General features: G+C 38.3%; 132 protein-coding genes, 3 tRNA genes, 1 other RNA gene and 1 pseudogene (2 of these 137 running past the window's edge). 81 read left to right on the plus strand and 56 right to left on the minus strand.

Annotation, left to right across the window (positions count from 1 at the left end; genetic code table 11):
- Positions 1 to 596, minus strand: partial view of an extracellular solute-binding protein gene (locus tag DM558_RS13365; RefSeq protein ID WP_127164438.1) — the start only. Its footprint begins 1,258 nt before the window's first position; 596 of the gene's 1,854 nt are visible here — the first part of the coding sequence; the start codon lies at positions 594 to 596; its stop codon lies off the left edge, out of view.
- Between the two features lie 288 nt (positions 597 to 884).
- Between DM558_RS13365 and DM558_RS13370 the strand changes: the two genes are divergently transcribed.
- Positions 885 to 1,715: a TIM44-like domain-containing protein gene (locus DM558_RS13370; protein ID WP_127164439.1), complete on the plus strand. Its 831-nt coding sequence runs from the start codon at positions 885 to 887 to the stop codon at positions 1,713 to 1,715.
- A 62-nt stretch (positions 1,716 to 1,777) separates the two neighbouring features.
- Here DM558_RS13370 and DM558_RS13375 read toward each other — a convergent pair whose 3' ends face one another.
- The 3 genes from DM558_RS13375 to DM558_RS13385 are packed head-to-tail and all read right to left on the minus strand — an operon-like array spanning position 1,778 to position 5,013.
- A complete protein-coding gene (locus tag DM558_RS13375; RefSeq protein WP_127164440.1) occupies positions 1,778 to 2,173 on the minus strand; it encodes a SufE family protein in 396 nt (131 codons plus the stop codon).
- Positions 2,170 to 3,387 (minus strand): aminotransferase class V-fold PLP-dependent enzyme, encoded by a 1,218-nt coding sequence (locus tag DM558_RS13380; RefSeq protein ID WP_127164441.1) that lies wholly within the window; start codon positions 3,385 to 3,387, stop codon positions 2,170 to 2,172. The genes DM558_RS13375 and DM558_RS13380 overlap by 4 nt, the downstream gene beginning before the upstream one ends.
- A gap of 30 nt (positions 3,388 to 3,417) precedes the next feature.
- Positions 3,418 to 5,013, minus strand: a complete 1,596-nt coding sequence (locus DM558_RS13385) for an EAL domain-containing protein (RefSeq protein ID WP_127164442.1) — start codon at positions 5,011 to 5,013, stop codon at positions 3,418 to 3,420.
- A 365-nt stretch (positions 5,014 to 5,378) separates the two neighbouring features.
- Between DM558_RS13385 and DM558_RS13390 the strand changes: the two genes are divergently transcribed.
- From DM558_RS13390 to DM558_RS13410, 5 genes are all read left to right on the plus strand, one after another.
- A complete protein-coding gene (locus DM558_RS13390) occupies positions 5,379 to 6,014 on the plus strand; it encodes a hypothetical protein (RefSeq protein ID WP_127164443.1) in 636 nt (211 codons plus the stop codon).
- A 55-nt stretch (positions 6,015 to 6,069) separates the two neighbouring features.
- Positions 6,070 to 6,645: a UbiX family flavin prenyltransferase gene (locus tag DM558_RS13395; protein ID WP_109704055.1), complete on the plus strand. Its 576-nt coding sequence runs from the start codon at positions 6,070 to 6,072 to the stop codon at positions 6,643 to 6,645.
- 92 nt (positions 6,646 to 6,737) lie between these two features.
- Entirely contained in the window at positions 6,738 to 7,340 is a 603-nt protein-coding gene (locus tag DM558_RS13400; RefSeq protein ID WP_127164900.1) for an NUDIX domain-containing protein, read from the plus strand.
- Complete coding sequence (locus tag DM558_RS13405) at positions 7,340 to 7,789, plus strand: DUF1249 domain-containing protein (protein WP_228411759.1); 450 nt, start codon at positions 7,340 to 7,342, stop codon at positions 7,787 to 7,789. The genes DM558_RS13400 and DM558_RS13405 overlap by 1 nt, the downstream gene beginning before the upstream one ends.
- A complete protein-coding gene (locus tag DM558_RS13410) occupies positions 7,786 to 8,493 on the plus strand; it encodes a hypothetical protein (protein ID WP_127164445.1) in 708 nt (235 codons plus the stop codon). Before DM558_RS13405 ends, DM558_RS13410 begins: the two co-directional genes overlap by 4 nt.
- Before the next feature lie 128 nt (positions 8,494 to 8,621).
- Here DM558_RS13410 and DM558_RS13415 read toward each other — a convergent pair whose 3' ends face one another.
- From DM558_RS13415 to rplU, 4 genes are all read right to left on the minus strand, one after another.
- Entirely contained in the window at positions 8,622 to 8,927 is a 306-nt protein-coding gene (locus tag DM558_RS13415; protein WP_127164446.1) for a zinc ribbon domain-containing protein, read from the minus strand.
- Between the two features lie 148 nt (positions 8,928 to 9,075).
- Positions 9,076 to 10,287 carry an Obg family GTPase CgtA gene (gene cgtA, locus DM558_RS13420; protein ID WP_127164447.1) on the minus strand — a complete coding sequence of 404 codons (1,212 nt, stop codon included), beginning with the start codon at positions 10,285 to 10,287 and terminating at the stop codon, positions 9,076 to 9,078.
- A 142-nt stretch (positions 10,288 to 10,429) separates the two neighbouring features.
- Positions 10,430 to 10,687 (minus strand): 50S ribosomal protein L27, encoded by a 258-nt coding sequence (gene rpmA, locus DM558_RS13425; protein ID WP_109704051.1) that lies wholly within the window; start codon positions 10,685 to 10,687, stop codon positions 10,430 to 10,432.
- Between the two features lie 24 nt (positions 10,688 to 10,711).
- Entirely contained in the window at positions 10,712 to 11,023 is a 312-nt protein-coding gene (gene rplU, locus DM558_RS13430; protein ID WP_109704050.1) for a 50S ribosomal protein L21, read from the minus strand.
- A gap of 265 nt (positions 11,024 to 11,288) precedes the next feature.
- Between rplU and DM558_RS13435 the strand changes: the two genes are divergently transcribed.
- The 30 genes from DM558_RS13435 to rplQ all read left to right on the plus strand — a co-directional run bounded on the left by DM558_RS13435 (position 11,289) and on the right by rplQ (position 26,798).
- The gene (locus tag DM558_RS13435; protein WP_127164448.1) at positions 11,289 to 11,510 is read left to right on the plus strand and encodes a hypothetical protein; all 222 of its coding nucleotides are present in this window, start codon (positions 11,289 to 11,291) and stop codon (positions 11,508 to 11,510) included.
- A gap of 189 nt (positions 11,511 to 11,699) precedes the next feature.
- Positions 11,700 to 12,680 carry a polyprenyl synthetase family protein gene (locus DM558_RS13440; protein ID WP_127164449.1) on the plus strand — a complete coding sequence of 327 codons (981 nt, stop codon included), beginning with the start codon at positions 11,700 to 11,702 and terminating at the stop codon, positions 12,678 to 12,680.
- A gap of 336 nt (positions 12,681 to 13,016) precedes the next feature.
- A complete protein-coding gene (gene rpsJ / locus DM558_RS13445) occupies positions 13,017 to 13,328 on the plus strand; it encodes a 30S ribosomal protein S10 (protein ID WP_044501102.1) in 312 nt (103 codons plus the stop codon).
- An 80-nt stretch (positions 13,329 to 13,408) separates the two neighbouring features.
- Positions 13,409 to 14,044, plus strand: coding sequence for a 50S ribosomal protein L3 (rplC, locus tag DM558_RS13450; RefSeq protein WP_109704047.1), 636 nt, complete (start codon positions 13,409 to 13,411; stop codon positions 14,042 to 14,044).
- 11 nt (positions 14,045 to 14,055) lie between these two features.
- Complete coding sequence (gene rplD / locus DM558_RS13455) at positions 14,056 to 14,658, plus strand: 50S ribosomal protein L4 (RefSeq protein WP_109704046.1); 603 nt, start codon at positions 14,056 to 14,058, stop codon at positions 14,656 to 14,658.
- A complete protein-coding gene (gene rplW / locus DM558_RS13460) occupies positions 14,655 to 14,996 on the plus strand; it encodes a 50S ribosomal protein L23 (RefSeq protein ID WP_109704045.1) in 342 nt (113 codons plus the stop codon). The genes rplD and rplW overlap by 4 nt, the downstream gene beginning before the upstream one ends.
- Before the next feature lie 14 nt (positions 14,997 to 15,010).
- A complete protein-coding gene (rplB, locus tag DM558_RS13465; RefSeq protein WP_109704044.1) occupies positions 15,011 to 15,835 on the plus strand; it encodes a 50S ribosomal protein L2 in 825 nt (274 codons plus the stop codon).
- Between the two features lie 18 nt (positions 15,836 to 15,853).
- Entirely contained in the window at positions 15,854 to 16,129 is a 276-nt protein-coding gene (gene rpsS / locus DM558_RS13470) for a 30S ribosomal protein S19 (RefSeq protein WP_109704043.1), read from the plus strand.
- A 12-nt stretch (positions 16,130 to 16,141) separates the two neighbouring features.
- The gene (gene rplV, locus DM558_RS13475; RefSeq protein WP_109704042.1) at positions 16,142 to 16,492 is read left to right on the plus strand and encodes a 50S ribosomal protein L22; all 351 of its coding nucleotides are present in this window, start codon (positions 16,142 to 16,144) and stop codon (positions 16,490 to 16,492) included.
- A 13-nt stretch (positions 16,493 to 16,505) separates the two neighbouring features.
- Positions 16,506 to 17,189 carry a 30S ribosomal protein S3 gene (rpsC, locus tag DM558_RS13480; RefSeq protein ID WP_109704041.1) on the plus strand — a complete coding sequence of 228 codons (684 nt, stop codon included), beginning with the start codon at positions 16,506 to 16,508 and terminating at the stop codon, positions 17,187 to 17,189.
- Positions 17,190 to 17,201: 12 nt separating this feature from the next.
- Positions 17,202 to 17,615: a 50S ribosomal protein L16 gene (gene rplP / locus DM558_RS13485; RefSeq protein WP_127164450.1), complete on the plus strand. Its 414-nt coding sequence runs from the start codon at positions 17,202 to 17,204 to the stop codon at positions 17,613 to 17,615.
- Positions 17,615 to 17,830, plus strand: a complete 216-nt coding sequence (gene rpmC / locus DM558_RS13490) for a 50S ribosomal protein L29 (RefSeq protein ID WP_127164451.1) — start codon at positions 17,615 to 17,617, stop codon at positions 17,828 to 17,830. Before rplP ends, rpmC begins: the two co-directional genes overlap by 1 nt.
- A 2-nt stretch (positions 17,831 to 17,832) precedes the next feature.
- Positions 17,833 to 18,099 (plus strand): 30S ribosomal protein S17, encoded by a 267-nt coding sequence (gene rpsQ / locus DM558_RS13495; protein ID WP_127164452.1) that lies wholly within the window; start codon positions 17,833 to 17,835, stop codon positions 18,097 to 18,099.
- Positions 18,100 to 18,117: 18 nt separating this feature from the next.
- Positions 18,118 to 18,486: a 50S ribosomal protein L14 gene (gene rplN, locus DM558_RS13500; RefSeq protein WP_127164453.1), complete on the plus strand. Its 369-nt coding sequence runs from the start codon at positions 18,118 to 18,120 to the stop codon at positions 18,484 to 18,486.
- A gap of 11 nt (positions 18,487 to 18,497) precedes the next feature.
- Positions 18,498 to 18,812, plus strand: a complete 315-nt coding sequence (gene rplX, locus DM558_RS13505) for a 50S ribosomal protein L24 (RefSeq protein WP_109704036.1) — start codon at positions 18,498 to 18,500, stop codon at positions 18,810 to 18,812.
- A gap of 19 nt (positions 18,813 to 18,831) precedes the next feature.
- A complete protein-coding gene (rplE, locus tag DM558_RS13510) occupies positions 18,832 to 19,371 on the plus strand; it encodes a 50S ribosomal protein L5 (RefSeq protein WP_109704035.1) in 540 nt (179 codons plus the stop codon).
- Positions 19,372 to 19,381: 10 nt separating this feature from the next.
- On the plus strand, positions 19,382 to 19,687 hold the full coding sequence (rpsN, locus tag DM558_RS13515) for a 30S ribosomal protein S14 (protein WP_109704034.1): 306 nt from the start codon (positions 19,382 to 19,384) through the stop codon (positions 19,685 to 19,687).
- A 172-nt stretch (positions 19,688 to 19,859) separates the two neighbouring features.
- The gene (rpsH, locus tag DM558_RS13520; protein ID WP_109704033.1) at positions 19,860 to 20,252 is read left to right on the plus strand and encodes a 30S ribosomal protein S8; all 393 of its coding nucleotides are present in this window, start codon (positions 19,860 to 19,862) and stop codon (positions 20,250 to 20,252) included.
- 12 nt (positions 20,253 to 20,264) lie between these two features.
- On the plus strand, positions 20,265 to 20,801 hold the full coding sequence (gene rplF / locus DM558_RS13525; RefSeq protein ID WP_127164454.1) for a 50S ribosomal protein L6: 537 nt from the start codon (positions 20,265 to 20,267) through the stop codon (positions 20,799 to 20,801).
- 10 nt (positions 20,802 to 20,811) lie between these two features.
- Complete coding sequence (gene rplR / locus DM558_RS13530; RefSeq protein ID WP_109704031.1) at positions 20,812 to 21,162, plus strand: 50S ribosomal protein L18; 351 nt, start codon at positions 20,812 to 20,814, stop codon at positions 21,160 to 21,162.
- 3 nt (positions 21,163 to 21,165) lie between these two features.
- Positions 21,166 to 21,696, plus strand: a complete 531-nt coding sequence (gene rpsE, locus DM558_RS13535) for a 30S ribosomal protein S5 (RefSeq protein WP_109704030.1) — start codon at positions 21,166 to 21,168, stop codon at positions 21,694 to 21,696.
- A gap of 2 nt (positions 21,697 to 21,698) precedes the next feature.
- Positions 21,699 to 21,884 (plus strand): 50S ribosomal protein L30, encoded by a 186-nt coding sequence (rpmD, locus tag DM558_RS13540; RefSeq protein ID WP_127164455.1) that lies wholly within the window; start codon positions 21,699 to 21,701, stop codon positions 21,882 to 21,884.
- 2 nt (positions 21,885 to 21,886) lie between these two features.
- Complete coding sequence (gene rplO / locus DM558_RS13545; protein WP_127164456.1) at positions 21,887 to 22,327, plus strand: 50S ribosomal protein L15; 441 nt, start codon at positions 21,887 to 21,889, stop codon at positions 22,325 to 22,327.
- The gene (secY, locus tag DM558_RS13550; RefSeq protein ID WP_109704027.1) at positions 22,328 to 23,656 is read left to right on the plus strand and encodes a preprotein translocase subunit SecY; all 1,329 of its coding nucleotides are present in this window, start codon (positions 22,328 to 22,330) and stop codon (positions 23,654 to 23,656) included. It abuts the gene before it with no gap.
- A 35-nt stretch (positions 23,657 to 23,691) separates the two neighbouring features.
- Entirely contained in the window at positions 23,692 to 23,808 is a 117-nt protein-coding gene (gene rpmJ / locus DM558_RS13555) for a 50S ribosomal protein L36 (RefSeq protein WP_109704026.1), read from the plus strand.
- A gap of 122 nt (positions 23,809 to 23,930) precedes the next feature.
- Entirely contained in the window at positions 23,931 to 24,287 is a 357-nt protein-coding gene (rpsM, locus tag DM558_RS13560; protein ID WP_109704025.1) for a 30S ribosomal protein S13, read from the plus strand.
- Positions 24,288 to 24,312: 25 nt separating this feature from the next.
- Positions 24,313 to 24,702, plus strand: a complete 390-nt coding sequence (gene rpsK, locus DM558_RS13565; protein WP_109704024.1) for a 30S ribosomal protein S11 — start codon at positions 24,313 to 24,315, stop codon at positions 24,700 to 24,702.
- A gap of 14 nt (positions 24,703 to 24,716) precedes the next feature.
- Positions 24,717 to 25,337: a 30S ribosomal protein S4 gene (gene rpsD / locus DM558_RS13570; protein WP_109704023.1), complete on the plus strand. Its 621-nt coding sequence runs from the start codon at positions 24,717 to 24,719 to the stop codon at positions 25,335 to 25,337.
- Between the two features lie 22 nt (positions 25,338 to 25,359).
- On the plus strand, positions 25,360 to 26,358 hold the full coding sequence (locus tag DM558_RS13575; protein WP_109704022.1) for a DNA-directed RNA polymerase subunit alpha: 999 nt from the start codon (positions 25,360 to 25,362) through the stop codon (positions 26,356 to 26,358).
- A 41-nt stretch (positions 26,359 to 26,399) separates the two neighbouring features.
- Positions 26,400 to 26,798: a 50S ribosomal protein L17 gene (gene rplQ / locus DM558_RS13580; RefSeq protein ID WP_109704021.1), complete on the plus strand. Its 399-nt coding sequence runs from the start codon at positions 26,400 to 26,402 to the stop codon at positions 26,796 to 26,798.
- 44 nt (positions 26,799 to 26,842) lie between these two features.
- Here the strand turns inward: rplQ and rtcR are convergent, their stop codons facing one another.
- Positions 26,843 to 28,459 carry an RNA repair transcriptional activator RtcR gene (gene rtcR / locus DM558_RS13585; RefSeq protein ID WP_127164457.1) on the minus strand — a complete coding sequence of 539 codons (1,617 nt, stop codon included), beginning with the start codon at positions 28,457 to 28,459 and terminating at the stop codon, positions 26,843 to 26,845.
- Positions 28,460 to 28,749: 290 nt separating this feature from the next.
- Here rtcR and DM558_RS13590 point away from each other — a divergent pair.
- From DM558_RS13590 to DM558_RS13600, 3 genes are all read left to right on the plus strand, one after another.
- Positions 28,750 to 28,822 (plus strand) — tRNA-Arg (locus DM558_RS13590).
- A gap of 308 nt (positions 28,823 to 29,130) precedes the next feature.
- On the plus strand, positions 29,131 to 30,708 hold the full coding sequence (locus tag DM558_RS16080; RefSeq protein ID WP_228411760.1) for a slipin family protein: 1,578 nt from the start codon (positions 29,131 to 29,133) through the stop codon (positions 30,706 to 30,708).
- Between the two features lie 52 nt (positions 30,709 to 30,760).
- The gene (locus tag DM558_RS13600; protein ID WP_323368261.1) at positions 30,761 to 31,981 is read left to right on the plus strand and encodes an RtcB family protein; all 1,221 of its coding nucleotides are present in this window, start codon (positions 30,761 to 30,763) and stop codon (positions 31,979 to 31,981) included.
- 66 nt (positions 31,982 to 32,047) lie between these two features.
- Here the strand turns inward: DM558_RS13600 and DM558_RS13605 are convergent, their stop codons facing one another.
- Together DM558_RS13605 and gloB are read right to left on the minus strand one after the other, a co-directional pair.
- Entirely contained in the window at positions 32,048 to 33,430 is a 1,383-nt protein-coding gene (locus DM558_RS13605; RefSeq protein ID WP_127164458.1) for a transglycosylase SLT domain-containing protein, read from the minus strand.
- 95 nt (positions 33,431 to 33,525) lie between these two features.
- The gene (gloB, locus tag DM558_RS13610; protein ID WP_127164903.1) at positions 33,526 to 34,311 is read right to left on the minus strand and encodes a hydroxyacylglutathione hydrolase; all 786 of its coding nucleotides are present in this window, start codon (positions 34,309 to 34,311) and stop codon (positions 33,526 to 33,528) included.
- 311 nt (positions 34,312 to 34,622) lie between these two features.
- Between gloB and DM558_RS13615 the strand changes: the two genes are divergently transcribed.
- The 9 genes from DM558_RS13615 (at position 34,623) to ffs (ending at position 40,850) form a co-directional block, all read left to right on the plus strand.
- Entirely contained in the window at positions 34,623 to 35,222 is a 600-nt protein-coding gene (locus tag DM558_RS13615) for a class I SAM-dependent methyltransferase (protein ID WP_127164459.1), read from the plus strand.
- Positions 35,215 to 35,670 carry a ribonuclease HI gene (rnhA, locus tag DM558_RS13620; protein ID WP_109704015.1) on the plus strand — a complete coding sequence of 152 codons (456 nt, stop codon included), beginning with the start codon at positions 35,215 to 35,217 and terminating at the stop codon, positions 35,668 to 35,670. Before DM558_RS13615 ends, rnhA begins: the two co-directional genes overlap by 8 nt.
- A 17-nt stretch (positions 35,671 to 35,687) precedes the next feature.
- Complete coding sequence (gene dnaQ / locus DM558_RS13625; protein WP_109704014.1) at positions 35,688 to 36,416, plus strand: DNA polymerase III subunit epsilon; 729 nt, start codon at positions 35,688 to 35,690, stop codon at positions 36,414 to 36,416.
- An 81-nt stretch (positions 36,417 to 36,497) separates the two neighbouring features.
- The gene (locus DM558_RS13630) at positions 36,498 to 37,622 is read left to right on the plus strand and encodes a glycosyltransferase (RefSeq protein ID WP_127164460.1); all 1,125 of its coding nucleotides are present in this window, start codon (positions 36,498 to 36,500) and stop codon (positions 37,620 to 37,622) included.
- A 5-nt stretch (positions 37,623 to 37,627) separates the two neighbouring features.
- Positions 37,628 to 38,053: an acyl-CoA thioesterase gene (locus DM558_RS13635; RefSeq protein WP_127164461.1), complete on the plus strand. Its 426-nt coding sequence runs from the start codon at positions 37,628 to 37,630 to the stop codon at positions 38,051 to 38,053.
- A gap of 107 nt (positions 38,054 to 38,160) precedes the next feature.
- On the plus strand, positions 38,161 to 38,550 hold the full coding sequence (locus DM558_RS13640; protein ID WP_127164462.1) for a hypothetical protein: 390 nt from the start codon (positions 38,161 to 38,163) through the stop codon (positions 38,548 to 38,550).
- A 175-nt stretch (positions 38,551 to 38,725) separates the two neighbouring features.
- Positions 38,726 to 39,253: an ATP-dependent protease subunit HslV gene (gene hslV / locus DM558_RS13645; RefSeq protein ID WP_109704010.1), complete on the plus strand. Its 528-nt coding sequence runs from the start codon at positions 38,726 to 38,728 to the stop codon at positions 39,251 to 39,253.
- Between the two features lie 24 nt (positions 39,254 to 39,277).
- Positions 39,278 to 40,615: an ATP-dependent protease ATPase subunit HslU gene (gene hslU, locus DM558_RS13650; RefSeq protein ID WP_127164463.1), complete on the plus strand. Its 1,338-nt coding sequence runs from the start codon at positions 39,278 to 39,280 to the stop codon at positions 40,613 to 40,615.
- Positions 40,616 to 40,753: 138 nt separating this feature from the next.
- Positions 40,754 to 40,850: signal recognition particle sRNA small type (gene ffs, locus DM558_RS13655), an RNA gene on the plus strand.
- A 53-nt stretch (positions 40,851 to 40,903) separates the two neighbouring features.
- Here the strand turns inward: ffs and epsC are convergent.
- From epsC to ftsY, 8 genes and pseudogenes are all read right to left on the minus strand, one after another.
- A complete protein-coding gene (gene epsC / locus DM558_RS13660; protein WP_127164464.1) occupies positions 40,904 to 41,842 on the minus strand; it encodes a serine O-acetyltransferase EpsC in 939 nt (312 codons plus the stop codon).
- 191 nt (positions 41,843 to 42,033) lie between these two features.
- A pseudogene (gene mgtE / locus DM558_RS13665) lies at positions 42,034 to 43,338 on the minus strand (magnesium transporter); the annotation flags it as partial.
- A gap of 309 nt (positions 43,339 to 43,647) precedes the next feature.
- Positions 43,648 to 43,724 (minus strand) — tRNA-Arg (locus tag DM558_RS13670).
- 35 nt (positions 43,725 to 43,759) lie between these two features.
- Positions 43,760 to 43,836: transfer RNA gene (locus DM558_RS13675), tRNA-Arg, on the minus strand.
- Between the two features lie 195 nt (positions 43,837 to 44,031).
- Positions 44,032 to 44,892, minus strand: coding sequence for an RNA polymerase sigma factor RpoH (rpoH, locus tag DM558_RS13680; RefSeq protein WP_127164466.1), 861 nt, complete (start codon positions 44,890 to 44,892; stop codon positions 44,032 to 44,034).
- 151 nt (positions 44,893 to 45,043) lie between these two features.
- On the minus strand, positions 45,044 to 46,021 hold the full coding sequence (gene ftsX / locus DM558_RS13685) for a permease-like cell division protein FtsX (protein WP_127164467.1): 978 nt from the start codon (positions 46,019 to 46,021) through the stop codon (positions 45,044 to 45,046).
- Positions 46,021 to 46,689, minus strand: coding sequence for a cell division ATP-binding protein FtsE (gene ftsE, locus DM558_RS13690; RefSeq protein WP_109704004.1), 669 nt, complete (start codon positions 46,687 to 46,689; stop codon positions 46,021 to 46,023). Before ftsE ends, ftsX begins: the two co-directional genes overlap by 1 nt.
- 2 nt (positions 46,690 to 46,691) lie before the next feature.
- Positions 46,692 to 48,173, minus strand: a complete 1,482-nt coding sequence (ftsY, locus tag DM558_RS13695) for a signal recognition particle-docking protein FtsY (RefSeq protein ID WP_127164468.1) — start codon at positions 48,171 to 48,173, stop codon at positions 46,692 to 46,694.
- 195 nt (positions 48,174 to 48,368) lie between these two features.
- On the opposite strand from ftsY, the gene DM558_RS13700 reads away from it, so the two are divergent.
- Genes DM558_RS13700 through rsmD form a run of 3 tightly spaced genes read left to right on the plus strand, consistent with a single transcriptional unit; the run spans position 48,369 to position 51,700 of the window.
- A complete protein-coding gene (locus DM558_RS13700) occupies positions 48,369 to 49,697 on the plus strand; it encodes a M16 family metallopeptidase (RefSeq protein ID WP_228411869.1) in 1,329 nt (442 codons plus the stop codon).
- On the plus strand, positions 49,690 to 51,135 hold the full coding sequence (locus DM558_RS13705; protein ID WP_127164470.1) for a M16 family metallopeptidase: 1,446 nt from the start codon (positions 49,690 to 49,692) through the stop codon (positions 51,133 to 51,135). Before DM558_RS13700 ends, DM558_RS13705 begins: the two co-directional genes overlap by 8 nt.
- Position 51,136: 1 nt before the next feature.
- Positions 51,137 to 51,700 carry a 16S rRNA (guanine(966)-N(2))-methyltransferase RsmD gene (gene rsmD / locus DM558_RS13710; protein ID WP_228411762.1) on the plus strand — a complete coding sequence of 188 codons (564 nt, stop codon included), beginning with the start codon at positions 51,137 to 51,139 and terminating at the stop codon, positions 51,698 to 51,700.
- A gap of 306 nt (positions 51,701 to 52,006) precedes the next feature.
- On the opposite strand, the gene DM558_RS13715 is transcribed toward rsmD, so the two are convergent.
- The 6 genes from DM558_RS13715 to DM558_RS13740 all read right to left on the minus strand — a co-directional run bounded on the left by DM558_RS13715 (position 52,007) and on the right by DM558_RS13740 (position 57,654).
- Positions 52,007 to 53,320, minus strand: coding sequence for a haloacid dehalogenase-like hydrolase (locus DM558_RS13715; RefSeq protein ID WP_228411763.1), 1,314 nt, complete (start codon positions 53,318 to 53,320; stop codon positions 52,007 to 52,009).
- Positions 53,321 to 53,540: 220 nt separating this feature from the next.
- Entirely contained in the window at positions 53,541 to 54,017 is a 477-nt protein-coding gene (gene bfr / locus DM558_RS13720; protein ID WP_127164472.1) for a bacterioferritin, read from the minus strand.
- Positions 54,018 to 54,122: 105 nt separating this feature from the next.
- Positions 54,123 to 54,347 (minus strand): bacterioferritin-associated ferredoxin, encoded by a 225-nt coding sequence (locus DM558_RS13725; protein WP_127164473.1) that lies wholly within the window; start codon positions 54,345 to 54,347, stop codon positions 54,123 to 54,125.
- A gap of 75 nt (positions 54,348 to 54,422) precedes the next feature.
- Complete coding sequence (gene ispE / locus DM558_RS13730) at positions 54,423 to 55,295, minus strand: 4-(cytidine 5'-diphospho)-2-C-methyl-D-erythritol kinase (protein WP_127164474.1); 873 nt, start codon at positions 55,293 to 55,295, stop codon at positions 54,423 to 54,425.
- Position 55,296: 1 nt separating this feature from the next.
- Entirely contained in the window at positions 55,297 to 55,935 is a 639-nt protein-coding gene (gene lolB / locus DM558_RS13735) for a lipoprotein insertase outer membrane protein LolB (protein ID WP_127164475.1), read from the minus strand.
- On the minus strand, positions 55,936 to 57,654 hold the full coding sequence (locus DM558_RS13740; RefSeq protein WP_127164476.1) for a tetratricopeptide repeat protein: 1,719 nt from the start codon (positions 57,652 to 57,654) through the stop codon (positions 55,936 to 55,938). It abuts the gene before it with no gap.
- A 322-nt stretch (positions 57,655 to 57,976) separates the two neighbouring features.
- On the opposite strand from DM558_RS13740, the gene prfA reads away from it, so the two are divergent.
- The 3 genes from prfA to DM558_RS13755 all read left to right on the plus strand — a co-directional run bounded on the left by prfA (position 57,977) and on the right by DM558_RS13755 (position 61,344).
- The gene (gene prfA / locus DM558_RS13745; protein ID WP_127164477.1) at positions 57,977 to 59,059 is read left to right on the plus strand and encodes a peptide chain release factor 1; all 1,083 of its coding nucleotides are present in this window, start codon (positions 57,977 to 57,979) and stop codon (positions 59,057 to 59,059) included.
- Positions 59,060 to 59,237: 178 nt separating this feature from the next.
- The gene (gene ompR, locus DM558_RS13750; RefSeq protein ID WP_109703994.1) at positions 59,238 to 59,969 is read left to right on the plus strand and encodes an osmolarity response regulator transcription factor OmpR; all 732 of its coding nucleotides are present in this window, start codon (positions 59,238 to 59,240) and stop codon (positions 59,967 to 59,969) included.
- A 46-nt stretch (positions 59,970 to 60,015) separates the two neighbouring features.
- The gene (locus tag DM558_RS13755; RefSeq protein ID WP_127164478.1) at positions 60,016 to 61,344 is read left to right on the plus strand and encodes an ATP-binding protein; all 1,329 of its coding nucleotides are present in this window, start codon (positions 60,016 to 60,018) and stop codon (positions 61,342 to 61,344) included.
- Positions 61,345 to 61,352: 8 nt separating this feature from the next.
- Here the strand turns inward: DM558_RS13755 and cysQ are convergent, their stop codons facing one another.
- The gene (cysQ, locus tag DM558_RS13760) at positions 61,353 to 62,171 is read right to left on the minus strand and encodes a 3'(2'),5'-bisphosphate nucleotidase CysQ (RefSeq protein WP_127164479.1); all 819 of its coding nucleotides are present in this window, start codon (positions 62,169 to 62,171) and stop codon (positions 61,353 to 61,355) included.
- Positions 62,161 to 62,727, minus strand: coding sequence for an ADP compounds hydrolase NudE (nudE, locus tag DM558_RS13765; protein WP_127164480.1), 567 nt, complete (start codon positions 62,725 to 62,727; stop codon positions 62,161 to 62,163). The genes cysQ and nudE overlap by 11 nt, the downstream gene beginning before the upstream one ends.
- A gap of 64 nt (positions 62,728 to 62,791) precedes the next feature.
- Between nudE and yrfG the strand changes: the two genes are divergently transcribed.
- The 5 genes from yrfG to folD all read left to right on the plus strand — a co-directional run bounded on the left by yrfG (position 62,792) and on the right by folD (position 66,225).
- The gene (gene yrfG, locus DM558_RS13770; RefSeq protein ID WP_127164481.1) at positions 62,792 to 63,445 is read left to right on the plus strand and encodes a GMP/IMP nucleotidase; all 654 of its coding nucleotides are present in this window, start codon (positions 62,792 to 62,794) and stop codon (positions 63,443 to 63,445) included.
- Between the two features lie 230 nt (positions 63,446 to 63,675).
- A complete protein-coding gene (locus DM558_RS13775; RefSeq protein ID WP_127164482.1) occupies positions 63,676 to 64,017 on the plus strand; it encodes a DUF4398 domain-containing protein in 342 nt (113 codons plus the stop codon).
- Positions 64,018 to 64,078: 61 nt separating this feature from the next.
- Positions 64,079 to 64,798 carry an OmpA family protein gene (locus DM558_RS13780; RefSeq protein WP_127164483.1) on the plus strand — a complete coding sequence of 240 codons (720 nt, stop codon included), beginning with the start codon at positions 64,079 to 64,081 and terminating at the stop codon, positions 64,796 to 64,798.
- Between the two features lie 88 nt (positions 64,799 to 64,886).
- The gene (locus tag DM558_RS13785) at positions 64,887 to 65,291 is read left to right on the plus strand and encodes an SMI1/KNR4 family protein (RefSeq protein ID WP_127164484.1); all 405 of its coding nucleotides are present in this window, start codon (positions 64,887 to 64,889) and stop codon (positions 65,289 to 65,291) included.
- Between the two features lie 82 nt (positions 65,292 to 65,373).
- Positions 65,374 to 66,225 carry a bifunctional methylenetetrahydrofolate dehydrogenase/methenyltetrahydrofolate cyclohydrolase FolD gene (gene folD, locus DM558_RS13790; RefSeq protein WP_109703987.1) on the plus strand — a complete coding sequence of 284 codons (852 nt, stop codon included), beginning with the start codon at positions 65,374 to 65,376 and terminating at the stop codon, positions 66,223 to 66,225.
- A 57-nt stretch (positions 66,226 to 66,282) separates the two neighbouring features.
- On the opposite strand, the gene hflX is transcribed toward folD, so the two are convergent.
- The 11 genes from hflX to DM558_RS13835 form a co-directional block, all read right to left on the minus strand.
- Entirely contained in the window at positions 66,283 to 67,581 is a 1,299-nt protein-coding gene (gene hflX, locus DM558_RS13795; RefSeq protein WP_127164485.1) for a ribosome rescue GTPase HflX, read from the minus strand.
- 12 nt (positions 67,582 to 67,593) lie between these two features.
- The gene (gene hfq, locus DM558_RS13800) at positions 67,594 to 67,851 is read right to left on the minus strand and encodes an RNA chaperone Hfq (RefSeq protein WP_127164486.1); all 258 of its coding nucleotides are present in this window, start codon (positions 67,849 to 67,851) and stop codon (positions 67,594 to 67,596) included.
- A gap of 49 nt (positions 67,852 to 67,900) precedes the next feature.
- A complete protein-coding gene (miaA, locus tag DM558_RS13805; protein ID WP_127164905.1) occupies positions 67,901 to 68,863 on the minus strand; it encodes a tRNA (adenosine(37)-N6)-dimethylallyltransferase MiaA in 963 nt (320 codons plus the stop codon).
- Positions 68,863 to 70,719 (minus strand): DNA mismatch repair endonuclease MutL, encoded by a 1,857-nt coding sequence (mutL, locus tag DM558_RS13810; protein ID WP_127164487.1) that lies wholly within the window; start codon positions 70,717 to 70,719, stop codon positions 68,863 to 68,865. Before mutL ends, miaA begins: the two co-directional genes overlap by 1 nt.
- A 9-nt stretch (positions 70,720 to 70,728) precedes the next feature.
- Positions 70,729 to 72,096: an N-acetylmuramoyl-L-alanine amidase gene (locus DM558_RS13815; protein ID WP_127164488.1), complete on the minus strand. Its 1,368-nt coding sequence runs from the start codon at positions 72,094 to 72,096 to the stop codon at positions 70,729 to 70,731.
- Positions 72,097 to 72,231: 135 nt separating this feature from the next.
- Entirely contained in the window at positions 72,232 to 72,690 is a 459-nt protein-coding gene (tsaE, locus tag DM558_RS13820; protein ID WP_127164489.1) for a tRNA (adenosine(37)-N6)-threonylcarbamoyltransferase complex ATPase subunit type 1 TsaE, read from the minus strand.
- Positions 72,681 to 73,529 (minus strand): NAD(P)H-hydrate dehydratase, encoded by an 849-nt coding sequence (locus DM558_RS13825; RefSeq protein WP_127164490.1) that lies wholly within the window; start codon positions 73,527 to 73,529, stop codon positions 72,681 to 72,683. The genes tsaE and DM558_RS13825 overlap by 10 nt, the downstream gene beginning before the upstream one ends.
- 3 nt (positions 73,530 to 73,532) lie before the next feature.
- On the minus strand, positions 73,533 to 74,081 hold the full coding sequence (gene orn / locus DM558_RS13830) for an oligoribonuclease (protein WP_127164491.1): 549 nt from the start codon (positions 74,079 to 74,081) through the stop codon (positions 73,533 to 73,535).
- A gap of 192 nt (positions 74,082 to 74,273) precedes the next feature.
- Complete coding sequence (locus DM558_RS15680) at positions 74,274 to 74,438, minus strand: hypothetical protein (RefSeq protein WP_164731466.1); 165 nt, start codon at positions 74,436 to 74,438, stop codon at positions 74,274 to 74,276.
- Positions 74,419 to 74,628, minus strand: coding sequence for a zinc-ribbon domain-containing protein (locus DM558_RS16085; protein ID WP_407644292.1), 210 nt, complete (start codon positions 74,626 to 74,628; stop codon positions 74,419 to 74,421). The genes DM558_RS15680 and DM558_RS16085 overlap by 20 nt, the downstream gene beginning before the upstream one ends.
- Before the next feature lie 16 nt (positions 74,629 to 74,644).
- On the minus strand, positions 74,645 to 74,911 hold the full coding sequence (locus DM558_RS13835) for a hypothetical protein (RefSeq protein ID WP_127164492.1): 267 nt from the start codon (positions 74,909 to 74,911) through the stop codon (positions 74,645 to 74,647).
- A gap of 179 nt (positions 74,912 to 75,090) precedes the next feature.
- Here DM558_RS13835 and rsgA point away from each other — a divergent pair, with 179 nt between their 5' ends.
- The 6 genes from rsgA to DM558_RS13865 all read left to right on the plus strand — a co-directional run bounded on the left by rsgA (position 75,091) and on the right by DM558_RS13865 (position 80,153).
- Positions 75,091 to 76,107, plus strand: a complete 1,017-nt coding sequence (gene rsgA / locus DM558_RS13840; protein WP_127164493.1) for a small ribosomal subunit biogenesis GTPase RsgA — start codon at positions 75,091 to 75,093, stop codon at positions 76,105 to 76,107.
- 33 nt (positions 76,108 to 76,140) lie between these two features.
- The gene (gene trxA, locus DM558_RS13845) at positions 76,141 to 77,013 is read left to right on the plus strand and encodes a thioredoxin (protein ID WP_407644293.1); all 873 of its coding nucleotides are present in this window, start codon (positions 76,141 to 76,143) and stop codon (positions 77,011 to 77,013) included.
- A 203-nt stretch (positions 77,014 to 77,216) separates the two neighbouring features.
- Positions 77,217 to 77,921 carry an OmpW/AlkL family protein gene (locus DM558_RS13850; RefSeq protein ID WP_109703978.1) on the plus strand — a complete coding sequence of 235 codons (705 nt, stop codon included), beginning with the start codon at positions 77,217 to 77,219 and terminating at the stop codon, positions 77,919 to 77,921.
- Positions 77,922 to 78,115: 194 nt separating this feature from the next.
- Positions 78,116 to 78,763, plus strand: coding sequence for an adenylate kinase (adk, locus tag DM558_RS13855; protein ID WP_127164494.1), 648 nt, complete (start codon positions 78,116 to 78,118; stop codon positions 78,761 to 78,763).
- 48 nt (positions 78,764 to 78,811) lie between these two features.
- Entirely contained in the window at positions 78,812 to 79,486 is a 675-nt protein-coding gene (tsaB, locus tag DM558_RS13860) for a tRNA (adenosine(37)-N6)-threonylcarbamoyltransferase complex dimerization subunit type 1 TsaB (protein WP_127164495.1), read from the plus strand.
- A gap of 217 nt (positions 79,487 to 79,703) precedes the next feature.
- On the plus strand, positions 79,704 to 80,153 hold the full coding sequence (locus DM558_RS13865; RefSeq protein WP_127164496.1) for an NDR1/HIN1-like protein: 450 nt from the start codon (positions 79,704 to 79,706) through the stop codon (positions 80,151 to 80,153).
- On the opposite strand, the gene DM558_RS13870 is transcribed toward DM558_RS13865, so the two are convergent.
- From DM558_RS13870 to DM558_RS13885, 4 genes are read right to left on the minus strand one after another with little or no spacing between them, the layout of a single operon-like run.
- Positions 80,137 to 80,829, minus strand: a complete 693-nt coding sequence (locus tag DM558_RS13870) for a hypothetical protein (protein ID WP_127164497.1) — start codon at positions 80,827 to 80,829, stop codon at positions 80,137 to 80,139. The genes DM558_RS13865 and DM558_RS13870 overlap by 17 nt on opposite strands.
- 2 nt (positions 80,830 to 80,831) lie before the next feature.
- Positions 80,832 to 81,578: a type III pantothenate kinase gene (locus DM558_RS13875; protein WP_127164498.1), complete on the minus strand. Its 747-nt coding sequence runs from the start codon at positions 81,576 to 81,578 to the stop codon at positions 80,832 to 80,834.
- Complete coding sequence (gene birA, locus DM558_RS13880; RefSeq protein WP_127164499.1) at positions 81,575 to 82,552, minus strand: bifunctional biotin--[acetyl-CoA-carboxylase] ligase/biotin operon repressor BirA; 978 nt, start codon at positions 82,550 to 82,552, stop codon at positions 81,575 to 81,577. The genes DM558_RS13875 and birA overlap by 4 nt, the downstream gene beginning before the upstream one ends.
- Before the next feature lies 1 nt (position 82,553).
- A complete protein-coding gene (locus DM558_RS13885; RefSeq protein ID WP_127164500.1) occupies positions 82,554 to 82,946 on the minus strand; it encodes an RNA-binding S4 domain-containing protein in 393 nt (130 codons plus the stop codon).
- A gap of 78 nt (positions 82,947 to 83,024) precedes the next feature.
- Here DM558_RS13885 and DM558_RS13890 point away from each other — a divergent pair, with 78 nt between their 5' ends.
- Positions 83,025 to 83,621 (plus strand): LysE/ArgO family amino acid transporter, encoded by a 597-nt coding sequence (locus DM558_RS13890; RefSeq protein ID WP_127164501.1) that lies wholly within the window; start codon positions 83,025 to 83,027, stop codon positions 83,619 to 83,621.
- Positions 83,622 to 83,646: 25 nt separating this feature from the next.
- Here DM558_RS13890 and grxD read toward each other — a convergent pair whose 3' ends face one another.
- On the minus strand, positions 83,647 to 83,964 hold the full coding sequence (grxD, locus tag DM558_RS13895) for a Grx4 family monothiol glutaredoxin (protein ID WP_109703970.1): 318 nt from the start codon (positions 83,962 to 83,964) through the stop codon (positions 83,647 to 83,649).
- An 86-nt stretch (positions 83,965 to 84,050) separates the two neighbouring features.
- Complete coding sequence (locus tag DM558_RS13900) at positions 84,051 to 85,349, minus strand: DEAD/DEAH box helicase (RefSeq protein WP_164731467.1); 1,299 nt, start codon at positions 85,347 to 85,349, stop codon at positions 84,051 to 84,053.
- Between the two features lie 607 nt (positions 85,350 to 85,956).
- Between DM558_RS13900 and rho the strand changes: the two genes are divergently transcribed.
- The 3 genes from rho (at position 85,957) to msbA (ending at position 90,642) form a co-directional block, all read left to right on the plus strand.
- Positions 85,957 to 87,216: a transcription termination factor Rho gene (gene rho, locus DM558_RS13905; protein WP_109703968.1), complete on the plus strand. Its 1,260-nt coding sequence runs from the start codon at positions 85,957 to 85,959 to the stop codon at positions 87,214 to 87,216.
- Between the two features lie 65 nt (positions 87,217 to 87,281).
- Positions 87,282 to 88,748, plus strand: a complete 1,467-nt coding sequence (ubiD, locus tag DM558_RS13910) for a 4-hydroxy-3-polyprenylbenzoate decarboxylase (RefSeq protein WP_127164503.1) — start codon at positions 87,282 to 87,284, stop codon at positions 88,746 to 88,748.
- A gap of 82 nt (positions 88,749 to 88,830) precedes the next feature.
- Complete coding sequence (gene msbA / locus DM558_RS13915) at positions 88,831 to 90,642, plus strand: lipid A export permease/ATP-binding protein MsbA (RefSeq protein WP_127164504.1); 1,812 nt, start codon at positions 88,831 to 88,833, stop codon at positions 90,640 to 90,642.
- Between the two features lie 57 nt (positions 90,643 to 90,699).
- Here the strand turns inward: msbA and sodB are convergent, their stop codons facing one another.
- The 4 genes from sodB to DM558_RS13935 form a co-directional block, all read right to left on the minus strand.
- Entirely contained in the window at positions 90,700 to 91,278 is a 579-nt protein-coding gene (gene sodB / locus DM558_RS13920; protein ID WP_127164505.1) for a superoxide dismutase [Fe], read from the minus strand.
- A 114-nt stretch (positions 91,279 to 91,392) separates the two neighbouring features.
- Positions 91,393 to 92,289 (minus strand): acetylglutamate kinase, encoded by an 897-nt coding sequence (gene argB, locus DM558_RS13925; protein WP_127164506.1) that lies wholly within the window; start codon positions 92,287 to 92,289, stop codon positions 91,393 to 91,395.
- A gap of 20 nt (positions 92,290 to 92,309) precedes the next feature.
- The gene (locus DM558_RS13930) at positions 92,310 to 92,612 is read right to left on the minus strand and encodes a lipopolysaccharide assembly protein LapA domain-containing protein (RefSeq protein WP_109703963.1); all 303 of its coding nucleotides are present in this window, start codon (positions 92,610 to 92,612) and stop codon (positions 92,310 to 92,312) included.
- A 25-nt stretch (positions 92,613 to 92,637) separates the two neighbouring features.
- On the minus strand, positions 92,638 to 92,916 hold the full coding sequence (locus tag DM558_RS13935) for an integration host factor subunit beta (protein ID WP_127164507.1): 279 nt from the start codon (positions 92,914 to 92,916) through the stop codon (positions 92,638 to 92,640).
- A 220-nt stretch (positions 92,917 to 93,136) separates the two neighbouring features.
- Here DM558_RS13935 and DM558_RS13940 point away from each other — a divergent pair, with 220 nt between their 5' ends.
- The 4 genes from DM558_RS13940 (at position 93,137) to hda (ending at position 96,529) form a co-directional block, all read left to right on the plus strand.
- On the plus strand, positions 93,137 to 94,123 hold the full coding sequence (locus DM558_RS13940) for a CYTH domain-containing protein (protein ID WP_127164508.1): 987 nt from the start codon (positions 93,137 to 93,139) through the stop codon (positions 94,121 to 94,123).
- 78 nt (positions 94,124 to 94,201) lie between these two features.
- A complete protein-coding gene (gene purE / locus DM558_RS13945; RefSeq protein ID WP_127164509.1) occupies positions 94,202 to 94,690 on the plus strand; it encodes a 5-(carboxyamino)imidazole ribonucleotide mutase in 489 nt (162 codons plus the stop codon).
- A 17-nt stretch (positions 94,691 to 94,707) separates the two neighbouring features.
- Positions 94,708 to 95,790: a 5-(carboxyamino)imidazole ribonucleotide synthase gene (locus tag DM558_RS13950; protein WP_127164510.1), complete on the plus strand. Its 1,083-nt coding sequence runs from the start codon at positions 94,708 to 94,710 to the stop codon at positions 95,788 to 95,790.
- 28 nt (positions 95,791 to 95,818) lie between these two features.
- A complete protein-coding gene (gene hda, locus DM558_RS13955; RefSeq protein WP_127164511.1) occupies positions 95,819 to 96,529 on the plus strand; it encodes a DnaA regulatory inactivator Hda in 711 nt (236 codons plus the stop codon).
- 4 nt (positions 96,530 to 96,533) lie between these two features.
- Here hda and arsC read toward each other — a convergent pair whose 3' ends face one another.
- Positions 96,534 to 96,884: an arsenate reductase (glutaredoxin) gene (gene arsC / locus DM558_RS13960; RefSeq protein WP_127164512.1), complete on the minus strand. Its 351-nt coding sequence runs from the start codon at positions 96,882 to 96,884 to the stop codon at positions 96,534 to 96,536.
- Between the two features lie 111 nt (positions 96,885 to 96,995).
- On the opposite strand from arsC, the gene DM558_RS13965 reads away from it, so the two are divergent.
- Entirely contained in the window at positions 96,996 to 98,231 is a 1,236-nt protein-coding gene (locus DM558_RS13965) for a YihY family inner membrane protein (RefSeq protein WP_127164513.1), read from the plus strand.
- A 9-nt stretch (positions 98,232 to 98,240) separates the two neighbouring features.
- Here DM558_RS13965 and DM558_RS13970 read toward each other — a convergent pair whose 3' ends face one another.
- Positions 98,241 to 98,474 carry a YheU family protein gene (locus tag DM558_RS13970; protein WP_127164514.1) on the minus strand — a complete coding sequence of 78 codons (234 nt, stop codon included), beginning with the start codon at positions 98,472 to 98,474 and terminating at the stop codon, positions 98,241 to 98,243.
- A gap of 102 nt (positions 98,475 to 98,576) precedes the next feature.
- On the opposite strand from DM558_RS13970, the gene mdtD reads away from it, so the two are divergent.
- The 7 genes from mdtD (at position 98,577) to prfH (ending at position 105,423) form a co-directional block, all read left to right on the plus strand.
- Complete coding sequence (gene mdtD, locus DM558_RS13975) at positions 98,577 to 99,998, plus strand: multidrug transporter subunit MdtD (RefSeq protein WP_127164515.1); 1,422 nt, start codon at positions 98,577 to 98,579, stop codon at positions 99,996 to 99,998.
- 72 nt (positions 99,999 to 100,070) lie between these two features.
- Positions 100,071 to 100,793 carry a ribonuclease PH gene (gene rph / locus DM558_RS13980; RefSeq protein WP_127164907.1) on the plus strand — a complete coding sequence of 241 codons (723 nt, stop codon included), beginning with the start codon at positions 100,071 to 100,073 and terminating at the stop codon, positions 100,791 to 100,793.
- A 256-nt stretch (positions 100,794 to 101,049) separates the two neighbouring features.
- A complete protein-coding gene (gene yiaY, locus DM558_RS13985) occupies positions 101,050 to 102,198 on the plus strand; it encodes an L-threonine dehydrogenase (protein ID WP_127164516.1) in 1,149 nt (382 codons plus the stop codon).
- Positions 102,199 to 102,363: 165 nt separating this feature from the next.
- A complete protein-coding gene (locus DM558_RS13990; protein WP_127164517.1) occupies positions 102,364 to 102,762 on the plus strand; it encodes a glutaredoxin family protein in 399 nt (132 codons plus the stop codon).
- 15 nt (positions 102,763 to 102,777) lie between these two features.
- The gene (locus DM558_RS13995) at positions 102,778 to 103,404 is read left to right on the plus strand and encodes a GDSL-type esterase/lipase family protein (protein WP_228411764.1); all 627 of its coding nucleotides are present in this window, start codon (positions 102,778 to 102,780) and stop codon (positions 103,402 to 103,404) included.
- 271 nt (positions 103,405 to 103,675) lie between these two features.
- Positions 103,676 to 104,815, plus strand: coding sequence for an RNA ligase RtcB family protein (locus tag DM558_RS14000; protein ID WP_127164518.1), 1,140 nt, complete (start codon positions 103,676 to 103,678; stop codon positions 104,813 to 104,815).
- A complete protein-coding gene (prfH, locus tag DM558_RS14005) occupies positions 104,812 to 105,423 on the plus strand; it encodes a peptide chain release factor H (protein ID WP_127164519.1) in 612 nt (203 codons plus the stop codon). The genes DM558_RS14000 and prfH overlap by 4 nt, the downstream gene beginning before the upstream one ends.
- Before the next feature lie 127 nt (positions 105,424 to 105,550).
- Here prfH and DM558_RS14010 read toward each other — a convergent pair whose 3' ends face one another.
- The 6 genes from DM558_RS14010 to uvrC form a co-directional block, all read right to left on the minus strand.
- Positions 105,551 to 106,183 carry a PadR family transcriptional regulator gene (locus DM558_RS14010; RefSeq protein ID WP_127164520.1) on the minus strand — a complete coding sequence of 211 codons (633 nt, stop codon included), beginning with the start codon at positions 106,181 to 106,183 and terminating at the stop codon, positions 105,551 to 105,553.
- A gap of 148 nt (positions 106,184 to 106,331) precedes the next feature.
- Positions 106,332 to 107,675 carry a quorum sensing histidine kinase QseC gene (qseC, locus tag DM558_RS14015; protein ID WP_127164521.1) on the minus strand — a complete coding sequence of 448 codons (1,344 nt, stop codon included), beginning with the start codon at positions 107,673 to 107,675 and terminating at the stop codon, positions 106,332 to 106,334.
- Entirely contained in the window at positions 107,672 to 108,334 is a 663-nt protein-coding gene (locus tag DM558_RS14020) for a response regulator (protein WP_127164522.1), read from the minus strand. Before DM558_RS14020 ends, qseC begins: the two co-directional genes overlap by 4 nt.
- A 127-nt stretch (positions 108,335 to 108,461) precedes the next feature.
- The gene (locus DM558_RS14025; protein WP_127164523.1) at positions 108,462 to 108,845 is read right to left on the minus strand and encodes a YgiW/YdeI family stress tolerance OB fold protein; all 384 of its coding nucleotides are present in this window, start codon (positions 108,843 to 108,845) and stop codon (positions 108,462 to 108,464) included.
- Positions 108,846 to 109,197: 352 nt separating this feature from the next.
- Positions 109,198 to 109,581: a YgiW/YdeI family stress tolerance OB fold protein gene (locus DM558_RS14030; RefSeq protein ID WP_109703945.1), complete on the minus strand. Its 384-nt coding sequence runs from the start codon at positions 109,579 to 109,581 to the stop codon at positions 109,198 to 109,200.
- A 112-nt stretch (positions 109,582 to 109,693) separates the two neighbouring features.
- On the minus strand, positions 109,694 to 111,479 hold the 3' portion of the coding sequence (gene uvrC / locus DM558_RS14035) for an excinuclease ABC subunit UvrC (RefSeq protein ID WP_127164524.1). 38 nt of this gene lie beyond the right edge of the window; only the last 1,786 of its 1,824 coding nucleotides appear in the window; its start codon lies off the right edge, out of view; the stop codon is at positions 109,694 to 109,696.

The following is a 111,479-nucleotide window of genomic DNA, read 5'->3' on the forward strand; positions in this document are numbered from 1 at the left end:
TGTTTGGGGAGTATGGCAATGTCGCCCACTATCATTGGGAGTTCACGATTATTTTTGACTTTAAATGTGAATAATACCTGATGATTATTTTCTATAATGACTTTATCAACATCTGCATAATATTGGCGATAAAAAGGATGACCTTCTTTGCGAATAAGATTGAACGTATAGGCAACGTCTTCAGCAGTAATGGGGTGCCCATCATGAAATCTGGCTTCTTTTCGTAGATAGAAACGTACCCAACTAGAGTCGGGTGCTTTATCCATCTTTTCTGCGATAAGCCCATATTTTGTGTTAGGCTCATCAAGGGATGGAGCCATCAAAGTGTCATAAATGAGATTAAGTTGATCGGCAGAAGTGCCTTTAGCAATGAATGGGTTGAGTGAGTCAAAACCGCCATTGCTTGATAATCTGAGAGTTCCCCCTTTGGGTGCGTTAGGGTTTACGTAGTCAAAAGATTTGAAGTTAGCAGGGTATTTAGGTGTTTCATTATAAAGTGTCATTGCATGCTGGGGTCTTGCTTGGGTAAGCATACAAAAAGTGCTGAGTACAACGCATATAAAGAAGGATAAAAAGTTCTTTGTTTTTAATTCCATGTGTTATCCATTTTTAATCATGTGCTGTATAGACCTTTGCTATAAATAGTGTGTTGACTATTTGCCAAAATGATTCTAGAAATACCATTTAAAATCCTGTTATGATACCTCATTCATTATAGTAGTCATAGTTCCTTTGTTTTCTTTATTGTTACGATGATTGCCAACATTTTTGGTGAGTTAATATCTTGTAAAAAAAAGAAAGGAAAAAATATTATTACTTCTTGATTATCCATACTATAACATTAATTATAATAAGATTAATTATAAAGGGGAGAGGGTTTTTTAATGCAACGTGTTTTAAGTTTTTTTTCGATTGTTTTTCTTGCTGTGTCGATCATGGTAGTGAGTTTTGATGCCGAGGCAAGACGTTTTGGTGGTGGGCGTTCTTTTGGGAAAGCGCCTTCACATCAAACTCGTCAAGCAACGCCTAACCGGCCAGCAAATCAACCTAATAATCCACAAGCAGCACCTGGTAGAAGTTGGATGGGGCCTCTAGCGGGTTTAGTGGCAGGAGGCTTATTGGCTTCTCTGTTTATGGGGGGCGGTTTTAGTGGTATAAACTTCTTTGATATTATTATTGTTGCATTGTTAGCATTTTTTGTTATTCGCTTTATAAGAGGCCGAATGAACCCACAACAACAAGGGGTTAATAGCAACATCAATGCTTATCAAGATCAGTCTACCCAGCAGCCTATTTTTGGCACTCAAAGGGCTACCTCATCGGTTGCTCCTGTTATTAATGCTCCAGCTTGGTTTAATGAAACGGCTTTTCTTTCCGCCGCAAGAGACCATTTTATGGCACTGCAAGAGCATTGGGATGCCAACGAAATGGATAAAATAGCTGAGTATGTTACGCCAGAAATATTAACTTTCTTAAAACAAGAGCGTACTGAGGAAGGAAGTGGTTATCAATCAACTTATATTGATGATTTAAATGTGGTTTTAGATGGTGTTGATGATACACCGGAAAAAACAATAGCAACATTAACCTTTACAGGCGTTGCTAAAACATCGCGTTTTGATCAAGGCGAAGCATTTAATGAAAGCTGGCGGATGGAGCGTGAACAAGGTGAAAATAAACCTTGGTTAGTGGCGGGTATTCGTCAAAATATGTAGTATGATTTTTAACGGTAATTTACTTATTTTAAAATGAAGTAAATTACCGTTTTTTATGTCTGTTAAGTGACTGCTTTTACCTTTTTAAAAATAGCACTTAAGCCATCTCTACGTGAACTTGAGAGTTGTTTAACCAGTCCTAATTGTTGAAACCAATCGTCTAAATCAATTTCGTTAATTTCTTTTGCGGTTAAGCCATTAATGCGTGTTAGCAATACAGCAAGTAGCCCTTGTATTAGCCGTGCCTCACTGGTTGCTTTAAAATACCATTGATCATCTTGCTTTGTACTCACTAACCACACTTGACTTTCACAGCCTTTGACTTGATTTTTGTCCGTTTTTTCAACTTCTGTAAGTGGGGATAGGTTCTTCCCTAATTGCATTAGTAATCGCATTTTTTGTTCCCAACTTTTGTTTAGCTGGAATGTAGAGAAAAGATTTTGAGCATCTAGGTTCATGTTAATAACTCTATGGCTTTATCTAAAGCATCAAAGAAACATTGTAGGTCAGCACTATTATTGTAGAGTGCTAATGAAACACGGATAGCGCCATTTAATCCCAGTGTTTGATATAAAGGCATGCAGCAATGTTGCCCTGCACGAATAGCTATATTTTGTTCTGCTAATAAATGGCTTATATCGCTCGGGTGCATTCCTTCTATATAAAAACTCACCAGTGATGAATGAGGGTTACCTAACACATGAATAGATTTTCTTTGTAAAAGCCCTGTCAATAATTGATGGATTAATGCTTGCTCATGGGCAGTAATATCAGTTCTATTTTGTGCGTTTAGGTAATCAATAGCTGCGCCTAAGCCTAATACTGCCCCAATGGCACTTGTTCCAGCTTCAAATCCCAATGGCGCAGGATAAAACTGTGCTGTCTCGTAGTCTGCTGACTGTACCATTTCCCCTCCAAACTGCCAGTGGTTAAGTTTAGTGAGGCTGCCTGCTTTTCCATAGAGTATGCCAACACCTTCAGGTGCAAAAAGCTTGTGTCCAGAAAATACATAAAAGTCACAGTTAAGTTGGGTGACATTGGTGGGGTGATGCACAATACCTTGAGCACCATCAATAACGGAGAGTGCATTAAATTTCTTAGCTAGTTCAATGATTTGTTTGATAGGTTGCAATGTACCAAACACATTTGACATTTGACTAATAGCGACAAGCCTTGTTTGATTTGTTATGAGTGTTTCTGCAATCTCTAAGTCTATAATACCTTCTTGTGTGAAGGGGAGTACGATGAGTTTAAGACCTTTGCGTTTAGCTAGTTGTTGCCATGGTAATAGATTGGCATGGTGTTCGAGTGCGCTGATTACAATATTTCCAGTATTTGGGAGATAGCTTTCTAGGCCATAGGCGAGTAAGTTAATACTTTCAGTGGTACTGCGTGTGAATATGAGTTGATCGCTTGATTGTGCATGTAAAAAATCAGCTACTTTTTGGCGTACATTTTCAAATCCGCGAGTGATCTTTGTTGCTAGCGGGTATTGAGCACGATGAATATTCGCACAGCCTTGTTGGTAATATTGGGTAATGCAATCAATCACCATATTTGGCTTTTGTGTAGTCGCAGCGCTATCTAGCCATGTTAACTTATCATTGCTAAAGTTACACAAGGCTGGAAAATCAAAGCGCCAAGGGGATTCTAATAGTGTTTTATAGCTCATCTAGTCATTATAAAGAATAAGTTATAATTTCTAAATTATTTTTACTATTTTCTTATCGAAGGATAATTGATGGATGATCATGGGAGGTTTGATCCGCTTCATTGGTTTGGTGAGTAATACAAGCATCTCATTTAATGGTATTGGCTTGCTGAAAAGAAAACCTTGTATAAACTCGACTCCTTGACGTGTTAAATAATGGAGTTGTTCAATAGTTTCTACCCCTTCAGCTATAAGATCCATATTTAACTTCTTGGCAAGTGAGATGATGGTCTCTATTAAATGGGTCTCAGAAGGCGTATTACAGATCCTTGACACAAATAACCTATCAATTTTTAAGTGATCTATTTTATATTTTTGTAAATAGCCAAAATTAGAGTAACCTGTTCCAAAGTCATCTATCGCAACAGTAACACCAATTTTATGGAATTCATTTAGTAGCGTTGGTAGATTATTAGTTGATTCAACAAAGTGGCTTTCTACAATCTCTATCGTGAGAGTGATGGTGTTTGGGGGAAATGTAGCTAAAAAGTTTTTACAGTCATCAATTAGATCATGATGTTGTAAGTGTGATGAATGAATATTAAAGCCAATATAAAAAGGGTTTGGAAGACAGTTAATGTTGGCTAATAAGTTTTCAGCCACTATTTTCATCAGCTGTTTAGTCATTGGAATAATTAGCTTCGAGCGTTCAGCTAAACCAATGAATTGTCCTGGCATTATAAGTCCTTTTTTTGGGTGTTGCCAGCGAGCTAGTACTTCAACCCCGCACCATTTTTGGTCGGCAGCTGAAATAACAGGTTGATAGTAAGGAATGAGTTCATTTCTCAAAAGAGCTTGTTGGAAATTACGTCTGGGGGCCGTTAAAAATATGTATAGCAGTGATATAACAAACGATGCAAATAATATAATTGCAAGTAGAAAATAAGAGACAATAGATTTTTCACTCCATGTCACGGTATTGAGGTCAAAGGCAATTTTAAATGGGTATTTGTCTGAGGCAAACATTAATAAGTTATCATTGATGACTCGATTATTGGATAACATTTGATCTTGGGTATTTATCCAATCGTCATTGATAATAAGATAGCCATGATTAGAGAGATGAGTGGATGATAGTATATTTAGAAACGTAGAGGCATGCATGGTGATGAATGCAGACCAATCCCCCCGTATGATACGATAGCTAATGATAGGCATTTGTGGTGCTAAAAACTTGGAAGACAATAAACTTAGTTTTTGCTTTGTATAATAACCTACTATATCCGAATTGTATTGATTTGGTTCGAAGAATGATGAGCAGATAATTTCGCCATTATTTAAAACAGTCAATGATCTAAACCATTGACTAGATTCGACAACTCTTTTTAGGTTGTATTCTTGTATATCACATGAGCTGCTTTTTAACTCTTCAATGGCTGCATACATGGGAAGATTAAATTCATCGAGTATATGGTCTATTTGATTAATGACAAGTGTTGCATCAGAAGCAACTTGTTTTTTATAGTTACTATCAAGACGGTAGTAATTATAGAATATAGTGGTTAGTGTGATAAGAAAAAATAAGGTTAATACAAAAATAGTAAGTTTAACCGTTGAATAACGAATTTCCGATAATAAATTATGCATACATATAACCTAATATAAAGAAAGTTTATTAGGGCATAATCACTGTCATGATTACTTCCTTTTTTTTCAAAAAAAATCATGTTTCTATTATTACTTCTATAGCATAGTTCGAATTTTTATGTATGAGTATTAGATATTAGTAGCTAAAACAATAATGGTGATTTTTATTTTTATATCTATATGATTTAAAATAATTTATTTGTTTTTATTAGGAATTTTTTTAAGATTATTTTAGACTAGATTCATGAGTATAAGCGAGGGTAAATATAAAAATAACTTTTTTGCATTATTAATAAACTCATTGCCAATAGCAAAAGGTTCATGAATACTGTGAGTTGGTTCAAATTGAAATAAGAGTACGTACTATGACACAAGAAAGTTATCTCCAATTATCGTATCAGTCGATTGCTGAGAGCCTATTGGGCCGACAACTAACTGCACAGGAAGGGATAGAGCCAACAATTTTAGGAAGTGAAGAAAAAAGACTGGGTTTGACAATTCCTTCTGCACTTAAGGAGTTTTATCAAACGGTTGGTAAGTTACCGCAATTTATGAGCGCTTTTCAGCTATTTGCTTTGCCTGAGCAACTTTATATAAAAGATGACTTATTGGTTTTTTTAGAAGAAAATCAGGGTGAATGTTATTGGGCTGTTAATGAGCAAGGAAATGTTTTTCAATGTGATGAAGATACTCCCAGCCATGAATTAGGGTTTAATTTAAAGAACTTTTTAGCATTGATGCTATATTATCAAGTAGCTCAAGGGGCAGAATATAGTTTTTGTTCTAATTTGCTAGATCAAGAGTTAGCACAGCTTTATCAAGAGCAGGGCTGGCAACAGGTAGTAAACTATGATGATCTTGTCATTTACCAGTTAGGTAGCTATCTGATTTGGTACTTTAAGGATGATGAAAATGATGTTCTAGATGATCAAGTTTATTTTGTTAGTTTGGTAGAAGTTCCCGATGAGACTATTAATCAATATGTATTAGAAGCACTCTAGTATTTTTTACAGTTGATAAGCAGTGAGTGAATAAGGGTAATAGGTATTATTAAGAATGGCTAGGCAGCGGATAATTATAGGTATTACGGGAGCAACAGGCTTCGTTTATGGCGTTCATGCGTTAAAACTTTTGAAAGCACTCGATGTTGAAACACACTTGGTGATTACAAAACCAGCTGAGTTAACCCGTGAGTATGAAACGGAGTTTATAAAAGAAGATGTTCGTGCCCTTGCCGATTTTAATTACACCATCAGTGATATCGGCGCGGCAATCTCAAGTGGTTCATTTAAAACATTAGGTATGTTAATTGCTCCCTGTTCAGTGAGGACGATGGGAGAAATAGCCAATTGTGTCTCTTCAAATTTATTAACACGTGCGGCTGATGTCGTGTTAAAGGAGCGACGTCGTTTGGTGCTTATGTTGAGGGAAACGCCGTTACATACTGGTCATATAAAGCAGATGTTGGCGGTGAGTGAAATGGGGGGGATTATTATGCCTCCTGTACCTGCTTTTTACGATAAGCCAAAATCATTGAATGATATTGTTCATCATACTGTGGTGAGATCATTGGATTTATTTGGTTTAGAGGTTGAAGACTTTCCACGCTGGGGGGAGGAGTTAAAACCTTAGATGGTTTATAATGAGCTATATTATGATAAAGAGATATTTGTAAGATGACAAAATCGTTTGATCCCTTCATTGATTTAAAAAATAAAACAGCTATGAGCAGTAAAGCTGTTGAAATTATAGCACGTGAGCATTGTTTTCAAGGGTTTTATCGTTTAGATCGTTTAAAGCTACGGCATAAACTATTCTCAGGAGAACAAAGCGCAGTAATAACGAGAGAGCTTTTCGTCAGGCCTGATGCTGTTTGTATGTTGCCTTATGATCCTATACAAGATAAGGTGGTTTTTGTTGAGCAGGTTCGGGTTGGCGCAATAGAAAAAAGTGCTAATCCTTGGATGCTTGAGCTAGTAGCAGGTTTAATTGATAAAAAAGATGAAGATCCGCAAGATGTGGCTTATCGTGAAGCGCTAGAAGAGGCAAACTTAGAAATTACTGATTTACTACCTATTTCACAATACTACCCTTCTGTGGGAGGGAGTGATGAATATATTTATTTATATCTAGGTCGTTGTGATAGCAGTGAAGCCGGTGGTGTACATGGTTTGGAGTCTGAGGGTGAAGATATTCGTACCCATGTTTGGACATATGAGCAAGCAGTTACTAATTTACAACAGGGTTTAATTCAGAATGCGGCCAGCATTATTGCATTGCAATGGCTTATGCTAAATAGAGATCGAGTCCGTCAACAATGGGGGTGATGAATAAAGAAACATATGCGGTTGATTTATCTGGTTTGCATGCAATCTATGAACGTAATTATGCATGTTTAATACGGTTATTGCCTCGTATGCGAGAGGATGGATATAAACGTTGTTTTGCATTCACTGCAGAGCAGAGGATAAAAACACGTCTAAATTTTTCTATTATTGAGAATAGTCCTTATACTTCTTATTTATTGTTAAAGCAGGATAATTTACTTGTTTGGCTGCCTAGCCCTGAGCTATATATTCGTTGTTACCATGATGCTAAATTAGCTGAAGTTGTATTCGCTAAAAATACCAGAAACTTTAAGGGAGTGTATGCTTATCCTAATAAAGCTATGCATCAGCCAGATGAAAAAAAACAATTAAATCAATTTGTTGAAGAATGGTTAGGTCGTTGCCTATCATCAGGTTATGAGGTTGCTGATACAGCAATAAAAATATGACCAGTACGATATATGGATTTATTTATGATGATCTTACTGAACAAAACGCATTGCAACTCAGTGATGTTGGAAAAAAACTTAATACAACCATAGTTCCTTGGCGTGTTTATGAGGACGTGGCCAATATAATTGTTAATCATTGGCCTGGAAATTTATGGTTTGTGCAAGTTATTCAAGCCTTTTCAATTTCCAATGAGGGGTATCTGCCCGCTATCGCCATTAAACCTATTAAGCAATTACCTTGTTCTTTATTATTTGGACTTCAGGGAGAAGGAATCTGCCAATTATTAGATAAAATTAAGCGGTTAACTTTGTTAAAAGTTGAAGAGTTGGCACGCTTTGCTAATCCAATCAGTGATAGAGCCTATGCAAATGCGTGGAATTGTTGGCTGAAAAAAGCAACAAAGTTAACTATGCATCATGATGCAGATCATAGCTCTACATTGGCAATAGGATTCGCTGAAGAGAGCTCACCCATATATAGTGGTTTTTTAGCGGTTGATTATTTACTGCGACAAAGAGCTTGCGAGTTAGTTGGTAAAGATGGGAGTAAGCATGATATGGACAGCATTTATCAAGCAGCCACTTGGCGCAAAGCATGTAATGCTCTTTTATATATCGCTATGGGAGTTGGTGCAGAGCAATATGTCGTTGCAAAGGATTTGCCACTACTGTTGTTAGGATTAGACATTATAAATAACTAATAGGTATCCATCGCCAAAGATTACTAATAAATAGCAATAATCACTTTATGTATTAGCTCAAAAAGCAATAGTCTATTACTTCTACAGCTGTAGACGTAATTCATCGCTTAAAATGAATCAATTATAAACTAACTTGTTTTAAATAAATTTTGGAATTCTTCATCCGTGAGCATGTCACCTTCTAAACAAGCTGCAGGATTATTTTGCCAGTAAGGAAGGATATACATATTTTTTCGTACTACTTTTTCAGCATAATCTCTTGTAAAATGCTCTTCATTGATAAAATATTGAATACCACCTTCAAAAATATCCTCACATGATTTTATTTCTTTGTTTTCATTAACACAGTAAATACAAAAGACATATCCATCTTTTCTAAGACTAACAAAGCCTTCATTATCTAAGGGCATTGAGCATGCTGAACAAATTTCCATAGTAGTTCCTCACTTAAGTAAATATTAACTGCAAATTGAAACAAATAATCAAAAAAAAGCTAATTAATACCAACACGGCCTAGCTTAAACAAGTAATTAATTTTGAACTTAGTTTTTGATTACACTAGTTATTGAATAAACTCAATAACTAGCGAACATAGATAATTTCAGGACCGTCTTCGTCATCATCATCCCAGTCATCATCGAAATCTTCTTCTGCTGCTTTCAGTCCACTACGGCGTAATGCTCTTGCATCATCCAATGCTTGTAGGCGAGCACGTGCTTCATCATCAATGCGTTGATTCAGATCTTTCATATAGGCTGCATAGTCCGGATCTTCTTCAATTCTTAATGTGCGTTCATCTAAGTAACGCATCACTGCTTGGGCGAGTTCTTCAGTTCCTTGACGTTCACTTGCGGAAATAATAAATACAGGACCTTCCCACTGTAATCTTTCTACAATGGTATTTTTAATTTCTTGCTGTTCTTCCTCTAGTAGTTGATCGGCTTTATTTAAAACTAGCCAACGATCGCGCTCTAATAAAGAAGGACTAAATTTTTCTAGCTCATTAATAATGGTTGTTGCAGCATCTACAGGATCTGTACCATCGATGGGTGCCATATCAATAAGATGCAATAATAACCTTGTACGGGTTAAGTGTTTTAAGAATCGTGTTCCTAAACCACTGCCCTCTGATGCCCCTTCAATTAAGCCTGGAATATCTGCGATCACGAAGTTTTTAAAGCGACTGACGCTAACAACTCCTAGGTTTGGAACAATGGTTGTAAATGGATAGTCTGCTACCTTCGCTTTAGCTGCGGATACACTGCGAATAAGGGTACTTTTACCTGCATTAGGTAAACCAAGTAAGCCAACATCCGCAATAACTTTTAGTTCAAGTTTTAGATCCCGTGCCTCACCAGGTTTACCGGGTGTCGTTTGGCGCGGTGCTCTATTGGTACTCGATTTAAAACGAGTATTCCCCAAACCATGCCAACCGCCTTGAGCAACCATAATGCGTTGGCCTTCTTGAGTTAAATCACCAATGATTTCAAGTGTATTTGCATCAATGATGGTTGTTCCAATGGGGACGGGAAGTATAAGATCTTCTCCTTTTGCACCTGTACAATCAGTGCTACCACCATTTTCGCCGCGTTGTGCTTGGAAGCGACGGGTATAACGATAATCAACCAATGTATTAAGGTTGGCGGCTGCTTCTAAATAAATAGAACCACCATCGCCACCATCACCACCATTGGGACCACCCTTTTCGATAAATTTTTCACGTCTAAAGCTCATGCAGCCATTACCGCCATCACCTGCTTGGACGTGGATAGATACTTCATCAACGAATTTCATAGATTACCTTCGTCTCTCGACGGATTTAAAATTAGATTAGTTATTAGTTTAATGAGTTGTAATGGCTTTGCAAGAGGGAAGAAAGATTTTGTACTAAAAACAAAAAAACCCTGTCTAAGACAGGGTTTTTTAGATAGTAAAATTATGCAGCAACAATGCTTACATAACGACGACCAAATTGGCCTTTTACTTCAAACTTTACAACACCATCAACTTTAGCAAATAAAGTATGGTCTTTACCAATTCCTACACCATATCCTGGGTGGAATTGAGTACCACGTTGACGTACAAGAATGTTACCTGCTTTAACAACTTGTCCACCAAATAGTTTTACACCTAGTCGTTTGGATTCCGAGTCACGACCGTTGCGGGTAGAACCGCCAGCTTTCTTATGTGCCATGAGTATATACTCCTCAAAAAGGTTCTAGGCAGAAATACCAGTAATCTTAATTTCAGTGTACCATTGACGGTGACCCTGACGTTTCATGTGGTGCTTACGACGGCGGAACTTGATGATTCTTACTTTGTCGTGACGACCTTGGCTGATTACTTCAGCTGTCACTTTAGCACCATCAATTACTGGTGCACCAATGTTTACTTTTTCACCGTCTGCAATTAGAAGTACTTTATCAAGAGTGATAGTTTCACCTGTTGGAACTTCTAATTTTTCAACTTTAAGGTATTCACCTTCAGCGACTTTATATTGCTTGCCGCCAGTTACAATAACTGCATACATTTAAATAATCTCCGTTAGTCCTGCTCACCCGACACTTTAGAATAAATATAAATGGTCTGGCATGGCTGCTAATGCTGGAAACACTAGCTATTGCGTAAGACAGGTAGTTTGCCTGACAACTTCAGGGGAATGAATTTTACTCTGCTTGTTCATGCAAGGCAAGTAGATTTATATGATTTACTATTTTTTGATATTAAAAAGCACTTAAAAATGGATAAAATATATTTAGAGAGATATCAATATAGATTATAGATTTATAGTTGAAATGATGACGAAAGCTAATCATTTAAATAAAGGGCAGTCTGAGCGTATTATGAATATAGAGAATAAGCAAGGGCTGATTAGTTGGGCGGATGCGCGTATTGGCTGGGCTAGTAGCTCTAAAACAAATAGAACTGTTTATTACCGAGATAAGGTATTTGTTAATATTTTTCGACACGGCCTTTATGGAAACTACATTCATATAGATGCAGGAGAGGAGTATTAGATTTCTGATGTTAAGAAAAAGAATCTAATGCGCATCCTTATGAAAGAATAGACACTATATCTATAGATGAGGATACATTGGAAGTATATAATCGCCTTTGCGGAAAAGAACTCTAAAAATAATATTATGCTTGACACTTAGTTGCAGCCCCCCTAGCATTACAAGCAATGTTTTTAAGGAATATTTCGTGTGACAGCTCAATCTAAAAACCATAGTTTCTATCAAGTGATTACTGATGATTTCTCCCGTGTTAATGAAATCATACGGCGGCAATTAGTCTCTAATGTTCCTTTAGTGGAGCAAATAGCAGAGTATATTATTTCTGCAGGAGGAAAACGCCTCCGTCCTTTATTGGTTTTATTAGCGGGAAATGCTGTAGGTAAAAAAGGTGATGACCTTTGTTTGCTGGCAGGGTTGATTGAATTTATTCATACATCAACATTATTGCATGATGATGTAGTTGATGCATCAGGATTGCGTAGAGGTCGGTCAACGGCTAATGCAATCTGGGGAAATGCCCCCAGCGTGTTGGTGGGTGACTTTTTATATACACGCGCTTTTGAAATGATGGTCAAGTTAGACTCGATGCCTATTATGCAGGTGATTTCTCATGCCACCCGTATCATTGCAGAAGGAGAGGTATTGCAGTTATCTCGTGTACGTGATGCGAGTACAACAGAAGAAATTTATATGGAAGTTATCCGTGGTAAAACGGCGATGCTGTTTGAGGCGGCCACACACAGCGCTGCTGTTTTAGGGGGTGCACCTGAAGAGCAATGTGAAGCTTTGCGCTGTTTTGGTGATGCTTTAGGCGTTGCATTCCAGCTAGTGGACGACTTGTTAGATTATCAAGGTGATATTAGTGAGTTAGGGAAAAATGTAGGAGATGATCTTGCAGAAGGGAAGCCGACACTCCCCCTTATCTATGCTATGGCTAATGGTACCGAGGAGCAATCTGCTATTATTCGTAAAGCTATTCAGCGTGGCGAGGGTGAAGAGTTTCAGTTGATTAGTGAGATAGTGAAAGAAACAGGCGCTTTAGATTACACAGCAAAATTGGCTAAAGATTATGCAGAGCGTGCAATACGCTTTTTAGATCAAATCCCAGATAGTATCTATAAAGTAGCGATGGTAGATTTAACGAAGTTCGCTGTTGAACGTGTTTATTGATGGTGAGGCTTAACTTATCAATAAGCTATTTGAACTTAAACATTTATATGCATTAATCGAATGTAGTAACTGGTATCGATATCTGTCTTTAATTTACAAATTAAAAATTAAATTGTAACTAAATATTTAATTTTCGAAAGCGGCTAGCTTAGATTACTAGTAATTGAGTCTCAAAGAGGCTTCAAATTTGACGATTTAAATAGAGGGTAGTCCCTGATATTACGTGGAAATAAAATAATAATAATGATTGACAGTCATTAGAACTCCTCGTAGAATTACGCCTCTTTTCAGTGGGTATATTCCGTCTGCTGAAAATTATTAGAGTCTGAGGTCAATATGCAAAACCAACAAATCCGTATTCGGTTAAAGGCATTTGATCACCGCTTGATCGATCAATCAACTCAGGAAATCGTAGATACTGCGAAACGTACTGGGGCTCAAGTTCGTGGTCCAATACCATTACCAACTCGTAAAGAGAGATTCACCGTGTTGATTTCTCCGCACGTTAATAAAGACGCGCGCGATCAATATGAAATTCGTACTCATAAAAGAGTATTAGATATCGTTCAACCAACTGATAAAACAGTTGATGCATTAATGAAGCTTGATCTTGCAGCAGGTGTTGAAGTGCAAATCAGCCTCGGCTAAGGCTTTGCTTTAGTCGTGTAACGCTCTGAAATGGGCGGCCATAGCGGGTGAGAGCCCCGTACACTTACAGAGGTATAAATATGACAATTGGTGTTATCGGTCGTAAATGTGGTATGACCCGCATTTTTACCGAAGAAGGTATCTCGATTCCAGTTACTGTTATTGAAGTAGAGCCGAATCGCGTTACTCAATTCAAATCAGAAGAAACAGATGGTTACCGTGCTGTACAAGTGACAGTGGGTGGGCGTCGTGCTTCACGTGTTACTAAGCCTCAAGCAGGTCATTTTGCAAAAGCAAAAGTAGCTGCTGGTCGTGATGTATTAGAATTCCGTCTTAGCGAAGGTGAGTACCAAGCAGGCGACGAACTTAAAGTAGATATGTTCGAAGCTGGTCAAATGGTTGATGTAACAGGTCAATCAAAAGGTAAAGGATTCGCTGGTACAATCAAGCGCTGGAATTTCCGCGGTCAAGACAATACTCACGGTAACTCAGTTTCTCACCGTGTGCCAGGTTCCATCGGTCAGTGTCAGACTCCTGGTCGTGTATTTAAAGGCAAAAAAATGTCTGGTCACTTAGGTGCTGAACGCGTTACTGTACAGTCCCTAAAAATCGTTCGTGTTGATGCTGAGCGCAACTTACTATTAGTAAAAGGAGCTGTTCCTGGCGCTGTTGGTAGTGATGTGATCGTGCGTCCAGCTGTTAAAGCTCGCGGTTAAGGGGGTAAAGAATGCAATTAAATGTAAACGGTGCTAACGCAATCGAAGTAAACCAAGTTGTCTTTGATGCAAAGTACAATGAAACATTAATCCACCAAGCAGTGGTGGCTTATATGGCGGCAGGCCGTCAAGGCAGTCGTGCACAAAAAACGCGTGCTGAAGTTTCTGGCGGTGGCAAAAAGCCTTGGCGTCAAAAAGGAACTGGCCGTGCTCGTGCAGGTTCAAGCCGTAGTCCAATTTGGCGTAGTGGTGGTACTACTTTTGCTGCTAAGCCACAAGATCACTCACAAAAACTTAACCGTAAAATGTATCGTGCTGCTATTCGCTCAATTTTATCTGAGCTTGTACGTACTGATCGTTTAGTGGTTGTAGAAAACTTTGCGGTTGATGCCCCAAAAACTAAAGAATTAGTAAGTAAACTGCATGCATTAGATTTAAAAGATGTATTAATCGTTACTGATGCATTTGATGGTAACCTATGCTTAGCGGCTCGTAATTTACCTAACGTTGATTACGTAGATGTTACTGGTTCTGATCCAGTCAGTTTAATTGCTTATGAGAAGGTGCTTATTACTGTACCTGCTATTAAGAAAATTGAGGAGGTATTAGCATGAGTTTAGAACAAGCTCGTCTATTTAACGTTCTACTTGCCCCTCTACATACTGAGAAGTCAGAACTAATTTTGGAAGAAGGCGGTCAAGATCGCATTGCTTTCAAAGTAGCTGCTAGCGCTAATAAAGTTGAAATCAAAGAAGCAGTTGAAAAACTATTCAAAGTTGAAGTAGCTAAAGTAATGACCTTAAATGTGAAAGGTAAGGTTAAAAGAGAAATGTCTGGCAAAACTACAAGACGTGTTCGTTTTGCGAAAGGTAAAGAAAGCGATTGGAAAAAAGCCTACGTTGTTCTTAAGCCAGGCAGTGTTATCGAATCATTAGCTGCTCAAGATAAATAAGGTAGGGAGCATTCATGGCTATAGTTAAATGCAAACCGACCTCAGCAGGACGTCGTTTCGTAGTTAAAGTTGTAACTCCAGAGTTACATAAAGGTGCTCCTTATGCACCACTACTTGAGAAAAAGTCCAAGACTGGTGGTCGTAACAATAATGGTCGTATTACTACACGTCATATTGGCGGTGGTCATAAACAACATTATCGTTTGATTGATTTTCGTCGTAATGATAAAGATGGTATTCCTGCTGTTGTTGAACGTATTGAATACGATCCTAACCGTACAGCGCATATTGCATTATTAAAATATGCAGATGGTGAGCGCCGTTATATTATTGCGCCAAAAGGTGTTAAGTCAGGTGACCAATTGATTGCTGGTGCACATGCACCTATCAAATCTGGTAACTCTTTACCTTTACGTAATATTCCTGTGGGTAGCACAATTCACGCAATCGAGTTAAAGCCAGGTAAAGGTGCACAAATTGCACGTTCAGCAGGTGCTTACGTTCAATTAGTTGCTCGTGAAGGTGCTTATGTAACTGTTCGTTTACGTTCTGGTGAAATGCGCAAGATTTTATCTGAGTGCCGTGCAACATTAGGTGAAGTATCTAATGGGGAGCATAGCTTACGCTCATTAGGTAAAGCAGGTGCTAGTCGCTGGCGCGGAATTCGTCCTACTGTACGTGGTGTGGCGATGAACCCTGTTGACCATCCACACGGTGGTGGAGAAGGCCGTACTTCTGGTGGGCGTCATCCTGTAACACCTTGGGGTATTAAGACTAAGGGTAAAAAGACTCGTACTAACAAGCGTACAAATAATATGATTGTACGTCGTCGTAAATAATAGAGTGAGGATACGATAATGCCACGTTCGTTAAAGAAAGGTCCTTTTATCGATCTTCACCTATTGAAGAAGGTCGAAACGGCGGTAGAGAAGAATGATCGTAAACCAATTAAGACTTGGTCACGTCGTTCAATGATATTGCCACAAATGGTAGGTTTAACTATTGCTGTTCATAATGGTCGTCAACACGTACCAGTACTTGTGAACGAAGACATGGTTGGCCATAAATTAGGCGAATTTGCTGCTACCCGTACTTATCGTGGTCATGCTGCAGATAAAAAAGCCAAGCGTTAATAGGTGAGCATAATGAAAGAAGACAAAGATAAAATAGTATCTGCGAAATTATCGGGTGCTAGTATTTCTGCTCAGAAAGCTCGCTTAGTTGCTGATCAAATTCGTGGTAAAGAGATTGGTGACGCACTTAATTTGTTAGCGTTCAGCAGTAAGAAAGCTGCACCGTTATTCAAAAAAGTGCTTGAGTCAGCTGTCGCTAATGCTGAACAAAACAAGGGTTTTGACATAGACGATTTAAAAATTCATGCAGTTTATGTGGACGAAGGTCGTTCATTAAAACGTATGTTGCCACGTGCAAAAGGTCGTGCCGATCGTATTGTTAAGCGGTCTTGTCATATCACTGTTAAAGTTATCGAAAAATAACGGAGTCGATCAGATGGGTCAGAAAGTACATCCTACTGGCATACGCCTAGGAATAGTAAAGGAGCACACTTCTGTTTGGTATGCAGATCGCAAAAATTATGCGGATTATCTGAATACTGACTTAAAAGTTCGTGGTTATCTCCAAGATAAATTAAAAAACGCGTCCGTAAGCCGGATTGACATTGCTCGTCCAGCGCAAAGTGCACGTATCACTATTCACACTGCTCGTCCTGGTATTGTTATCGGGAAAAAAGGTGAAGATGTTGAAAAGTTACGTCAGGACCTGACCAAACAAATGGGTGTTCCAGTCCATATTAATATTGAAGAAATTCGTAAGCCAGAATTAGATGCAATGTTAGTAGCTCAAGGTGTTGCCCAGCAGTTAGAGCGTCGCGTTATGTTCCGTCGTGCAATGAAACGTGCGGTACAAAATGCAATGCGTCTTGGTGCAAAAGGCATTAAGATTCAGGTGAGCGGCCGTTTAGGTGGTGCTGAGATTGCTCGTAGTGAATGGTATCGTGAAGGTCGTGTTCCTTTACATACACTTCGTGCGGATATCGATTATGCTACATATGAAGCGCACACTACCTATGGTGTTATTGGTGTTAAAGTTTGGATTTTCAAAGGCGAAGTTATTGGTGGCCAAATTGAAGAGACAAAACCAGCACCTTCATCTCGCAAAAAAACTGCTAAATAAGGGGTACGCCAAATGTTACAACCAAAGCGTACAAAATTCAGAAAGCAGATGACGGGTCATAACCGTGGTCTAGCTCATCGCGGTAGCAAAGTAAGTTTCGGCGAGTACGCGCTGAAAGCTACTGATCGTGGTCGTTTAACTGCTCGTCAAATCGAAGCAGCACGTCGTGCTCTTACTCGTCATGTTAAACGTGGTGGAAAAATCTGGATTCGTGTTTTTCCTGACAAACCTATTACTAAAAAGCCTCTCGAAGTTCGTATGGGTAAAGGTAAAGGTAGTGTTGAATATTGGGTAGCACAAATTCAGCCTGGTAAAGTGCTTTATGAAATTGAAGGTGTTACAGAAGCCTTAGCGCGTGAAGCATTTGCTTTAGCCGCTGCAAAGCTTCCTATTGCCACCACTTTTGTTAAGCGGACGGTGATGTAATGAGTAAATTAAAACAAAAACGTGAAGAAGTGCGGAATCTTTCCGTAGAACAAATAAACGAGCAAATTATGGGTTTATTGCGTGATCAGTTTAATTTGCGTATGCAAAAAGCAACGGGTCAGCTAGGTCAGATTCATTTGCTTAAACAAGTTAAACGTGATATCGCTCGCCTTAAAACCGAGTTGACCGTGAAACAGAAGCAGGCAGGTAAGTGATTATGACTGAAGCTCAAAAAACTGTTCGCACGCTTATGGGTCGTGTGATTAGCGATAAAATGGACAAAACAATTACTGTATTGATTGAGCGCCGTGTAAAGCACCCAATCTATGGTAAATATGTTAAGCGTTCTACTAAACTACATGCGCATGACGAAACTAATCAATGTCGTATTGGCGACACAGTCAGTATTCGTGAAACTCGCCCACTATCCAAGACTAAAGCTTGGACATTAGTGGAAGTAGTTGAACGTGCAGACGCAGTATAAGAGGGTCGGAGAAAGTATATGATTCAGACTCAATCAATGCTAGAAGTAGCAGATAACAGTGGTGCACGTCGTGTTATGTGTATCAAAGTTTTAGGCGGTTCACATCGTCGTTATGCTGCTGTAGGTGATATTATTAAAGTAGCTGTAAAAGAAGCTATTCCTCGCGGTAAAGTGAAGAAAGGACAAGTGATGACAGCTGTTGTTGTTCGCACTCGTCATGGCGTACGTCGTCAAGATGGTTCCTTAATCCGTTTTGATGATAATGCAGCTGTATTATTAAACAACAAGCAAGAGCCGATTGGTACCCGTATCTTTGGGCCAGTAACTCGTGAACTTCGTACTGAGAAGTTTATGAAAATCGTCTCACTTGCTCCAGAAGTGTTGTAAGGAGAGGCGTTATGAGTAAAATTCGTCGAGATGACGAGATTATCGTCATCGCCGGTAAAGATAAAGGTAAGCGTGGACGTATCTCTAAAGTGCTTGCTGATAGCCGTGTGATTGTAAGTGGCATTAATATGGTTAAACGCCATACTAAGCCTAATCCACAAGCTGGAACTCAAGGTGGTATTGTTGAGAAAGAAGCACCTTTACATATCTCTAATGTTGCTATCTTTAATCCAGAAACAGAAAAAGCGGATCGTGTGGGCTTTAAATTTGAAGATGGTGTAAAGGTTCGTGTCTTCAAGTCCAATCAACAACCGATTGATGCTTGAGGAAGAAAGGTAAATAACCATGGCACGATTAGAAAAAGTTTATAAAGAACAAATTCTTCCTAAATTAAAAGAAGAATTAAAATTAGCAAATGTGATGGAAGTTCCTCGCATTACCAAAATTACCCTTAACATGGGACTTGGTGAAGCTATTGGCGATAAGAAAGTAATTGAAAATGCGTTGTCTGATATTGAAAAAATTACAGGTCAAAAAGCTGTAGTGACTAAGGCGCGTAAGTCAATTGCTGGATTTAAAGTTCGTGAAGGCTGGCCGATTGGTATTAAGGTAACTTTACGTCGTGATCGTATGTATGAGTTTTTGGATCGTTTGATTTCGATTTCTTTACCTCGTGTTCGTGACTTCCGTGGCTTAAATGCTAAGTCTTTTGATGGACGCGGAAATTATAGCATGGGTGTAAAAGAGCAAATCATTTTCCCAGAAATTGATTACGATAAAATTGATACTTTACGCGGTTTGGATATCACTGTTACCACTACAGCGCGTACAGATGATGAAGGACGTGCTTTATTACGTGCCTTCAACTTCCCATTCCGCAACTAGGAGCTAGATAATGGCAAAAACAAGCATGAAAAACCGTGAATTGAAGCGTATTCAAACGGTTGCTAAGTATGCTGAAAAGCGTGCTGCTTTGAAAGCAATTATTGTTAATCCAAAGTCTACTGATGAAGAGCGTTGGGAAGCACAGGTTGCTTTACAGAAACAACCTCGCGATGCGAGTAAATCTCGTATTCGTAACCGTTGTCGTATTACTGGTCGTCCTCACGGTGTTTACCGTAAGTTTGGACTAGGGCGTAATAAGTTACGTGAAGCAGCAATGCGTGGAGATGTTCCAGGATTAGTGAAAGCTAGCTGGTAATCTCTTTAAGTAGTATTGTGTATAAATAAGTCAAGCTATTTAGCTTGACTTATTTTTTTTGTAAATCTAAAATAACCGGCTCGCTGGAAGTCCATATGATTTCTGCGTAATGTGCCTATCAGTATATTATTCTGTATAGGTTCTTTTATATTTTTAGGAGTATAGATAGCCCATGAGTATGCAGGACCCGTTAGCTGATATGCTAACTCGTATCCGTAATGCCCAAATGGCTGAAAAGTCAATTGTAAGCATGCCATCATCTAAGTTAAAGGTGGCTGTAGCCAAAGTTCTTCACGACGAAGGTTACATTGTAGGGTACACAGTTAGTGAAAGCGTAAAACCCGAGTTGGCAATCGAATTAAAATATTTCGAAGGTCGTCCCGTAATCGAAGAACTTAAAAGAGCTAGTCGCCCAGGCTTGCGTAACTATAAGTCAGCTTTAGAGCTGCCAAAAGTACGTGGTGGTCTTGGAATTTCTATCATCTCAACCAATAAAGGTGTGATGACAGATAGAGCTGCTCGCGCTGCCGGTGTTGGTGGCGAAGTACTTTGCACAGTATTCTAAGGGGAGTTAGCCATGTCACGCGTTGCTAAAAATCCCGTTACTATTCCAGCAGGGGTTGAAGTTAAAATCGCTGGAAATCAATTTTCTGTTAAAGGTCCTAAAGGAACTTTAGAAATGAAAATCCATCCTGCCGTGGAAGTTGCGCAAGATGGTTCTGAATTGAAATTTGCTTTACGTGAAAATGCCGAGCTTGATGTTAAAGCAATGGCAGGTACAACACGTGCACTTGTTAATAATATGGTGTTAGGTGTTAGTCAGGGTTTTGAGCGTAAACTTTTATTAAATGGTGTTGGTTACAGAGCACAAGCTAAAGGCCAAGTTTTAAGCTTAGCACTTGGTTTTTCGCATCCGATTGATTACCAATTACCAGCAGGTATTACTGCAGAGACGCCTACTCAAACTGAAATTTTGATTAAAGGCATTGATAAACAAGTGGTTGGACAAGTAGCAGCTGAAGTTCGCAGTTTCCGTCCGCCTGAACCTTATAAAGGTAAAGGTGTGCGTTATGCAGATGAAACTGTCCATCGTAAAGAAGCTAAGAAGAAGTAGGACATAAATCATGAGCGACAAAAAAGAAACTCGTTTGCGCCGTGCACGTAAGTCACGTTTAAGAATGCGCGAGCTGGAAGTTGTACGTCTCTGTGTGTACCGTTCTTCCCAGCATATTTATGCTCAAGTTATTGCAGCTGATGGTGGCAAAGTATTAGCTTGTGCTTCTACGCTGGATAAAGAATTGCGCGATGGTACAACAGGAAATATCGAAGCAGCCAAGAAAGTAGGCCAATTAATTGCTACTCGTGCTAAAGCTGCGGGCGTAACCAAACTAGCCTTTGATCGTGCTGGTTTTAAATATCACGGTCGAGTTAAGGCATTAGCTGATGCTGCTCGTGAAGGCGGGCTGGAGTTCTAAGTTATGGCAAACGAGCAAAAACGTGATCGCGATAATCGCGAAGAGAAAGAAACACGCGACGAAGGCTATATTGAAAAATTAGTTCAAGTAAATCGCGTAGCTAAAACAGTAAAGGGTGGTCGTATCTTTACCTTTACAGCATTAACTGTAGTGGGTGATGGTAAGGGAAGAGTAGGTTTCGGACGTGGTAAATCACGCGAAGTTCCTTTGGCTATCCAAAAAGCTATGGAAGCTGCACGTCGTAATATGATCCAAGTTGATTTAAATGGAACTACATTACAGTATCCAGTTAGATCAGTACATGGTGCATCTAAAGTATATATGCAACCAGCATCTGAAGGTACTGGTATTATTGCTGGTGGTGCGATGCGTGCTGTATTAGAGGTTGCCGGTGTGCAAAACGTGTTGGCAAAATGCTATGGTTCTACAAATCCTGTAAACGTTGTTTATGCAACTTTTAAAGGTTTAAGAGATATGCAATCGCCTGAGTCTGTAGCTACTAAACGTGGCAAATCAGTAGAGGAGATTCTATAACCATGGCTACTGTTAATAAATTAAAAGTAACCCTTATTAAAAGTACAAATGGTCGTTTAGCGAACCACAAAGCTTGTGTTAAGGGATTAGGTCTACGTCGTATTGGTCATACAGTTGAAGTATTAGATACTCCAGAAAATCGTGGTATGATCAATAAGGCATATTACCTTCTTCGTGTGGAGGACTAATAATGGCCCTATTTTTAAATGAAATTACTAGTGCTGCTGGGGCTCGTCGTGCTAAATTGCGCGTAGGTCGTGGTATCGGTAGTGGCTTAGGTAAAACAGCAGGACGTGGTCATAAAGGTGTCACTTCACGTACTGGTGGTGGTGTTGCCCCAGGGTTTGAAGGTGGTCAAATGCCTTTACACCGTCGTTTACCTAAATTTGGCTTTATTTCACAAAAAGCCTTAGATCGTGCAGAAGTTCGCACCTCTGAATTGGCTAAAGTAAAAGCAGATGTTGTTACATTACAAACTTTGAAAGAAGCTAACGTAATCAATGGCAGTGTTAAACGTGTAAAAGTTGTTTTATCAGGCAAAGTAGCTGGTTCATTTACTTTGAAAGGTATTCCAGCAACTAAAGGTGCGCGTGAAGCTATTGAAGCAGCTGGTGGTAAGTTCGAGGACTAAATGGCAAAGCAAAACGCTCTCTCTTCATTCGCAGGTGGTGGTTTAACTGAGTTATATTCTCGGTTAAAGTTCCTATTTTTGGCAATTATTATATATCGGATAGGTGCCCATATACCTGTTCCAGGCATTAATTCTGTAGCATTGCAGAATATGTTTGATCAGCAAAGAGGAACGATTTTTGACTTATTTAATATGTTCTCGGGTGGTTCTCTTGAGCGCATGAGTATTTTTGCATTAGGGATCATGCCCTATATTTCTGCATCAATTATCATGCAGCTCTTGAGTGCCGTGGTACCCTCTTTAGAACAGTTAAGAAAAGAAGGTGAAGCTGGGCGTCGTAAGATTACTCAATATACGCGCTATGGTGCACTTTGTTTAGCGATTATACAATCGATTGGTATGTCGTTAGGTTTAGCTAGTCAAGGTGTTACTTTTGACACTGGCTTCTCATTTTTCTTTGTTGCCGTCACAACATTTGTTGCAGGTTCAATGTTTTTAATGTGGTTGGGTGAACAAATTACTGAGCGCGGTGTTGGTAATGGTATTTCCATGCTAATCTTTGCTGGTATTGTTGCAGGCATTCCTACCGCAATTGTTCATTCTTTAGCTACTTTTAATGACACAGGCGATCATTTAATGTCACTTTTGACATTGGTCGCTGTTGCAGTATTAATTATTGCTATCGTTGCATTCGTTGTATTTATCGAACGAGGTCAAAGACGCATTGAAATTAGTTATGCAAGACGTCAACAACAGGGCTATAAGAATTTTTCTAAGCAATCTAGTCATTTACCTCTAAAAGTAAATATGGCAGGTGTTATTCCAGCAATTTTTGCTAGCAGTATTTTATTATTTCCAGCATCAATTGCTCAGTGGTTTGGTCAAAGCGAAAGTATGGGTTGGTTACAAGAAATTGCCAAGCTATTAGCGCCCAACCAGCCATTGTATGTTTTATTATTTATTGCTGGGATTGTATTTTTCTGTTTCTTCTATACAGCTTTAGTTTTTAATCCTAAGGATGTAGCTGAGAATCTGAAAAAATCAGGAGCTTTTATTCCTGGTATTCGTCCTGGTGAACACACGGCTCGTTACATTGATGGCGTTTTAACGCGCCTGACTTTGTTTGGAGCAATTTACATGGCAGCAGTTTGTTTATTACCACAGTTTTTAATTTCAAAGCTGGGTCTGCCATTTTACTTAGGTGGGACTTCATTATTGATCGTCGTAGTTGTTGTAATGGACTTTATGGCTCAAGTCCAATCGCATCTAGTGTCTCATCAATATGATTCTCTAATGAAAAAATCTAATCTGAAGAGTTATGGTAGATAATATCTGCCTATCTTATAAGGTTTGAGGAGCTACTGATGAAAGTCCGTGCATCGGTAAAGAAGTTATGCCGTAATTGCAAAATTATCCGTCGCAATGGTATTGTACGTGTAATTTGTAACGCAGAACCTCGTCACAAACAACGTCAGGGTTGATTGTGTTATTTTTTACTCTCAGTAGCTAGTGTGCTACTGAGTTATTTTAACTACAGCATTAATATTTTTACTTTATTCCTGACTACCAAGGTTAAAAATAGCTGTCAAATGGAGTTTTATGAATGGCCCGTATAGCAGGCGTTAACATTCCAGATAACAAACATACCGTTATCTCGTTGACTTACATTTATGGTGTAGGTCGCGTAACTGCACATCAAATCTGTGCAGCGACTGGAATTAATCCAGCAGCAAAGATTAAAGATCTTTCAGAAGAGCAGCTCGAACAGCTTCGTGGTGAAGTAGCTAAGTTCACAACTGAGGGTGACCTTCGTCGTGAAATTAACATGAATATTAAGCGTTTAATGGACTTAGGTTGCTACCGTGGTTTACGCCATCGTCGTGGTTTACCTGTTCATGGTCAACGTACAAAAACAAATGCTCGTACCCGTAAGGGACCACGTAAGCCAATTCGCAAGTAATTGTCTACTATAGGATTTAATTATTATGGCAAAACCTGCTGCTCGTACTCGTAAAAAAGTCAAAAAGACGGTGGTTGATGGCATCGCCCATATCCATGCATCTTTTAATAATACCATCGTAACTATTACTGATCGCCAAGGCAATGCTCTTTCATGGGCTACTGCTGGTGGTTCAGGGTTCCGTGGTTCTCGTAAAAGTACTCCATTTGCTGCACAAGTTGCAGCAGAACGCGCTGGCCAAGCTGCGTTAGAGTATGGTTTAAAAAATCTTGAAGTTAATGTTAAAGGTCCTGGCCCAGGTCGTGAGTCTGCTGTTCGTGCACTTAACGCTTGTGGTTATAAGATTGCTAGCATTACAGATGTGACGCCTATTCCACATAATGGATGTCGTCCACCTAAGAAACGTCGCGTTTAAGGAGGCAGTGAAAAATGGCTCGTTATATTGGTCCCAAATGTAAACTGTCTCGTCGTGAAGGTACAGATCTTTTCTTAAAAAGTGGTTCACGTGCATTAGAATCAAAATGCAATATGGAGACTGCACCAGGTCAACATGGACAGCGTCGCGGACGTTTGTCTGACTACGGTTTACAACTTCGTGAAAAGCAAAAAGTACGCCGTATTTATGGTGTATTAGAGCGTCAATTCAGTGGTTATTATAAAGAAGCTGCGCGTCGTAAAGGTGCAACTGGTGAAAACTTATTGCAAATTCTTGAGTGCAGATTAGATAACGTTGTATTCCGTATGGGATTTGGTGCTACTCGTGCAGAAGCACGTCAGCTAGTTTCTCATAAGTCTATTACTGTAAATGGTCAAGTAGTTAATATTCCATCTTATCAAGTAAAGGCCGGTGATGTTGTTGCTGTGCGTGAAAAATCTAAAAATCAACTACGTATTGCTCAATCATTAGAGTTAAATTCTTCTCGTGGTTTTGTAGCATGGGTTGAAGTAGATTCTAATAAGAAAGAAGGTGTGTTTAAAAGCATTCCTGAGCGTAGCGATTTACCAGCTGACATCAATGAAAACCTGATTGTTGAGCTTTACTCCAAGTAATTGCTAGATTAAAGGTGCTAACATGCATAGTATGCTAAATGATTTTCTGACACCTCGACATATTGATGTCGAGGATATCAGTACTACTCGCGCTAAGATCACCTTAGAGCCTCTTGAGCGCGGGTTTGGTCACACACTAGGTAACGCATTACGTCGTATCCTGTTATCCTCTATGCCTGGCTGTGCAGTAATTGAGGTTGAAATTGATGGTGTACTTCATGAGTACAGCACAATTGAAGGTGTGCAAGAGGATGTAATTGAAATATTGTTGAACCTAAAAGGGTTAGCAGTAAAATTACATGGTCGTGATGAAGTAACTTTAACCCTCTCTAAAAAGGGTGAAGGTGTTGTGACAGCGGCAGATATTCAGTTAGAGCATGATGTTGAGATTGTTAATCTGGATCATGTGATTGCGCATTTATCTAATAAAGGCGCATTGAATATGAAGTTGAAGATTGCTCGTGGTCGTGGCTATGTGCCTGCTGATACTCGTGTTTCTAGTGATGAAACAAGAGCTATTGGCCGTTTGCAGTTAGATGCTACATTTAGTCCTGTTCGTCGTGTTTCTTATGTTGTTGAAAATGCTCGTGTAGAACAGCGTACAAACTTGGATAAATTAGTTCTTGATCTTGAAACGAATGGTACCCTTGATCCTGAGGAAGCTATTCGCCGTGCTGCTACAATCCTTCAACATCAGTTAGCTGCCTTTGTTGATTTACAAAGTGAGATTGAAACAGTTATTGATGAGCCAGAGGATGAAATTGATCCTATTCTACTTCGTCCTGTTGATGATTTAGAGTTAACTGTACGTTCTGCTAATTGTTTAAAAGCAGAAAATATCTACTATATCGGTGATTTAATTCAGCGCACCGAAGTAGAATTATTAAAAACGCCGAATTTAGGTAAAAAATCTTTAACAGAAATTAAAGATGTTTTAGCTTCTCGTGGTCTTTCACTAGGTATGCGCCTAGATAATTGGCCTCCGGCAAGTATTAAGAAGGATGATCGGTCGTTTGGCTGATTGTTATTACCACCGAGTAAATTTGGTAAGGAATTAAACCCATGCGTCATCGTAAAAGTGGTCGCCATTTAAACCGTACTAGCTCTCATCGTAAGGCTATGTTTCAAAACATGGCTGTATCGTTGTTTGAGCATGAATTAATTAAAACTACATTACCTAAAGCTAAAGAGTTGCGTCGTGTTGCTGAGCCTCTAATTACTTTAGCTAAAGTAGACAGTGTTGCTAATCGTCGTTTAGCATTTGATCGTACTCGTTCTAAAGAAGCTGTAGGTATTCTTTTTAATGAGTTGGGCAAGCGTTATGCTAAACGTCCTGGTGGTTATATCCGTATTTTAAAATGTGGATTCCGTCAAGGCGATAATGCTCCAATGGCTTATGTAGAGTTGGTTGATCGTCCTTTGAAAAAAGGTACAGTTGAAGCTGGCGATAGTGCTGAGTAAGCATTAATCTAAAGTTAAAAAGCCAAGCATTATGCTTGGCTTTTTTATTTGTCGTTTTTTATTCTTTCCCAGTTAAGATCAAATTTTGCTAAGTATTTTTTTAATCTGTCAGCATCATTGTTGCATTGTTTGTTTAAACGTGAAACAGCAAATAATTTACGCCCCGCTTCTGATAGGCTCGTACTTTGTTGGCATATCTTGATAACTTGTTCTAATTGATAACGATCAAATTCATCAATAGGCTCACTAATAAGGGTGTTGGAGGTATTAGGTGTGCACCAGTTTTTTCTTAATCGATTGATCTCTTGTGTGACTTGCTCAAGGGCTATGTTACATTGGGGAGCTAAAGTAGCCATTCGTGTGATAGAGGCATTTAACTCTCTAAAATTTCCTTTCCAAATTGCTTCATTTGATATAGCAAAATCTAAGTAATTTTTACGAGAATCTGCATTAAATCGAGGGAGTTGACCGTATTCTTTTGCATACTGAATAAGCTCGTACTCAATATTAGGTTCAATATCTTCTTTACGCTCAGCTAAGCTGGGTAGTTCATAGTGCCATATATTAATTCGTTCATATAGATCTTCTCTAAATTTGCCTGCAGAGATAGCTTTATTTAAGTCTTTATTGGTTCCTGCAATAAGCTGGAAATTACTTTTTATAGGCATGTCAGAACCAAAGGGATAAAATATTTTCTCTTCAATCGCTTTTAACAGCATCGCTTGCTCGTCTAGTCCTAGTTCACCGATCTCGTCCAAAAATAAAAGCCCGCCATCGGCGCTTTTTAGGAGGCCTATTCGTTGGCTATTGGCTCCGGTGAAGGCTCCTTTTGCATGTCCAAATAGTGTGGACATAGCAGTATCTCCACGGATTGTGGCACAATTGATTTCTACAAATTGCCCAGATATTTGATGGCTATTATATTTTAATAAATAGATTTGTTTTGCTAAAAAAGATTTTCCTGATCCCGTTGCACCATTCAATAAGATTGGGGCGTGGGAGTCACTTGCGACTTGTTCAATTTCTGCAATAATTTTATTGAATTGTTGGTTGCGAGTGGGGATACCCGACTTCAGTAATTCAGTTGCTTGCTGAGTGTAAAGCTGAAAGCGAGATAATATTTTATCATAGCAGCTCAAATCCAAGTCGATGATGGCTAGTTTGCCAAGAACTAGATCAGTATGAGTAGGCCTTCCAGTACCATGATCTAATTTTGAATTTTTATCTTTTTTATTGGGTGGAGAGGTTTGTAATAGTTTGCTTGGATAAAAGCGTGACTCGGCTAATAGAAACCAGCAAATTTGTGCGACATGCGTTCCTGTTGTGATATGAAGGTAGTAGTTTTCAGAGTCGGTATTGAAAGAATAGTGTTTTGCAATATCCCATAGCGCCGTATAAACTTGCTCAAAATCCCATGGATCTAGTATATCTATTTCAAAAATATTTACCTGTGTGCAGGGTGATAGTATTTTAATATCGTCTGCTATTTGTTCCGCTAGCTCTCTATCCCCCTTATAGATGAGCAGTTCAAAACGTGATATAGGTAATTCTGTATGTGCACAGATATCAATAGAAGGGCGCCAGTGTAGCCAGCGTTTACTTCCTTTTCCTCTAGCATCGAGTATATTGCCTAGAAAGCCAAAAATAATATTCTTTTTCATTTTATATCGAATTATAAATTATATATAAATAATTATAACTTATTGGTAGATAAATGATGACCATATTTGTTGTGTTTAATAAAACTATTTATATAAGTTAATTTTATTCAATTAGTTATAAATATATAGAGGGGTTTTACAAGGTTGGCATGCGTTTCGCAATAATAGATATGCCTGAACGAGATTTCTGTTTTTTAACCGTTGGGTGCAGTTTAAATCATATGCTTATTAGGTAATGTGATTTTTAACACTGTATTCCTAGCTCTGTGTTAGGTACGTTTGTTAAAACGTTTTGAATAGCTCAATTGGTGGAGCAATCGATTTCGACTCGATTTGTCATAGGTTCGACTCCTATTTCAAAAATATGAAGTAAATATAGTAATGATATAAAGTCAGTCAGTGATTGATGCTTGATAATAAGCAATAGGCAGTTTAGATATTGATTATTATCCATGATTATTTACCGATTAACTGAGTGTATTTAGCTTAGAGAAAAACTGGGTGCTAGGCAAAAGATTGAATATAAATAGAGGTATAAATCAGGCTATTGCTTTTTAATAACCAGATGAATAGATTTATTAAGTTCTAACTTTCCCCTAATGCTTCGTTACTTAACCCGTTGATAGTCATGTATAACAAGATTGCTGATTGATTCTTAAAAAGGAATGAAGATGATAAAAATTATTAAAGTAAAAAAAGGTGAATTGGCTGTTTTATATAAAAATGGTGAGATTCAAAAAGCTCTAGAAGCCGGTCATTACCGCTTTATTGATTTATTAAATACCTTAAGCCATCAAGTCATTGATTTGAATGTCACTAAGGTTGCAACAAAAACGGCAGATTTACTAATTAGCTTTTACCCAGAAATTATTGTAAAGCATTGTACAGTCGTTGTACTTGAAAAAAATGAGATTGTGCTTCGTTATGAAGAGCAAAAAATAGTTGAAGTACTTTTACCTCAAACCAAAAATTTGTACTGGAGAGGATATAAAGAACAAGCATTCAAAAGAATAGTGTTAGATAAAGGTTATACGATACCAGAAGAGATTGTATTGGAGTTGATTAAGGCTAAAACTAGTAATAAAAACATAGTAGGTATTGATCAATTGACGCTTGATCATTTGACTCACGAACAAGTAGGTGCTTTATTTGTAGATAACCAATTGGCCAGCATTATTAAACCGGCCTCAACAATTGGTTATTGCCGCTTTGAGCATGAAATATTGGTGGGTAAACATAGCCTAGTAAAGAGTAATATCGAAGAGGTATTAGCTGATGCCATAGAGCAAGTTGTGCCAGAGCAAATGAAAGAGTTTTGTTTACAGATGGAGGTCTCTGCCAATCAAGTAGGGTTGCGCTATGAAGACGATTTATTGATAGAAATTTTACCGCCAGGTACTCGACGCTTGTATTGGAAGAATAATCGTAAGCAGTACATGGTAACGATTAATCTAGATGAAGGTTACACATTGTCAGATGAAATGGTTGAGCAGTTGTTACAACCTGCCTTGAGGAAAAAAGAGGTGGTGGGAGATAGCAGTGTGTTGATTGCTCAAATTCCTGCTTACCATGTTGGAGTACTTAGGGTTAATGGTAAAGTTGAACAGCTATTAGAGGCTGGAATTACCGCTTATTGGCGTTTTAACCGTGAAGTGAGTGTTGAAATTGTTGATACACGATTGCAGATGTTAGAAGTGGCAGGACAAGAAATTTTAACCAAAGACAAAGTCAACTTAAGAGTTAATTTAGTGGCTAACTGGCACTATAGTGATGTACTCGTCGCTTTTGAAAAAGTAGCTAGTCCAAAAGAATTATTGTATCGTGAGTTACAATTTGGATTGCGAGAAGCCATTGGTACACGAACGTTGGATGAGTTATTAGAAAATAAAAATATTATTGATGAGGTTGTGAGTACGCATATTAAACAAAAAATGGTGGGGTATGGGGTGCAAACAGTTTCTTTGGGAGTGAGAGATATTATTTTGCCTGGAGATATGAAAGCTATCCTATCACAAGTCGTTGAGGCTGAAAAAGCGGCACAAGCAAACGTAATACGTCGCCGTGAAGAAACCTCTGCGACACGTTCATTACTTAATACAGCAAAAGTAATGGAGAATAACCCTGTTGCTTTGCGGTTAAAAGAAATGGAAACATTGGAGCGCATAGCCGAGCGAATTGATAAAATTTCTGTAGTGGGTGGTTTAGATCAAGTATTGCATGGCTTGATCAATATTCAACCTAAAGGATAGTAAAAGTCTATGGTTGTAAAATCACTAATCATAGACGAATGAGGAAAAATAAATGATGGATTTTAACGTATTAAAAACTGAAACTAGTAGACCTGTAAAAATGTGGACAAAAGGAGTGCCTGTTGATGATGGAGCAAAGGATCAACTACTTAAAACAGCCACATTACCTTTTATTTTTAAGCATATTGCTGTAATGCCGGATGTGCATGTGGGTAAAGGTTCTACTATTGGAAGTGTGATTCCAACGAAGTCAGCGATTATTCCCGCTGCGGTGGGGGTTGATATTGGTTGTGGTATGATTGCTGTGCAAACTTCTTTAATGGCGAACGATTTGCCTGATAATTTGCATCCTTTACGATTAGCAATTGAGAAGGCTGTTCCTCATGGCTTATCGCCTATGAAAGGAAGACGTGATAAAGGGAGTTGGGAAACACCACCTACGATTATTGATGAATATTGGCGTCAGTTATTGCCAGGCTTCGAAAAGTTAACCCAAAAGTACCCACAATTTTTGAAAACAAATAACTATCGCCATTTAGGAACATTGGGAACAGGTAACCATTTTATAGAAATCTGTTTGGATGAAGCCGATCGTGTTTGGATTATGTTACATAGTGGTTCTCGTGGTGTAGGTAATGCGATTGGTAGTTTTTTCATTGAGTTAGCTAAAAAAGATATGGAAAGACACTTTATTAATTTACCTAATAAAGATTTGGCTTATCTGGTAGAGGGGACAGAGCATTTTGATGATTATATAGAGGCAGTGCATTGGGCTCAAGAGTTTGCGAGGTTAAATCGTGAAGCAATGATGCATAATGTGATTATGGCTATGCATAAAGTGATTACTAAACCATTTTCAACTCATTTATTGGCTGTAAATTGTCACCATAATTATGTGCAAAAAGAGCACCATTTTGGTGAGAATATATTTATTACCCGAAAAGGAGCTGTATCTGCACGTAAAGGTGAATTTGGAATTATTCCAGGATCGATGGGGGCAAGAAGCTATATTGTTCGTGGTTTAGGAAATGAAGAAAGTTTCTGTTCTTGCTCTCATGGTGCAGGACGTGTAATGACAAGAACGGAAGCTAAAAAAAGATTTACTGTTGAAGATCAGATTAAAGCTACTGCGCATGTGGAGTGTCGAAAAGATGCTAATGTGATTGATGAAATTCCAATGGCTTATAAAGATATTGATGCAGTAATGTTAGCTCAGAAAGAGCTGGTTGAAATTGTTCATCAGTTAACACAAATTGTTTGTGTTAAGGGATGAATATTATTTTACAGAGGTTGATTTAATAGGTGATGTTTTATAATCACCTATTAATGATACAACTACTTAATTTCTATCTGAAATGTAGAGTTGTTGCCCTGGTCTGATAGATGCATTTTTACTTAATTTATTAAGTTCTAATAATCTTTCAAGTTTTATATTGTTCTTCTGAGAGATAGCCCAAAGGTTATCGCCTTCTTGAATCGTGTATTTATTGCGATTTTTTAATACAACAGTTTTTAGAGGTCTTGGTGTGCTTGAATTAGCAAGTGTAGGAACTTTTATACTTTGCCCTTTCTTTAGTGCTTGATTATTGGCTAATTTGTTGATGTTTCTTAATTCGTTAACCGTTGTGTTATGGCGAACAGCAATCTTGCTTAATGTATCTCCTGGTTTAATATTGTAAGTGTTCCATGTGGAGATAGTTTCGTTTGGTATACTACCAGAAGCTAATAATGAATTAAATCTCTCTGCCTTATGTGCTGGTATTAATAATTGTTTGGGGCATTCATTATTAATCACGGCTTGTGCTTTTAAACCCGCATTTAAAGAGCTTAATTCATTTTTATTAAGCGAAAGCATGGAGGCAACAGTTTCTAATTTTACTTGATGATTAATTTCGATTTTTTCAAAGTAAGGTTTATTAGGTATATGGGCTATTTTGACCCTATGGACAGAAGGTGCATTAACAATGTTGGATAAAGCTAAAAGTTTTGGAACATAGTTAATGGTTTCAGTCGGTAAAGATAAGTTCCAGTAATCGGTAGGTAAGTTTTGTTTTTGGTTTTGTTCTATGGCGCGTCTAACAGTACCTTCCCCAGAGTTATATGCAGCGAGTGCCAGAGGCCAATCACCAAACATATTATGTAAATATTGTAGATAATCTAACGCGGCATTGGTTGATGCAATAATATCAAGTCGGCCATCGTACCAACGTGTTTGTTGTAGATTAAAGTGTGTTCCTGTTCTGGGCATAAATTGCCATAGTCCAGCCGCTTTCATGTTGGAGTAGGCTGTGGGATTGTATCCACTTTCAATGGCGGGTAATAACGCTAGCTCAGAGGGCATATTCCGAGCTTCCAGTTGCTCAAGAATATAATGTAAATAGGGGCTACCTTTGGCAAGTAGTTGTTCAGTTGATTGGGGATTTCTTGTTAAATAGGTTTGTTGCTGTCGAATGCGATTATTATTGGTATTTAGGTACTCTGCTTGTAGTTGGAAACCATTTCTCATTCGTTCCCAAATATCATCACCATAATATTCTTGTTGAATAACTCGACCAGACTTTAGAATGATATGCTTATCTTTAGCGACATATACTGCGTTATCATCATTAACATTAGTGTTCTGTGAGCTACAGCCTGCAATAAGCATAAAAGCTAGCAATGAGCTTACTAGTAATACAATATTACGCCGTATATTTATCTTATGAAAGTTAAATTGACCCACTTCTACCCTATCATCCCTATACTGAAAGGGTGAATTCTAGAAAAGGTTTGTTGTTAGGTCAAGAACTTATGTCATTTTTTCAGTAAAAAAAGACATTAAAATTTATTTTTCCATTCTCTAAGGTCTGAAAATACCTCCTTAGCATCTGTGGGATGGAGTCTTAATGTATTTTCTATTGTCATGATGATAGACACTTGGTCACATCGCAAAAAAGGATTGACTCGTTGTTCCATTGATAATGTCGATGGAAGTGTTATTTGTTGACTCTCTCTTAAGCCTATGCATTTGTCTAAATACTCTTTGGCTAGATTATTACTAGGTTCCACCGCTATTGCAAATTTTAGATTACTTACTGTGTATTCATGGGCAGGATAGATTAAAGTATCAGGCGGTAATTCGTTAAGTTGCTGTAATGAGTGATACATTTGTTCCATTGTCCCTTCAAAAACACGGCCGCAGCCCCCAGAAAAGAGTGTGTCGCCTGAAAATAATCGTGCAGGCATATTTTTCTGAGTTGGAGCGTAATAAGCGACATGATCGAGAGTGTGTCCGGGCACAGCAATAACACGCAATAGAGAGCCAATGATATGAATTATTTGGCTATTGGTAACAATAATGTCTTTATTGGGAATGCCAGGATTGTTGGGCGCAAATACAGTTGCCGATGTTTTTGCTTTTAACGTGCTTATGCCGCCAATATGATCTTGATGGTGGTGTGTGATTAGGATGTCAGATAGTTGCCAGCCTTTATTTTTTTCTAACCATGCTAAAACAGGGTTGGCATCTCCAGGGTCAACCACCGCTGCTTGCTTGGTTGTTTGATTTTTTATTAGCCAGATATAATTGTCAGTGAAGGCTGGTAAAGCTTCAATTTCTAACATCATATATTTTTAGTCCTAATTTGTTATAGTACTACCTTACGCTGATAATTTTTATTTTTAAAGGTGTTATTAATATTTAGTAAAGGGTTTTATAAAATGGTAGGTTATGTCATCAATATATTACCTCTATAATTCACCTAATTTAACTTATACAAGAGAGTCGCATTATTAGCCCATTATTTAAATCTACTAAAGAACAGAAAGAGTTTCGAATCAGGTCTTGGTTTAGCTCAGGAAAAGGGGCTAATTTACTTTCTTTAGAACAACCCTTAATTGATGAGGCGTTAAGTCATTATTTTGGGCGTTTTATATTGCAAACAGGGCCGCTATTTAGTCTTTCTTCACCCATTAAAAATATAGGAGAAGTCGTTTCTCTAGGTGGAAAGACATCTCATGCAGATATTGTGTGTCAAGAACATGCGTGGCCTATTCTGACAGAAGGGGTTGAGTGTATAATTTTACACCACTCTCTTGATTTTGCCGTTTCTCCGCATGATGTGCTGAGAGAGGCAGCGCGTTGCGTTAGACCTGGTGGGCATTTATTAATTGTTGGGCTTAATCCTCGCAGTGCTTGGGGCATTTATCGGCGGTTTACAACCAGTATTTTGAATGGGTCGCACAGCCTTACTTACGCGAGATTAGTTGATTGGTTAAAATTATTAGGATTTTCAGTTGAGCAACGATGGACTGGCGGTTATAGTTGGCCTCGCAGTAATTCGCTAAGTAGTAAGTCAATGAAATTTGAAACTTTAGGGCAACAAAGAAAGTGGATAGGGAATGGATTTTATATTGTTAGTGCGCGTAAATTAATGATTCGGCCTACTGTATTAGAAGACAAGCGGCTTAATATTTTGAAAGGTATGGCTCCAATACCCGTTGTTAATAGGAGTGATGTAAAAGTAAATGAGTGATTTAGATATAGTAACAATGTATACCGATGGAGCATGTAAGGGAAACCCCGGTCCAGGTGGTTGGGGAGCTTTGCTGTTATACAAAAAAATAGAAAAAGAGCTGTGGGGTGGTGAGCCTGAAACAACGAATAACCGGATGGAGTTGTTAGCAGCAATAGAGGGGTTGTCAGTATTAAAGAGGCCATGTGAAGTTCATTTGTATACAGATTCTCAGTATGTTAAAAAAGGCATTACTGAGTGGATGGATAACTGGAAAAAAAGAAATTGGAAAACGGCAGATAAAAAGCCTGTAAAGAATGTTGATTTATGGAAAAGACTTGATGAGCAAGTTGCTAAGCATACTGTTACTTGGCGTTGGGTTAAGGGGCATGCAGGCGATATTGGTAATGAGCGTGCGGATCAGTTGGCTAATCGTGGTGTAGCTGAAATTATTGAAAGTTTAAGCTAATTAAAAGTAGATAAATGATGAGAAGTGTAATATTAGATACAGAAACAACAGGAATGCCTGTAACAGAAGGGCATCGAATTATTGAAATTGGCTGTGTTGAAGTCATTAATAGGCGTTTAACCAATCGACATTTTCATGTGTATTTACAACCTGATCGTGAAATCGACGAAGAAGCTATTAAGGTTCATGGTATTACTAATGAATTTTTAATTGATAAGCCAAGATTCAAGGAAGTTGCTGATGACTTTTATGAGTTTATAAAAGATGCACAGTTAATTATTCATAATGCCGTGTTTGATATCGGTTTTATTACCAATGAGTTTGAGCTTTTAGGCCAGCATGATAGGGCGGATGTCCCTTCCTATTGTACGATTCTCGATTCATTACAGATGGCTAGGGAAAGGCATCCCGGTCAGCGAAATAGTCTGGATGCGTTATGTAAGCGCTATCATATAGATAACTCTGGGCGTGAGTTGCATGGCGCTTTACTCGATGCTGAGTTACTTGCCGATGTTTATTTAACCATGACAGGTGGGCAGACAAATTTAGGTTTAGATTCCGCCGGTGGTCAAGATTTAAATGGTATCAGTTCAACAGTTATCAAGCGGTTAGCAACGGATCGTGCTCAAACAAGGGTCATAAGGGCAACCGATGAAGAGTTGGCAGCTCATGAACTGCGCCTAAGTGAAATAGAAAAGTCAGCAGGTGGTTTACCTCTTTGGAAGGCCTTAGCGGATAGTAATTAATTGTATTAAATAACTACAAAATAACTGTTTAGGCTGTTAAACTTTATATAATTTAATTATTTATGATGGGGAGTCTATTTTATGGCTCGTTCTGTAGAGTCCAGAGTATTACAGTTTTGTCATGGCTATGATAGCCCCTTTTTAGATTGTGCAAGACAATACGCTAGCCTTTTTGAAAATACACCGTATAAAGTGACGACAGTATTTTTAACAGGTAAGCCTAACGCAGACGTTGTGAAACAATGCGCTTCTGATGAAGTGTTGTTTATGAACTTTACCTCTAATGAAATTAGGGGTTTGAAATTAAAAGCAATTCGTGACCTTAAGTTAATTGTAGCTTCAAGAAACTTTAAGTTTTGTATTGCGCATCGTTTTAAGCCTATTTGGATTGCTGGTCTTGCGACTTCGTTACCAATTATTGGTGTACATCATGCTTTTGGCGACTATGACCGTTGGGGGCGTAAAGTATTTGCAAACTGGCAAAAAAAGAGACTGTGTTTATTAGGTGTTTCAAATGCGGTGAGAGATGATATTCGAAATAGTCTTTCTCGATGGGAGCCTGAGCGCATCGAAACGCTTTATAATCGAATTGATGTTGATACAGTTAAAGGCAAATTGCTGTCAAGTAAAGAAGCAAGAAATGCCCTGCATTTAGACCCACATGCTTGGATTGTAGGAAATGTTGGCCGTCTTCACCCAGATAAAGATCAGGCAACTTTGTTAAGGGCATTTGCTTTAGCTAAACCAGATTTACCCAAAAATAGTCAACTGGCAATTATGGGAAAAGGGCGTTTGGCTGACCAGTTAAGAGGTTTGGCAAAAGAGCTCGGTGTTGCTGAGGATGTTCTATTTTTAGGACAGGTAGAGCAAGCTAGACGTTACTTTAAGGCCTTCGATGTATTTGCTTTAAGTTCAGATAGAGAGCCTTTTGGTATGGTTTTATTAGAGGCTATGGCTGCAAGTGTGCCTATTATTTGCTCTGATTGTGGTGGCGCACGCGAAGTGGTAAAAGATGTAGGTATTCTTTTCCCTTTTGGAGACGAGCATCTTTTAGCTGAAGCGATGGTCCGAATGTCCAAGCTAACGCCAGCACAGCTGCAAAGCTGCCATGATGCTATGCAAGTTAAATTATATAGCCACTTTTCTGATGACTCTGTGATGCAAACTTTCTGGAATTTACCTTTTATGCAGTTGTTCCGTATTTAGTTGACATGTGGATTAGAGAGCCTGTTTTTCTCATTGATATTATCCCAAATATAAATGATATTGATGAGTTGGGACATGTCAATAATGCAGTTTACGTTCGTTGGTTAGAGCAATGTGCAAGGCAACACTCTAATCAATTGGGGCTTACATTGAGTGTTTTTCAGCAGTTAGATCGAGCGATGGCTGTTATTCGTCATGAAATTGACTATTTAGCCAGTAGCTATAGTGGTAATTTGCTTCAGATGGCTACATGGATTACAGACATGGATAAGTTAAGGGTAACCCGCCAATTTCAATTAATAAACCAACAAACTGGGCAAACTATATTGCAGGCACAAACAGTTTTTTGCTGTATCCAAATGACAACGGGTAAACCAAAGCGTATGCCCCAAAAGTTAGTGATGTGCTATGAACCTGCACTTACAAGGTAAATGTATCATTTAATGATTAATGAAATGATTGGTTACATCCTTATGTTGAAAAATAACAAAATTAAATCAATATTGATAGATATACTATCTTACCAAATGGAGACATCATGGCAGAAAAATTAACTATCTTTTTACTCAGTTTTTTTTCTGTGTTGACCTATGCTAACAGTGTGAATATTGTCGAGGGGAGTGCTGTAGGTATAAAAAATGTTATTACTAGTGGTACAAGGGTTCAAGTCAATAAACAATTATTGTCGGCAGATAAGCTACCTGAAGTTTCAAAATACGATAAAGAGAAAGACCCTCTCTTTTTGGGTAAAGAAACTCAAAATAAACAGGATGTTAGTAACGGGGGAGCGAGCGTATTACCTAATTTATTTGACTCACATCTGCCGCCTAGTTTTTCTGTTCAAGGACGTTTTATTGAAAAAGAAAATATGAGTCGAGAAGGTTCTGATATTGAAGGTGCGGCTGTAAAATTTATTTTTGTACAATAATAAATTTTATTGCTTAGACTTGTTTCTAAAAGAACCCACTTCTCATAATCCAGTCATTGATAGCCATATCATTAAAACATTATGTAACTTATTCTCCTTAATGGAGCTTGAGGTTCAAAAAAATATCCCCATATTATAAAAATATAATTTACTAGTGACATTGGAGGATTTTACTTTGACCACAATAGTTTCGGTTCGCCGCAATGGTAAAGTAGTTATGGGGGGCGATGGTCAAGTATCTTTGGGCAATACCATCATGAAAGGTAATGCCAAAAAAGTACGCCGTTTGTATCATGGGCAAGTTATTGCGGGTTTCGCTGGCGCAACAGCAGATGCCTTTACATTGTTTGAGCGCTTCGAGGCACAACTAGAAAAGCATCAAGGTCATTTGATTCGTGCTGCTGTTGAATTAACAAAGGATTGGCGAACAGATCGATCGTTGAGTCGGTTAGAGGCCATGTTAGCAGTAGCAAACGCTGATGCGTCATTGATTTTAACAGGAAATGGTGATGTCTTGGAACCCGAAGATGGATTAATAGCCATGGGATCTGGTGGCCCTTATGCCCAAGCCGCTGCTAAGGCTTTATTAATGCGTACTGATATGTCTGCGAAAGAAATTGCTGAAACAGCACTGAATATTGCAGGTAGTATTTGTATTTATACTAATCAAAACTTGACGATTGAAGAGCTTGATTGTCATTAGAATGAAAAAAGGTGGAGTAAGATAATGTCCATGACACCTCGTGAAATTGTCCATGAGTTAAACCGTTTTATTATTGGTCAAGATGATGCAAAGCGTGCTGTTGCTATTGCTTTACGTAATCGTTGGCGGCGTATGCAGCTACCTGCGGAGCTAAAAGCTGAAGTTACCCCTAAGAATATTTTAATGATAGGGCCGACCGGTGTTGGTAAAACAGAAATTGCCCGTCGTCTTGCGCGCTTGGCCAATGCACCTTTTATAAAAGTAGAGGCTACAAAATTTACAGAAGTAGGTTATGTTGGCCGTGATGTGGAATCTATCATTCGTGATCTTGCTGATGCGGCGATTAAAATGCTAAGAGAGCAAGAAATAAAACATGTTAATCACCGCGCAGAAGATGCCGCTGAAGAGCGAATTTTAGATGCTTTATTAACGCCTGCACGCTCTGGTGAGTTTGAGAAAGAAGCCACATCAACAGATAATAATACTCGCCAGTTATTTCGTAAACGTCTACGCGAAGGTCAATTAGACGATAAAGAAATTGAAGTTGAAGTAGCTGCAACACCAGTGGGTGTTGAAATTATGTCGCCGCCAGGAATGGAAGAGATGACAAGCCAGTTACAAAATTTATTCTCTGGCATGAACAAAGGCAAACGACAAACACAAAAGCTAAAAATTAAAGATGCTCGTAAAATTATTCGTGATGAAGAAGCCGCGAGTATGATTAATGAGGAAGAGTTAAAAGCAAAAGCTTTAGAAGCAGTGGAGCAAAATGGTATTGTCTTTATCGATGAAATAGATAAGGTGGCTAAGCGTGGCAATATGGGCGGGGCTGATGTCTCTCGCGAAGGTGTTCAGCGTGATTTATTACCTTTGATTGAAGGATGTACGGTGAATACAAAATTAGGTATGGTTAAAACAGATCATATTCTTTTTATTGCATCAGGGGCTTTTCATTTATCTAAACCGAGTGATTTAGTGCCAGAGCTGCAAGGCCGTTTACCTATTCGTGTTGAGTTAAAAGCATTGTCACCTAATGACTTTGAGAGAATATTAACGGAACCTCACGCTTCATTAACCAATCAGTACCAAGAACTTTTAAAAACGGAAGGGCTTAATATTGAGTTTAAGGAAGAAGGCATTAAACGCATTGCAGAAATTGCATGGCAAGTGAATGAAAAAACTGAGAATATAGGTGCTCGTCGCTTACATACTTTGCTAGAGAGGCTTCTTGAAGAGGTTTCTTTTAGTGCATCAGATCTTGCAACAAAAAGTGAAGAAGTTATTGTCATTGATGCAGCTTATGTAAATAGCCATCTAGGTGAGTTAGCGCAGGATGAGGATCTGTCGCGTTATATCCTATAGCTTTAAAATATCATTGAGCTTACCTAGAAGGTGAGTTCAATGAAGATCTAGACAAAAAAACTGTAAATTAAGGCTTGTAACTTCTCAATAAATCAGTAGAATACACACACAGTTTTTATTACCGATTAATGGCGACTCTATTGGTCCCTTCGCAATAATTAACTATCAATCTGGTCAGGTCCGGAAGGAAGCAGCCATAGTAGTGACATTATGTGCCGAGGTGCGGCTAATAGAGGAGCCACCTAATGTGAAAAGCGCCCAAATGAGCGCTTTTTTTATGCCTATTTTTTAGCAACAAGATTCATTCTTAATATTAGCTTGAGAAACGCTACTATCGGCAGGAACACTTTTAGTCAGCCATACATTACCACCAATGATAGATCCTTTGCCGATAGTTACTCTGCCTAATATTGTTGCTCCTGCATAGATAACCACATCATCCTCAACAATCGGGTGACGGGGATAACCTTTTTGTAGATGTCCTGACTCATCCGCAGTAAAACGTTTTGCACCTAATGTCACCGCCTGATAAATACGGACATGATTACCAATAATACAGGTTTCACCAATCACTACCCCTGTACCATGATCGATAAAGAAGCTTTCTCCAATCGTAGCACCTGGGTGTATATCAATACCTGTGGTGGAGTGTGCAATTTCAGAGATAATACGTGCTAATAGCGTTAATCCCGATGTATAGAGGTAATGAGCAATACGGTGGTGAATAATAGCCAATACCCCAGGATAACAAAGTAGTACTTCATCAACACTTCGTGCTGCAGGGTCACCATGATAGGCGGCGATAACATCAGTATCCAGTAATTTGCGTATGGTAGGCAAAGCAAAAGCAAACTCTTGGACGATTCGTGTTGCTTCTGCTGAAATATCATCAATATGTTTGCCTTGATATTTAGCATTATAGCAAAGCTCAAGATAGGCTTGATTTTGTAAGGCATTGAGAGCAGCATCTAATGAATGACCCACATAAAAATCTTCACTTTCCTCTCTTAGGTCTGAAGGGCCTAAACGCATGGGGAAAAGCGCACGACTGATTGTATCGATGATTTCATTCATGATTGTGCGAGAGGGAAGCTCCCGTCCGACATTGCGTGTTCTGCCATGATTAGTTCGCCACTCTGATCTTACCTCTTTTAGCTGATCAACTATTGTTTGTAAGCCCCAAGAGTTAGTGGCTTTGCAATAGGTGTTATGTGTTTTTATAACCATTAAGTGCTCCGACCAGTATGAAAATATTTAGATAGTTTTAATAAGAATAGTATTAATTTTATTTGCTGTTTGTGAATGATATTGCCACATTACATGTTATTTGTATATTTCTAGATTAAAAAAGGTTCATTATTGATCTACACAGACGATTAGTGTTGTATATAAAATAACAGTCTGTGTCTATTTTGTGATTAGCTCGTTGCAGGTAAGATACCGAAGCCCATAAATAAAGTGGCAAGTCCTAAGAATATGAAGAATCCACCGCTATCTGTTATTGCTGTAATCATAACGCTTGAACCAATAGCCGGATCTCTACCAAATTTTACCATTGCCATGGGGATGATAACTCCCATTAATGCTGATAGTAATAGATTTAGTGTCATGGCTAAAGTCATAACGATGCCAAGTGACCAACTGCCATAGAGATAATAAGCGACTACACCAATGACGCTACCCCAAACGATACCATTAATAAATGAAACGCTTAATTCTTTTCGCAGTAGCCGAAAAGTATTAGCGGTTGTAATTTGATCTAATGCCATTGCTCTTACAATCATGGTAATCGTTTGATTACCAGAGTTTCCGCCTATTCCTGCGACAATAGGCATTAAAGCCGCGAGCGCAACTAGCTTTTCAATAGTGCCATCAAATAAACCAATAACTCGTGATGCAATGAATGCGGTGATTAGATTAATGGCTAACCATGCCCAACGGTTACGCAATGAACGCCAAACAGAAGCGAAGATGTCTTCATCCTCTCTTAACCCCGCCATGTTTAGCATCTCAGTTTCAGTTTCTTCACGGATTAAGTCAACCATCTCGTCAATGGTTAAACGACCAATGAGTTTATTATTTTTATCGACAACTGGTGCTGAAATTAAGTCATATCGTTCAAATGCTTGGGCCGCCTCGTAGGCATCATTGTCTGGATTAAACACGACAGGATCGTCAGACATGACATCAGAGACAAGAATATCAGGATCATTCAATAAGAGTTGTTTAATAGGTAGTACACCCTTTAAAACAGACGCTGAGTCAACGACAAAGATTTTATCAGTATGATCTGGGAATTCTTTAAAACGGCGTAAATAGCGTAAAACAACCTCTAGCGTGACATCATCGCGGATGCTGAGAATTTCGAAATCCATCAGCGCACCCACTTGATCCTCTTCATAAGATAAAGCGGATTGTAGTTGCTCACGGTCTTGTGTATCTAGAGAGCTGATGAGCTCTTGCAGGACGTCATTCGAAAGTTCTGGCGCTAAATCTGCCAACTCATCGGTATCTAACTCTTTAGCGGCAGCAATGATCTCGTGATCATCCATGTCCGCTAATAACGATTCACGTACCGCGTCAGATACTTCTAAAAGAATATCGCCATCACGATCAGATTTTACACACTGCCATAGTAATAAACGCTCATCTAATGGTAGTGCCTCTAGTAAGTCGGCAATATCGGCAGAGTGGAGTTCTTCTAGTTTCTTCTGAAGCTCGGTATAATCAGGATGAAAAGGTATTTGCTCTTCTTTTGCTTGCGTTTTTTCTTTTGAGTATTGTCGGAGTAATGTTTGTATTTGGTCGAACCGATCTTGTAAAGACTCTTGTTGTTTGGTTTCGATTTCCGTCATGTAAGTCCCCACTCCTAGATACTCAGAAGCGCATCTTAGGAGTTATTTAATCAATATGTAATACATGATATCTATGGATTAAAAAACATACCTATTCGGCGAATATTTCCAAAGGAAAAAGTAGTTTTTATAAAGTGACCTTAAAAAAAAACCTGCAAGTGCAGGTTTTTTAGTATTTGGCGCGCTCGAGAGGATTCGAACCTCTGACCGCTCGGTTCGTAGCCGAGTACTCTATCCAGCTGAGCTACGAGCGCGCAATTGGCAAATAGGATATTACTTTATAATTGAATGGCGCGCTCGAGAGGATTCGAACCTCTGACCGCTCGGTTCGTAGCCGAGTACTCTATCCAGCTGAGCTACGAGCGCACAATAAAACAATAAAGCAAGTCTTAATTTGCAGTCGCGAACTATACGCTATAACGGGGATTTGAGCAAGGGTTTATTGAAAATTATTTACTAAGGTAGTAGAGATTGTTATTGTGTATGGCAGTAGCAATGAACTAATAGCCAGGATAAGAGAAATAAAAAGGCCACTAGAAAGTGGCCTTTTGACTATCTATGTTATGCTTCTATTAACATATTTCGTTTTAATTTATCCATTGCATTCTTTTCTAGCTGGCGAATACGCTCAGCAGAAACATTGTATTTTTCTGCTAAATCATGCAATGTTGCTTTATTATCTGATAACCAACGTTGTTGTAATATATCTTTACTACGTTTATCTAACATTTCAAGTGCATCGTGTAGATTATTTGTAGAACTATCAGACCAGTCAGCATCTTCTAGTTGAGTCGCAGGATTATAGCGATTATCCTCTAAATAGGCTGCAGGTGAATAGATCGCTGTATCATCTTCATCATCTGACGCAGGATCAAACGCCATATCTGCACCCGTTAAACGACTTTCCATTTCGCGAATATCTTTGGCATCAACACCCAGTTCTTGTGCAACATTCGCAACTTCTTCGTTATTTAGCCAATTTAAGCGCTTCTTCTTACTACGTAAATTGAAGAACAGTTTACGTTGTGCCTTTGTTGTCGCAATTTTAACAATACGCCAGTTTTTGAGAATAAACTCATGAATTTCTGCTTTAATCCAATGCACAGCAAAAGAAATAAGGCGTACGCCTACTTCCGGATTAAAACGTTTAACGGCTTTCATTAAACCGACGTTACCTTCTTGAATAAGGTCTGCTTGTGGTAAGCCATAACCAGCATAACTACGAGCAATATGGATGACAAAACGTAGATGAGCCAATACCAACTGACGAGCAGCATCTAAATCTTGTTCATAATAGAGCCGATCTGCCAGTTCATGCTCCTGTTCTGCTGTTAACAACGGTAGGCTATTAACAGAGTGCACATAGGCCTCTAGATTAGCTCCCGGTGTTAATAATTGAGCAGAAATTAGGTTTTTTGACATTCGATTCTCCTAAGAATTGATCTACCTAATAAAACCAAATAAATCTTATTAAGTGCTATTATATTTAGACTATAAAGAATATTAAATAGTTCCGCTACCAATAAGTTTTTTTAAATTATTTCAAGAGTGTAATGTATTGTTTTTATAGGGTTTATCTTGGTGCTAACTCCCTAAGATGTTTCGCTACAGCAAGCCATGCGCCAATCCAACCTAATAAAATGGCTCCAATGATTAATGAGAAAGCATCTTCAAGCGATACACTGGATAATTTAAAGTCACTGGCATATAAACCGGCCAATTTTATAACATAGGCATTAATCCAATTCAAACCAAATGCTAATAATGCCCATGCTAGAAGCCCAGACATAAGCCCATAGAGTGCTCCCATATAAATAAAAGGGCGACGTATATAGCCATCTGTACCACCTACCAGTTTGATCACCTCTATTTCCGCTCGACGGTTTTCAATCGCTAGGCGGATAGTGTTACCAATGACTAAGAGTAAGGCTGCAATTAACAACACAGTAATACCAAAAACAAATTTTTCACCCAGTTTTAGGATAGCCATTAAGCGCTCAACCCATTGCATGTCCAGCTCTGCTCTATCTACAGAGGGTAGTGCTTGTAGCTCTTTTTCAAGTGATACAATTGTGGTTTGATCAAGCTTTTTAGGCGTGACAACAAGAACAGCAGGCAGTGGGTTGTTAGGGAGTGCTTGTAGTGCTTCACCTAAGCCTGTTTGCTCTTGGAACTCTTTAACGGCTTGCTCTTGGGTGATCAGTTTTGTTGATTCAATTGCAGGATTTTGTTTAAGCTCTTCTTGTAATTTTATGGCTTGCTCATCATCTACATCTAAATGTAAAAATAAAGAAATCTGTGCCGCTTGTTGCCATGAGCCCGCCAAAGCATTAACGTTTTTTAAGATGATGGATAGTCCCATTGGTAAGCTAAGTGCAACAGCAATAACTAGACAGGTAAAAAAGCTTCCGATAGGGTGTTTTATAAGTCGAAGAAAACTGTCCATAAAACTTGCTTGGTGGCTTTCTATCCAAGCATGAAAAAGTTGTGAAAAAGAAGGATCGTCAGTGAGCCTTTTTTCGTTATCACGTTTTTGTTTTACTTCATTCATTAAGCGGCTTCTCCATCACCAATTAAGCGGCCACGTTGTAAGGTTAATAACCGATGACGCATACGGGCAATCAGTGCTAAGTCGTGGCTAGCAATAAGAACCGTTGTTCCTAAGCTGTTAATGTCTTGGAAAATTCCCATGATTTCAGAGGCTAGACGAGGGTCTAGATTCCCCGTTGGTTCATCTGCAAGTAATAGCAAAGGTTGGTGAACAATCGCTCTGGCAATGCCAACACGTTGTTGTTGCCCCGTTGATATATCATTGGGGAACTGGTCTGCTTTTTCTTTGAGGCCGACGCGGTCAAGCGCTGTGATTACACGCTTGTAAATATCGTCTTTACTCATCCCAAGAATTTGTAAGGGGAGTGCAACATTAGCAAAAACATTACGATCAAAAAGTAATTGATGGTTCTGAAAAACAACTCCTATCTGGCGCCTTAAGAAAGGTATATGGGCAGTGGAAATACGGGATAAATCTTGTCCTGCTAAAATGATCTTGCCATCAGTTGGGCGCTCCATAGCTAGTAGTAATCGTAAAAGTGTACTTTTACCGGCTCCTGAGTGGCCTGTTACAAAAAGAAACTCACCACGTTTTACATGAAATGAGAGTTCATGTAAGCCAACATGGCCATTAGGATAGCGTTTTGCTACATGATCAAAGCGTATCATGATTAGTCCTTGAAAATAGCTTGTACAAATGATTCAGCCTCAAAGGGGCGTAAATCATCTATTCCCTCACCAACACCAATATAACGAATAGGAAGCTGCATCTGGTTTGCTAAAGCAAAAATAACACCACCTTTTGCTGTTCCATCTAATTTTGTTAAAGCAATACCCGATAAAGGCACTGCTTGATTAAAAAGTTTAGCTTGGCTTAATGCATTTTGGCCAGTTCCTGCATCCAGTACTAATAAAGTTTCATGGGGAGCTGATTCGTCAATTTTGGTTATAACGCGACGAACTTTTTTCAGTTCTTCCATAAGGTTTTCTTTATTATGAAGTCTACCTGCTGTATCTGCAATTAAAACATCAATACCTTTTGATTTAGCTGATTGTACTGCATCAAATATAACGGAAGCAGAATCTGCGCCTGTATGCTGAGCAACCACAGGGATACCATTTCTATCTCCCCAGACTTGCAGTTGTTCTACGGCTGCCGCACGGAAAGTATCGCCCGCCGCTAGCATTACTTTTTTCCCTTCAAGCTGTAGTTTTTTAGTGAGTTTGCCAATGGTCGTTGTTTTTCCTGCACCGTTAACACCAACAACTAATATAACAAAGGGTTTGTGCTCATTATTAATAGCTAATAGTTGTTCAACAGGCTTTAACATATCAACGAGTTCTTGTTTGAGTGCTTGATAAAGCGCCCCACTATCTGCAAGTTGTTTGCGTTGAATTTTTTTAGTTAAGCTTTCAATAATGGCATTGGTGGCATCAAAACCAACATCAGATGTCAGTAATAATGTTTCTATTTCTTCTAAAAGCTCATCATTGATTTCTTTTTTGCCTAAGAAAATGCTGGCGATACCTTCCCCAAAAGAAGCACTAGTCTTTGCTAACCCTTGTTTAAGTCTTGCAAAAAAACCTTTCTTTTCAGATGTTGTTGCCTCATTCTTTTCTGTTTCTGTTTCTGTTTCTGTTTCTGTTTCTGTTTCTGTTTCTGTTTCTGTTTCTGTTTCTGTTTCGTTCGTTAATGGTTTATTTATTTCCAATGTTTCTATGGGGGATGATTTTATTTTTTCTACTTGTTGCTCATCCGCTTTGATTTCAACTGCTACAGCTTTAATATTTTCTGGTTCTGGTTCTGGTTCTGGTTCTGGTTCTGGTTCTGGTTCTGGTTCTGGTTCTGGTTCAGATATCTCTGGTGTTTTTTCTTCTTGTGCAACAATAGGTTCTGTTGGAGAAGTAATGTGTATTTCTGCTTTGGTCAACGATTCAGATATATTGTCTGTTTTAGACTCTTCAACAGGTAGTGACGTGTCATCTTCTGAATCAATGCTTTCTGGTGTTTCTATCGATGTTTCTTCGGGTACCAGATTTTCAGTAGGCTCTTCAGATTTATCTGTTTTAGGTTTACGACGAAACCAGCTAAAGAGACCTTTCTTTTCTTTATCGTCTGAGGGGGGATTCTGATTATCTGTAGAGTTTGACATAAGCCGATTTATCTCAATAACAATTCTATGTATAAATTATGTAACAAAGCATTAGATGCTAAATAAGTGTTAGCTTTGGTACATTATGACCAATAAATGTATTATCCTAACATATTGTAATTGATTGTTAGTATTCAATCATACTATATTTTCTATTTAAAACAGGTAGGTTTGATGATTATTCGCCATTTTGTAATGTCCTTGAGCATTACTGTTCTTTCGCTTAATGCTTTTGCAGCACCCTCTCAATCAACCCATGAATTTACTTTAGATAACGGCCTCAAAGTGGTTGTGCGAGAAGATCATCGTGCCCCTGTTATTGTTTCACAACTATGGTATAAGGTTGGCTCAAGTTTTGAGGCGCCAAGTTCTACTGGGCTCTCACATGCCTTAGAACATATGATGTTTAAAGGCAGTAGTAAAGCTGAAGCAGGTGAGGCTTCTCAAATACTTAGTAACTTAGGTGTTCAAGAAAATGCTTTTACGTCAGATGATGTAACGGTTTACTATCAAGTTCTAGCCAAAGATAGGCTCCCCGTTGCATTAGAGTTGGAAGCTGACAGGATGGCGACATTAAAAATACCTGCCGATGAGTTTGCCAAAGAAATCGAAGTGATTAAAGAAGAGCGTAGATTACGCACGGATGACAATCCTAATGCATTGGCTTATGAACGTTTTAGAAGTTTGGCTTATCCTGCCAGTGGTTATCACAATCCGCCGATTGGTTGGCGTGCTGACCTAGATCGTATGAGTGTTGAAGATTTAAGGGCTTGGTATCACCGCTGGTACGCACCTAACAATGCTGTACTTGTCTTGGTAGGTGATATTACTCTTGATGAGGCTAAAAAACAGGCTAATCAGTGGTTTGGTCATATTCCAAGGCAACCCGATATTATAGGTAAAAAGCCGTTAGAACTTGCTAATCCTGGGGATAGAAAACTGAATATTCATGTGAAAGCTCAGCTTCCTACTCTGTTAATGGGCTTTAATGTGCCTAGCCTTTCAACGGCAGAAAATAAGCGTGATGCTTATACATTAGAGTTGATTGCTGCGTTATTAGATGGCGGTGATAGTGCACGCTTAACCACCGAATTAGAGTTAAAGCAAGAATTAGTGACAGGAGCAGGCGCCGGCTATTCGGCGGTTACGCGCGGTGATACGTTATTTATTTTTAACGCTTTACCTAATACACAAAAAGGTAAAAGTATTGCTGATGTGGAGAAGGGAATATGGCAATTGTTAGATCAGTTAAAAACCACTAAACCAACGAAGGAAGAACTAGATAGAGTGAAAGCACAATTGGTTGCTTCATTAGTTTATTCACGAGATTCTATTTCTAGTCAAGCAATGATGATAGGAACATTAGAGGCTGTTGATCTTCCTTGGCAGTTATATGATAAAGAGCTGGAAGAGATAGAAGCTGTAACGCCTGAGGATATTCAGCGCGTAGCTAAAAAATATTTTACTCGCGATCGCTTAACAACGGCGTATGTTTTACCAGAAAAGGAGAATAATAATGACTAATTGGAAAAAGAAAGCATGGGTACTTCCGTTGGCAATGGCTTGTTCTCTCCCTTTTATCAGTAATAGCTATGCAGAATCAGAGGTTGGCGCTAAAGTCCAATCGTTATCTCACTTAAGTCAGTCGGCTCCAACGGTGCGTCATCTCAATATTGAAGAGTGGCGTACAAGCGCAGGTAGTAAGGTATTATTTGTTGAAGCTCATGACTTGCCTATGTTTGATATTCAGCTGACATTTGCCGCTGGCAGCAGTCGTGATGGTAATAAGCCGGGTGTTGCTTTATTAACCAATGCGATGCTTAATGAGGGTGTTAAAGGTAAGGATGTCACTGAGATAGCTAAAACCTTTGAAGGGGTAGGCGCTGACTTTGGTAATGGCTCTTATCGTGATATGGCTATTGTTTCGTTGCGTAGTTTGACAGAGGCTAAGAAGAGCCAAGTGGCGTTGAATCTATTAACAGACGTTATTAGTGCGCCTACTTTTCCAAAAAGTTCTTTTGATCGGCTTAAAGATCAATTGTTAACAGGGTTTGAAATTGACAAAAAAACACCTAATAAAATAATGACAAAAGCCTTTTATGACAAACTCTATGGTGATCACCCTTATGCTCATAACATTGCAGGTAACCCTGAAAGTGTTAAAGAGATGACGATTAAAGATTTAGAGAGTTTTTATAAAAAGACTTATACAGCAAAAAACCTCGTTATTGCTATTGTAGGTGATTTATCAAAAAAACAAGCTAAAGAAATAGCAGAGAAAATTTCTAATTCCTTACCTAAAGGTGAAGTGTTACCAGTAATTGCCAGCCCAATACCTGCTAAAGCAGGTAAATATCATACAGAGTTTACTTCACAGCAAATGCACATTAGCATGGGTGAGCTAGGGGTTACCCGTAATGACCCTGACTATGTTGCGTTGTCTGTTGGTAACCAAATTTTGGGTGGGGGGAATTTAACCTCTCGCCTTATGAAAGAGGTGAGGGAACGTAGAGGCTTGACTTATGGTATTTATTCAGGTTTTTCTACTATGCAAGTAGCGGGCCCTTTCTCAATCGGTCTACAAACACGTGCTGAAATGACCGAGGGGAGTATTGGACTCATTAAAGAGGTTGTGCGTGATTACTTAGCCAAAGGCCCGACACAACAAGAGCTAGACGATACAAAGCGTGAAATAGCAGGGAATTTTCCACTTGTTAATGCGAGCAATAGCAGTATAGTTGGGCAGTTAGGATCAATAGGATTTTATAATTTGCCCTTAGATTACTTAGAAGATTATATGAGTAAAGTGCAGGCATTGACTGTAGAGCAAGTTAAGACAGCCATGAATAAACACATAAATGTGGATGATTTTATTATTGTAACTGTTGGGCCTACTGTTAAACAGCAAGCATTGCCAACTCCAACAGAAGGTGACAAAAAAGTGATGGGAGCACCAAATTAACGTGGTAACAAAGCAAGGTCAGTTAAGAATTATTGGTGGTGAATGGCGTAGCCGTAAGTTAACAATTCTTGATGCAGAAGGTCTACGCCCCACACCTGATCGTGTAAGAGAGACATTATTTAATTGGCTTGCTCCTTATATTGAGGGAGCAAGCGTTTTAGATTTGTTTGCTGGTAGTGGCGCGCTTTCACTTGAGGCATTATCACGTGGTGCTAGCCATGCTACCTTGTTAGATGTAAACGTTTCGGTTATAAACCACTTAAAAAAACAAATACAGTTATTAAATTGCCAAAAAGCGACGTTATTAAATCAAAGTGCTTTGTTGTTTTTAGATCAACCTGTAGCACGAACATTTGATTTGGTTTTTTTAGATCCTCCGTTTGGTAAAGCAATGCTTGAACCATGTTGTAAGTTATTGGTAAACAATAAATGGTTAACGGATGATGCTTGGGTTTACACAGAGTCTGAATTATCACCTAGTCAACTTGTTATGCCGCGTGATTGGACCGCCTATCGTGAAAAGAAAGCGGGACAAGTTTATTATACGCTGTGGCGTACTCGTTAGTTGGATCAATTTATACATTGCTTGAGTAGAAAGCAGATATTTGTCTTAGTTTAATAGAGGCGTTACAAAGACTATTTTTTCTGATAAAGGAGAGTTTTTTTTGAGCACTTTTATTTGAGTTAACCTCAATTTTTTTACCATTAAAAAAAATAACATAAATAGACTAAATATTTTCAGGAGAATGTTAAGGGTAGAGTGAATGTTTATATCTGCCAATAACTTCTTTTGCTACTTCGCTGATTGTTAGTCTCTGTATACATAAAAAAGCCAGTAGTTTTTAATTGCTGGCTTTTGTTTTGCGTTTACTTAAGGCAATGCTTTTTCTGTTGTTGATCCTAGCTTAATGGATTTTTGTGAGGGTAGATATACCCCTTTGTTGTCATCACGCCCTTGTAGCAAGTATTTCGCCTGTGGCTTTTTGTAGGTTTCAACTGCTTCTTTTGAGAGTTTTCCAATAATATTGTTTGGTCCTTTTAACCGATTGATAATAATAACTACTTTCGTATCGGCAAAGTCTTGGAACATATTTTGGTCGCCCTCACTGTCACCTGCAACAAGGATAGGGCCTTTGTTTTGGTATTTAGGTGCAATTAAACGCTTAATTTCTACTGTTTTACCAGGGCCTTGTGTTTGTGTGTAGCCTTTACGGTATTCTGGTAGAAGTTTGCCGTCTTTATCGCGCTCTAATTCCATTGCAATAACGTGATCTTTGGGATTGTTGTAACCAAATGCGGGGTTAGATGAAACCTCTTTAATCACGTCGATAAATGAGGCAGAGCATACCCATACGTCAATACCAGCACTGCGTAGTTTGGTATAAAGATCTTGCATCTCAGGTGAAAGGCGTAAACCATTATTCCAAGCAGTGGATACTTGTCCTGCTTTGCTAGTAATTTCTGGACTTTCCCATGTTACTTTTGTAATCGGTTGTGTAAGTTGCCATTTAACGGTTTCATCTGTTAGCTTGGCAATGTCTTGTTCTGTGAGACCTGTAAATAAGTAAGTGACCCATGGATAAGCGATAGATACATCAAATGACTCACCTATGGCACCGTATAAATAGCGGAGCTTAGTTGAAAACTCTTTGTATTGTGGGGTATCTTTAATTTTTTCTAAAGAAAGTTTTCCATTCATTTGATCATAATTATCATAGATCCATTGATAGTTATTAACGATATCTTGGGCGATTAAGTCAATATTAACAGGCTTTCCTTCTTTGTTATTCATCGCTTTCGTAAAATTATCTTTAGGGATATTTTTTCGAATGACTTCATTTAAGGTTTTGGGTGTCATTTTGAAGGCTAGATGTTCTATCTGGTAGATCATTAGCGCTTCTTGAATGTCTAGAAAGACGGATGTGTTATCCCAGTCAAAGACAGCATATGGTGGATTTTGTGCATCATAATTAGGACTAGTATTGCCATAAAGCGCAATCATTTTATTGATTTGGTCACGGTTAAAACTATCCCAGTTACCTTGAGCTATTTTCTGTGTGTTTTGCTGGGTTGTTGCTTGGTTGCTAGGTATTTTTTGTTGTACGGACTCTGCTAATACAACATTGGTGGCTAGTAAACTTGTTATAGTAGTTAATGCAATAATTAGTTTATTCATTTTGGGCATAGTAAATCTCTCCTGAGTTTGTATGAACTACTCAGGGTATTACTATAAAGAAATTATTTATAAAGAAGTGGGCTTCTTCTTATCTACTTGATATGTGTCAGGTATTGGTACAAAGTTCCGATTCTTGATAGGGAGAGTCCATTTATTGTAGTAGAAAAAATAAAAGCTAGTCTAAGGTGGGAATACAAAATCTTAGCTAGCTTTCAGTCTTTAGAATTAATTAATCTTCTTTTTTTACACTATTTTGTAGGTAGTTTTTGATAGTCATTTTCTTAATTAAACCAACTTGTGCTTCTAGCCAGTCAATGTGTTCTTCTTCTTCGCATAGAATATGTTTTAGTAAGTCGCGGCTCACATAGTCGTTTGTTTCTTCACAGCAGATGACAGCATCACGTAGGTCACTGGTTGATTTTTGCTTTTGCTTTAGATCGCAATCAATCATTTCTTCTGTATTTTCACCAATCGATAATTTACCTAAGTCTTGTAAGTTAGGTAAACCTTCAAGAAAAAGAATACGCTCAATTACTTTATCAGCTTGTTTCATTTCTTTAATCGAGTGGTGGTAAGCATTATCGCCTAAACTTTCTAGCCCCCAGTCGTTATACATGCGTGAATGTAAAAAAAACTGATTGATAGCCACTAATTGATTAGCTAACACTTTATTGAGGTGTTGAATTACTATTTTATTACCTTTCATTTGTTTATTCCCATCGTTATTTCTTTTTATTGTGCGACGGAAGTTACAAAAAGTCAAATTGCTTGTATACAAAGCATTACAAACAGTAATGCTTATTATTTTTCTTTAATAATTATTTATTTCATTAGGATTAAAATGAACAACTGCAGAGCTACTAAGTTGCGCTTCAACCATAGATTCTTTAGTGATTTGTTTAGCTAAACAACCACATTTACCACATTGGCTCGCGATGTTTAGTGCAGCTCTCACTTCTTTATATGAGCTACATCCGCTGTTGATAGCATCACGAATATCTTTATCAGTAATACCTTGACATAGACAAACATACATACTATTTAATACCTCAAAAATTATAATTGAGATAATCTTAGTTTAAATGATAATCATTGTCAATAAGGTTCGCATTTAGAATCCGCTATTTATTCCTAATGTGCGATGTAGCAAAGAATGATTAGTCGATTGTGCAACAAAACAGCTTAATTGTGTTGCGAGTTGATTTTGAGCTTTTAGGGCTTGCTCTTGAGTTGTAAATGCTGAAAATAAACAAGCGCCTGTCCCTGTCATCCTAGTGGGGTATTGTTCACTCATCAAGGTAAAAGCATGTTTTACGACGGGGTAGTTATTTAGAACCACTGCTTGGCAATCATTATGCCCATCGATTAATAAAACATCTTGTTGGTTTATGGAAGACGTGTTACGTGTAAGATTAGGATCTTTAAAAACGTTGGCTGTATTAACATTAATTTCAGGGATGGCTACTAGATACCATTGTTCAGGAGGCTTTATAAATGTAAGTTGTTCTCCAATACCTTCAGCAAAAGCGGCTTTACCTTGAATAAATACAGGCACATCAGCCCCTAACTGTAGCCCTAATGATGCTAGTTTTGAAAAATCGCAACGAGTATTCCATAAGCGATTGAGTGCTAAAAGTGTAGTGGCCGCATTAGAGCTTCCACCACCAATACCTCCACCCATCGGTAGTTTTTTATTGATCCAAATATCTGCACCTAAAGGCGTTTTGGTTTGTGCTTTTAGTAAGTTAGCTGCTCTAGTAATTAAATTACTATCATGGGGAACATCAATAAAATGGGTGTGAAGCTTTATAATGCCATCATTACGGGTATTAAAAAATAGTTCGTCTGCATAATCTAGAAATTGAAAAATAGTTTGTAGATTATGATAACCATCGGCCCGTCTACCAGTAATATGTAAAAATAAGTTTAATTTTGCAGGTGCAGGTAATACAAGCTCAGCATCCGTTGGCAATTTATTGCTCATTTCATAAACCAGCTATTTCTTTGCCCATTTTTCGAAGAGTCCATTGTTTGAGAACAATCGTGACACGTATATCTTGTCCTTCAGCAATAATGCGCTCTGGTAACCAGTAACCATTATTGTCTTGATATTTTTGATATTGAATTGTCCAATTATCCTGTTTTAATTCTTGTAGTTGGTTTTCTGCGTTGAGTTTGTAAGTATAAGGTGTTTCCGGGGCAGGTAAGCCTTTAATCCACCATACGAGATTGGAGATGGGAATATTCCAACCTAGTTGTTCTTGTAAAAGTTCTTCTGGTGTTGTTGCGCTATATTTACCTTGTCCAGCAATCTCTATCGATACGTTGCCCTTTTGTCCTACAATACGTGTGGCACCACGACCCATAGGGCCGGATAAACGAATGTCATAATAATTAAATTGTTGTAACCAAGCCAGTGTTGCACTACCTGATTCTTTTCCAGCTTTTATGCCTACTTTACCGTCAACTTGCCATGTGTCTAATGTTGATATTTTAGCTTGATGTTGTTGCCAGTTTTGTTCAGGGGTGCTGGACTTTTCTTGATGAGAAAAAAGTCCGCAACCTGCCATGAGTAATAAAGTTCCAATAAGCGCTAATGATCGAAAATAAGTTTTGTACTTCATTTATAATTCCTTGGATCCTGTTAAACGTTTTATTGTGTCTAATATGGTGGTATGTTGAGGGTTTTCTTCTAGAGCTTTTGACCATATAGCTTTGGCTTGCTCCTTATCATTTAGCTTCCAAAGTACTTCACCTAAGTGCGCAGCTATATCTGGGTCGGGATAATTGTCATACGCTTGCTGTAAATACTCTTGAGCTTCTGTGAGCTTTCCTAGTTTATAGTATACCCATCCCATGCTATCTAATGTGGCAGGATTGGTAGGATTTAATGAGTAGGCTTGTTTTATAAGTTGTAATGCTTCTCTATAGCGTGTTGTTTTTTCGGTTAGTATATAGCCGAGTGCATTGATTGCGCTGTCGTTATTAGGCTCTAGCCTTATAATATAGCGCAAATCTTTTTCTGCTTGAGCAATATTGTTACTTTTTTCTGCCAATAAGGCGCGGCTATAATATAAGCTGGTATTTTTAGGATCAGCTTTTATTGCTTGATTAATAAGTTGCCAAGCTGTTGATAATTTATTTTGGTTTTGTAGTGCTTCTACTTCAAATAAGTAAAGCGGCGTGCTAAAAGCAGGTTGATCTTTACGTGCTTTTGCTAAGTATTGTTGGGCTTCTTTAGTTTTATTCTGTTCAAAAAGAATTTTAGCCGCATTAGCGGTGGCATTAAGGAAATTTTCTTCATCATTAACTTGTTGATAATAACTCAGTGCTTTTTCCTTTTCGCCTTTATTGTCATAGGCCGAAGCTAAATAGAAATAAACAACACTAGGGTTGACGCCGTGTTCAAGCATGATGTTTAGATAGTTGATTGCTTCATCCCACTGTTGCGTTTCTAAGCAAACAAGCACTAAGGCGAATCTTATATCTTCATCGGTTGGGTATTGTTGAGTAAGCAATAAAAATTGTTGTTTTGCTTCTACTAACTTGCCGTCACTAATCAGGCGATGTGCAAGGTTTAGGCGTAGTTGTTTATTTTGTGATGTGTTCTTGATTTCTTTATTGAGTAAGGCGATGGATTCTTCCGTTTTTCCTGTCCTTTGTAGCAAATAAGTTTTAAGTAAAATAACTTCACTTTGTTGTTGTATGTTTGTTGGCAGTGTATTTAATGTAATTAATGCTTTTTGAGGCTCTTTGTTACTAGAAAGAAGAGCTGCCTTTGTATAGGTGAGACGATTATTGTTAGGGTATTTTATCGACAGTTGGTCTATATAATTGATTAGCTGGGGGTAAGACTCAGCAGGTAATACATTATTATCAAGTAGTAAGAAATCAAGTGTATGAGTTTGTGTAAACACTTTTTCTAAATAGGGCGCGATATCGTCCGTCATATTATTTCGTGACAATTCAAATAGAGCTGCTCTATTTGCTTGTTCACTATTAGGCGCTGTTTTTGCCCACAACATAGCCATGTCCAACTGTTCTGCATGATTTTCTAGAAAAGAAGCAATCTCATAAGCGCGTTTCGCTACGTTTGGATCATTCGTTTTCTTTGCTTGTTCGACATAAATAGAGAGTGTTTTTTCAAAATCACCTCGGCGATCTGCAAACTCTGCAATAAGGAGTGCCGATAGCGTATCTTTTGTGAATGGCCTGGTTTTTTCTTCTTGTGCAGGTTGTAAGGCGCTAGAAGCAGGCTTGTCGATTGGCTGCTTATTTGTTAAAAGATTGCATCCCCCCACAAAAAAAGCTAAGGCGCAAGGTAAAAAAGAAAGTCGTTTCATAGCAAAAAATAATATTACTTTAGAGAATAAGGTTATTTCAGAAATGAGTTTACAGTTAAGATTCTTAATCCGTGTAAAATAATCTGATTAGTGGATTAGTATACTTGTTTTTATGTGTTAACGAAAATGATTACTAGAGTCGTTATTTATTTTAATGATACAATAATCGGCTTATTTAATCTTCTATTTAATCTGTGAGTTCATTATGCGTATTGGTCTATATTAGCTAGGGTGGCTGATGAATATATAACGTCTCCTAATGGTGTTTGTATTAAAACCATGGGGATACAAGATAACCTGAAAATTATTGGCTGATAGAATAATGAAACCTTCTTTATTAAGTAAATTAGAAATCCTGCAAGATCGCTACGAAGAAATAACCGCCTTATTAGGTGATGCTGAAGTTATTAGTGATCAAAATAAATTTCGTGAATATTCTAAAGAATACGCTGAAATTGATCCTGTTATAAAAACATTTAGAGAGCTTACTAAAGCACAATCAGATTTGACTGGTGCTAAAGAGTTATTAAAAGATGCTGATCCTGACCTAAAGGAAATGGCCGAAGAAGAAATTGCAGATCTACAAAACTCAATAGAGTCTTTAGAAAATGATCTGCAAAAAATGTTATTACCCAAAGATCCTAATGATGCACGTAATGTGTATTTAGAAATTAGAGCGGGAACGGGGGGGGATGAAGCTGCTATTTTTGCGGGTGATTTGTTTAGAATGTATTCACGTTATGCGGAGAAACGAGGTTGGCGCGTAGAAATATTGTCTGCTAATGAAGGTGAACATGGCGGTTATAAAGAAGTCATTTCAAGAATTGAAGGTGATCATGTTTATAGCTTTCTAAAGTTTGAGTCAGGTGCTCACCGAGTACAGCGTGTTCCAGAGACTGAGTCACAAGGGCGCGTTCATACGTCGGCCTGTACCGTTGCGGTACTTCCTGAACCAGACGAGCAACAAGAAATAGAAATTAATCCTGCAGATTTGCGTATTGATACATACCGTGCATCAGGGGCGGGTGGTCAGCATATTAATAAGACAGACTCAGCTGTACGTATTACACACATTCCTTCAGGAATTGTAGTAAGTTGTCAGGAAGAGCGTTCTCAACATAAGAATAAAGCCAAAGCAATGTCGTGGCTTTTTGCGAAATTAAATGATCAACAACAAAATGCTGCTCAAAAAGAAATTGCGGATACACGTAAATCTTTAGTAGGATCGGGCGATCGTTCTGAACGCATTCGGACTTATAACTTCCCTCAAGGGCGTTTAACCGATCATCGAATTAATTTAACCCTGTATTCTTTAGACGATATTATTGCAGGTGGAATTGAGTCCGTAATTGAACCTTTACGTGCTGAATATCAAGCGGATCAATTGGCAGCATTAGGGGATTAAGGGCGCTCTCCTTCAAGAATGACTGGAGTCAGTTCTAACGTTTAGAAAAATATTTTAACAATGCTATTTACCCTATCTTTATGAAATCGGTCATACTATAGGCAAGAAATATTGTTTTAATTGAATGTATTATTAATAACAATGTAGATTGTTGTTACTTGACTACTAAGGAGTACATATGACAGCCAGTCAGTCACAAGAAGGCGAGAAAATTTTAATTATTGATGATGATGCAAGACTTCGTCGACTTCTTGAACGTTTCCTCTCTGAAGAGGGATTTCGTGTTAAAGCTGTTGAAGATACAGAGCAAATGGATAGATTATTAAGTCGAGAGCTTTTTAATCTTATCGTGCTTGATTTGATGATGCCTGGTGAAGATGGTTTGACTGCATGCCAGCGCTTACGAAGCCAAGGCAATAAAATGCCGATAATCATGTTAACTGCTAAAGGTGATGAAGCTAGCCGTATTCAAGGTTTAGAAAGTGGTGCTGATGATTATCTACCTAAACCTTTTAATCCTCGTGAGTTATTAGCACGTATTAAAGCTGTGTTACGCCGTCAAACATCCCAAATTCCTGGTGCACCAGATACTGAAGATGCAGAAGTTACTTTTGGGGACTATACATTGTCGCTCGCTACCCGTGAGTTAAATCATGGTGATAAAGTGCATATGCTAACAACGGGTGAATTTGCGGTATTAAAAGCACTTGTTCAACATCCTAGAGAACCATTAACTCGTGATAAATTAATGAGTTTAGCGCGTGGTAGAGAATGGGATGCTTTAGAGCGTTCAATCGATGTGCAAATCTCTCGTCTACGTCGTATGATAGAGGTTGACCCTGCTAAACCCCGTTACATTCAAACGGTTTGGGGTGTTGGCTATGTGTTTGTACCCGATGGTGATAAATAGTTTGTATTAGTACCTCCTTAACAGAGGTACTTTAGGATTTATTACTATGGCTAAGAACAATAGAATAAGATTTCATCTATTACCCAAGAGCTTCTTCGCGAGGATGCTCTGGCTTATTCTAGTCATTGTATTATTTTCTAAAGCACTGACCTTAGGTTATCTTGTATTAAATGAAGACGTGCTTGTTGACAGACAATATAGCCATGGTGCGGCGATGCTTATCAGAGCGTATTGGTCTGTGGATGAAGAAAGCCGTGATGATATTGCGATTGCCGCTGGTATTTTATGGAAACCTGATGGAGAAGCTCCATTGGGAGAGTATCATTGGCCGTATTCTGATATCTTTCAGCGCCAAATTCAGAGTGAGTTAGGTTCTGATGCAAATACACGCTTAATTATTGGTAAATATATTTCATCCTTATGGGTGAGCGCTCCGAGTCTTGGTCCAGGGTGGTTAGAGATACCTATGTATCCTCATCCACTAAGAGGCCAACAGATTTGGCGTGTGTTAGCATGGTTTATTGGTATTGTTTTTCTCTCCATGTTTACAGCGGGTATCTTTGTTTTACAGCTTAATCAACCATTAAAACGACTTGTTTTTGCAGCAAGGCAGCTTGGTAAAGGAAAAAGTATCCGTCTACCCACTAATAATACAATTAGTGAAATGACGGAAGTCTATAATGCTTTTAACCAGATGGCAGAAGACGTTGAAAAGGTTAATAACGAACGTGATTTAATGTTAGCAGGTGTATCTCATGACTTGAGAACCCCCCTTACTCGACTGCGATTGTCTGTTGAATTAATGCATGGGGATGAAGAGTTTACAGAGGATATGGTTCGTGATATTGAAGACATGAATGAAATCCTTGATCAGTTTATTGCGTTTATTCGAGATGGTCGTGATGAAGATCTTGAAGACATAGACCTAAATGATTTAGTAGAAGATGCGGTTGCGCCGTTTAATCAAGGCGAGCAAAAAGTACGTCTATTTTTAGAGGATGTTCCTGTTATTTCAGCTCGTCGTGTTTCATTAAAACGGTTATTGGTTAATTTAGTCAATAACGCATTAAATTATTCACACGACACCGTTGAAGTAACAACGTATTTAGCCAATAAGCACAAATCACCTTATGTGGTTTTAAGTGTTCTGGATCGCGGCCCAGGAATTCCTGATGAAGAGTTGGCTAATGTTTTTAATCCATTTATGCGTGGTAATCAGGCGCGGAGTGGAAAAGGGTCCGGGCTTGGTTTAGCTATTGTTGAACGAATAGTTAAACAACATGGTGGGCATATAGAATTGCTTAATCGTATAGGCGGTGGTTTAGAGGCTAAGGTCAGTCTCCCTATCGGGCTAAAATTACCTAGTCCAGAGTAACTCTGAAGTTAAGGTAATTTCTTGATAAGTTCAAAAATAGGTTTTTGCCAAGTATTACTATCACCTAGCGCGATGAAGTTAGGGTTTAAATAATCTTTTCTTGGTTCATAACTTAAAGTATCGCCGTTCTCATTAAATACATTACCGCCAGCGCCTTCTAATATACCTTGTGCTGCTGCTGTATCCCACTGACAAGTAGGGGCAAATCTAGGGTAGCAATCTGCTTGACCTTCTGCAATTAAGCAGAATTTTAGAGAGCTTCCAGCATTTTTTAATGAGAAAGGAGCTAAGGCTGCCAACTGTTCCAAAAAAAGCTGTTGCTTTTGTGAACTATGGCGTTGGCTAGCAATAACTTGAAGAGCAGTTGTTTGAAAGTTACTGCAACGGATGGCTTGTTTAGTGCCCGCATCATCAATGCGCCAAGCTCCTAAACTTTTCCCACCAACATAACATATTGCAGTGACTGGAATGAATACAACACCAAAATGAACATGCCCATCATTAATGAGGGCAATGTTGATTGTAAAGTCGCCGCTTCCAGCAATAAATTCTTTAGTCCCATCAAGCGGATCGATTAGCCACCACTGCTTCCAGTTTTTTCGTGTGGTATAGTCAAATGAGCAGGCTTCTTCAGATAAAATAGGAATATGTGGTGTTAGTTTGGTTAAGTGTTCGATAATAATATGATTGGCTGCTAAATCTGCCTTTGTGACCGGTGAGTCATCTAGTTTATGATTGACTTCAATATCTTTTTGCCAAAACTTTAAGGTGGCCTTGCCAGCTTCTTTTGCAATAGCAACAATATCGGGTATTAATTCATCGGGCATCAAATTTTTTACCTCGGCTTGCCAGTAGGTCTCTTACAATATAGAGTGCTGCAATTGCTCGACCTTCAGAAAAGTTTTTTTGTTGGCTTAATGCCAGTAAATTATTAATATTTGCAGTCGATACCTTAATGGGTTCTGGTTCATCACCCTCTAGTTTTTCTGGGTATAAATCCTGTGCTAAAACAACTTGTATTTCTTGTGTCATATAGCCGGGGGAAAGGCTTAACGCGGTGATGTGCTCTAACTTCTTTGCTCCATAACCTGTTTCCTCTTTTAGTTCGCGATTAGCCGCTTCTAATATGGTTTCATTAGGTTCAATAAGTCCTTTAGGGATAGATAGCTGGTATTTATCAATACCTGCACAGTATTCTTCAATCATGATAAAGTTTTCTTTATCTAACATGGCCACAAGCATGACGGCTCCATGCCCTCTATTGACTAAGCGTTCAAATGTGTATTCATTATTATTAGAGAAACGTAATTGTATTTCTTCTACTGTAAATAAGCGAGTTGATGCTACAATTTGCTGACTCAATATTATCGGTTTTTTTCTCATGATTTTCTCTTTATAAAAAATACCGTACTATCATAACTTGCTAAACCCCTTTTGTGAAAAAATTATGTTATTACCTTGGTCAGAAATCGAAACTGTTCTCTTAGACATGGATGGAACTTTACTGGATTTGCATTTTGATAATTATTTTTGGTTAGAGTACTTACCCCACTGTTACTGTGAGGCTTATAAAGTATCTTATTCACAGGCTAAAGCGCTAATTGATCAAGAATGTAAGAAAGTACAGGGAACCTTGAATTGGTATTGTCTTGATTATTGGACGAAATTACTAGGTTTGCCTATTATCGAACTGAAGCAAGACATTGCAAATCGAATACAGTGGAGAAAAAATACAGAACTCTTTTTAGCCCGTATTAATGAAATGGGTAAGCAGGTTGTCTTAATCACGAATGCTCATCCATCTTCCTTAGCCTTAAAAAAGAGTAAAGTAAATTTAGATCCTTGGTTTGATACAATACTTAGTGCCCATGAGTATGGATACCCTAAAGAAAGTCAGATTTTTTGGGCGCGTTTACAACAACAAATATGCTTTAACCCTGAAAAAACATTGTTTATTGATGATAGTCTTAGCGTGTTAAAGAGTGCTCAAGAATACAAAATAAAATTTATATATAGTGTTCTTGAACCTGATACTCAGCAGAAATCACAAAAAAATAATCATGAATTTGGGATAATTAAAGATTATGCCGATTGTTTTTAGTATAAGGAAATAAATTGCAATAAATTACGATTTTATTAAATACTCCTTTAGAATCAAATAATTGTTTTTGCGCTCGTGAAATTGCTGAGGGTTTGGTAATAATTTGTTTGCTTTGTTTATCAGTTTTTCAGTTTTAACGTGATAAATTAGTTTAAAATACTTGTAATTAGTTTCTTAACTGGACTAATAACTTAATATTAACTAATAATAGTGTAATGGAGTATTAAAATATGACTCTTTTCTCAAAATCTAAACTAGCGTTAGGTGGAGTTGTTTTAGCTGGAGGTCTATTAGCAGGTTGTGCTGGTAATCCACCAACAACTCAAATGGATGTTACTCAGCTTGCTGTAAATACAGCCACAAGTGCTGGAGCAATGCAGTTTGCGCCTACTGAAATGCAGTCAGCACAAGAAAATTTCCGTAAAGCACGTGTAGCGCTAGAAGAAAAACGCTACGAAGAAGCTAAAGTATACGCTGAAAGAGCTGAATGGGATGCGCGTGTAGCAGAGCGTAAATCTCAAGTTGAAAAAGCAAAACTTGTAGACCCTAAAGCAATTTCAACTACTAATTAAAAATAGTTTTTAAATGAATTAACTAGATTTAGTAATAACATTTTAGAAGGAAACTTTAGCTATGCGTAAACAAATACTAGTACCCGCTATTATAGCGTTGAGCCTTGGATTAGCAGCTTGTGCTGATAAACCTAATGCAGATTTAAATAAAGCACGTGCTGATTTCATCTCATTACAGAATAATCCAAAATCAAACCAATGGGCTAATGCTGAAACATCTGATGCAAGTGCAGCATTAGACAGAGCAGAAAAAGCATATCGTGATGGTAAGAGTGAAGCTGATGTTAACCAGCTCGCATACTTATTACAACGCCGTGTTGATTTAGCAAATGCAACTATTGCATTGCGTCAAGAAGAAGAAACTCAACGTGTTAGAGCAAAAGTTTTAGACATTGCTAAACAAACAGCACGTGGTGAAGTTGTTACTTTTGGTGATGTATTATTCGCAGTTGGTAAAGCTGATGTTATGCCATCAGCTGATGCTAATCTTGATAAGTTAGCAGCTTACTTAAAACAAAACCCTGAGCGTCAAGTATTAATTGAAGGTTTTACTGATAGCACTGGTGGTGATGCGTTAAACTTAAAATTATCTCAAGCTCGTGCTGATGCCGTTGCTCGTCAATTGACAAACCGCGGTGTGTCATTTGATCGCATCAAAACACGTGGTTATGGTAAAGCATTCCCAGTTGCAAGCAATAGCAATGCTTCAGATCGTGCCTTAAACCGTCGTGTAGAAGTAACAATTTCTAATGATGATAAGCCAGTAGCAGCTCGTCGCTAATTTATTTTAATTAGTTACGATAACCCTGTTGACGTAATAGTTAGAGTGTTAGAAACTCTATCTATTATATCAACAGGGTTTTTAGTTTATGGAAGAGGAAATTTTAGAAGAGTTACGAAAATTATCTGAAGAGGCTAAGACGCCCCTTGATTTACCTGATGAGGATCAGGTGATTCGTGCAGAGGAGGAGCTCTTATTACCCATTCCAAGAGATTTCAGGCGTTATTTATTAACAGCCAGTGATGTGATTTATGGCCATTTAGAATTAGCTACAGTTGCTGATCCTAACATGCAAACCTATTTACCAGAAATGGCTGCTGTTGCATGGTCATATGGATTACCTCGTTATTTATTACCCCTTTGTGAAACCTCAACAGGCTATTATTGCATTGATCCTGATGGTTTTATCTTTTTGTGGGAGAATGGAGAGCTATCAAAAAATTATTGGGATACGTTGTGGGAGTGGATTCAAGACGTTTGGTTAGAGGAATAAATGGCTTTTATACACAAAGGGCTTTATTATAAAGCTAACTCTATGAGAAAATATAAATTTAATGGCGAATTAGATAGACACTATGACTGCACAATTAATTGATGGAAAAGCTATTGCGGCAAATATTCGTGAGGAGATAGCTCAGAAGGTTGCTGCGCGCCGTAAAGAAGGGCTAAGAACTCCTGGGCTTGCTGTAATATTGGTAGGAAACGATCCCGCATCGGAAGTTTATGTTGCACATAAACGCAAAGATTGTGAGCAAGTGGGGTTTATCTCTGAATCTTATGATTTACCTGTTACGACAACACAACATGAGTTGTTAGCACTGATCGATCAATTAAATAATAATACAGCTATTGATGGTATTTTAGTTCAGTTGCCATTACCAGAGCATTTAGATGCAGAACCAGTTTTGGAAAGAATTAGACCTGATAAAGATGTGGATGGATTTCATCCCTTTAATATTGGCCGTTTAGCACAAAGAAACCCTTTATTAAGACCTTGTACGCCCAAGGGAATTATTAAATTATTAGAAAGTACTAAGGAAAATCTCTATGGGCTCGACGCCTTAATGGTAGGGGCTTCTAATATTGTAGGTAGGCCAATGGCATTGGAGCTGTTGTTAGCTGGTTGTACAACCACTATTGCACATCGTTTCACTAAAGATCTTGCAGCACATGTTGCACGAGCCGATTTGGTAATTGTCGGTGTTGGTAAGCCGGGGCTTGTCAAAGGGGAGTGGATAAAACCAGGTGCTATAGTGATTGATGTTGGTATTAACCGTATGCCTGATGGTAAGCTAATTGGTGATGTGGAGTTTGAGGAAGCAGCAAAAAGAGCTAAATGGATTACTCCCGTTCCAGGTGGCGTTGGGCCTATGACGCGTGCTTGTTTGTTAGAAAACACACTCTACGCTGCGGAAGAGTTGCATTAAGTAGATCAATAATATTTACCGTATATAGAAAAGCCACTCTAATCAGTGGCTTTTTGCTTAGAGGGTATATTGTGCAATAAAAGGTTCTTTGTCCATTTGTTCTTTAGCAAGTAAGCGGTTTAACTCTATTTGAGGCAGTCGTATGGTTAATAAATAGTTCCCTTTGTCATCAACCTGTTCTTCTTGTACTGCGTTTATTTCAAAAAAACGAGCTCTCAATTTACTCAATGAGGGGGGAAGGCGTAAAGTACCTACATAAATGTCATCTGTTAGTAACTCATCAATGGCTTGTACTAATAAATCTAGCCCTTGTTTATTCTGAGCAGAAACCCAAACTCTTTGTGGTTTTCCTGTTTCATCTCTTTGTAACTGTGGTTGAACATCCTTCATGAGGTCTATTTTGTTATAGACTTCAAGCAGTGGTATCTTATCTGCGCCAATTTCTTTTAATACATTCATGACCTGTTCTATTTGCAATGTTCTTTCAGGCTCATGAGCATCGATAACATGTATTAATAAATCAGCGTTTGAAGACTCTTCAAGTGTCGCTCTAAACGCTTCTACAAGCTTATGAGGAAGATGGCGAATAAAACCTACTGTATCAGCCAGTACGATTCTCCCTTTGTCGGGTAATTCTAAGCGGCGTAATGTTGGGTCGAGTGTTGCAAAGAGTTGGTCGGCAGCTAAAACAAGAGAGTCGGTTAGCGAATTAAATAATGTAGATTTACCCGCATTGGTATACCCTACGAGAGATATGACAGGAATCTCAGCACGCTGCCGGCCTCGTCTTGCTTGGTCACGTTGATTACGGACTTTTTCTAGCTTTTGTTTTAACTGCTTGACGCGAATACGTAATAAGCGCCTATCAGTTTCTAGCTGTGTTTCCCCAGGGCCGCGTAATCCAATACCACCCTTTTGTCGCTCAAGATGTGTCCACCCTCGTACAAGGCGCGTGCTCATATGTTCTAGCTGTGCAAGTTCAACTTGAAGCTTTCCTTCATGCGTTCTAGCGCGTTGTGCAAAGATATCAAGGATGAGACCTGTTCTATCAATAACACGACATTCTAATGCACGTTCTAAGTTACGTTCTTGGCTGGGTGTCAGGGTATGGTTAACAATAACCAATTCGACTTCGAGTGTTTTTACTTGTTCTCGTATTTCTTCAACTTTACCAGAACCAATGAGAAACTTTGCTGAGGGTTGGTAGCGATTTATTTCAATAAAAGCAACACACTCAGCCCCTGCTGAGTGTGCTAGCTCTCTAAACTCTTGTGGATCTTCTCTTTCATCCATTTCATGAGTATGTAAATGGATGAGAATGGCTCTTTCACCACCGTCGGGACGTTCAAATAGCAATATTAACTTCCATTAAAAGTCTGCTTGTTCTTCCGCGTTATCTAATTCCTCATCTGTAGGCATGCGGATAGGACGGCTTGGAACAACAGTTGAAATTGCATGCTTATAAACCATTTGACTAACTGTATTTTTTAATAAAATAACAAATTGATCAAATGATTCAATTTGACCCTGTAGCTTAATACCGTTAACAAGGTAAATAGAAACAGGTACACGCTCCTTACGAAGAATGTTTAAGTAAGGGTCTTGTAATGAATGCCCTTTTGACATGAGATTAACTCCTTAAAATAATTATTTAATTTATAATCAACAACTAACATTAGTCTAAAGTGGATGTTGTTTGTAGATGGCATAATAGTTTTGATAAGTTTTCTTTCGCTAAACTATCAAGCCAATTTACATTTTGCCAACCCTTTAACCAAGTAAATTGTCTTTTTGCAAGTTGTCTTGTTGCTATGATGCCACGTTCTTGCATATTTTCAAAGTCTAATTTACCAGATAAATATTCCCAAACTTGTCTATAGCCAACAGCTCGCATAGACGGAAGTTCTGAATGTAGGTCAAGCCTAGCTTTTAGGCAGGCAACCTCATCGATAAACCCCTGTTCTAGCATCTGTTTAAAGCGTATCTCAATACGCTCGTGAAGAATATAACGCTCTACAGGTGCTATCGCAAACTGCACTATAGTATAGGGAAGGGTATGATTATACTGATTTTTTGTTTCAATTTGTTGTTGGTAATGAGTTGAAAGTGTTTTGCCTGTTAATAAATAAACTTCCAAAGCACGTATAATTCTTTGTGGATCGTTGGGGTGAATACGCTTAGCCGAATCAGGGTCAATGCGCTGTAGTTCAAAGTGAAGGGACTGAATACCTTCTTGCTTAATACGCTCTTCTAAGGTTTGTCTAATTTGTGTATCTGCTGTTGGTAGTGTGGCTAACCCTTCAAGTAACGATTTGTAATAAAGCATTGTTCCGCCAACGAGCACTGGTATTCTATTTTGTTTAGTTGACTGTTCCATTGCTAGCAAGGCATCTCGGCTAAAATCAGCAACGGAGTAGGCTTCTGCAGGATCTAAAATATCAACAAGTTGATGGGGGTATTGGGTAAGTAGCTCTTTTGAAGGTTTTGCTGTACCTATGTCCATGCCTTTGTAAACGAGTGCGGAATCAACACTTATAATATCACAGGGGAGCTTGTCAGCTAATTGCATGGCCAAATCTGTTTTACCAGAAGCGGTTGGCCCCATAAGAAAAATAGCGAGTGGAAGCTTCTTTTCCATCATTTACCTCTTAAAAAAAGCTTGTCTAAATCATCCAGCGCTAATTGTACCCACGTGGGGCGTCCATGATTACATTGGCCGCTACGCTCTGTTTGCTCCATATCTCGAAGCAGTGCATTCATTTCAGGAATAGCTAGTTGCCGATTAGCTCTAATAGAACCATGACAAGCCATTGTGGCAAGCAGCTCATTGATATGTTCCCGAATACGGTCGGAAGTTCCGTATTCTAGTAAATCTGCCAATACATCTTTAACAAGTTGGCTTGCTTTTGCCTGTTTTAACAGTGCAGGAATTTGCCGAATAGCGACAGTCTCTGGACCAAAGCGTTGTAATTCAAATCCCAGCCGACCAAACCATTGTTGATGAGTTTCGGCGCAATCTGCTTCTCTTTGACTTATCATGATTGTTTCGGGTACTAAGAGTGGCTGCCCTCTGAGTCCCTCTGTTTCCATCGCTAACTTTAAGCGCTCGTAAGTAATACGTTCATGTGCCGCGTGCATATCAACTAGAATAAGTCCATGCTGGTTTTCTGCTAAAATGTAAATCCCCTTTAATTGGGCGAGGGCATAGCCTAGTACTGGAATATCAGGTGTCTCCAACGTATGTGTTTGTGTGTCTTCTGCCTTTGACAGAGGGGCATAGAAAGCTTCGTAACCTGCCTTAATATCATTCAGTGGTGGTAGGTTGTTAGTGGGAGAGGTATCAAAATAAGTTTTTTGATTGATCGGTAACGGTCGTCTAGTTGAAGGGGTTAAGCCAATTTCAGCTTGGCCTAAAAATTCGCCTGCTTGTTTGCCTGTAATATTCTGTTTTTCTAGGGGAGTGTTAATCGTATGCGTGAGATGATCTTGTGGTCTCACTTCAGCTAAAGCTCTGTGTAATGAGCTGTAGAGAAAGTCATGAATAAGACGAGCCTCTCTAAATCTAACCTCATGCTTCGTTGGGTGAACATTAACATCAACCAGTGCTGGATTTAACTGTAAAAAAAGTACAAATGTTGGGTGGCGACCATTGTACAAAACATCTCTATAAGCTTGGCGGATAGCATGAGCGACTAGCTTATCGCGCACCATTCGGCCATTAACATAAAAATACTGTAAGTCGGCTTGGCTGCGTGAGAAAGTTGGAAAACCTACCCAGCCATATAAAGATAACCCTTCTTTTTCAATAGAGATGGGGGTTGATTGGTTTATGAACTCACTACCACATACAATGCCAACTCTTCTAGCTCTCGCGATCTCATCTAATGCAGGGTGGAGTGTAAAGATGGTTTTACCATTATGGGTCAGATGAAAAGCGACCTCGAAATGGGCAAGAGACAGGCGTCTTATCACTTCTTGAATATGATCAAATTCTGTTTTTTCTGTTTTGAGGAATTTACGTCTAGCCGGTGTGTTAAAAAATAAGTCTCGAACTTCTAAGGTTGTGCCATTAGGATGTGCTGAGGGCTGTATTTGGCAATTCATTTGCTGACCTTCAGTTGATACTTGCCATGCCTGTTCACAATTTAGCGTTCGGGAGGTGAGTGTTAATCTAGAGACAGAACTAATGGAAGCTAATGCCTCACCTCTAAAACCAAGGCTACAGACATGCTCAAGATCTTCTAAATTATGAATTTTACTGGTGGCATGGCGTGCCAAAGCAAGGGAAAGATCCTTTTCAGAAATACCACAACCATCATCTCTGATGCGTAAAAGCTTGATACCCCCTTGTTCTACATCGATATCAATTCGTTTAGCAGCTGCATCCAGACTATTTTCTAGAAGTTCTTTAACTACAGAGGCTGGTCGCTCAACAACTTCGCCTGCCGCTATCTGATTGGCTAATAAAGGGCTGAGTAAGTGAATGTGTGACATAAATATTCCTTATCGTGCAGGAATTGTCAAGGATTGACCTACCTGTATATTATTGTTTGTTAAGTTGTTGGCGGCTCTAATTTCCGTTATTTTAACGCCATATTTTGAAGCAATAGCGCCTAGCGTATCGCCCCTAACGACTTTATGTGTTGTTGCGGCGGGTGCTTGGCTGGTGCGTCTTGTTTGGTCCAAATAGCTTCCTGGAGGTGGATTCTTTTGGAAGTAAGTTAATACCCCCGTTTTAATGGCCCTAGCAAGCGCTTGCTGATGGCTTTTAGTCGAAAGCTTCTTGGCCTCAGCAGGGTTAGAGATAAAGCCCGTTTCTACAAGAATAGATGGAATATCGGGGGATTTTAGTACGACAAATCCTGCTTGTTCAACGCGCTTTTTATGAAGTTTAGTTGTTCTGCCAATATTATCGAGTACTTTTTGGCCAACATCGAGGCTTGAAGACATGACGGCTGTCATGGATAGATCTAATAAGACACCCGCGAGTACTTGATCTTTGCCATCTAAACTAACAGAACCAGCCCCACCAATTAAATCAGAACGGTTTTCTGTATCAGCTAGCCAACGTGCTGTTTCAGAGGTTGCGCCACGATCAGATATAGCAAAAACTGAAGCGCCATAAGCTGAGGATTTTGGGGCCGCATCAGCATGAATCGAAATAAACAAATCTGCTCCCAGTTTTCTAGCTATTTGTGGGCGTTGTCTTAACGGAATGAAATAATCAGAGTTTCGAGTTAAATAGGCTTTAAAACCAGGTTGTTGATTTATTTCTCGTTGTAGTTCTTTTGCAATAGCAAGTACAACATTTTTTTCCTTTCTGTTACCGCTACCAATTGCACCTGGGTCTTCCCCACCATGTCCGGGGTCTATTGCAACAACAATATTACGTGTACCTGCTTTTTTTGGCAATGATGATGAGGAGATTGATGTTGTAATGGGAGGATCTTTCTCTGCTACTGTGTTTGTATTTTCAAATAAATCAATAACCAACCGGTTGCCATAAGGGGCATTGGGCGATAATGAAAATACCTTAGGGTTTACTTTACTGAAGAGGTCAAAAACTAAGCGAACATCTTTTCCATTTTGTGATGAGTTTCGTATAGTTTTTATGGGGGTTCCTTTGAGATTGAGTTTGTTGAGTGAGGTGGCTAGCTTTATATCTTCAATATCAACAATAAGGCGTTCTGGTTCTGTCAATGTAAACATATTATGTTTTACTGGGCCAGATAAATCAAAAACAATACGTGTATTATCCGGCGCATGCCAAAGCCTAACCCCTTTTATAGTTGTTTCTGCAAAGGCGTTGCAAGTGATAAGTAAAAATAAAATACTACTTATGGTATTTGCGAGTAACTTTTTGAACGACATCAAGAAAAAGTCTCTATATTTTCGAGGCGGTGAATAGTTTTAAGTCTCAAGTGTTTATTAAAAAATACAGTATCTCATAAACTATTGTAATATAAAATAACGGTTGCGTATTGAGTTTGGTAACATAATATAATTTTATTGAAAGCCTAAATGGTTGCACCATGATCGGGCTCGCTCAGTTTGGGGGATAAATGTCATGATTCGCTGGTCTGCACAATGAGCGATATTTATTAGAATGTCTGGACAGGGGAGTACTCCTTTTCCTTGTTCTGGCCACTCAATAAGGTAGAGTGTATTTTCTGAGAAATAATCACGTATTCCCATAAACTCAAGCTCTTCTGGATCGGCTAATCGGTATAAATCAAAGTGATATGCCATACCCGAAGTTAGTTTATAAGGCTCAACCAGTGTAAATGTTGGGCTTTTAACAGTGCCTGAATGACCTAGTGCCTGTAAAAAGCCCCTTGAAAAAGTTGTTTTTCCCGCCCCTAAGTCACCTTGTAAGTAAAAAATACCTGTTCCTTGGCAGGCATTTGCTAGTTGCTTCGCTAATAATAATAAATGCTCTTCGTCAACAGTAAAGGTTATAGACATGGGCTTTGTTTCTCTAATAATTGTCGAACAATAGGTGCTAGGTCACTGGCGGCAAGCCCTCGGCCTAGTTTTCCTAATTGCTCCCCTGCCTTCGCATGTAGCCACACGGCTAGTTGTGATGCTTCAATAGCGGGTAGGTGTTGTGCAAGTAAGGCACCAATAAGTCCTGATAAAACATCACCAAAGCCAGCCCCAGCCATAGCAGGATGCCCGTTATCACAGACAGTGAGACTATCATCCAGTCCGGCAATCAGTGTTCCCCGACCCTTTAGGATAATATGACAATCATATTTTTGGCGTAATTTAATGGCTGCGGATTCTTTATCTGCTTGTATCGTCGCTATATCTGTATCAAGTAAACGAGCAGCCTCTGCTAAGTGGGGGGTTAAAATACTACCTTTAGGAACCATAGCTTTGTTTTGGGCTAAAAAATTTAAGGCATCAGCATCCCATATTTGGGGTTTGTTATTGGTAGCTACCGCGGATAATAGGCTTTGGCTCCAAACACTTTTCCCCAATCCTACACCAATGACGATGACAGATGCTTTGTTTATTAATGATGAAAGCTGGTTGGCTGACTGAATACCTAAACACATTATTTCTGGCGTTCTAGTGAGTATGGCTAGCGTATTTTCTGGGCGTGTAGCAACAGAAACCAAGCCGGCGCCTGTGCGTAATGCTATCTCGGCAGCAAGTAACGCTGCTCCGCTTGTACCAAAATCCCCACCAACAATTAAAACATGGCCAAACAGCCCCTTGTGTGCATCTAAAGGTCTTGCCCTAAGGTGCGGAAGGTTTTTTTCAGTCAACAATATAGGAGTAGGGGATAAATTTGCCATAATTTATTTTGGTTGTCGAATAAAGTATTGTCTGTAATGTTTCAGTTCTGCAAGGGAGTCTTTTATATCATCCATTGCAAGGTGTGAGTTATTCTTTCTAAAGTTATTTAATATTTCAGGCTGCCAACGTTTCGCTAATTCCTTAAGTGTAGAAACATCAAGGTTACGGTAGTGAAAAAAAGACTCCAGTTTTGGCATTAAACGATAAAGAAAGCGTCTATCTTGGCAAATGCTATTACCACAAATAGGTGAGCAATTAGCAGGAACCCATTGTTTAAAGAAGTCTAGGGTCAATGCTTCAGCTTCAGCTGTTGATATGTTACTGTCTTGGACACGTTGTATGAGACCTGAGCGTCCATGCTGTGTTGTGTTCCACTCATCCATAGCGTCTAATATTTCATTTGGTTGATGAATCGCAATAACAGGGCCTTCTGCTAAGAGATTGAGTTCACTGTCTGTAATCAGAGAAGCGATTTCAATAATAACATCCTTATCAGGGTTTAGTCCTGTCATTTCAAGGTCAATCCATATTAGATTGTTTGGGTTTTGCATAAAAATTCTCTTAATAATAACTCTAACAAATATACGCTTATAATAAATCTAAACGAGATGATGTATTCTGCGCTGTCTGACCATTTTTTGCAAAAAAAATCGGCTAAATACACCGCTTTCTATAAAAGTACATAATATATTAAATATATACTGGACTTTAAGTGCATATTCTTGCGAAAAATCAGCTTTATACTAGCTAGTTATCTGTTTGCGGTTGTGTGTTTTCTTGTTTCTTTGCTTTATGTTTTTAATCTTTTCTTTAATAGATGTTAAATTAACAGAGACGCCTACGCCATTCACTTCAATGGTTAAATTTTGATTCTGAGGGGCATTTTGGCTAGATAATGAAGGCGTCATACTCTGGAGAGAATCTAAAACTAACAGTTTCTATGGTGATAACTACAAGGCTAAATAGAATAAAGCTGAACCTCATATTATGGTATAGGAAAGGGATTAATTCCCCTTTTAATGGGTAGCCACAGTGATTACAAGTTCTTTTATTTGAAGATACTGGTTGATTACATTCTGGGCATTGATCAAAAGTCAAAGATAAGTCCTTATGGCTAATTTGCCATGCCTGCTATAATATACATAAGTGCAACTATAATAGCGATAACAATAGCGGCGATGATTAAGCCAGCAATAATATTAACAATTAAATTCCAAATACATACCAAAATAATTAGGGCTACTAGAGGAATTAAGGTTAGTAAAATATTTTGTTTGATTTCATCGTCATCATTTTGACGATGTTCACATCGACAGCATGGGCAAGCTCTTGCTTTATCAGAAATACTTTGGGAACATAGGTTACACGTGATTAAGGCCATAGGACTTCCTGTTACAAAACGCTTAATAAATAACGGGTGCTATATTATACGATACTGAGTTAAAGGTGCTTTGTATTTGTAGGATACATTGGGTATCTACTATAGCAATTAATTTAATGATTAAACTGTTTTTATTATAAAATGGTAAGCAGTATAAACATATCAATGAGAAGAAATATATGGCTAAGCGCCGTCTTACTAAGCATCAACAATGGCGTATTGAAAAAATCCAGCAGGAGCGAACGACTCGAGCGAATCAACGAGACGTAAAACTGCAAGAGGATTTGCTAGGCGGCGAATTTGGTGAGGAACAGTCAGGGTTGATAACAGCACATTTTGGTATCCAAGCGGAAGTAGAGGATAATCACGGTGAACGTTATCGTTGCTACCTAAGAGCGAATTTACCCACTATTGTCACCGGAGATAAAGTGGTTTGGCGTGCGGGTAACCAACAAAATGGCATTATCACGGCATTACAACCAAGAACTACGGAGTTGTGCCGTACAGATAGTTTTGGTCGTATCAAAATAATTGCTGCGAATGTAAATTTATTAGTGATTGTTTTTGCGCCAGTACCTACCCCTTATGCAAATTTAATTGATCGCTATTTAATTGCTGCACAGTATTCGGGGATTAGGCCTTTACTACTACTCAATAAGTTAGACCTAGTTAATCAGCAAAATGAGCAAGAAATAATCGAATTATTGGACATTTATCGACAGTTAAATTATCAGGTATTGGAAGTTTCGACTGTTATGCCTGAAACAATAGAGCAGCTACAATTACTGCTTCATGATTGTACAAGTGTATTTGTAGGGCAGTCAGGGGTAGGCAAATCATCATTGATTAATACCTTGCTACCTGCTGCCGATTTACGAGTAGGCTCATTGTCAGAAGCAACCAATAAAGGCGCTCATACGACAACAACGGCAAAATTATTTCATTTGCCCTCTGGAGGGGATCTTGTGGACTCTCCAGGAATCAGAGATTTTGCATTAACGCATACCAATAAAGAAGTCATTGAGCAAGGATTTATCGAGTTCCAACCTTATTTAGGACACTGTAAGTTCCGTAATTGTAGCCATCAGCATGAGCCAGGCTGTGCCTTGTTAAAAGCTATTACGGATGGCAATATTAGTTTAAAGCGAATGGATAGTTATCGGCATATTTTAGAAAGCTTAATGATTGATGACTAACATATACTTATATAAGAGCGTAGAGATAAAAAGATGATAAATGAACCCATATTAATGATTGATGTAACCGTAGAGAACTTTAACCAAGTGGTCATTGAGGGGTCATCTAGTAAGCCCGTTCTTATTGATTTTTGGGCTGATTGGTGTGAGCCTTGTAAAACATTAACCCCTTTATTGGAAGAGATTGTTGCGAGTTATCAAGGCGAGTTGGTACTTGCTAAAATAAATTGTGATGAACAGCAACAAATAGTTGCTCAGTTCGGGGTACGTAGTTTACCGACTGTTGTTCTTTTTAAAGACGGGCAACCTATTGATGGGTTTACAGGTGCAAGTACTGAGTCAATAATACGCAAAATGTTAGAAAAACATGTACAGCTACCAGAGGTACAAGGAAGTGAGCTAGATCAAGCTAAAGCACTCTATGATGCAAATAAGGTTGAGCAAGCGAAAAAAATATTGCAAAGTTCACTAGACGTAGATAATAAAAATATGTCTGCTTTAATCTTATATGCTCGTTGTTTAGCCGATATGGGAGAGCTAGGTGAGGCTGAAACCATCCTCTCATCAGTTAGCGAAGAAGATTATAAAAAAGAGTTAGCTGCGGCTAAAGCCCTGCTAGCTTTTTTAAGAGAGGCGCAGAGTTTCTCGGAAACTGATATTACTGTATTACAAAAAAGATACCAAGAGCAACCTAATGATGAGTTAACTTATCAATTGGCCATTAACTTTGTGTTACAAAAACAATATGAAAAGGCCATGGAGTTATTGTTTTCATTATTTATACATAATAGTAATTATCAAGAGGGTATACCAAGAAAAGCATTAATTCAGCTTTTTGAGTTAATAGGCGCAGATGATCCTCACGTCATAAACTATCGCCGAAAATTATATCAGGCACTTTATTGATTAATTTATTGTTTAAGATCAACAATAAGGGCATTTTGTATTTTTAGCTGTCAGGAAGATGAACAAACATTTTGTAATAAATGCATTCATTTTTTTTGACATTATAATTTAAAAACTAACACTAACTTTGGCCCTTATTCTTGCTGTTTAGATTTTTAAAGGGTTAATCTAATACTCAAACCTAATAAAAAATCGGAGTATCTATGAAAAAATCTATTCTTGCTACCTCTTTGCTTGCTATTACTTTAGCAGCCCCTATGGTTCATGCACATAAAACGGGTGATATTATTATTCGTGCAGGTGCCGTTACTGTTAGCCCTCACGAGCATAGTAGTAGCATTAAAGGTGATCGTGGTGCTGCCGCTGGAGCAAATCTCGGCGGAAAAGCTACGCTAGATAGCGATACTCAGTTAGGATTAAACTTTGCCTACATGTTTACTGATCACCTCGGTGTTGAGTTACTAGGCGCAACACCTTTTACTCATAATGTAAGAGTTAAAGGAACAAGTGTGGCTGCAGCTAATGGAAAATTAGGTAAAGTCTCACATTTACCTCCTACTCTAAGCGTGGTTTACTACCCTGCTGACCCTACCCAAGCTTTTCAGCCTTACGTAGGCGTGGGTGTTAACTATACTTGGTTCTTCAATGAAAAATTAAGTAATTCTGCAAAAGATGGTGGTGCAGAGTTCCAAAATTTCCGTGTTAGAAACACATGGGGATGGGCTGCTCAATTTGGTGCAGATTACATGATCACTGACAAGTTGATGCTAAATGCTCAAGTTCGTTATATTAATATTGATACACGTGCAACAGTTTATTCACGAGCACTTGCAACACGTGTTAAAGTAGATTTAGATGTTAATCCATGGGTATACATGGTAGGTATTGGTTACAAATTCAGTCTTTAATTTGACTGATTATAAAAAGGCACCTGCGGGTGCCTTTTTTATTAGTAAATTATAAGCTAGCAGTTGACTTAATTTGGTTTTTTTATGTATTGTTATCTTTTAATAATTATAAATACGAATAGGTAAGCACTATAATTAAAAGTAGAAGCTTCTCATTACGTATTGTTTTTTAATAAGGCTATGGAGTTAATTATATGCGTATTATTTTGCTAGGTGCACCAGGGGCAGGTAAAGGTACTCAAGCACGTTTTATTACAGAAAAATTCAATATTCCACAAATTTCTACAGGTGATATGTTACGTGCGGCCGTTCGTGCAGGAACTCCATTAGGCTTGCAGGCAAAAGAAGTTATGGCGCAAGGCAAATTGGTCTCTGATGACTTAATTATTAATCTAGTGAAAGAGCGTATTGCAAAAGACGATGCAAAAAACGGTTTTTTATTTGATGGTTTTCCTCGCACAATTCCGCAAGCAGAAGCGCTGTGTGAAGCAGGTATTAATATTGACTATGTGCTTGAAATAGCAGTTGAAGATGAAGTTGTGGTTCAGCGTGTTTCTGGTCGACGTGTGCATGAACCATCGGGTAGAGTTTATCATGTACTACATAATCCCCCTAAGGTTGAAGGCAGAGATGATATTACGGGTGAAGAACTTATTCAACGTAAAGATGATATAGAAGAAACTGTTCGTAAACGTTTAGTTGAATATCACGACTTAACTGAACCCCTTGTTAACTTCTATCAACAGTTATCACAAAAAGAAGGGAGTCCAAAGTGCGTGCGTATTTTAGGTGTGGGCACTGTTGATGAGATCACTCAAAAAGTATTACGAGCGCTTAATTAAGTATTTCAGTATAATGTCTAATCATTATTGCCATTACTTGATAAAAATATGACAACTTTATTAGCACTCGATACGGCAACAGAGGCTTGTTCAGTCGCTTTGCTGTGTAACGACCGTATTTATAACTGTTATGAAGTCATTCCTCGGTTGCATGCTCAGCAAATTTTACCAATGATTCATAATGTTATAAATGGGGCGGGGTGTAAGTTAGATGATATCGAAGGTTTGGCTTTTGGCTGTGGGCCTGGCGCTTTTACAGGTATCCGTATCGCAGCAGGGATTGTTCAAGGATTAGCCTTCGCATTAGATAAACCTGTTATCCCTGTATCAAATTTGGCGATTATTGCACAAAGAGCTTGGCGTAAGTATCAGATAGAGCGAGTTGCTGTTGCGATAGATGCACGAATGAATGAGATATATTGGGGATGTTACGCATTACATAATGGTGAAATGACTTTAGTTGGTAATGAGCAAGTTGTTGCACCTGAAAATGTAGCGTTACCATTTGACTCAATGAATTGGTTTGGCGTTGGAACTGGTTGGAGGTATGCAGCACAGATACCGGTGAGTTGTGACATAGTGGATAGTAATTTGTTACCTAACGCTAATGATTTATTGACTTTAGCATTGTCGGCGTGGCAAAGAGGAGTTGCTATTACGGCAAGTGGAGCAGAACCTATTTATTTAAGAAATAATGTTGCAACGCCTAAAAATCAAATATAGCGTTGTTGTATTATGGGCATTAATCTGCAAAGAGCTATGCGTTTTTATACTAAAGTAGATTTATAAATAATTAGCTTTTGCAAGAGAAGTTTGATTAATAAGAACTTTTCGTGTTAGATTGTTAGCCTCTAAAAGCTAAATAGTTGCTTTATTGAATACGATGAAACTACAACAAATATTCATATTACTAGTCCTAATGACTTTGTCTGGATGTGTTGTGACAAATAACAGACCAATTGATGTGACGATGGAAAGTCTTCAATTATTAAGGGTTAGCCCTTTTGAACAACGTTTTAAACTGACCATGGCCATTAATAATAAAAGCAGTCAGGAGTTGTTTGTCAGACGATTAAATTATAAAGTTATGCTGAGTGATCTAGAAATTACCTCAGGGGAAGAGTTAATTTGGAAAGCTGTGCCTGCTTTCTCAACACAGGAAATAGAGATTTTCTTTTCAACCAATATCTGGGAGCAATTAGGCCCTGTTTTTGCTATTGTTAGGGAAAGTGGGCAACTAAATTATTATTTAACTGGCGAGTTAAATACAGGTAGCTTGCTTTATCAGCAAGTCTCTGATATTCATTACACCAGTACATTGACTCAAGATCAGCTTCCTATGAAAAAGTTGAATAAGTTACAAAAATTAATGCCTAATTTAGGTTTTTAGCAGTTGCGCTACATGGCATGAGTGCTTGTTGAGCTGTTGGAAACCTTTTGACCAATGTAAGTAGTTGCTCATGAGTAAACAGTGAATATTGACTGTTGGGTATTTGTAACCAATGGCTTGTGGCCGATTTAGGCAGTTTATTTATTTTGATTGCTATATTAGTATTGGCTAGTGCTTTTTTAATGTCTGCATAGTCTTCTTCATTAGAAAAAAGTCCTAGGCTAATGTCGTCTTTTAGTACACCGCGTAGAATAATTAAAGAGTTAATTGAAAGTTTATCCAGTTGTTCAAGTGTTTGTAACTGCTCAGTACTTGTTGTGGCGACGTAAAGCTCAACGGTGGGGATCGTGTCGGGTTTAACGACATCTAACTTAATATTTGGATCAATCTTTTTTATATACGAACTGATAACTGTAAGCTGATCTGGGTTAGTAAAGCCACCAATATATAAACAGATTATTGGTTCTTTAGGCGTGTTAGGAGTTTCTGTGATTTGTTCTACAGATTGCTCGACTCTATGTGGTTTTGTTAATTCGGGGTGTTCTTTTACCAATTGAATGGTGGGGATTTGTTCTGGTTCGACTGCTATTTTTTGTGGGACAGTGGTTGTTTGTTGTTTTTGCCAAACATAAAAAAATAGATTTAAAAACACTAAAAAAACAAATAACCAACGCATTATCAATCATCCGAAAATGGGTATAAAAAAGCCAAACCATTAAATACTAAGTCGGGCATGTGAGACATATTAGGAATATTAAAGTGTATAGCATCACCACCATGGGCATAAAGTTTAAATGATTGACCAAGGTACTTATTAGCTAAAATAAGTTGTTGGCTAATGAATCCTTGAATCATTATATGACAGCCGCTGTTGATAGCTTCCTCTGTTGATTTTCCCAATAACTTATCCGTTGATGATAGCATTTTAGCAACCGTTTCATCATAATAAATACGACTAGTATGCGAAAGAAGTTGTTGGCGCATCAGAAGGAGTCCCGGTGTAATGAATCCCCCAAGGTGTTGACCATTTTTATCGATAAAGTCACTGGTAATGGCTGTTCCAAACCCTAGCACAACGGTTGCTGTTTGGCTATATTGATAACTGGCCACTATGGCGGCCCAACGATCAGCACCTAAGCGCGTATAATCATTATAACCGTTGATGACTCCTAAAGACTCGCTTTTAGAAAGTGCTTGTTTTATGGGAATATTATAACGGTTTTTTATGTGATCAATGAGTTGTAACGTCTCTTCTTCAGAGCGAACACTGACTAAACGACAAAATTGCAGGGGGGCTTGATAGCAATTTATATCAACAAGTATTTGCTGTAATTGCTGATTAGCACCGCGCATCATTACATCATTATGATTGTTTACAATGCGCCATTTTATTAGGCTATTTCCGCAATCAATTTCAAGAATCATGATAGGTTTTCATTGTTAACCGATGAGGGTGCTAATCTTAAACTAACTTCACCAGCATTAAAATGTTGAATTTCATTATTAACCAATAGTTTTAATGCCCCTGTTTTATCGATACCCGTCATAACTCCTGTAGTTACTTGATTTCCTTGTAGTAAATTGACTGTCTTGTTTTGCCATACATTATTTTCTTCCCATTCATTTTTTAAGTATTCAAAACCTTGTTGGGTGTGAATGTCTAAGTAATGAGCAAGAGAATGATTGAGCTCAATTAATAAGTTATTACGGTCTATTAATTGTCCAAGCTCTTGTTGTAACGATGTCCACGGTTGATCGATGTTTAATGATAAAGAGGGCATATTGACATTAATACCGATACCTATAACAACGTTGTAAAGATCAGCAGGGTCACCTTGAAGTTCTATTAAAATACCACAAACTTTTTTATTGTTAACTAATAAATCATTGGGCCACTTTAATCCTACGTCATTAATGCCTATTTTTTTTAATGTTTTTAGAACAGCGAGCCCAATGGTTAAACTGAGCCCCTCGAGTTGTTGAGAGCCATTTTTTAATGTTACCATCAGACTGTAATAAATATTTCTGCCAAAAGGGCTTGCCCATTCTCGCCCTCGACGTCCTTTACCTGCCGTTTGTTGTTCTGAGGTGATAGCAAACGGAGGGCGGGCGCCTAATTGTAGTAGGTAAAAGCATTCAGTATTGGTAGAGTTTATACTTGGTAATACAGTAATAGGCCATTGTGTAATCTCTTTAGAGAGCCGTTGTATTTCTAATAAGCTGAGTGGCGTATTTAAACGATAGCCCTTTCCCCTAACGCTATCAACAGTGAGTCCAAAGTCATTTTGTAGTTTTTTTAATTGTTTCCAGATAGCGGCGCGACTAATTTTAAAGTGCTTCCCTAATTCTTCTCCAGAGTGAAATTTTCCATCTGAAAGCAGTGTTATCAGTGTTATCATTTTAATTCGATTCGCGGAATTGATGGATTTGGCGACGTTGTTTCTTAGTTGGACGACCTTCTGTTTGGATACTGATCATTCCTAATTTTCTTTGTGCTGCTGCTTGTTCTCGTGTTTTTATACTTTCGGGTGTTTCTTCATATAACTTCTGAGCTTCGGGGGCCGCACGTCGTATTTCGGAAAGCGCTTTAATAATGATTGTCCTCGTATCGTAACCAATGCGTATGGTTAATTCATCACCTATCTGAATACATTTAGCGGGTTTGCAACGTTCACCTTGAAAGTGTATTTTTCCACCTGCAATGGCTTCTTTTGCGATATTTCTTGTTTTAAAAAAGCGTGCGGCCCAAAGCCATTTGTCGAGGCGACAGGAGATAATTACTTGTTCTGTCAAAATAGCAGTCCTATTGTTTTAGTCAAGTATTTGCGTCATTATAGTGATTTTGGACAAAGAAGTCATTGGGATTGTTAAATGTATGCAATGCTAGCAGGGTTTAGTTTAGGGCTATCGTTAATTGTGGCGATAGGGGCACAGAATGCTTTTATCTTAAGGCAGGGATTATATCGTCAACACGTATTCTGGGTATGTTTAGTTTGTGCTGTCTCTGATGCTATATTGATTTCTATTGGCGTGTTTGGTTTATCCTTTGTTATTAAATTTATTCCTAGTTTAGAATGGGTTGTACGCTATATTGGCTTTGCTTTTTTATTTTGTTATGGTGCAATGAGTTTCTGGCGAGCCTTTACAAATCACAATGCACTAAAAGTGTCTGAACAGAGCGGTCGCTCACTGAAGTCGACAGTTCTTATTTGCCTAGCATTAACATGGTTAAATCCCCACGTTTATTTAGATACAGTTTTATTATTAGGCTCTATTGCCAATCAATACCCTGATGGACATGGTTACTTTGCCATTGGGGCTATAGGAGCTTCTTTTGTATTTTTCTTTGCCTTGGGCTATGGTGCACGTCTATTAAAACCATTATTTACTAAACCTGTGTCATGGCGAATTTTAGATGGTTTAATAGGTGTTGTGATGTGGTTTATTGCCGTTAAATTAATTATTTAAAAGGGTGATTTAATCACCCTTTTTATTACTTACTAACAGCCGCTTTGATTAAAGGCTGAAGTTCACCTTTTTCATGCATTTCTAATAAAATATCGCTACCGCCAATGAGTTCGCCATTAATCCACAACTGGGGGAAAGTTGGCCAATTTGCGTATTTAGGCAGTTCAGCACGAATGTCTGGGTGTTGTAAGATATCAACGTAGGCAAATTTTTCACCACAATCAATAAGCACCTGAACAGCTCTGGCAGAAAACCCACATTGTGGCGCATTAGGGGAGCCTTTCATATAAATTAATACAGGATTATTGGCAATTTGTTCTTTAATAGTTTCAATAGTATCCACGGTCTTTCCTCTAAGTGGGCTTAAAATTTTGTAAAGTTTACCTTTTTGCTTGGCTAATTTGTAGCGATATTGTTACTAATTAATAATTATTTTTTCTTTTTTAAAGGGGCGAAACCATCTTCGCTCACGAGTTTAGAACGATGAATTTTGGTTTTATCAGGCTTGCTGTTTTTTTGTGTATGATTTTTTTGCGGAACAGGTTTTTTATCTGTTTTAGCTGGAGAACGATAGGCGGGAGCTGTTTTTTCTCCTTGGAACTTACCTAGTAAAGGAGTTATAACACGTTCTTCGATACTATTATTTTTGCTTTTTTTAATATTGGTATAGTTTTTCCAGTCGGTTGGTATAACAAGGGAGATGGCTAGCCCTAAGTTTTCCATACGTCCTGTTCTTCCTATACGATGTGTGTATTCATCTGCTGTGGTCGGTATATCGAAGTTGATGACAAGATCTAGTAATGGAATATCAATCCCTCGAGCCGCGACATCGGTGGCGATTAAGATAATGTTGTGCTTTTGATTTAGTTGATGAATAATTTGCTTACGTTCGTCGGCTGTTTTATCACTGTGCAACACCGTATGTTTTATTTGAGTGGCTATAAAGGTTTCGCTAAGTAGGTTAGCTTGTTGACGGGTATTGGTAAAGATGACTACTTTTTGATGGTTTTCGTTTGCTAGTAACCATTCAACAAGCCTTTCTTTGTGTGCTGTATTGTCAGCAAAAATAACTTGTTGTGTAATATTTTGATGAGGTACATCGGTTTCTAAGTGTATCTCAGTTGCGTGTGGAGCAATTTTATTAATAAGATTTTCTAATGCTTCATCTCCCTTTGTCGCAGATAATAGCAGTGTTTGTCTTGTTGACGGGCAGTTTTCTATCAAAGTATTAACATCATCACCAAAACCCATATCAAGAATACGGTCGGTTTCATCTAAAATAAGTGTTTGTAGTGTTTCTAAAGAAAATTGCTTTTTTTCCCATTGTTCAATAAGACGTCCAGGTGTTCCGACGATGATATCGGGGTTTTTACGCAGCTTCGCTGCTTGATTTTGTAATCCCTCTCCGCCTGTTACGAGTAGTGATTCAAAAAAAGTATAGCGTGCTATTTGTTGTAATACTTTTTGTGTTTGCAGCGCTAACTCTCTTGTTGGCAATATGATTAGCACTTGTAAACCCTTACCCGGTTGTGTGTTTTCAAGTAGATTATTTAATGATGGCAAAATATAACTAAGAGTTTTCCCTGTACCTGTTTGTGCTGTAATAAATAAATCGTTGCCTTGCATAGCTAAAGGAATAACTTTTTCTTGAATCGTTGTCGGTTTTGTTAATGATAGTTGATTTAGGGATTTTAATAGGCGCTCATTTAATTTGAATTGTTCAAACATTATTGTGCTCATGAAAGGTTTATAATGTTGGCTATTATATCGTTATCTATTTTATTGTGTCGGATAAATAAAAATAAGGTGTGAGGGTAACACTTATTGTGTAAAAAGGTAACATTTAATGAGTTTTAGAAATAATTTTGAAATAGAAAAACTGTAACTTATTGTAATTTATCGTTATACATTTCTGGCATAGTATATGCTTACTATTTAAGTATGAATAAAAATAATAAATACAGTTAAAAATAAAAATAATGACTAGAAAACAATAAAAATAGCAATTAAGGCAACATGATAAAAGAGATATTTGTATGTACAATTAACAAAACAAGTATCCTATTAATAACAGAGCGATAAGAAATTTTATGGCGTGGGCTAAAACAATAAAAATAATAGCCTACAACTTATCAAAATAAAGTTTTATATATCCTATTTTTTACAAGGCAACATTTGTAATATAAGGTAAAATTTATGTAGACAATGCTAAAATATCAACCTATACTAACAAAAGCTAGCTTGTTACAGCTATTGTATATGTTATCTCTACAAACGCTTTTCTTGAGTTATGGAAAAGTCTATCTATCTTTAAATAACCTCCGTTTCCATTCTTATGAATCTTACAGAACTTAAACAAAAGCCTATTGGTGAATTATTAGAAATTGCCGAGCAAATGGGGTTAGAAAATTTAGCCCGCTCACGTAAACAAGACATTATTTTCTCATTACTAAAGCGTCATGCTAAAAGTGGTGAAGAGATTTCTGGTGATGGTGTTTTAGAAATATTACCAGATGGATTTGGTTTTTTGCGGTCAGCTGATTCTTCTTATTTGGCAGGCCCAGATGATATTTATGTTTCTCCTAGTCAAATTAGACGTTTTAATTTACGTACAGGTGATACCATCATTGGTAAAATTCGTCCACCTAAAGAAGGTGAGCGTTATTTTGCACTATTAAAGGTCGATACAATTAACTTTGATCAACCAGAAAATGCTAAAAATAAAATTTTATTTGAAAACTTAACGCCGCTATTTCCTGATCAAAGATTGATTATGGAAGCAGGGAATGGTTCTACTGAAGACTTAACAGGGCGAGTGATTGATCTGTGTGCCCCTATCGGTAAAGGACAGCGTGGTTTAATTGTAGCACCGCCTAAAGCGGGTAAAACGTTGATGCTACAAAATATAGCCAGTAACATCACACGTAATGATCCTGAATGTCATCTCATAGTGTTATTGATTGATGAACGTCCTGAAGAAGTAACCGAAATGCAACGTACAGTGCGTGGCGAAGTGGTTGCATCAACATTTGATGAACCTCCTATACGCCACGTTCAAGTAGCTGAAATGGTGATAGAAAAAGCTAAGCGTTTAGTTGAACATAAGCGTGATGTTGTTATTTTACTAGATTCTATTACTCGTTTAGCACGTGCTTATAATACGGTTATTCCTAGTTCTGGCAAGGTATTAACCGGTGGTGTCGATGCTCATGCGCTTGAAAAACCTAAGCGTTTTTTTGGTGCCGCACGTAATATTGAGGAGGGAGGTAGCTTAACGATTTTAGCTACTGCACTGGTTGATACAGGCTCTAAGATGGATGAAGTCATCTATGAAGAGTTTAAGGGAACAGGCAACATGGAGTTGCAACTTGACCGTAAAATCTCTGAAAAGAGAGTCTTCCCTGCCATTAATATCAATCGTTCTGGTACTCGTCGCGAAGAGTTGTTGACGACAGAAGATGAGTTACAAAGAATGTGGATTTTACGTAAAATTCTTCATCCTATGGAAGAGATCGCCGCAATTGAGTTCTTATTAGATAAACTAAAAGATACAAAAACTAACGATGAGTTTTTCCAGTCCATGAAGAGAAAATGATACTATAATGAAGCCGCAGCAATGCGGCTTTATTATATACATCAATAGTATGGGCATTTACCTTTATGCAATATGCAGATTTAAGAGACTTTATTAAAGGCCTAGAAGCTAAGGGCGAACTAAAGCGTATTACTACAACTATTTCTCCAGTGCTGGAGATGACTGAGGTTTGTGATCGCACATTGCGTAAGCAAGGGCCTGCTTTACTATTTGAAAACCCTAAAGGTTATTCTATCCCCGTCTTAGGCAATTTATTCGGTACAACCAAGCGAGTTGCTCTGGGCATGGGAACTGAAGATATTAATCAGTTAACAGAAATTGGTAAGTTATTGGCTTTTCTAAAAGAACCAGAACCGCCTAAAGGATTAAAAGATGCATGGCAAAAACTGCCGCTCTTTAAAAAAGTCCTTAATATGTCGCCTAAATTAGTAAAGCATGCTGTTTGCCAGTCAGTGATTAAAGAGGGTGATGATGTTAACTTAGGCGAACTACCTGTACAAACCTGTTGGCCCGAAGATGCTGGGCCATTAATTACATGGGGAATCGTTGTTACTAAGGGGTTGGCAAAAGATCGACAAAACTTGGGTATTTATCGTCAGCAAGTTATAGGCCGCAATAAAGTGATTATGCGTTGGCTTAGTCATCGTGGTGGAGCATTAGACTATCAAGAGTGGTTGCAAAAGTACCCTAATGAACCCTTTCCTATCTCTGTAGTGCTAGGGTGTGATCCTGCAACGATTTTAGGTGCTGTGACACCTGTTCCTGACGGCTTGTCAGAATATGCTTTTGCAGGATTGTTACGTGGACAAAAAACCGAACTGGTAAAGTGTATTGGTAATGATCTGCAAGTCCCTGCCATGGCAGAGTTTGTGTTGGAAGGGTTCATTTATCCAAATGAAATGGCCGATGAAGGTCCTTTTGGTGATCACACAGGGTACTATAATGAGGTGGATAAATTCCCCGTCTTTACTGTAGAGCGTATCACCCATCGAGAAAATCCTATTTATCATAGTACTTACACAGGGCGACCACCAGATGAACCTGCCATCTTAGGTTTGGCTCTGAATGATGTGTTTGTTCCGATATTACAAAAACAATTTCCAGAGATTGTTGATTTCTATTTACCGCCTGAAGGCTGTTCTTATCGTATGGCAATTGTGACGATGAAAAAGCAATACCCAGGACATGCAAAGCGCGTCATGATGGGGGTATGGAGTTTTTTACGGCAGTTTATGTACACTAAGTTTGTTGTTGTGACTGATGATGATATTAATGCCCGAGATTGGAGTGATGTGATTTGGGCAATTACAACGCGAATGGATCCTAAGCGTGATACTGTATTGATTGATAATACACCGATTGATTATTTAGATTTTGCCTCGCCGGTTTCAGGGTTGGGCAGTAAAATGGGGCTAGATGCTACACATAAATGGCCTGGTGAAACAAGCCGCGAGTGGGGTAGGGCAATCCATAAAGATCCTTCGGTGGTTAAATATGTTGATGAAATATGGTCAGAGTTGGGGCTAGACTAGCAAGCGTGTATAATATACATAGTTAAAATGAGTTGAGCCCTTATAGGTTTTATAATCCACTTTTAAAAGAACATGATTAACAATGAGTAACTCAAAACAACAAGTTTCTAGTTTAAAAATTTATTTTAGATTATTAAGGTATGTTAGGCCTTATGTTGGTTTTTTTGCGATTAGCATTTTGGGCTATATGATTTTTGCATCATCACAGCCAATGCTTGCGCATATTTTACAATATTTTGTTGATGCGTTGAATGGTAAGTCAACAACCCTGTTTCCAGGTATTCCTGTATTAAAAGATTTAAATCTTGTGTACGCCGTTCCTGTGTTTTTAGTATTAATTGCCATTTGGCAAGGAATTGGTTCCTTTTTAGGTGGGTATTTTTTAGCTAGAGTTACGCTTGGTTTGGTGCAAGACTTAAGACTAGAGATGTTTAATAAGTTTTTTATTTTACCTAGCCGCTATTTTGACGATCGTAACTCAGGCCATATGGTTTCTTTAATCTTATTTAATGTCAATATGGTCACTGGGGCGGCAACAGATGCCATTAAAGTGATATTTAGGGAAGGATTGACTGTTATTTTCTTGTTTTGCTATTTGCTGTACATGAACTGGAAGCTGACGTTGGTCATGCTTGCTATATTACCTGTTATCGCAGTGATGGTTACTGTGGCCGGTAAGAAGTTCCGAAAACAAAGTAAAAAAATTCAAATGGCGATGGGGGATTTAACTCATGTTACCTCTGAAACTGTACAAAACTACCGTGTTGTACGTAGTTTTGGTGGCGAGAAATACGAATCAGAACGTTTTCGTTCAGTGACTCAAGACAGTGTTGATAAACAACTAAAAATGACGAGAACAGGGGCTATTTATACCCCCTTGTTACAGTTGGTTATTTATTCTGCGATGTCAGTATTATTATTTTTAGTTTTAGCATTACGTGGTGATGCTACTGCAGGCGAGTTAGTTGCTTATATTACAGCAGCGGGTTTATTGCCTAAACCCATACGTCAACTATCGGAAGTCAGCTCTAATATTCAAAAAGGTTTGGCTGGTGCTGAAAGTATTTTTGAGGTATTAGACGAAGCACCAGAAGAAGATAATGGTACGATAGAGAAAGAAGATGTTAAAGGTCGCTTAGAAGTCAGAAATCTCGCATTTACTTATCCAGGTACCAATAAAGAGGTATTAAAAGATATTAGCTTTACGATTGAACCAGGACAAATGATTGCTTTAGTGGGGCGTTCCGGCAGTGGAAAATCAACATTGGCAAATCTTATTCCACGTTTTTATCAATATTCACAAGGACAAATTCTTCTTGATGATATAGATGTTAATGAATATAAGTTATCTAACTTGCGCAAACATATTTCATTAGTCACTCAACAAGTCTCTTTATTTAATACGACTGTTTTCAAAAATATTGCCTACGGTATTTTAGCGGATACACCGCTTGAAAAGGTAAAAAAAGCAACAAAGGCTGCTTATGCAGATGAGTTTATTGAGCGTTTGTCTGATGGTTATCAGACATTGATAGGGGAAAATGGTGTTAAGTTATCTGGTGGGCAGAGACAACGGCTTTCGATATCAAGAGCATTATTAAAAAATGCTCCTTTGCTTATTTTGGATGAGGCAACCTCAGCGTTAGATACTGAATCTGAGCGACATATTCAAGATGCGCTTGATAGCGTCATGGAAGGGCGAACGACCTTAGTTATTGCACACCGCTTATCAACTATTGAAAAAGCAGATCTAATTTTAGTGATGGAGAATGGTGAGATTGTAGAAAGAGGAACTCACAGTGATCTACTCTCTTTAGATGGTGTTTATGCAAAACTGCATGCGTTAGGTTTTAAAGAAAAAGATGAGGCACATATAGAATCATTGAGTGATTAAATATAATAAAAAAGAGAAGCTAAATAGCTTCTCGTTTTTTATTGAGGAATTTAATAATTAAGCAAAGTTTTTAGCAACGAATTCCCAGTTAACTAAAGCCCAGAAGTTTTCTAAATATTTAGGACGTAGGTTACGGTAGTCGATGTAATAAGCATGTTCCCAAACATCACACGTCAATAAAGGTTTATCGCCTGATGTCATTGGGTTGCCTGCACCAATAGTGCTAGCAAGAGCTAAAGAGCCATCTGCTTTTTTTACAAGCCAAGCCCAACCAGAACCAAAGGTACCGATAGAAGTTTTAGTAAACTCTTCTTTAAACTTCTCAAAAGATCCAAAAGTTTTATTGATAGCATCAGCTAAGGCGCCTGTTGGTTCACCACCACCATTTGGTTTTAAGCAATTCCAGTAAAATGTATGATTCCAAACTTGGGCAGCGTTGTTGAAGATACCACCAGAAGAGGTTTTAATGATTTCTTCTAGTGTTTTGCCTTCAAATTCTGTTCCAGGAACCAATGTGTTTAGTGTGTTGACATAGGTTTGGTGATGTTTACCATAATGATACTCAATAGTTTCCTCAGAAATATGAGGCACCAATGCATTTTTAGCATAAGGAAGTACTGGTAATTCAAAAGCCATATCTATTCTCCATTTTCATCAGGTTAGAGTATTAAGTTATTATTGATTTTAATCAATTTATCATACACCTAAACAGCATAAATAAACACTGGCTAATTGTATGTAAATATAAGATTAGTGACAGGTAATGAGTGTACCAATACCTTTGTCAGTAAATATTTCTAAGAGAATGGCGTTAGCGACACGACCATCTAGGATGAGGGCACTGCCGACACCACCTTTTACAGCATCTAATGCACACTGAATTTTAGGTAACATACCCCCGTAAATAGTGCCATTTTCGATAAGTTCATCAACTTGTTGGGTTGTTAGCCCAGTCAGAATATTGCCTTCTTTATCTAGAAGTCCTGCAATATTGGTTAGTAACATTAATTTTTCTGCTTTAACTGCCTCTGCTACTTTGCCTGCGACAAGATCGGCATTAATGTTGTAAGATGTTCCATCATCTCCTACCCCAATGGGAGCGATAACAGGGATAAAATCACTGCTAACAAGCATATTGAGTAGGTTAGTATTAATACCTGCAACTTCACCTACTTGCCCAACATCAATAATTTCAGGGGCTGCCATTTCAGAAGTTTTATGAGTGACATTGAGTTTTTTGGCTTGAATTAAACGCGCATCTTTGCCTGTTAAACCGATGGCATTGCCACCATTTTGGTTTATTAAACTTACAATTTCTTTATTAACTGAACCACCTAAAACCATTTCAACAACGTCCATGGTTTTACTATCAGTTACTCGCATACCGTTAATAAAGTGGCTTTCAATGGATAAGCGTTTAAGTAGATCACCTATTTGAGGCCCACCACCATGTACAACAATAGGATTAATCCCTACAGCCTTCATCGAAACAATATCACGGGCAAAGCTATTTTTTAACTCTTCGCTTTCCATGGCGTTGCCGCCATATTTGATGACAAGGGTTTTACCAACATAACGTTGGATATAAGGTAATGCTTCTGTGAGTACTTTAGCAACATGGGCGGCTTTATCATGGTCAAGTAACATAAAATATCGACTCCTTAAGGTTACTTGACTAAAAGTGTAGCTGAATTTTTATTGGCTAACTCTTTTTTACAAGCGGCTAATTGTTTTTTAGTTAACGTCAGTTTGATTTTTACTTTAAGTAATACGACATAGCCAATAACTAATGCGAGTACTAATCCTAATAAAAATGCAGTAACTATAAACACTGCAATAGGCAGTGTAGGGCTAGTCAAGCTTAAGAAGCTAATAGCTACTTCTGCATTATTCTCTAAGATGAATATTAATATAAATGCAGCCACAATGAGCAGCATTATAAATAAGAGTACTTGCTGAAAACGGCGCATTACCTTTCCTTTATCGTCAGTAGTGTTATAGATTAACTCTATCTCTCAATTCCTTACCCGGTTTGAAGTGTGGAACGAATTTACCTGTTAATGAAACGGACTCACCTGTTTTGGGGTTACGCCCTTGTCGAGGTTTGCGATAGTGGAGTGAGAAACTTCCAAACCCTCTAACTTCAACGCGTTGTCCCATTTCTAATGAATTGGAAAGCTGGTCTAATAATAGTTTTACAGCATTTTCTACTGTTTTTAAAGGTAAGAGATTGTGTTTTGATGCAATTTTATCTATTAACTCTGATTTATTCATAAGCTTTCCTGCTAGTCTAAAAAAACGGCTTATTGTTATATGCTGAAAGAGATTAACTAAGACAGCAATAATTTAAAAAAGTGCCTACTACCTAACGAAATGATTAAATAATATATTAAATTTATGTATTGTTCTAGTACTAATAAAAGCTTGCAATTTATAAGGTTAGTTATCATTATAACTTTCAATCTTATGATTTAATGAAGAGTTATTTAGAGATATGCCTAGTCAAGACAATAGCTTAAGAGAAATAGAAATAAAATTATCGGCTAAAGAGAAAACGTTAGAGAAAATAGTAAATAATCCTGTTTTTAATCGTTATGGCAATGCCATATGGCAACAAAAAAAGCTGTTAAATCAATACATAGATTCAGCGGATTATCAATTAACAAAAGCCAATGTAGCATTAAGAGTGCGTAAAGATGGTGAGCAGTATATTCAGACACTTAAGTCTAAAGGCAATAGCGTAGGAGGTTTTTCAGCGCGTGATGAGTTTGATTGGTACTTAAATAGTTCCCAGTTGGATAGATCATTACTAGTTTCACCCTACTGGCCAGAAAAGCTACATGGATTTGATAAGTCATCATTGATGACAATTTTTTCAACAGACTTTGTTAGGCAGTATGCCCAGTTTATCTGGGATGTGGATGGAGAGCAAGCGTTGATTGAAGTAGCTGTTGATCAAGGCACTGTAAAAGCACTGCATCAACAAACAGGGATTTGTGAACTGGAGTTAGAGCTCAAATCAGGCAATGCTAATACAATGCTTAACTTTGCTATTGAGTTAGCTTCTCGATTTCCTTTAATTCCAAGTAATTTAAGTAAAGCCGAAAGAGGGTATCGCTTAATCAATCCTGATGTATATAAAAAAATAATGGTAGGGGTTCCTCTTGTTGAGGGTTCATTTGACGATCGTGTTAAGTATTACTTGGCTGCTAGCCAATACTATTGGGAAAGTTATAACTGGCAACCTGAACCCGCTCGTCTAGTTAGCTGGGTTGAAGCATTGCAAAACTTATGTACACTATTGAAAAAGCAAAATATTGAAGAGTTGATTAGCCTATTAGAGCCAATGTTATTAGATTGGAAGCAGATAATAGAGGTGGATTCAAAAGAATGGCATAAAAAAGTATTTGAAGAGTCAGATTGTACAAGGTTGGGCGTTTTTTTGTTATCTGCATCGCGTTGGTTGTTAAACAGGCATTAAAAAGTTATTATTTGCCTTTAAAATAGAGCCACGCATTTTGTGTGGTTTATTATTTTCATTGATTGAGGAGTTAGATTTATGAGTGCGTTAGTGGGTGTTATTATGGGCTCTAAATCAGATTGGACAACTTTATGCCACACGATTGATGTGTTAGAAGAACTAAAAATTCCTTATGAGGTTAGCGTTGTTTCAGCACATCGTACCCCAGACCTGTTATTTCAATATGCGGAAGAAGCAGCACCAAAAGGTTTAGAGGTTATTATTGCAGGTGCAGGTGGTGCCGCTCATTTACCTGGAATGTGTGCTGCAAAAACACATTTACCTGTGTTGGGTGTTCCCGTACAATCATCAATGTTATCAGGTGTTGATTCATTGTTATCTATTGTACAAATGCCGGCAGGTATTCCTGTGGCAACATTAGCTATAGGTAGAGCAGGTGCCGTTAATGCAGCACTTTTAGCGACAAGTATATTAGGCAATAAGTATCCAGAGTATCATACTGCATTAAATCATTATCGACAAAAACAAACAGAAACTGTATTAGCTAATCCTGATCCAAGAACATAGAGTAATCGAGGCGAGTTATGAAAGTTGGTGTAATCGGTGGTGGTCAATTAGGGCAAATGTTAGCCCAAGCAGGCACTTCATTAGGGATGAAGTTTGTTTTTTTAGATCCCGCAAAAGATGCTTGTGCAAGTGCCTTAGGTGAGCATGTTTGTGCGAATTATGATGATCAAGAAGCCTTACAACAGTTGGCTAAAGAGGTTGATGTTGTAACGTTTGAGTTTGAAAGCGTACCTGCTGAAACAGTTTCTTTCTTGAGTGATTATGTGCCTGTGTTTCCTAATGCCGAGTCGTTACGTATTGCTCGTGATCGCTGGTTTGAAAAAACATTATTTAAATCTTTAGATATTCCAACGCCTGATTTTGCGAATGTGGAATCACAGACTGCGCTGGAAAATGCCGTTATAAAGATTGGTTTGCCAGCTGTTTTAAAGACAAGAACACTAGGCTATGATGGAAAAGGCCAAAAAGTATTGAAAAACCAGTCAGATGTGACGAATGCATTTGCTGAATTAGGAGGCGTTCCTTGTATCCTTGAAGGGTTTGTGCCTTTTTCTGGCGAGGTCTCTTTAATTGCAGTGCGTGGTAAAAATAGAGCCATACGTTTTTACCCTCTCGTACATAATGAGCATCGTCAAGGTGTATTGCATTTATCGGTTGCCAGTGAGCAACATCCTTTGCAAGCAACTGCTGAGGCCTATGTTACCAAAGTGTTGGAAAAGCTAGATTATGTTGGTGTATTAGCGTTTGAGTTTTTTGAAGTAGATGAGGGATTAAAGGCAAATGAAATTGCTCCCCGCGTTCATAACTCAGGCCATTGGACGATCGAAGGGGCTGTGACGAGTCAGTTCGAAAATCATTTACGTGCTATTGCAGGATTACCATTAGGCGCAACACAAAAATATACAGAAAGTGCGATGTTGAATTTTATTGGTGCCATTCCATCTGCCGAGCGATTGTTAAGTATAGAAAGCTGCCATTTGCATGACTACAGTAAAGCATTCAAACCAGGTCGTAAAGTCGGCCATGTAACTGTTTGTTGTAAAACGATGGATGAGTTAAAACAGAAAACACAAGCAATTGAGGCGTTAATGTCTCATTAATACTTCAATCGATTAATGAGCATAGATTATGACGAATAAGTCGACACAATTAGCACTGGGCATTGAATTGTCTGATGATATGACACTGGCTAATTATTATGCAGGCGATAATCAGGCTGCACTAACGTTTCTTGACCAGTTGTGTGATCCTGAGGCAACATCAGCAGAGCGGCTAATTTATTTATGGGGAAATAACGGCGTAGGTTGTAGTCATTTATTACAAGCGGCCTGTTTACAATTTCAGTTAACAGGTAGGAATGCTATTTATTTACCGTTAGAGGAACTTATCTGTTATACCCCAGAAATTCTAGAGAACTTAGAATATTATGATTTAGTTTGTTTAGATAATATTGAAGTAGTCGTGGGAAATAAAATATGGCAAGAGGCCTTGTTTCATTTATTTAATCGACTGCGTGATGATAATAAAGGTTTATTAATTGCCGCTAATGTTTCGCCTTATAACTTAGCTATTGAGTTAGCAGATCTTAAATCAAGATTGTCATTAGCACTTGTTTTTCAATTACACCCATTAAGCGATGATGAAAAAGTAAAAGCCTTAAAATTACGCGCTTCTTGTAAAGGTATTGATCTATCAGATGAGGTCGCTAGTTTTATTCTAGCGCGTAGTAATCGTGATATGGGAAATTTACTGGCCTTACTTGGGCAGCTAGATAAAGCTTCATTGGTAGCTAAGCATAAGCTAACAATTCCATTTGTTAAGCAAGTATTTAATTGGTAAACGTTTAAATTAACGTTAAGACATTTTCAGGTGGCCTAGCAATAATTGCTTTACCATTGGCTATAACGATGGGGCGCTCTATCAAAATAGGGTGTTTTACCATGGCATCAATTAAAGCTTCTTCTGATAATGACTCATCAGCGAGTCCAAGTTGCTTATATTCTTCTTCTCCTTTTCGTAGTAATTGACGAGCGGGAATTCCTAACTGGGTTAGGATCGTTTTTAATGTTGCCTTGTCGGGAGGCGTTTCTAAATAATTAATGATGGTGGGTTCTATACCGTGTTGATTTAGAATGGCTAGCGCTTGTCTCGATTTTGAGCAGCGCGGGTTATGGTAGTAAGTATATTGAGTCATTTTTTTAGCCTTTTTAATCAATTAATCAACCCAAGTTAACATGTTGTATAATTAAATTATTTTGAAGATATGCTATCTTAGCCTAACTCATTACTAAAACAAAGGTTGTTTATGTGGCCGCAGATTGTTTCATTTTATCAGTTTATACGCTTTTTAGTGATTCGCTTTTTTGAGGACAGAGGTACTCAAAATGCGGGTTCATTAACTTATACGACACTGTTTGCCGTTGTCCCCATTATGACAGTAGTCTTTGTTATGATATCGGGTATCCCCGCTTTCCAAGGGGTTGAGGGAAGTATACAGAAGTATATTGTGCATAATTTTATGCCAGCAGCTAGTGATAAAATTTTTGACTACCTCAATGATTTTATTTCTCAAGCAAGAAATTTAACATGGATAGGGATTGTCTTCTTAATCATTACAACCTTTATGATGTTAGTCACCATTGAGTCAGCCTTTAATACGATTTGGCGGGTAAGAAATGCAAGAAGTGGCTTACCACGCTTTTTACTGTATTGGGCATTGTTAAGTTTAGGCCCTTTGCTAATAGGAGCAGGTTTTGCGGCAAGTACTTATTTTATGTCGTTAAACTTTTTCTCTAATACGGTGAGCAATCCGTTGGTAGCGGACTTGTTAAGGTTGGTTCCTTTTATTGCTACGACAGGTGGTTTTACCCTTTTTTATGCGGCGATTCCAAATACGCACGTACCTATTCGACACGCGGTTATTAGCGCTATTGTGGCGGCTGTATTACTTGAGTCTGCGCGCGCCATTTTTGGCTTTTACGTAAAGGCATTTCCTAGTTACCAACTGATTTATGGTGCATTCGCGGCTGTTCCTTTATTCTTATTATGGATCTATGTTTCCTGGATTATCGTTTTAGTTGGGTGTGAGCTTTGTTGTTGCTTAGGACTACGTCGTACGATGAACCAACCACGAGTACCAGAACTTGTGATCGCTTTATACATATTAAAAGTTTTTCATAATGCCCAGTTAAAAGGTCAGGCCGTGACTTACTCAGATATTAAAAGAGAAGGCTGGTTTTTGTCAGGCGATGAGTGGGCAAAACTATTGGATTTCTTCTTAGCAGAAGACCTTATTTATGCCGTTGATCGCGGTGATACGTGGGTGCTAAGCCGTGATATTTCTCACTATACTCTTCAACGTTTGCTTGCAAACAGCCCATGGCCACTACCGAAAGTAGAAGAGCTTCCTGGTGTATTGAATGATCCATGGTTTGAGAAAATGAAAGAAGCTTTCAGAGCGGTTGAGCAAGAGCAATCTAAAATTTTTGAGGGCAGTTTGGCCTCTTGGTTTTTAGATGATACGGGAGATGCAATGGATTAGTTGAGTTGGTTATAACTCATCTAGCCATTCTTGAGGGATATCTTGTTTTAATAACAATGAGCAGGCCTCAGACTTTTGGTCGTATACGATGAATGCTTGCTTCCTCTCTAGCGCATATTTGACACGCTCTACCCTGACAGAAAGAGGGGTGTCATCACCATTATCAGTACCATCGCGACTGACAAAGTCTTCAATAAGATTTTGGAGTATTGCTGTATTCAGTAAGAGATGGGGAATGATCATGTTTTTCAACTTATTACGTATATTATAGAAAATTATAAAGTATTTTATCCAATATGCACGTAAAATAGACTTAAATTTTTTTAAAGTTAGTTGTTTATTCTTATGCCAATCACTGCTATTGATGTTTCTTCACGAGTAAAAAAATTATTGCCTTGGATTGTGGCAATTGCCTTTTTCATGCAGAGCCTTGATGCAACCATTTTAAATATTGCCTTACCTTCAATGGCTAATGATTTAAAGGTTAGTCCATTAAATATGGAAAGTGCTGTCATTGCGTATATGCTTACGGTAGCGATGATTATTCCTATTTGTGGTTGGGTGTCTGATCGTTTTGGTACACGGAAAATATTTTTTACGTCTGTTGCATTGTTTTCTTTAGGGTCGATTGTCTGCGCTGTTTCGTGGTCATTACCTATATTGATTGTTGGACGTATTATACAAGGGCTTGGTGGAGCACTAATGATGCCCGTTGGGCGATTGGTTATTCTAAGGGTTTATCCGCGGGATGAGTTTCTTAAAGTAATGAGTTTCGTAACTGTACCCGGCTTGTTAGGTCCTTTAATGGGACCTACTTTAGGTGGCGGGCTTGTTGAGTACTTTTCATGGCATTGGATTTTTTTAATTAATGTTCCTATTGGTGTTATAGGGTGTTTTGTTGCTCTAAAGTTTATGCCAGACTTACGAAGTACTATTGCCAGTAAGTTTGATATTTTTGGTTTTTTACTGTTTGCTAGTGCAATGTTGTTGATTAGCTTAGGGTTAGAAGGGCTGTCAGATTTTCATTTAAAACCGATGATGATTGTTGCACTCTTTACGGTGGGTGTCTGTTGCTTTATCACTTATTGGTGGCACGCGCTTCGAACTGATCATCCTCTTTTTCCTCCTTCTGTTTTTAAAGTCCGTAGTTTTTCATTAGGGCTTGCAGGCAATTTGTTTGCACGTTTAGGTAATGGATCGTTGCCTTTCTTAATTCCTTTATTGTTACAACTTGCTTTAGGTTATACCCCTGCCAATGCGGGTATGATGATGATCCCTCTAGCCGTCGCTGCGATTATAGCCAAGTCAGTTGTACAGTATTTAATTAAATTCTTTGGTTATCGTTGGGTATTAACAACTAATACATTATTGCTAGGTATGCTTATTTGTAGTTTTATATTTGTAACGGCAGACACTCCTTTTATTGTCTTAATTACTTTATTAGGATTAGTGGGGGCTATCAACTCTATTCAGTTTACCGCAATGAATACTGTTACTTTATTTCAATTGGAAGATGAGCAGGCTAGCAGTGGTAATGCATTGTTAGCGGTGATTGTCCAGTTATCTGTCAGTTTTGGTATTTCTTTTTCTGCTATTTTATTGGTTTATTTTAATGGAGAGAGGCCTACCTCTGTCAGCATTGATATTTTACCCGCATTCCAAGCAACGTTTTTTACCGTTGGATTATTTACCGTATTCTCGTCGTTGATTTTTTATTTTTTACCTAAGTATATTGGTAGAGAATATAAGAAAAAAATACGCCACTAGATTAACATGTTATCTCTATTTGATACGTAGTATGATGACGTTAGTTTTTAATTAAGATATTTAGGATATATGATGAATAGACCCAGTAATCGCCAAGCAAACCAATTACGCCCAATAAAAATAACCAGACATTATACAAAGCATGCGGAGGGTTCAGTCTTAGTCGAATTCGGTGATACCAAGGTTATTTGCACTGTGTCGGTTGAGTCAGGTATTCCTAGATTTTTAAAGGGTTCAGGGCAGGGATGGTTAACGGCTGAGTATGGTATGTTGCCTCGTTCGACTGGCGAGCGTATGCAGCGTGAGTCAGCAAAAGGTAAACAAAGTGGTCGTACCCAAGAAATTCAACGACTTATTGGTCGTTCATTACGTGCCGCACTCGATTTAAAAAAATTGGGAGAAAATACATTGCATATTGATTGTGATGTTATTCAAGCCGATGGAGGAACGAGAACTGCCTCAATAACAGGTGCAACGGTAGCATTAGTTGATGCATTATCTGTCATGAAAGAACGTGGCTTAATAAAGAGTGACCCATTCAAACATTTCATTGCGGCTGTTTCGGTAGGTATTTACCAAGGTGAAGCTGTACTTGATTTAGATTATTTAGAAGATTCAAAAGCAGAAACGGATTTAAATGTTGTTATGACCGATGCGGGAGGTTTTATAGAAGTTCAAGGCACTGCAGAAGGTGCACCGTTCCAGTCGGATGAGTTAAACAGCATGTTAGCACTTGCTAAACAAGGTGTTGAGCAAATATTTACCCTTCAAAAACAAGCCTTAGCTGATCAGTAATTCTCAATAAGTAGGCTACTTTTCAAAGTGGCCTACTCAAGTAAAATGCTAAAAGTAGGTGACTTTTTATTTCTGGGTGAAGATATTAATGTTTACGAAACCACATAAATAATTCGCCTCATACCATTAAATCTCTGTTATAGTGTATGTGTATCAATAAATAATAACAATTATCTGATATGTTAATGATGTAAGTTAGAATATTAATATCTAATCATAAATTACCGTTAAAGGTAATGAAACTGAGAGACTATTTATGAGTACTACATTTTTTATTCCCGCAGTAAATGTTATAGGTGATGGTTCATTAGCTGATGCAATACCTTTATTAAAAGGCTATGGGTTTAAGCATGCCCTTGTTGTAACAGATGACTTTTTAAATAAAGCTGGTGTAGCAAAACAAGTCACGGACTTATTAACAAAGGAAGGCATAAAAGCTGCTATTTATGCGGGAACTAAACCAAACCCAACAACTACAAACGTTCAAGAAGGTTTAGATTTATTAAAGAAAAATAAATGTGATTTCGTTATTTCGTTAGGTGGTGGTTCTCCTCATGACTGTGCAAAAGGTATTGCGCTATGTGCTACGAACGGCGGACATATCAGTGAGTATGAAGGTGTTGACCGTTCAACTAAGCCACAATTACCGCTTGTTGCAATTAACACCACAGCAGGTACAGCCAGTGAAATGACGCGTTTCTGTATCATTACTGATGAGAAACGTCATATTAAAATGGCTATTGTTGACCGTAATACAACGCCTATTTTATCTGTTAATGATTCTACATTGATGCATGGTATGCCAGCAGGTTTAACAGCTGCAACTGGTATGGATGCGTTGACTCATGCCGTTGAGGCGTATGTTTCAACAGCGGCTACTCCTATCACTGATGCATGTGCATTGAAAGCAGTGACATTAATTGCAGAAAGTCTACGTACAGCAGTTAAAGATGGAAAAAATGCAAAAGCCCGTGAAAATATGGCCTATGCACAATTTTTAGCAGGTATGGCATTTAATAATGCTTCTTTAGGTTATGTTCATGCGATGGCTCACCAATTGGGTGGTTTCTATGATCTTCCTCATGGGGTTTGTAATGCTGTGTTATTGCCTCATGTCCAAGAATATAACCTACCTAAATGTGCTGGCCGTTTAAAAGATATTGCTGCGGCTATGGGTATTGATGTCAAAGAGATGACGGATAAACAAGGTGCGAAGGCTTGCATTAAAGCAATTAAGAAGTTATCAAAAGATGTAGGTATCCCTGCTAACTTAACAGAGCTTAATGCAAAAGAAAAAGATATTCCAACACTTGCAGCTAATGCATTGAAAGATGCTTGTGCTATTACTAATCCACGTCAAGGCGATCAAGCTGAAGTGGAAGGTATTTTTAAATCTGCTATGTAATCACCATAAAAAGTAACAAGCTTTTGAGCTTGTTACTTTTCTAATAAATAAAAAATAATAAAAACGATCTTTTTACTTATAGTTTATTAATCTGCCCCATTATTTCTTTATGACATTGTGCTTTAATGGTATAAATAATCATAAGGGACTAAATAGGTAATCATTATGGTCAAATATATTTTAATCGTATTAATTGTCTTAGGCGGGTACTTTCTTTGGCCACGCTCTCATGTGTCTAACCAAGAATCAACTGAATTGGCTAAAGGTATTAATAGTCTATATCGAAGCGTTGATAGTCCTGCATCAAGTCAGAGAAGTGTAAGTAGTATTCACCTTTATGCAACGTCATGGTGTGGTTATTGTGCTAAGACGAGGAATTTATTTAAACAACGGGGTGTTCGTTATATCGAGTACGATATTGAAAAAGATAGAGCTGCCAGAGCGCGATATAATGAATTGAAAGGGCGAGGGGTTCCTCTGGTTGAAGCTGATGGCCGTATTATAAGGGGCTACAATGAGCCATTGCTACGCCAGTTGGTGGATGATGACCGTTATAAACTTTGATAATGCGGGGTTTCAATGAAGTTAATTAGATATTATACAATCACGTTATTGGTATTGTTACTAGTAGCCTGTGGTAAACCTCAAGAACAATACACAAAGATAGTTTCAGGTGATATCGTAGTGGCCTTTGGCGATAGTGTGACCTATGGTTATAATGTATCGAAAGCTCAGAATTATCCTACATTGCTTGCGGCATTGACTGGATGGAATGTCATTAATGCGGGTATATCGGGAGAGCGGGCAGATCAGGCGAAAAATCGTATACCCAGTGTCATAGAGCAATATCAACCTAAAGCTGTACTGATTGAATTGGGAGGCAATGATTTTTTAAAACGACGTGATGTAAAAGCAGTAAAAGAAGATCTCCGTGCGATTATTCAGGCCGTTAAATCTAGGAATGCATTACCTATTTTAGTTGCTGTTCCGTCACTATCTCCTTTTGCTGCTTTGGGTAAGCCTTCGGATGCTTCAATTTATCGTGAGTTGGCTGATGAAGAAAATATACCACTCATTCATTCAGTGTTTTCTGATGTGTTAAGAAATGAAGACTTAAAGTTAGACCAAATACACCCCAATGCTCAAGGTTATCAACAGATGACAGACGGGATGGTGATTCAATTACGAGCGTTAGGCATACTCTGATAAAAGGATGAACTAAATAAAGAAAGGTGGTTAAATGATTGACACCTTTTTTTATATCCTTTAAATTACGCAAAATTTTAAATCAACTACTGTAAAGGAGAGATATTATGCGTGTTACTACAATCCTTTGCAGGTCATCTCAAGGTTAAAATACCTTATCCTTGGCCTAGACCTGCCAACCCAAAAAACAAAATGGCAAGGAAGATTCTATTTTAATATAGACATGTTTTTTATTGCCAAAAATTATTCATTTTATTGATGGAATAGGTCTATGGGCAATTTTATTCGTCCATTATCTGATACTACATCGTTAGTAGCATCAGATAATACTTGGATTGAGGGTAGCGCAATCCAACAATTACAAACAACTGCTAAATTAGCCGGAATGATAAAAGTAGTCGGGATGCCCGATTTACATCCTGGGCGTGGTTATCCTATTGGTGCTGCATTTTTTTCTACCGAACGTTTTTATCCTGCATTGGTTGGGGGGGATATTGGTTGTGGCATGTCCCTTTGGCAAACAGATATTAAAACCGTTGGTTTAAATCTCGATAAGCTGGAGAAACGTTTAGGTTGTATTGATCAACCCCTAACGACTGAACAATGCCAAAATTTATGGGGAGATTGTGAACAGGATCTATCTGATTACGGACTCCCCCCTGCAACGATTGGTTCAGGGAATCACTTTGCTGAATTATTGAGCTTAGATACTGTTTATGATGAAGAGATAGTAGATGCTTTGAGTCTAACTAAAAAAAGCTTACAACTTCTTGTTCATAGTGGTTCTAGAGGACTTGGGGGGCAGATTTTACGAAACCATGTAGAGCGTTATAATCATGATGGGTTAGCAGAAAATACCGCCGAGGCTGAGGACTACTTCAATCAGCATAATGCGGCTTTGCTATTTGCTGTACAAAATAGAGAGTTAATTGCGCGGCGTATACTACGAAACTTACGGGCAGAAGGTAATAAACTGGTTGATATTAGCCATAATATGGTTGAGCGTTCAAGCATTAATGGTTCGCGAGGATGGTTGCATCGCAAGGGAGCTGCTCCTTCTGATAAAGGGCTCGTTGTTATTCCAGGTTCCCGTGGGGATTACAGTTATCTAGTTAAACCCATGCAAACCGAAGTATGTTTACTTTCTTTAGCTCATGGGGCAGGGCGTAAATGGATGCGTTCAGAGTGTAAAGGGCGCTTAAAGCATCGCTATACGGTAGCACAGTTAGTGAGAACACCGTTAGGGAGTCGTGTCATATGTAGTAACCGAGAGTTACTTTATGAGGAAGCGCCACAAGCTTACAAGTCTATTGATACGGTGATTGAGGCGCTACTCGGCGCGAAGCTTATTGAGTTAGTAGCAAGATTTAAACCCATTATGACGTATAAAGTGCAAAAGGAGGGTAAATGAAGCTGCTTCAATTGTCTTCTGCTCAAGGGCCAGAGGAGTGTTGCTTCGCCGTCGCTAAAGCTTTAAAAAAACTCATCAAGGAAGCAGAGCAACTTAAACTAAAGCTTTCCATCCTTGAGCAAGAAACAGGGCGTCATAGTGATACATTGCGATCAGTCTTAGTGTCAGTGGAGGGGGAGCAAACGGTTCAATTAGTTGATCAATGGGTTGGAACAATTCAGTGGATTTGTCAAAGTCCTTATAGACCAAAGCATGGGCGTAAAAATTGGTTTATTGGGGTGGCTTGTTTTGATGGAGTAAAGTCCATTGATGACAGTGAGATTAAGTTTGAAACGATGCGATCTTCAGGTGCTGGTGGACAGCATGTTAATAAAACGGATTCTGCTGTGAGAGCTACTCATTTAGCAACAGGGTTATCGGTCAAAGTACAAACGGAACGTAGCCAGCATGCTAATAAGCGTGTAGCGATTTTGTTGTTAAGTCAGAAGTTGGAAAGTCAAAGACAATCAATGGCTAGCGAGCATAAAGCGGAGCGGCGTTTATTCCATCACCAAATAGAGCGTGGCAATGCAAAACGGGTATTTAAAGAAATAAATTTTATAGAGTAGAATTTACAGAGGGGGTAACAGTAGAATAGTTGTTAACCCTGTAAATATTTTAACTTATTGTAGCCGCTGCGCAAGCCTATCTACTAGGCTTTCGGTGGTTATTGTATAGATACGGAGTAGGTATTAACTACTCTGTATCTACCTTGTGGCTTATTTGATTAATTTCTTGGGTAGCCTGATTAATAATGGATACAATCTTTTCTATTTGCTCTTGAGAGAGCTGTGCGTGCCGAAGTTGATGACGCATTAGCATTTTAAAGTTTCTAATGGCTTCCTCAATAGGTTTAGAGAAATCAATATCCTCTGGGGTATTCTGAATAGCAGAAAGTCTGTCATTTAATACAGTCAGTCTTGACTCATGTTGTTGTAAATGTGATAGCCCTTCAGAGGTAATGACATAGGACTTTTTACTGTTTTCTGTCGTTTCTTGTTGAATTAATCCTTGGTCTTCTAACATTGAGAGTGTTGGGTACACTACACCAGGGCTTGGTTCGTAAATACCGTGGGTTAACTGTCCAATTGATTTGATCAATTCATAGCCATGTGATGCTGTTTGTTTTAATTGAACTAAAATAAGGAGTTGTAAATCACCACGCTCAAAGAGGCGTTTTAGTCTGACTTTATCTGGAGATCGCCTCGATGCATGTGGATGATGACCTCTTACTTTCGTATGCATAGGATGCCCATCAGTTCTTTCTGAATGATGTCTACCGTGTAGACGTTCATGACCATGATCTTTGTAATCTAATTTGTTTTTCATGAATAGTAATTGCTCTATATTATTTTTAGATATATCTATATCTTGGCGTATTAAAGCATACTTGGATTGAATAGTAAATACAGATATATCTAAATAAATACAAAAAGAATTAATATCTCGTCATAAGGTTAATAACTCATGAGCTTATTTATGTCTTAATTTTAATACCTAGGCCACCCTCTGGTCGGTTGTAGAAGCTTATGTGCCAGTGGTGAAGTATTATAACTTGCTTCACAATAGATACCCCAAGTCCACTACCTGTAATATCAATTCCCGCAGGGCGATAAAAGCGTTCACCCAATCTTGCTAGAGTTTCCTTATCAACACCGTTGCCGTTGTCTTCAATGGTGATAGATGTTTTATCTTCTGTAATAATTATCGTGCTACCTTCTGGGCAATATTTTAAGGCGTTATCAATCAGGTTTCTAATAAGCAAGGATATAAATAGAGGTACGCCCATTGCTGTCGTGTTGCTTTCTATCACTTGGTAATCAATGTTTATTTGTTTTTTATGCGCTAGGGGAGTGAGTAAATCAATTTCGCTATTAATCAGTGCAGACCAATCAATAGGCTCTTTTTCGAGTTGTTTGTTTTCAGCATCAAGGCGCGATAGAGTTAATAGCTGGTCTATTAATCGACTGGCTCTGTCGATGCCAAGCATCAGATTGCTAAGTGCAGTTTTTTGTTGTGCTGAACTGATGGTCGCAATTTGTGCAACTTCGGCTTGTATACGAAGTGCCGCGAGTGGTGAGCGTAGCTCGTGGGCTGCATTTTCTGTAAAGCGTCTTTCTCGTACTATCATCTCTGATATTTTTGTAAATAAAGAGTTTAATGCGTCGATAAAAGGTTGGATCTCTTGGGGCGCATTATTGCTTTGTAAAAGGCTATCATCTTCTGGACGACGCTGTTTGAGCTGTTTGGCCAGCTTATTGAGTGGTGCAAGCTCACGTGATAACGTGAAAATGGTGATAATCATTAGTAGTGTTAGCATCATCAGCCAAGGCAATGCTTGTGCCATTGCCATTTTTTGTGCCATCTCGGTACGGTATTCCTTTTCTTGCCCAACCGCAATAATGGTATTATTTTTAGCTCTTAACCAAATAATGCGCCATTTTTTTGTGTCTTGCATATAAACGGGATCTTGTTGTTTTAATACAGTATCATTGAATACGAAGTCTTCGCCATCTTCATCATCATGAAAAACTTTTTTACCGTAAAGGTTAAATACCGCAAAAGAAAGGATGTCATCATCATACTCAAAACGTTTAATGGCTTTTGATTTTATGTCCATTAATTGTTTATCTTTGGCGTGCAGTTTATTGATATCTATTGAAGCAAGGCGTTTAGCAAACAAGACTTGTTGGCTATCAAATACTTCTCTAAGAATTTGTTTAGATAATATATAGGAGATACCTGTGGCAACTAGCCATGTAGCAAACGTTGCGATGCAGAAGTAAATAATAAACCTTAATTTTAAGCTGAGTTTTTTCATTGCTCATTTCCTAAAATATAACCTGCCCCATATACTGTTTTTATAACTTTATTGCCTAGTTTTTTTCGTAGGTTGTGGATATACACATCAACGGTATTACTGCTCACATCGTTATCCCATGCATAGATTTTTTCTTGGAGCGTTTCACGGCTAAGTAAACGGTTAGCATTGAGTAAAAAAAGCTCTAAAATATTAACTTCTTTGGTTGTGAGGGAGACTACTTGATCACCTTTGGTTACTTGGCGATTAGCAAGATTAAGTTTGATGCCTTCAAAGATGAGCTCTGACGAAGTTTGGCCGTGAGTACGACGAATAATGGTTTGTAACCTTGCGTTTAGCTCTTCTAGGGCAAATGGTTTGCATAGATAGTCATCAGCACCACATTGTAAGCCTTTAACTCGCTGTTCTATTGCATCTCTTGCCGTTAAAATAATGACGGGTTCTTTATGCCCGTCTTTGCGCCATTGCCTGAGAATGTCTAAACCGTCTATTTTGGGTAGTCCAAGATCTAAAATGACTGCATCATAATCTGCCATAGCAAGCGCTTGCCGCCCTTGAAAACCATCAGAAAACCAGTCGACAGAATAGCCATAAGCGCCAAGCCCAACATTTATGCCATCGCCAATTAATTTATCATCTTCAATCAATAAGATTCGCATAATAGATCCACATGAGGTGTATTTACGTTATTCATTATAGCGGTTAAGTGCAGGGACTAGGCAGTCTTTTTATAAAAGAGGGCTATTGAGAAGCAATAGCCATTGGAATATTTATTCTAGGACTTGATTATAATTTCTTCATATTCTTCACTTCAATTTCTACATTACTCCATGGACCATCTTTATCAATTTCTCCGATAATTTCAACAGTATCATTTGGGCCTATAGTTGTGCCATACCAAAGATCATCATCAATTTCGACAACAACGGTATCGGTATTATCTTGGAAGGTAAACTTATCTTTTTTAATGTGATTAACTATTTTACCTTTTAGTGTTACATAGGTTTCGTCTGACATCGATTTTGCTTGTTTAACACTGACGTATTGAGCCACAGTATTAGTTGGCCCTGTATAACCCCCTACAGCTGAATTAGTAGGGCCATTATAACCATCAGCTATAGCAAATGAAGTTGATGCAATTAATAAAGCGACGGTGATAATCTTGTTCATGTTAAATATTCTCTTTATTTATGAATAGTTTGGAATAGATGTTTTCCTATTTCCTTGAGTATTATTAAAGCAAAACATTATTAAAAGATTATTAAGGTAAAACAGAATTTAGTATTTATTACGATGACCGTGTAAATACTAAGCTAATACTTTGTTATGGGGGTTAGATAATATAGTTAAATAAATTTATTTTTTGACACTAGGAAAGGCAAGGTTGTTAGAGGAGAAATAATTAATACGGCAACAATGCTTGAATTGGTTGTATAAGTGGGCTTAAAAATATTATGGTTGATTATAAAAAAAATGGCCACCTATTGGTGGCAGCCATTATATGCTTAGTTTACTGGTCGAATTAGATTTTTTTCATATTTTTTACTTCAATTTCAACTTTACCCCATGGACTATCTTTGTCTACTTCACCAATAATTTCAACGGTATCATTTGGGCCTATGGTTGTGCCGTACCAAAGATCATCATCGATTTCAACAACAATAGAGTCAGTACTGTCTTGGAATGTAAATCTATCTTTTTTAATGTGATTAACTATTTTACCGCGAAGTGTTACATAAGAATCATCTCGCATAGTTTTAGCTTGCTTAACGGTTGTTAGTTGCGCAGCTGAGTTCGTAGGGCCAGTGTAACCTGTAGTTGCTTGATTGGCTGGGCCAGTGTAACCATCAGCTAAAGCGAATGAAGTTGATGCAATTAATAACGTAGCGGCGATAATCTTTTTCATGTTAAATACTCTCTCTGTTTATGAATGGTTTGGAATAGTTATTTTCCTATTTGCTTGAGTATTATTAAAACAAAACATTATTAAGAGATTATTAAGCGTTATTAAAATTATTTTAATGGCTATGTAGCGCGTCGTAAATTTGTTCAGCTAGTTTACGGCTAATTCCCTGTACTTTGGCAATTTCATCTAGGCTTGCCCGACTTATTTCTTGTAATCCCCCAAAGTGTTTTAAAAGGTCTCGACGGCGTTTAGCACCGACGCCTGCAATGCCTTCAAGTTTCGATGTTCGGCGCGCTTTATCACGTCGATTGCGATGCCCCGTAATAGCAAAACGGTGTGATTCATCACGGATTTGTTGAATAAGATGCAGTGCTGGGGAGTGCGTTGGCAGTGTAAACTCATGGTCTGCATCGTTTAAATACAAGGTTTCTAGCCCTGGTTTACGAGTAACTCCTTTTGCAACGCCCAGTAACATTAAATCGAGCTGTAACTCTTGCATAACTTGTTGTGCAATATGAAGTTGACCTTTCCCTCCATCGACTAATAGAATGTCGGGGAGTTTGCCGTCGTCGTCTTTGGCTTTTTTAAAGCGTCTGGTTAGGGCTTGATGCATAGCGGCGTAATCATCCCCTGCGGTCACCCCTTCGATATTAAAGCGGCGATAGTCCGATTTTAAAGGACCTTCTTGGTTAAAAACAACGCAGGATGCTACCGTGGCTTCACCACTAGAATGGCTAATATCAAAGCATTCGAGTCTTTCTGGTATGGCATCTAATTGTAATGATTCTGCCAATACCTCAAAACGTGCTGCCATGTGTAAACGATTTGCTAAGCGTGCGGTTAATGCTTGCGTTGCATTGGTAATGGCAAGGTTTTGCCATTTGGCACGCGTACCTCGAACGTGTTGGCTGATAATGAGCTCATGTTGTGTGGCCTGTGCTATTGCGCCAATAAGTACTGGAAAGTCATCGTGTAATGCGTTGACAATCAATTCTTTAGGAAAGTCTCGATCTGGGCTTCCTAAATAATATTGGCTGATGAAGGCGTACAAGACTGTTTCTGTATCTTCTTCAATGGAAACTTGTGGGAAAAAGTTTTTACTACCTAAGACACGCCCGTTACGCACTGTAATAAGGCAAACACAAGCCCCCCCTGGGTTTATCATACCGGCTAGAATATCAACATCACCATTACCTCCTTCCATGCTTTGTTGGTCTTGAATGCGACGGATAAGGCTGATTTGATCACGTAACTCGGCGGCCTTTTCAAAGTCGAGACTTTGTGAGGCGTTATCCATTTGTGTTGTTAATTCATGGGTGAGTTCTTGGTTACGTCCTTCTAAAAATAAAGTTGAGAGACGAACATCTTCCGCATATTCACTGTGTGTTACAAGATTAACGCAAGGGGCCTTACACCGTTTGATTTGGTATTGTAGGCAAGGTCGAGTGCGGTTTTTAAAGTAGCTGTTTTCACATTGTCTGACCTTAAACGCTTTTTGTAAAAGATTTAAACTTTCCCGTATAGCGCCTACACTCGGGTATGGACCAAAATATCGCCCTTTTTGTTTTTTAGTCCCACGGTGAATACTAAAGCGGGGGAACTCATCTTCTGTCGATAAAAAGGCATAAGGGTAAGATTTATCATCACGCAGTAAAATATTATAGGGTGGACGATATTCTTTGATGAGCGTTTGCTCAAGCAATAGAGCTTCTGTTTCATTTGCCGTGATGGTGGTTTCAATACGAGAGATTTTAGAAACGAGAGCGGCTGTTTTAGGGGCAAGACCTGTTTGTCTAAAATAGCTACTTAAACGTTTTTTGAGGTGTTTTGCTTTACCAATATAAAGTAGCTGATCTTTGTCATCAAACATGCGGTACACACCTGGATGAACACTACAG

The sequence above is a fragment of the Entomomonas moraniae genome (assembly GCF_003991975.1).
GTDB classification, from domain to species: Bacteria; Pseudomonadota; Gammaproteobacteria; order Pseudomonadales; family Pseudomonadaceae; genus Entomomonas; species Entomomonas moraniae.

Bases quoted from the DNA above. Each gene is read 5' to 3' on its own strand.
- argB (WP_127164506.1), bottom strand. From the start codon at position 92,289: ATGTTACTTGACCATGATAAAGCCGCCCATGTTGCTAAAGTACTCACA.
- DM558_RS13970 (WP_127164514.1), bottom strand. From the start codon at position 98,474: ATGATCATTCCCCATCTCTTACTGAATACAGCAATACTCCAAAATCTT.
- DM558_RS13640 (WP_127164462.1), top strand. From the start codon at position 38,161: ATGGCAGAAAAATTAACTATCTTTTTACTCAGTTTTTTTTCTGTGTTG.
- tsaB (WP_127164495.1), top strand. From the start codon at position 78,812: ATGACAACTTTATTAGCACTCGATACGGCAACAGAGGCTTGTTCAGTC.
- DM558_RS13930 (WP_109703963.1), bottom strand. From the start codon at position 92,612: ATGCGCCGTTTTCAGCAAGTACTCTTATTTATAATGCTGCTCATTGTG.
- DM558_RS13995 (WP_228411764.1), top strand. From the start codon at position 102,778: ATGAAGTTAATTAGATATTATACAATCACGTTATTGGTATTGTTACTA.
- DM558_RS13635 (WP_127164461.1), top strand. From the start codon at position 37,628: ATGTGGATTAGAGAGCCTGTTTTTCTCATTGATATTATCCCAAATATA.
- arsC (WP_127164512.1), bottom strand. From the start codon at position 96,884: ATGACTCAATATACTTACTACCATAACCCGCGCTGCTCAAAATCGAGA.
- miaA (WP_127164905.1), bottom strand. From the start codon at position 68,863: ATGGAAAAGAAGCTTCCACTCGCTATTTTTCTTATGGGGCCAACCGCT.
- DM558_RS13725 (WP_127164473.1), bottom strand. From the start codon at position 54,347: ATGTATGTTTGTCTATGTCAAGGTATTACTGATAAAGATATTCGTGAT.
- rpmC (WP_127164451.1), top strand. From the start codon at position 17,615: ATGAGTAAATTAAAACAAAAACGTGAAGAAGTGCGGAATCTTTCCGTA.
- orn (WP_127164491.1), bottom strand. From the start codon at position 74,081: ATGCAAAACCCAAACAATCTAATATGGATTGACCTTGAAATGACAGGA.
- DM558_RS13950 (WP_127164510.1), top strand. From the start codon at position 94,708: ATGAAAGTTGGTGTAATCGGTGGTGGTCAATTAGGGCAAATGTTAGCC.
- hslU (WP_127164463.1), top strand. From the start codon at position 39,278: ATGTCCATGACACCTCGTGAAATTGTCCATGAGTTAAACCGTTTTATT.
- DM558_RS13600 (WP_323368261.1), top strand. From the start codon at position 30,761: ATGATGGATTTTAACGTATTAAAAACTGAAACTAGTAGACCTGTAAAA.
- ompR (WP_109703994.1), top strand. From the start codon at position 59,238: ATGACAGCCAGTCAGTCACAAGAAGGCGAGAAAATTTTAATTATTGAT.
- bfr (WP_127164472.1), bottom strand. From the start codon at position 54,017: ATGAAAGGTAATAAAATAGTAATTCAACACCTCAATAAAGTGTTAGCT.
- epsC (WP_127164464.1), bottom strand. From the start codon at position 41,842: ATGGTTATAAAAACACATAACACCTATTGCAAAGCCACTAACTCTTGG.
- DM558_RS13400 (WP_127164900.1), top strand. From the start codon at position 6,738: ATGAGCAGTAAAGCTGTTGAAATTATAGCACGTGAGCATTGTTTTCAA.
- rplP (WP_127164450.1), top strand. From the start codon at position 17,202: ATGTTACAACCAAAGCGTACAAAATTCAGAAAGCAGATGACGGGTCAT.
- DM558_RS13785 (WP_127164484.1), top strand. From the start codon at position 64,887: ATGGAAGAGGAAATTTTAGAAGAGTTACGAAAATTATCTGAAGAGGCT.
- rplN (WP_127164453.1), top strand. From the start codon at position 18,118: ATGATTCAGACTCAATCAATGCTAGAAGTAGCAGATAACAGTGGTGCA.
- sodB (WP_127164505.1), bottom strand. From the start codon at position 91,278: ATGGCTTTTGAATTACCAGTACTTCCTTATGCTAAAAATGCATTGGTG.
- folD (WP_109703987.1), top strand. From the start codon at position 65,374: ATGACTGCACAATTAATTGATGGAAAAGCTATTGCGGCAAATATTCGT.
- rplR (WP_109704031.1), top strand. From the start codon at position 20,812: ATGAGCGACAAAAAAGAAACTCGTTTGCGCCGTGCACGTAAGTCACGT.
- DM558_RS13740 (WP_127164476.1), bottom strand. From the start codon at position 57,654: ATGAAACGACTTTCTTTTTTACCTTGCGCCTTAGCTTTTTTTGTGGGG.
- rpsE (WP_109704030.1), top strand. From the start codon at position 21,166: ATGGCAAACGAGCAAAAACGTGATCGCGATAATCGCGAAGAGAAAGAA.
- DM558_RS13375 (WP_127164440.1), bottom strand. From the start codon at position 2,173: ATGAACCTAGATGCTCAAAATCTTTTCTCTACATTCCAGCTAAACAAA.
- rplU (WP_109704050.1), bottom strand. From the start codon at position 11,023: ATGTATGCAGTTATTGTAACTGGCGGCAAGCAATATAAAGTCGCTGAA.
- birA (WP_127164499.1), bottom strand. From the start codon at position 82,552: ATGATAACACTGATAACACTGCTTTCAGATGGAAAATTTCACTCTGGA.
- ispE (WP_127164474.1), bottom strand. From the start codon at position 55,295: ATGAGCAATAAATTGCCAACGGATGCTGAGCTTGTATTACCTGCACCT.
- DM558_RS15680 (WP_164731466.1), bottom strand. From the start codon at position 74,438: ATGACGCCTTCATTATCTAGCCAAAATGCCCCTCAGAATCAAAATTTA.
- rplX (WP_109704036.1), top strand. From the start codon at position 18,498: ATGAGTAAAATTCGTCGAGATGACGAGATTATCGTCATCGCCGGTAAA.
- DM558_RS13385 (WP_127164442.1), bottom strand. From the start codon at position 5,013: ATGCATAATTTATTATCGGAAATTCGTTATTCAACGGTTAAACTTACT.
- rplB (WP_109704044.1), top strand. From the start codon at position 15,011: ATGGCTATAGTTAAATGCAAACCGACCTCAGCAGGACGTCGTTTCGTA.
- rpsD (WP_109704023.1), top strand. From the start codon at position 24,717: ATGGCTCGTTATATTGGTCCCAAATGTAAACTGTCTCGTCGTGAAGGT.
- yrfG (WP_127164481.1), top strand. From the start codon at position 62,792: ATGTTATTACCTTGGTCAGAAATCGAAACTGTTCTCTTAGACATGGAT.
- DM558_RS14020 (WP_127164522.1), bottom strand. From the start codon at position 108,334: ATGCGAATCTTATTGATTGAAGATGATAAATTAATTGGCGATGGCATA.
- rpmJ (WP_109704026.1), top strand. From the start codon at position 23,692: ATGAAAGTCCGTGCATCGGTAAAGAAGTTATGCCGTAATTGCAAAATT.
- hda (WP_127164511.1), top strand. From the start codon at position 95,819: ATGACGAATAAGTCGACACAATTAGCACTGGGCATTGAATTGTCTGAT.
- ubiD (WP_127164503.1), top strand. From the start codon at position 87,282: ATGCAATATGCAGATTTAAGAGACTTTATTAAAGGCCTAGAAGCTAAG.
- DM558_RS13780 (WP_127164483.1), top strand. From the start codon at position 64,079: ATGCGTAAACAAATACTAGTACCCGCTATTATAGCGTTGAGCCTTGGA.
- rplD (WP_109704046.1), top strand. From the start codon at position 14,056: ATGCAATTAAATGTAAACGGTGCTAACGCAATCGAAGTAAACCAAGTT.
- DM558_RS14025 (WP_127164523.1), bottom strand. From the start codon at position 108,845: ATGAACAAGATTATCACCGTCGCTTTATTAATTGCATCAACTTCATTT.
- rsgA (WP_127164493.1), top strand. From the start codon at position 75,091: ATGGCTAAGCGCCGTCTTACTAAGCATCAACAATGGCGTATTGAAAAA.
- DM558_RS13575 (WP_109704022.1), top strand. From the start codon at position 25,360: ATGCATAGTATGCTAAATGATTTTCTGACACCTCGACATATTGATGTC.
- rho (WP_109703968.1), top strand. From the start codon at position 85,957: ATGAATCTTACAGAACTTAAACAAAAGCCTATTGGTGAATTATTAGAA.
- DM558_RS13755 (WP_127164478.1), top strand. From the start codon at position 60,016: ATGGCTAAGAACAATAGAATAAGATTTCATCTATTACCCAAGAGCTTC.
- ftsX (WP_127164467.1), bottom strand. From the start codon at position 46,021: ATGAATGAAGTAAAACAAAAACGTGATAACGAAAAAAGGCTCACTGAC.
- secY (WP_109704027.1), top strand. From the start codon at position 22,328: ATGGCAAAGCAAAACGCTCTCTCTTCATTCGCAGGTGGTGGTTTAACT.
- DM558_RS13935 (WP_127164507.1), bottom strand. From the start codon at position 92,916: ATGAATAAATCAGAGTTAATAGATAAAATTGCATCAAAACACAATCTC.
- rpsK (WP_109704024.1), top strand. From the start codon at position 24,313: ATGGCAAAACCTGCTGCTCGTACTCGTAAAAAAGTCAAAAAGACGGTG.
- ftsE (WP_109704004.1), bottom strand. From the start codon at position 46,689: ATGATACGCTTTGATCATGTAGCAAAACGCTATCCTAATGGCCATGTT.
- DM558_RS14010 (WP_127164520.1), bottom strand. From the start codon at position 106,183: ATGAAAAACAAATTAGATTACAAAGATCATGGTCATGAACGTCTACAC.
- rpsC (WP_109704041.1), top strand. From the start codon at position 16,506: ATGGGTCAGAAAGTACATCCTACTGGCATACGCCTAGGAATAGTAAAG.
- DM558_RS13870 (WP_127164497.1), bottom strand. From the start codon at position 80,829: ATGCGTTGGTTATTTGTTTTTTTAGTGTTTTTAAATCTATTTTTTTAT.
- cgtA (WP_127164447.1), bottom strand. From the start codon at position 10,287: ATGAAATTCGTTGATGAAGTATCTATCCACGTCCAAGCAGGTGATGGC.
- prfA (WP_127164477.1), top strand. From the start codon at position 57,977: ATGAAACCTTCTTTATTAAGTAAATTAGAAATCCTGCAAGATCGCTAC.
- DM558_RS13405 (WP_228411759.1), top strand. From the start codon at position 7,340: ATGAATAAAGAAACATATGCGGTTGATTTATCTGGTTTGCATGCAATC.
- DM558_RS13410 (WP_127164445.1), top strand. From the start codon at position 7,786: ATGACCAGTACGATATATGGATTTATTTATGATGATCTTACTGAACAA.
- rplQ (WP_109704021.1), top strand. From the start codon at position 26,400: ATGCGTCATCGTAAAAGTGGTCGCCATTTAAACCGTACTAGCTCTCAT.
- rpmA (WP_109704051.1), bottom strand. From the start codon at position 10,687: ATGGCACATAAGAAAGCTGGCGGTTCTACCCGCAACGGTCGTGACTCG.
- rplO (WP_127164456.1), top strand. From the start codon at position 21,887: ATGGCCCTATTTTTAAATGAAATTACTAGTGCTGCTGGGGCTCGTCGT.
- DM558_RS13395 (WP_109704055.1), top strand. From the start codon at position 6,070: ATGGCTAGGCAGCGGATAATTATAGGTATTACGGGAGCAACAGGCTTC.
- purE (WP_127164509.1), top strand. From the start codon at position 94,202: ATGAGTGCGTTAGTGGGTGTTATTATGGGCTCTAAATCAGATTGGACA.
- DM558_RS13835 (WP_127164492.1), bottom strand. From the start codon at position 74,911: ATGGCCTTAATCACGTGTAACCTATGTTCCCAAAGTATTTCTGATAAA.
- DM558_RS13990 (WP_127164517.1), top strand. From the start codon at position 102,364: ATGGTCAAATATATTTTAATCGTATTAATTGTCTTAGGCGGGTACTTT.
- DM558_RS13900 (WP_164731467.1), bottom strand. From the start codon at position 85,349: ATGTTTGAACAATTCAAATTAAATGAGCGCCTATTAAAATCCCTAAAT.
- DM558_RS16080 (WP_228411760.1), top strand. From the start codon at position 29,131: ATGATAAAAATTATTAAAGTAAAAAAAGGTGAATTGGCTGTTTTATAT.
- DM558_RS13435 (WP_127164448.1), top strand. From the start codon at position 11,289: ATGATGACGAAAGCTAATCATTTAAATAAAGGGCAGTCTGAGCGTATT.
- rplF (WP_127164454.1), top strand. From the start codon at position 20,265: ATGTCACGCGTTGCTAAAAATCCCGTTACTATTCCAGCAGGGGTTGAA.
- DM558_RS13415 (WP_127164446.1), bottom strand. From the start codon at position 8,927: ATGGAAATTTGTTCAGCATGCTCAATGCCCTTAGATAATGAAGGCTTT.
- DM558_RS13965 (WP_127164513.1), top strand. From the start codon at position 96,996: ATGTGGCCGCAGATTGTTTCATTTTATCAGTTTATACGCTTTTTAGTG.
- DM558_RS13630 (WP_127164460.1), top strand. From the start codon at position 36,498: ATGGCTCGTTCTGTAGAGTCCAGAGTATTACAGTTTTGTCATGGCTAT.
- tsaE (WP_127164489.1), bottom strand. From the start codon at position 72,690: ATGTCTATAACCTTTACTGTTGACGAAGAGCATTTATTATTATTAGCG.
- rpsS (WP_109704043.1), top strand. From the start codon at position 15,854: ATGCCACGTTCGTTAAAGAAAGGTCCTTTTATCGATCTTCACCTATTG.
- qseC (WP_127164521.1), bottom strand. From the start codon at position 107,675: ATGAAAAAACTCAGCTTAAAATTAAGGTTTATTATTTACTTCTGCATC.
- rpmD (WP_127164455.1), top strand. From the start codon at position 21,699: ATGGCTACTGTTAATAAATTAAAAGTAACCCTTATTAAAAGTACAAAT.
- DM558_RS13940 (WP_127164508.1), top strand. From the start codon at position 93,137: ATGCCTAGTCAAGACAATAGCTTAAGAGAAATAGAAATAAAATTATCG.
- hfq (WP_127164486.1), bottom strand. From the start codon at position 67,851: ATGTCAAAAGGGCATTCATTACAAGACCCTTACTTAAACATTCTTCGT.
- rtcR (WP_127164457.1), bottom strand. From the start codon at position 28,459: ATGAAAAAGAATATTATTTTTGGCTTTCTAGGCAATATACTCGATGCT.
- trxA (WP_407644293.1), top strand. From the start codon at position 76,141: ATGATAAATGAACCCATATTAATGATTGATGTAACCGTAGAGAACTTT.
- rplE (WP_109704035.1), top strand. From the start codon at position 18,832: ATGGCACGATTAGAAAAAGTTTATAAAGAACAAATTCTTCCTAAATTA.
- rpsQ (WP_127164452.1), top strand. From the start codon at position 17,833: ATGACTGAAGCTCAAAAAACTGTTCGCACGCTTATGGGTCGTGTGATT.
- rpsH (WP_109704033.1), top strand. From the start codon at position 19,860: ATGAGTATGCAGGACCCGTTAGCTGATATGCTAACTCGTATCCGTAAT.
- DM558_RS13370 (WP_127164439.1), top strand. From the start codon at position 885: ATGCAACGTGTTTTAAGTTTTTTTTCGATTGTTTTTCTTGCTGTGTCG.
- DM558_RS13715 (WP_228411763.1), bottom strand. From the start codon at position 53,320: ATGCCCAAAATGAATAAACTAATTATTGCATTAACTACTATAACAAGT.
- rpoH (WP_127164466.1), bottom strand. From the start codon at position 44,892: ATGTCAAAAAACCTAATTTCTGCTCAATTATTAACACCGGGAGCTAAT.
- rplW (WP_109704045.1), top strand. From the start codon at position 14,655: ATGAGTTTAGAACAAGCTCGTCTATTTAACGTTCTACTTGCCCCTCTA.
- DM558_RS13700 (WP_228411869.1), top strand. From the start codon at position 48,369: ATGTCCTTGAGCATTACTGTTCTTTCGCTTAATGCTTTTGCAGCACCC.
- DM558_RS13380 (WP_127164441.1), bottom strand. From the start codon at position 3,387: ATGAGCTATAAAACACTATTAGAATCCCCTTGGCGCTTTGATTTTCCA.
- DM558_RS14030 (WP_109703945.1), bottom strand. From the start codon at position 109,581: ATGAAAAAGATTATCGCCGCTACGTTATTAATTGCATCAACTTCATTC.
- DM558_RS13825 (WP_127164490.1), bottom strand. From the start codon at position 73,529: ATGGCAAATTTATCCCCTACTCCTATATTGTTGACTGAAAAAAACCTT.
- DM558_RS13775 (WP_127164482.1), top strand. From the start codon at position 63,676: ATGACTCTTTTCTCAAAATCTAAACTAGCGTTAGGTGGAGTTGTTTTA.
- rpsM (WP_109704025.1), top strand. From the start codon at position 23,931: ATGGCCCGTATAGCAGGCGTTAACATTCCAGATAACAAACATACCGTT.
- msbA (WP_127164504.1), top strand. From the start codon at position 88,831: ATGAGTAACTCAAAACAACAAGTTTCTAGTTTAAAAATTTATTTTAGA.
- mdtD (WP_127164515.1), top strand. From the start codon at position 98,577: ATGCCAATCACTGCTATTGATGTTTCTTCACGAGTAAAAAAATTATTG.
- rph (WP_127164907.1), top strand. From the start codon at position 100,071: ATGAATAGACCCAGTAATCGCCAAGCAAACCAATTACGCCCAATAAAA.
- rnhA (WP_109704015.1), top strand. From the start codon at position 35,215: ATGAGTGATTTAGATATAGTAACAATGTATACCGATGGAGCATGTAAG.
- dnaQ (WP_109704014.1), top strand. From the start codon at position 35,688: ATGAGAAGTGTAATATTAGATACAGAAACAACAGGAATGCCTGTAACA.
- lolB (WP_127164475.1), bottom strand. From the start codon at position 55,935: ATGAAGTACAAAACTTATTTTCGATCATTAGCGCTTATTGGAACTTTA.
- gloB (WP_127164903.1), bottom strand. From the start codon at position 34,311: ATGTTAGAAATTGAAGCTTTACCAGCCTTCACTGACAATTATATCTGG.
- mutL (WP_127164487.1), bottom strand. From the start codon at position 70,719: ATGTCACACATTCACTTACTCAGCCCTTTATTAGCCAATCAGATAGCG.
- DM558_RS13705 (WP_127164470.1), top strand. From the start codon at position 49,690: ATGACTAATTGGAAAAAGAAAGCATGGGTACTTCCGTTGGCAATGGCT.
- rpsJ (WP_044501102.1), top strand. From the start codon at position 13,017: ATGCAAAACCAACAAATCCGTATTCGGTTAAAGGCATTTGATCACCGC.
- cysQ (WP_127164479.1), bottom strand. From the start codon at position 62,171: ATGCCCGATGAATTAATACCCGATATTGTTGCTATTGCAAAAGAAGCT.
- nudE (WP_127164480.1), bottom strand. From the start codon at position 62,727: ATGAGAAAAAAACCGATAATATTGAGTCAGCAAATTGTAGCATCAACT.
- DM558_RS13875 (WP_127164498.1), bottom strand. From the start codon at position 81,578: ATGATTCTTGAAATTGATTGCGGAAATAGCCTAATAAAATGGCGCATT.
- ftsY (WP_127164468.1), bottom strand. From the start codon at position 48,173: ATGTCAAACTCTACAGATAATCAGAATCCCCCCTCAGACGATAAAGAA.
- rplV (WP_109704042.1), top strand. From the start codon at position 16,142: ATGAAAGAAGACAAAGATAAAATAGTATCTGCGAAATTATCGGGTGCT.
- prfH (WP_127164519.1), top strand. From the start codon at position 104,812: ATGAAGCTGCTTCAATTGTCTTCTGCTCAAGGGCCAGAGGAGTGTTGC.
- DM558_RS14000 (WP_127164518.1), top strand. From the start codon at position 103,676: ATGGGCAATTTTATTCGTCCATTATCTGATACTACATCGTTAGTAGCA.
- adk (WP_127164494.1), top strand. From the start codon at position 78,116: ATGCGTATTATTTTGCTAGGTGCACCAGGGGCAGGTAAAGGTACTCAA.
- DM558_RS13390 (WP_127164443.1), top strand. From the start codon at position 5,379: ATGACACAAGAAAGTTATCTCCAATTATCGTATCAGTCGATTGCTGAG.
- rpsN (WP_109704034.1), top strand. From the start codon at position 19,382: ATGGCAAAAACAAGCATGAAAAACCGTGAATTGAAGCGTATTCAAACG.
- yiaY (WP_127164516.1), top strand. From the start codon at position 101,050: ATGAGTACTACATTTTTTATTCCCGCAGTAAATGTTATAGGTGATGGT.
- DM558_RS13890 (WP_127164501.1), top strand. From the start codon at position 83,025: ATGTATGCAATGCTAGCAGGGTTTAGTTTAGGGCTATCGTTAATTGTG.
- DM558_RS13815 (WP_127164488.1), bottom strand. From the start codon at position 72,096: ATGTCGTTCAAAAAGTTACTCGCAAATACCATAAGTAGTATTTTATTT.
- rplC (WP_109704047.1), top strand. From the start codon at position 13,409: ATGACAATTGGTGTTATCGGTCGTAAATGTGGTATGACCCGCATTTTT.
- DM558_RS13850 (WP_109703978.1), top strand. From the start codon at position 77,217: ATGAAAAAATCTATTCTTGCTACCTCTTTGCTTGCTATTACTTTAGCA.